This window comes from Metabacillus sp. GQ13 (genome assembly GCF_059758525.1).
Window position 1 is genome coordinate 1 of the sequence record NZ_JCAXET010000003.1, and the last position, 115343, is coordinate 115343.

At 35.5% G+C, this 115343-nt stretch carries 111 protein-coding genes, 1 other RNA gene, 1 pseudogene and 2 other annotated features (1 of these 115 running past the window's edge); of the genes and pseudogenes, 14 read left to right on the forward strand and 99 right to left on the reverse strand.

Annotation, left to right across the window (positions count from 1 at the left end; genetic code table 11):
* Positions 1-82: 82 nt before the first annotated feature.
* The 36 genes from cccA to gpr form a co-directional block, all read right to left on the reverse strand.
* Positions 83-442, reverse strand: coding sequence for a cytochrome c550 (cccA, locus tag AC6CHR_RS03920; protein WP_498247200.1), 360 nt, complete (start codon positions 440-442; stop codon positions 83-85).
* A 354-nt stretch (positions 443-796) separates the two neighbouring features.
* Positions 797-1348, reverse strand: a complete 552-nt coding sequence (locus tag AC6CHR_RS03925) for a hypothetical protein (RefSeq protein WP_498247201.1) — start codon at positions 1346-1348, stop codon at positions 797-799.
* Positions 1349-1416: 68 nt separating this feature from the next.
* Positions 1417-2529 carry an RNA polymerase sigma factor RpoD gene (gene rpoD, locus AC6CHR_RS03930; RefSeq protein ID WP_498247202.1) on the reverse strand — a complete coding sequence of 371 codons (1113 nt, stop codon included), beginning with the start codon at positions 2527-2529 and terminating at the stop codon, positions 1417-1419.
* A gap of 158 nt (positions 2530-2687) precedes the next feature.
* Positions 2688-4499, reverse strand: a complete 1812-nt coding sequence (gene dnaG, locus AC6CHR_RS03935; protein WP_498247203.1) for a DNA primase — start codon at positions 4497-4499, stop codon at positions 2688-2690.
* A 35-nt stretch (positions 4500-4534) separates the two neighbouring features.
* A complete protein-coding gene (locus tag AC6CHR_RS03940; protein ID WP_498247508.1) occupies positions 4535-5008 on the reverse strand; it encodes a YaiI/YqxD family protein in 474 nt (157 codons plus the stop codon).
* Positions 5009-5414: 406 nt separating this feature from the next.
* A complete protein-coding gene (locus AC6CHR_RS03945) occupies positions 5415-6233 on the reverse strand; it encodes a pyruvate, water dikinase regulatory protein (RefSeq protein ID WP_498247204.1) in 819 nt (272 codons plus the stop codon).
* A 129-nt stretch (positions 6234-6362) separates the two neighbouring features.
* Positions 6363-8426 (reverse strand): glycine--tRNA ligase subunit beta, encoded by a 2064-nt coding sequence (glyS, locus tag AC6CHR_RS03950; protein ID WP_498247205.1) that lies wholly within the window; start codon positions 8424-8426, stop codon positions 6363-6365.
* On the reverse strand, positions 8419-9309 hold the full coding sequence (glyQ, locus tag AC6CHR_RS03955) for a glycine--tRNA ligase subunit alpha (RefSeq protein WP_498247206.1): 891 nt from the start codon (positions 9307-9309) through the stop codon (positions 8419-8421). Before glyQ ends, glyS begins: the two co-directional genes overlap by 8 nt.
* A 189-nt stretch (positions 9310-9498) precedes the next feature.
* Positions 9499-9672 (reverse strand) — a binding site (T-box leader).
* A 56-nt stretch (positions 9673-9728) separates the two neighbouring features.
* On the reverse strand, positions 9729-10481 hold the full coding sequence (recO, locus tag AC6CHR_RS03960; protein ID WP_498247207.1) for a DNA repair protein RecO: 753 nt from the start codon (positions 10479-10481) through the stop codon (positions 9729-9731).
* 34 nt (positions 10482-10515) lie between these two features.
* Positions 10516-10659, reverse strand: coding sequence for a YqzL family protein (locus AC6CHR_RS03965; protein WP_498247208.1), 144 nt, complete (start codon positions 10657-10659; stop codon positions 10516-10518).
* A gap of 235 nt (positions 10660-10894) precedes the next feature.
* Complete coding sequence (gene era / locus AC6CHR_RS03970; RefSeq protein ID WP_498247209.1) at positions 10895-11806, reverse strand: GTPase Era; 912 nt, start codon at positions 11804-11806, stop codon at positions 10895-10897.
* Positions 11799-12197 carry a cytidine deaminase gene (locus AC6CHR_RS03975; protein ID WP_498247211.1) on the reverse strand — a complete coding sequence of 133 codons (399 nt, stop codon included), beginning with the start codon at positions 12195-12197 and terminating at the stop codon, positions 11799-11801. The genes era and AC6CHR_RS03975 overlap by 8 nt, the downstream gene beginning before the upstream one ends.
* A gap of 211 nt (positions 12198-12408) precedes the next feature.
* Entirely contained in the window at positions 12409-12801 is a 393-nt protein-coding gene (locus tag AC6CHR_RS03980; protein WP_498247212.1) for a diacylglycerol kinase family protein, read from the reverse strand.
* A complete protein-coding gene (gene ybeY, locus AC6CHR_RS03985) occupies positions 12773-13255 on the reverse strand; it encodes an rRNA maturation RNase YbeY (RefSeq protein ID WP_498247214.1) in 483 nt (160 codons plus the stop codon). The genes AC6CHR_RS03980 and ybeY overlap by 29 nt, the downstream gene beginning before the upstream one ends.
* A gap of 2 nt (positions 13256-13257) precedes the next feature.
* A complete protein-coding gene (locus tag AC6CHR_RS03990) occupies positions 13258-15438 on the reverse strand; it encodes an HD family phosphohydrolase (RefSeq protein ID WP_498247215.1) in 2181 nt (726 codons plus the stop codon).
* Between the two features lie 157 nt (positions 15439-15595).
* Positions 15596-16561, reverse strand: a complete 966-nt coding sequence (locus AC6CHR_RS03995) for a PhoH family protein (RefSeq protein WP_498247216.1) — start codon at positions 16559-16561, stop codon at positions 15596-15598.
* Between the two features lie 3 nt (positions 16562-16564).
* Positions 16565-17752, reverse strand: a complete 1188-nt coding sequence (gene yqfD, locus AC6CHR_RS04000; protein ID WP_498247217.1) for a sporulation protein YqfD — start codon at positions 17750-17752, stop codon at positions 16565-16567.
* Positions 17753-17900: 148 nt separating this feature from the next.
* On the reverse strand, positions 17901-18188 hold the full coding sequence (gene yqfC, locus AC6CHR_RS04005) for a sporulation protein YqfC (protein ID WP_498247218.1): 288 nt from the start codon (positions 18186-18188) through the stop codon (positions 17901-17903).
* Positions 18189-18259: 71 nt separating this feature from the next.
* Positions 18260-18757, reverse strand: a complete 498-nt coding sequence (locus AC6CHR_RS04010) for a YqfB family membrane protein (protein WP_498247219.1) — start codon at positions 18755-18757, stop codon at positions 18260-18262.
* Between the two features lie 102 nt (positions 18758-18859).
* Entirely contained in the window at positions 18860-19852 is a 993-nt protein-coding gene (gene floA, locus AC6CHR_RS04015; RefSeq protein WP_498247220.1) for a flotillin-like protein FloA, read from the reverse strand.
* A gap of 190 nt (positions 19853-20042) precedes the next feature.
* A complete protein-coding gene (locus AC6CHR_RS04020; protein WP_498247222.1) occupies positions 20043-21365 on the reverse strand; it encodes an NfeD family protein in 1323 nt (440 codons plus the stop codon).
* A 169-nt stretch (positions 21366-21534) separates the two neighbouring features.
* Entirely contained in the window at positions 21535-21981 is a 447-nt protein-coding gene (locus AC6CHR_RS04025) for a GatB/YqeY domain-containing protein (RefSeq protein ID WP_498247223.1), read from the reverse strand.
* Positions 21982-21995: 14 nt separating this feature from the next.
* Complete coding sequence (rpsU, locus tag AC6CHR_RS04030) at positions 21996-22169, reverse strand: 30S ribosomal protein S21 (protein ID WP_015595024.1); 174 nt, start codon at positions 22167-22169, stop codon at positions 21996-21998.
* 217 nt (positions 22170-22386) lie between these two features.
* Positions 22387-23055 (reverse strand): deoxyribose-phosphate aldolase, encoded by a 669-nt coding sequence (deoC, locus tag AC6CHR_RS04035; protein ID WP_498247224.1) that lies wholly within the window; start codon positions 23053-23055, stop codon positions 22387-22389.
* A 326-nt stretch (positions 23056-23381) separates the two neighbouring features.
* A complete protein-coding gene (gene mtaB, locus AC6CHR_RS04040) occupies positions 23382-24740 on the reverse strand; it encodes a tRNA (N(6)-L-threonylcarbamoyladenosine(37)-C(2))-methylthiotransferase MtaB (RefSeq protein ID WP_498247225.1) in 1359 nt (452 codons plus the stop codon).
* Between the two features lie 6 nt (positions 24741-24746).
* Positions 24747-25502, reverse strand: coding sequence for a 16S rRNA (uracil(1498)-N(3))-methyltransferase (locus AC6CHR_RS04045; RefSeq protein ID WP_498247226.1), 756 nt, complete (start codon positions 25500-25502; stop codon positions 24747-24749).
* 128 nt (positions 25503-25630) lie between these two features.
* Positions 25631-26569 (reverse strand): 50S ribosomal protein L11 methyltransferase, encoded by a 939-nt coding sequence (prmA, locus tag AC6CHR_RS04050; protein WP_498247227.1) that lies wholly within the window; start codon positions 26567-26569, stop codon positions 25631-25633.
* Between the two features lie 22 nt (positions 26570-26591).
* Entirely contained in the window at positions 26592-27716 is a 1125-nt protein-coding gene (dnaJ, locus tag AC6CHR_RS04055; protein WP_498247228.1) for a molecular chaperone DnaJ, read from the reverse strand.
* Positions 27717-27909: 193 nt separating this feature from the next.
* Complete coding sequence (gene dnaK / locus AC6CHR_RS04060) at positions 27910-29742, reverse strand: molecular chaperone DnaK (RefSeq protein ID WP_498247229.1); 1833 nt, start codon at positions 29740-29742, stop codon at positions 27910-27912.
* Positions 29743-29768: 26 nt separating this feature from the next.
* Entirely contained in the window at positions 29769-30356 is a 588-nt protein-coding gene (gene grpE, locus AC6CHR_RS04065) for a nucleotide exchange factor GrpE (RefSeq protein WP_498247230.1), read from the reverse strand.
* 172 nt (positions 30357-30528) lie between these two features.
* A complete protein-coding gene (gene hrcA / locus AC6CHR_RS04070) occupies positions 30529-31560 on the reverse strand; it encodes a heat-inducible transcriptional repressor HrcA (protein WP_498247231.1) in 1032 nt (343 codons plus the stop codon).
* Positions 31561-31807: 247 nt separating this feature from the next.
* Positions 31808-32953 (reverse strand): radical SAM family heme chaperone HemW, encoded by a 1146-nt coding sequence (hemW, locus tag AC6CHR_RS04075; RefSeq protein ID WP_498247232.1) that lies wholly within the window; start codon positions 32951-32953, stop codon positions 31808-31810.
* Positions 32954-33068: 115 nt separating this feature from the next.
* A complete protein-coding gene (lepA, locus tag AC6CHR_RS04080) occupies positions 33069-34892 on the reverse strand; it encodes a translation elongation factor 4 (protein ID WP_498247233.1) in 1824 nt (607 codons plus the stop codon).
* Between the two features lie 199 nt (positions 34893-35091).
* Complete coding sequence (locus AC6CHR_RS04085; RefSeq protein ID WP_498247234.1) at positions 35092-35442, reverse strand: YqxA family protein; 351 nt, start codon at positions 35440-35442, stop codon at positions 35092-35094.
* Positions 35443-35463: 21 nt separating this feature from the next.
* Complete coding sequence (gene spoIIP, locus AC6CHR_RS04090) at positions 35464-36663, reverse strand: stage II sporulation protein P (RefSeq protein WP_498247235.1); 1200 nt, start codon at positions 36661-36663, stop codon at positions 35464-35466.
* 104 nt (positions 36664-36767) lie between these two features.
* Entirely contained in the window at positions 36768-37889 is a 1122-nt protein-coding gene (gene gpr, locus AC6CHR_RS04095; RefSeq protein ID WP_498247236.1) for a GPR endopeptidase, read from the reverse strand.
* A 372-nt stretch (positions 37890-38261) separates the two neighbouring features.
* Between gpr and rpsT the strand changes: the two genes are divergently transcribed.
* On the forward strand, positions 38262-38528 hold the full coding sequence (gene rpsT, locus AC6CHR_RS04100) for a 30S ribosomal protein S20 (protein ID WP_498247237.1): 267 nt from the start codon (positions 38262-38264) through the stop codon (positions 38526-38528).
* Positions 38529-38637: 109 nt separating this feature from the next.
* Here the strand turns inward: rpsT and holA are convergent, their stop codons facing one another.
* The gene (gene holA / locus AC6CHR_RS04105; protein ID WP_498247238.1) at positions 38638-39657 is read right to left on the reverse strand and encodes a DNA polymerase III subunit delta; all 1020 of its coding nucleotides are present in this window, start codon (positions 39655-39657) and stop codon (positions 38638-38640) included.
* A 773-nt stretch (positions 39658-40430) separates the two neighbouring features.
* Between holA and AC6CHR_RS04110 the strand changes: the two genes are divergently transcribed.
* Positions 40431-40565 carry a YqzM family protein gene (locus AC6CHR_RS04110; RefSeq protein ID WP_498247239.1) on the forward strand — a complete coding sequence of 45 codons (135 nt, stop codon included), beginning with the start codon at positions 40431-40433 and terminating at the stop codon, positions 40563-40565.
* 56 nt (positions 40566-40621) lie between these two features.
* Here the strand turns inward: AC6CHR_RS04110 and AC6CHR_RS04115 are convergent, their stop codons facing one another.
* The 3 genes from AC6CHR_RS04115 to AC6CHR_RS04125 form a co-directional block, all read right to left on the reverse strand.
* Positions 40622-42937, reverse strand: a complete 2316-nt coding sequence (locus AC6CHR_RS04115) for a DNA internalization-related competence protein ComEC/Rec2 (protein ID WP_498247240.1) — start codon at positions 42935-42937, stop codon at positions 40622-40624.
* Positions 42938-43084: 147 nt separating this feature from the next.
* On the reverse strand, positions 43085-43639 hold the full coding sequence (locus tag AC6CHR_RS04120) for a ComE operon protein 2 (protein WP_498247241.1): 555 nt from the start codon (positions 43637-43639) through the stop codon (positions 43085-43087).
* Between the two features lie 191 nt (positions 43640-43830).
* A complete protein-coding gene (locus AC6CHR_RS04125; protein ID WP_498247242.1) occupies positions 43831-44457 on the reverse strand; it encodes a helix-hairpin-helix domain-containing protein in 627 nt (208 codons plus the stop codon).
* A 136-nt stretch (positions 44458-44593) separates the two neighbouring features.
* Between AC6CHR_RS04125 and comER the strand changes: the two genes are divergently transcribed.
* Complete coding sequence (gene comER / locus AC6CHR_RS04130) at positions 44594-45427, forward strand: late competence protein ComER (protein ID WP_498247243.1); 834 nt, start codon at positions 44594-44596, stop codon at positions 45425-45427.
* 153 nt (positions 45428-45580) lie between these two features.
* Here comER and AC6CHR_RS04135 read toward each other — a convergent pair whose 3' ends face one another.
* The 8 genes from AC6CHR_RS04135 to AC6CHR_RS04170 form a co-directional block, all read right to left on the reverse strand.
* A complete protein-coding gene (locus tag AC6CHR_RS04135) occupies positions 45581-46330 on the reverse strand; it encodes a class I SAM-dependent DNA methyltransferase (protein WP_498247244.1) in 750 nt (249 codons plus the stop codon).
* Entirely contained in the window at positions 46327-46683 is a 357-nt protein-coding gene (rsfS, locus tag AC6CHR_RS04140) for a ribosome silencing factor (RefSeq protein WP_498247246.1), read from the reverse strand. The genes AC6CHR_RS04135 and rsfS overlap by 4 nt, the downstream gene beginning before the upstream one ends.
* Positions 46683-47255, reverse strand: a complete 573-nt coding sequence (gene yqeK / locus AC6CHR_RS04145; RefSeq protein ID WP_498247247.1) for a bis(5'-nucleosyl)-tetraphosphatase (symmetrical) YqeK — start codon at positions 47253-47255, stop codon at positions 46683-46685. Before yqeK ends, rsfS begins: the two co-directional genes overlap by 1 nt.
* Entirely contained in the window at positions 47245-47817 is a 573-nt protein-coding gene (locus tag AC6CHR_RS04150) for a nicotinate-nucleotide adenylyltransferase (RefSeq protein ID WP_498247248.1), read from the reverse strand. The genes yqeK and AC6CHR_RS04150 overlap by 11 nt, the downstream gene beginning before the upstream one ends.
* Before the next feature lie 85 nt (positions 47818-47902).
* Positions 47903-48196, reverse strand: coding sequence for a ribosome assembly RNA-binding protein YhbY (gene yhbY, locus AC6CHR_RS04155; protein WP_498247249.1), 294 nt, complete (start codon positions 48194-48196; stop codon positions 47903-47905).
* Positions 48190-49032: a shikimate dehydrogenase gene (gene aroE, locus AC6CHR_RS04160; RefSeq protein ID WP_498247250.1), complete on the reverse strand. Its 843-nt coding sequence runs from the start codon at positions 49030-49032 to the stop codon at positions 48190-48192. The genes yhbY and aroE overlap by 7 nt, the downstream gene beginning before the upstream one ends.
* A 39-nt stretch (positions 49033-49071) precedes the next feature.
* Positions 49072-50175 (reverse strand): ribosome biogenesis GTPase YqeH, encoded by a 1104-nt coding sequence (yqeH, locus tag AC6CHR_RS04165; RefSeq protein ID WP_498247251.1) that lies wholly within the window; start codon positions 50173-50175, stop codon positions 49072-49074.
* Positions 50176-50179: 4 nt separating this feature from the next.
* Complete coding sequence (locus tag AC6CHR_RS04170; protein WP_498247509.1) at positions 50180-50695, reverse strand: YqeG family HAD IIIA-type phosphatase; 516 nt, start codon at positions 50693-50695, stop codon at positions 50180-50182.
* A 355-nt stretch (positions 50696-51050) separates the two neighbouring features.
* Between AC6CHR_RS04170 and AC6CHR_RS04175 the strand changes: the two genes are divergently transcribed.
* Entirely contained in the window at positions 51051-51197 is a 147-nt protein-coding gene (locus AC6CHR_RS04175) for a sporulation histidine kinase inhibitor Sda (protein WP_498247252.1), read from the forward strand.
* A gap of 250 nt (positions 51198-51447) precedes the next feature.
* On the opposite strand, the gene AC6CHR_RS04180 is transcribed toward AC6CHR_RS04175, so the two are convergent.
* Positions 51448-51600, reverse strand: a complete 153-nt coding sequence (locus AC6CHR_RS04180; protein ID WP_498247253.1) for a hypothetical protein — start codon at positions 51598-51600, stop codon at positions 51448-51450.
* 254 nt (positions 51601-51854) lie between these two features.
* Here AC6CHR_RS04180 and sigK point away from each other — a divergent pair, with 254 nt between their 5' ends.
* Positions 51855-52577: an RNA polymerase sporulation sigma factor SigK gene (sigK, locus tag AC6CHR_RS04185; RefSeq protein ID WP_498247254.1), complete on the forward strand. Its 723-nt coding sequence runs from the start codon at positions 51855-51857 to the stop codon at positions 52575-52577.
* Between the two features lie 226 nt (positions 52578-52803).
* Here sigK and AC6CHR_RS04190 read toward each other — a convergent pair whose 3' ends face one another.
* The 3 genes from AC6CHR_RS04190 to mtnN all read right to left on the reverse strand — a co-directional run bounded on the left by AC6CHR_RS04190 (position 52804) and on the right by mtnN (position 54538).
* The gene (locus AC6CHR_RS04190) at positions 52804-52950 is read right to left on the reverse strand and encodes a YrzI family small protein (RefSeq protein ID WP_498247255.1); all 147 of its coding nucleotides are present in this window, start codon (positions 52948-52950) and stop codon (positions 52804-52806) included.
* Between the two features lie 471 nt (positions 52951-53421).
* Complete coding sequence (locus AC6CHR_RS04195) at positions 53422-53652, reverse strand: YrhC family protein (RefSeq protein ID WP_498247256.1); 231 nt, start codon at positions 53650-53652, stop codon at positions 53422-53424.
* 193 nt (positions 53653-53845) lie between these two features.
* Positions 53846-54538 (reverse strand): 5'-methylthioadenosine/S-adenosylhomocysteine nucleosidase, encoded by a 693-nt coding sequence (gene mtnN, locus AC6CHR_RS04200; protein ID WP_498247257.1) that lies wholly within the window; start codon positions 54536-54538, stop codon positions 53846-53848.
* Positions 54539-54905: 367 nt separating this feature from the next.
* On the opposite strand from mtnN, the gene AC6CHR_RS04205 reads away from it, so the two are divergent.
* Positions 54906-55112 (forward strand): DUF2536 family protein, encoded by a 207-nt coding sequence (locus AC6CHR_RS04205; protein WP_498247258.1) that lies wholly within the window; start codon positions 54906-54908, stop codon positions 55110-55112.
* Between the two features lie 76 nt (positions 55113-55188).
* Here the strand turns inward: AC6CHR_RS04205 and AC6CHR_RS04210 are convergent, their stop codons facing one another.
* The 22 genes from AC6CHR_RS04210 to AC6CHR_RS04315 all read right to left on the reverse strand — a co-directional run bounded on the left by AC6CHR_RS04210 (position 55189) and on the right by AC6CHR_RS04315 (position 78302).
* Entirely contained in the window at positions 55189-55863 is a 675-nt protein-coding gene (locus AC6CHR_RS04210) for a YrrS family protein (protein ID WP_498247260.1), read from the reverse strand.
* A gap of 275 nt (positions 55864-56138) precedes the next feature.
* The gene (locus tag AC6CHR_RS04215; RefSeq protein WP_498247261.1) at positions 56139-57890 is read right to left on the reverse strand and encodes a peptidoglycan D,D-transpeptidase FtsI family protein; all 1752 of its coding nucleotides are present in this window, start codon (positions 57888-57890) and stop codon (positions 56139-56141) included.
* A 493-nt stretch (positions 57891-58383) separates the two neighbouring features.
* Positions 58384-58857, reverse strand: coding sequence for a transcription elongation factor GreA (gene greA / locus AC6CHR_RS04220; RefSeq protein WP_498247262.1), 474 nt, complete (start codon positions 58855-58857; stop codon positions 58384-58386).
* Between the two features lie 311 nt (positions 58858-59168).
* Positions 59169-59804: a uridine kinase gene (gene udk / locus AC6CHR_RS04225; RefSeq protein ID WP_498247263.1), complete on the reverse strand. Its 636-nt coding sequence runs from the start codon at positions 59802-59804 to the stop codon at positions 59169-59171.
* A 3-nt stretch (positions 59805-59807) separates the two neighbouring features.
* Positions 59808-61076 carry a peptidase U32 family protein gene (locus AC6CHR_RS04230; RefSeq protein ID WP_498247264.1) on the reverse strand — a complete coding sequence of 423 codons (1269 nt, stop codon included), beginning with the start codon at positions 61074-61076 and terminating at the stop codon, positions 59808-59810.
* Positions 61077-61127: 51 nt separating this feature from the next.
* Complete coding sequence (locus AC6CHR_RS04235; RefSeq protein WP_498247266.1) at positions 61128-62057, reverse strand: peptidase U32 family protein; 930 nt, start codon at positions 62055-62057, stop codon at positions 61128-61130.
* A 113-nt stretch (positions 62058-62170) separates the two neighbouring features.
* On the reverse strand, positions 62171-62815 hold the full coding sequence (locus AC6CHR_RS04240; protein WP_498247267.1) for an O-methyltransferase: 645 nt from the start codon (positions 62813-62815) through the stop codon (positions 62171-62173).
* A gap of 641 nt (positions 62816-63456) precedes the next feature.
* The gene (gene mltG / locus AC6CHR_RS04245; protein WP_498247268.1) at positions 63457-64584 is read right to left on the reverse strand and encodes an endolytic transglycosylase MltG; all 1128 of its coding nucleotides are present in this window, start codon (positions 64582-64584) and stop codon (positions 63457-63459) included.
* A gap of 327 nt (positions 64585-64911) precedes the next feature.
* Complete coding sequence (locus tag AC6CHR_RS04250; protein ID WP_498247269.1) at positions 64912-65199, reverse strand: DUF1292 domain-containing protein; 288 nt, start codon at positions 65197-65199, stop codon at positions 64912-64914.
* A 29-nt stretch (positions 65200-65228) separates the two neighbouring features.
* A complete protein-coding gene (gene ruvX / locus AC6CHR_RS04255) occupies positions 65229-65645 on the reverse strand; it encodes a Holliday junction resolvase RuvX (protein WP_498247270.1) in 417 nt (138 codons plus the stop codon).
* A gap of 1 nt (position 65646) precedes the next feature.
* The gene (locus AC6CHR_RS04260; protein ID WP_498247271.1) at positions 65647-65913 is read right to left on the reverse strand and encodes an IreB family regulatory phosphoprotein; all 267 of its coding nucleotides are present in this window, start codon (positions 65911-65913) and stop codon (positions 65647-65649) included.
* 76 nt (positions 65914-65989) lie between these two features.
* Positions 65990-68629: an alanine--tRNA ligase gene (alaS, locus tag AC6CHR_RS04265; protein ID WP_498247272.1), complete on the reverse strand. Its 2640-nt coding sequence runs from the start codon at positions 68627-68629 to the stop codon at positions 65990-65992.
* A 422-nt stretch (positions 68630-69051) separates the two neighbouring features.
* A complete protein-coding gene (locus AC6CHR_RS04270) occupies positions 69052-70113 on the reverse strand; it encodes an AI-2E family transporter (RefSeq protein ID WP_498247273.1) in 1062 nt (353 codons plus the stop codon).
* A 214-nt stretch (positions 70114-70327) separates the two neighbouring features.
* Positions 70328-70459, reverse strand: coding sequence for a YrzQ family protein (locus AC6CHR_RS04275; RefSeq protein WP_498247274.1), 132 nt, complete (start codon positions 70457-70459; stop codon positions 70328-70330).
* A 14-nt stretch (positions 70460-70473) separates the two neighbouring features.
* Positions 70474-70665 carry a YrzR-like zinc ribbon domain gene (locus AC6CHR_RS04280; RefSeq protein WP_498247275.1) on the reverse strand — a complete coding sequence of 64 codons (192 nt, stop codon included), beginning with the start codon at positions 70663-70665 and terminating at the stop codon, positions 70474-70476.
* Between the two features lie 22 nt (positions 70666-70687).
* Positions 70688-71161, reverse strand: a complete 474-nt coding sequence (locus AC6CHR_RS04285; protein ID WP_498247276.1) for a PRC-barrel domain-containing protein — start codon at positions 71159-71161, stop codon at positions 70688-70690.
* A 32-nt stretch (positions 71162-71193) separates the two neighbouring features.
* Entirely contained in the window at positions 71194-73560 is a 2367-nt protein-coding gene (recD2, locus tag AC6CHR_RS04290; RefSeq protein WP_498247277.1) for an SF1B family DNA helicase RecD2, read from the reverse strand.
* A 21-nt stretch (positions 73561-73581) separates the two neighbouring features.
* Positions 73582-74232: a tetratricopeptide repeat protein gene (locus AC6CHR_RS04295; RefSeq protein ID WP_498247278.1), complete on the reverse strand. Its 651-nt coding sequence runs from the start codon at positions 74230-74232 to the stop codon at positions 73582-73584.
* Positions 74233-74662: 430 nt separating this feature from the next.
* Positions 74663-75775 (reverse strand): tRNA 2-thiouridine(34) synthase MnmA, encoded by a 1113-nt coding sequence (gene mnmA, locus AC6CHR_RS04300; RefSeq protein WP_498247279.1) that lies wholly within the window; start codon positions 75773-75775, stop codon positions 74663-74665.
* A 20-nt stretch (positions 75776-75795) separates the two neighbouring features.
* Entirely contained in the window at positions 75796-76935 is a 1140-nt protein-coding gene (locus AC6CHR_RS04305; RefSeq protein WP_498247280.1) for a cysteine desulfurase family protein, read from the reverse strand.
* 256 nt (positions 76936-77191) lie between these two features.
* The gene (cymR, locus tag AC6CHR_RS04310) at positions 77192-77608 is read right to left on the reverse strand and encodes a cysteine metabolism transcriptional regulator CymR (RefSeq protein ID WP_498247281.1); all 417 of its coding nucleotides are present in this window, start codon (positions 77606-77608) and stop codon (positions 77192-77194) included.
* A gap of 10 nt (positions 77609-77618) precedes the next feature.
* Positions 77619-78302 carry a YczE/YyaS/YitT family protein gene (locus AC6CHR_RS04315; RefSeq protein ID WP_498247282.1) on the reverse strand — a complete coding sequence of 228 codons (684 nt, stop codon included), beginning with the start codon at positions 78300-78302 and terminating at the stop codon, positions 77619-77621.
* Positions 78303-78709: 407 nt separating this feature from the next.
* Here AC6CHR_RS04315 and AC6CHR_RS04320 point away from each other — a divergent pair, with 407 nt between their 5' ends.
* On the forward strand, positions 78710-79960 hold the full coding sequence (locus AC6CHR_RS04320; RefSeq protein ID WP_498247510.1) for a replication-associated recombination protein A: 1251 nt from the start codon (positions 78710-78712) through the stop codon (positions 79958-79960).
* 104 nt (positions 79961-80064) lie between these two features.
* A complete protein-coding gene (locus tag AC6CHR_RS04325; protein ID WP_498247283.1) occupies positions 80065-80685 on the forward strand; it encodes an RsfA family transcriptional regulator in 621 nt (206 codons plus the stop codon).
* A gap of 85 nt (positions 80686-80770) precedes the next feature.
* Here AC6CHR_RS04325 and AC6CHR_RS04330 read toward each other — a convergent pair whose 3' ends face one another.
* Positions 80771-81538, reverse strand: coding sequence for a tRNA threonylcarbamoyladenosine dehydratase (locus AC6CHR_RS04330; RefSeq protein ID WP_498247284.1), 768 nt, complete (start codon positions 81536-81538; stop codon positions 80771-80773).
* A 559-nt stretch (positions 81539-82097) separates the two neighbouring features.
* Between AC6CHR_RS04330 and ssrS the strand changes: the two genes are divergently transcribed.
* Positions 82098-82283: non-coding RNA, 6S RNA (gene ssrS, locus AC6CHR_RS04335), on the forward strand.
* A gap of 122 nt (positions 82284-82405) precedes the next feature.
* Here ssrS and aspS read toward each other — a convergent pair.
* From aspS to AC6CHR_RS04350, 3 genes are all read right to left on the reverse strand, one after another.
* Positions 82406-84172 (reverse strand): aspartate--tRNA ligase, encoded by a 1767-nt coding sequence (gene aspS, locus AC6CHR_RS04340; RefSeq protein WP_498247285.1) that lies wholly within the window; start codon positions 84170-84172, stop codon positions 82406-82408.
* Between the two features lie 121 nt (positions 84173-84293).
* On the reverse strand, positions 84294-85568 hold the full coding sequence (gene hisS, locus AC6CHR_RS04345; protein ID WP_498247286.1) for a histidine--tRNA ligase: 1275 nt from the start codon (positions 85566-85568) through the stop codon (positions 84294-84296).
* A 207-nt stretch (positions 85569-85775) separates the two neighbouring features.
* Positions 85776-86005 (reverse strand) — a binding site (T-box leader).
* A 73-nt stretch (positions 86006-86078) separates the two neighbouring features.
* Entirely contained in the window at positions 86079-86252 is a 174-nt protein-coding gene (locus tag AC6CHR_RS04350) for a hypothetical protein (RefSeq protein ID WP_498247287.1), read from the reverse strand.
* 339 nt (positions 86253-86591) lie between these two features.
* On the opposite strand from AC6CHR_RS04350, the gene AC6CHR_RS04355 reads away from it, so the two are divergent.
* The gene (locus AC6CHR_RS04355) at positions 86592-88355 is read left to right on the forward strand and encodes an N-acetylmuramoyl-L-alanine amidase family protein (protein WP_498247288.1); all 1764 of its coding nucleotides are present in this window, start codon (positions 86592-86594) and stop codon (positions 88353-88355) included.
* Between the two features lie 151 nt (positions 88356-88506).
* Here AC6CHR_RS04355 and dtd read toward each other — a convergent pair whose 3' ends face one another.
* From dtd to AC6CHR_RS04390, 7 genes are all read right to left on the reverse strand, one after another.
* Complete coding sequence (dtd, locus tag AC6CHR_RS04360; RefSeq protein WP_498247289.1) at positions 88507-88947, reverse strand: D-aminoacyl-tRNA deacylase; 441 nt, start codon at positions 88945-88947, stop codon at positions 88507-88509.
* Positions 88948-89114: 167 nt separating this feature from the next.
* Positions 89115-91322, reverse strand: a complete 2208-nt coding sequence (locus tag AC6CHR_RS04365; protein WP_498247290.1) for a RelA/SpoT family protein — start codon at positions 91320-91322, stop codon at positions 89115-89117.
* 590 nt (positions 91323-91912) lie between these two features.
* Positions 91913-92425: an adenine phosphoribosyltransferase gene (locus tag AC6CHR_RS04370; RefSeq protein WP_498247291.1), complete on the reverse strand. Its 513-nt coding sequence runs from the start codon at positions 92423-92425 to the stop codon at positions 91913-91915.
* Positions 92426-92441: 16 nt separating this feature from the next.
* On the reverse strand, positions 92442-94796 hold the full coding sequence (gene recJ, locus AC6CHR_RS04375) for a single-stranded-DNA-specific exonuclease RecJ (RefSeq protein ID WP_498247292.1): 2355 nt from the start codon (positions 94794-94796) through the stop codon (positions 92442-92444).
* 76 nt (positions 94797-94872) lie between these two features.
* Positions 94873-95211: a LapA family protein gene (locus tag AC6CHR_RS04380; protein ID WP_498247293.1), complete on the reverse strand. Its 339-nt coding sequence runs from the start codon at positions 95209-95211 to the stop codon at positions 94873-94875.
* Positions 95212-95442: 231 nt separating this feature from the next.
* Positions 95443-97686 (reverse strand): protein translocase subunit SecDF, encoded by a 2244-nt coding sequence (gene secDF, locus AC6CHR_RS04385; protein WP_498247294.1) that lies wholly within the window; start codon positions 97684-97686, stop codon positions 95443-95445.
* A gap of 196 nt (positions 97687-97882) precedes the next feature.
* A complete protein-coding gene (locus AC6CHR_RS04390; protein WP_498247295.1) occupies positions 97883-98176 on the reverse strand; it encodes a post-transcriptional regulator in 294 nt (97 codons plus the stop codon).
* A 228-nt stretch (positions 98177-98404) separates the two neighbouring features.
* Between AC6CHR_RS04390 and spoVB the strand changes: the two genes are divergently transcribed.
* Positions 98405-99976 (forward strand): stage V sporulation protein B, encoded by a 1572-nt coding sequence (gene spoVB / locus AC6CHR_RS04395; protein ID WP_498247296.1) that lies wholly within the window; start codon positions 98405-98407, stop codon positions 99974-99976.
* Between the two features lie 253 nt (positions 99977-100229).
* Here spoVB and AC6CHR_RS04400 read toward each other — a convergent pair whose 3' ends face one another.
* Positions 100230-101522: an ArsB/NhaD family transporter gene (locus AC6CHR_RS04400; RefSeq protein ID WP_498247297.1), complete on the reverse strand. Its 1293-nt coding sequence runs from the start codon at positions 101520-101522 to the stop codon at positions 100230-100232.
* A 316-nt stretch (positions 101523-101838) separates the two neighbouring features.
* On the opposite strand from AC6CHR_RS04400, the gene AC6CHR_RS04405 reads away from it, so the two are divergent.
* A complete protein-coding gene (locus AC6CHR_RS04405) occupies positions 101839-102225 on the forward strand; it encodes a TIGR04086 family membrane protein (RefSeq protein WP_498247298.1) in 387 nt (128 codons plus the stop codon).
* A gap of 48 nt (positions 102226-102273) precedes the next feature.
* Here AC6CHR_RS04405 and yajC read toward each other — a convergent pair whose 3' ends face one another.
* The 7 genes from yajC to AC6CHR_RS04440 all read right to left on the reverse strand — a co-directional run bounded on the left by yajC (position 102274) and on the right by AC6CHR_RS04440 (position 107601).
* Positions 102274-102534 carry a preprotein translocase subunit YajC gene (gene yajC, locus AC6CHR_RS04410; RefSeq protein WP_498247299.1) on the reverse strand — a complete coding sequence of 87 codons (261 nt, stop codon included), beginning with the start codon at positions 102532-102534 and terminating at the stop codon, positions 102274-102276.
* 129 nt (positions 102535-102663) lie between these two features.
* Positions 102664-103809, reverse strand: a complete 1146-nt coding sequence (gene tgt, locus AC6CHR_RS04415) for a tRNA guanosine(34) transglycosylase Tgt (RefSeq protein ID WP_498247300.1) — start codon at positions 103807-103809, stop codon at positions 102664-102666.
* A gap of 74 nt (positions 103810-103883) precedes the next feature.
* Positions 103884-104912: a tRNA preQ1(34) S-adenosylmethionine ribosyltransferase-isomerase QueA gene (queA, locus tag AC6CHR_RS04420; RefSeq protein ID WP_498247301.1), complete on the reverse strand. Its 1029-nt coding sequence runs from the start codon at positions 104910-104912 to the stop codon at positions 103884-103886.
* A 29-nt stretch (positions 104913-104941) separates the two neighbouring features.
* Positions 104942-105142 carry a DUF2905 domain-containing protein gene (locus tag AC6CHR_RS04425; RefSeq protein WP_498247302.1) on the reverse strand — a complete coding sequence of 67 codons (201 nt, stop codon included), beginning with the start codon at positions 105140-105142 and terminating at the stop codon, positions 104942-104944.
* Positions 105135-106139, reverse strand: coding sequence for a Holliday junction branch migration DNA helicase RuvB (gene ruvB / locus AC6CHR_RS04430; RefSeq protein WP_498247303.1), 1005 nt, complete (start codon positions 106137-106139; stop codon positions 105135-105137). Before ruvB ends, AC6CHR_RS04425 begins: the two co-directional genes overlap by 8 nt.
* Positions 106140-106149: 10 nt before the next feature.
* A complete protein-coding gene (gene ruvA, locus AC6CHR_RS04435) occupies positions 106150-106758 on the reverse strand; it encodes a Holliday junction branch migration protein RuvA (protein ID WP_498247304.1) in 609 nt (202 codons plus the stop codon).
* 309 nt (positions 106759-107067) lie between these two features.
* The gene (locus AC6CHR_RS04440; RefSeq protein ID WP_498247305.1) at positions 107068-107601 is read right to left on the reverse strand and encodes a BofC C-terminal domain-containing protein; all 534 of its coding nucleotides are present in this window, start codon (positions 107599-107601) and stop codon (positions 107068-107070) included.
* A 402-nt stretch (positions 107602-108003) separates the two neighbouring features.
* Here AC6CHR_RS04440 and AC6CHR_RS04445 point away from each other — a divergent pair, with 402 nt between their 5' ends.
* Entirely contained in the window at positions 108004-108204 is a 201-nt protein-coding gene (locus AC6CHR_RS04445; protein WP_498247306.1) for a cold-shock protein, read from the forward strand.
* 260 nt (positions 108205-108464) lie between these two features.
* The gene (locus AC6CHR_RS04450) at positions 108465-108650 is read left to right on the forward strand and encodes a hypothetical protein (protein ID WP_498247308.1); all 186 of its coding nucleotides are present in this window, start codon (positions 108465-108467) and stop codon (positions 108648-108650) included.
* Positions 108651-108717: 67 nt separating this feature from the next.
* Here the strand turns inward: AC6CHR_RS04450 and AC6CHR_RS04455 are convergent, their stop codons facing one another.
* The 6 genes and pseudogenes from AC6CHR_RS04455 to nadB form a co-directional block, all read right to left on the reverse strand.
* A complete protein-coding gene (locus tag AC6CHR_RS04455) occupies positions 108718-108903 on the reverse strand; it encodes a DUF8096 family protein (protein ID WP_498247309.1) in 186 nt (61 codons plus the stop codon).
* Between the two features lie 372 nt (positions 108904-109275).
* Complete coding sequence (locus AC6CHR_RS04460) at positions 109276-110127, reverse strand: YhcN/YlaJ family sporulation lipoprotein (protein ID WP_498247310.1); 852 nt, start codon at positions 110125-110127, stop codon at positions 109276-109278.
* A gap of 1531 nt (positions 110128-111658) precedes the next feature.
* Positions 111659-111809: pseudogene (gene safA, locus AC6CHR_RS04465) on the reverse strand (SafA/ExsA family spore coat assembly protein); the annotation flags it as partial.
* A gap of 885 nt (positions 111810-112694) precedes the next feature.
* Complete coding sequence (gene nadA / locus AC6CHR_RS04470; protein ID WP_498247311.1) at positions 112695-113804, reverse strand: quinolinate synthase NadA; 1110 nt, start codon at positions 113802-113804, stop codon at positions 112695-112697.
* A 12-nt stretch (positions 113805-113816) separates the two neighbouring features.
* The gene (nadC, locus tag AC6CHR_RS04475; protein ID WP_498247312.1) at positions 113817-114647 is read right to left on the reverse strand and encodes a carboxylating nicotinate-nucleotide diphosphorylase; all 831 of its coding nucleotides are present in this window, start codon (positions 114645-114647) and stop codon (positions 113817-113819) included.
* A gap of 3 nt (positions 114648-114650) precedes the next feature.
* Positions 114651-115343, reverse strand: partial view of an L-aspartate oxidase gene (gene nadB / locus AC6CHR_RS04480; RefSeq protein ID WP_498247313.1) — the 3' end only. Its footprint extends 870 nt past the window's final position; the window shows 693 of its 1563 coding nt (coding positions 871-1563); its start codon lies off the right edge, out of view; the stop codon is at positions 114651-114653.

Sequence of the window (115343 nt, forward strand, 5' to 3'; positions counted from 1 at the left end):
GCTTTTTAAGAAGTATGCCACTATGGGTTAGTATAAAAAAAGTCCTTCACAGATGCAAAGGACTTTTTTATGTGTAGGCCGATTATTTAATTTGTGAAACCCATTCAGCCATTTCATCAAGCTTTTCTTCTGGTACAAGGTTTGCTGGCATAATGCCTTTACCATTTTTAATCGTTTCTTTAATTTCATCTACACTTAATTTGTCACCAATGCCAGTTAGGGCCGGACCTGCTTTACCTTCATAGTTTTCTCCATGACAAGAAATACAATTCCCTTGATATATTTCTTCAGGTGTAGCATTTGCAACATCTTCTGTTTTTTCTTCTTCCCCACCATTTGCTAATTCCTTATGATCGCCAATGCCCTTAAATGATAAAAGGAAAATAAGGCCGATTCCAAGAACAGCTATTAATAAAAATGGAATAAGTGGATTGCGTTTCATCTTGTAACCTCCCTATGTAATTAAATGAATCATCATCAGTGAGGCCTATGCCTAACGGTTTTGAATGATCTCGTTTCAGAGGCAGTTCACATATCGATAATTCGTTATTTACAATTTTGAAAATCTAGGCAATACTGCCTGCTTCTAAAAACACTATGTTTATTTATTGTAAACAATCTCTATTTTACTGTAATTTTATAATAAGTAAAAGACCTATCTTTTAACATCTCTATGTTTTTCACACTTTAGACAAAAAACAAAGGGAAGTAAGCGGTATTCATAAAAACCTATTGACATTTTAAAAGGTAAAGGAGAACCTACTATTAGTATTATACTCAAAATCATAAATAATAATTAGAAGATAACCGTCAGTATAAATATAATCAAGCCCACAGAACTACTTATTAAAAGATATTTGACTCGTAAGAGGTATCCAGTTATAATCCATAACAAGCAATTTATTACAACAGTTCCACCCATCCAAAATTGGTCTCCATTTGTTAAATATTCTATTAAGGAAATTGACCCAATTAACAATTGAATAAAAGTTAGACTTAAAGGCACTTGAAATAATAAGCTTTTTCTTATAAAGTAAGCGGTAACAACTAATGAGATTAATAACAAAAAAATGACTAAGCTAATTTGCAAAACAAATGACAATTCAGTAAAATAAATGACAAGGAGCGTTGCTAAAAAAACAAAGAGTAAGATAACGTATAATAGTGTTTGAATTCCTGAAATTCCTTTACTATTACGTTTCTTCTTAGTAGCTTTTTCATCTTCTTCGACTTGATTACCTTCTGTATAAAGAGCAAGTAAGAAGTCACAATACGTTTCAGGTAAAAGTTTATTTTCTTTCCAATAATGAATTTCATTAATAATTAAATTCTTTTTATCAGTTTTCATTGTACCATCCTTCATACGTCCTATGATCTATCCTAATAAAAAGACGGACAAATTTGTCCGCCAATTTACTATTCTAAAAAGTCTTTTAGACGTTTGCTACGACTAGGATGACGCAATTTCCGAAGAGCTTTAGCTTCTATTTGACGAATACGCTCACGTGTGACGCCAAACACTTTACCAACTTCTTCAAGTGTTCTAGTTCTACCATCATCAAGTCCAAAGCGTAATCGAAGTACATTTTCTTCGCGATCAGTTAGCGTGTCTAATACATCTTCTAACTGCTCTTTTAATAATTCATATGCAGCATGTTCAGAAGGTGAAGTTGCGTCCTGATCTTCGATAAAATCACCTAGATGGGAATCATCTTCTTCACCAATTGGTGTTTCTAGTGATACAGGTTCTTGAGCAATCTTAAGGATCTCTCTAACCTTATCGGGTGTTAATTCCATGTCTTCTCCAATTTCTTCTGGTGTAGGTTCTCTACCTAGGTCCTGAAGTAACTGACGTTGCACTCTTATTAACTTGTTAATTGTTTCAACCATATGAACAGGAATTCTAATTGTTCGTGCTTGGTCTGCAATTGCTCGTGTTATTGCTTGACGGATCCACCAAGTTGCGTACGTACTAAATTTGAATCCTTTACGATAATCGAACTTTTCAACTGCCTTCATTAAACCCATATTTCCTTCTTGTATCAAATCTAGAAACAGCATGCCACGCCCAACATATCGTTTAGCGATACTGACAACTAAGCGTAGGTTTGCTTCAGCTAATCTACGCTTAGCTTCGTCATCACCATTTTCAATGCGATTGGCAAGTTCAATTTCCTCGTTTGCTGATAATAGATCTACTCGTCCGATTTCCTTTAGGTACATGCGGACAGGATCATTAATCTTCACACCAGGAGGAACACTTAAATCGTTTAAATCAAATTCTTCTTCTTTTGCAAGGTCCTTACTATTTGGGTCACTAGTCTCTCCAGCTTCACCAATTAATTCAACACCTTGTTCACCTAAAAATTCATAATACTCATCCATTTGATCTGATTCAATTTCAAAGTTTGCCATACGTTCGGCTATTTCTTCATACGTTAAAACTCCACGTTTTTTCCCAATTTCAGTTAACTGATCTTTCACCTGTTCAAAGGTTACTTCCGTATCATGGGTTTGTTTATCAGCCATAGGAACCCCTCCTTCCAAACTTATCATGTAAAGATAAGCCTTCGGATTAGTGTCTAGCGGTAACTACACCTATTTATTTAGAAATGTGTTTTGCTGATTTGTTAAAACCGCGTAACACTTTGTGTAATTCACTTATTCCTTAATCTTCAGCTTACTTATTATGCCTTGAGCGCTTGCTTTAAATGAATGATTTCCATTGCTATTTGAGCTGCTTCTTTATATTGTTTATTTCTTTCAGCTTCATTCTTTACAGCTTCTTTTTCTTTTATCATTAACATTTTTTGATGATTCAACACCTGTTTTATATAATCTGAAATTTCTTGTTCACCTATTTCAGTATTTAAAGGTATCATCGCAATGTTGGATACAATATGTTGTAACTCAGGACTTGGTAGTCTAGAAAGAAATGTACTTACGTTTTCTTCATTTCCTTCCTCATAAAAACCATATAAATAAGTTACGATTGCTTTATGCTCTTCAATATTAAATTGGAGTCCTAGTCGTTCAAGTACCTTTTCAGCAAAATCCTTACTCCTTAACATATGACCGATTAACATTCGTTCGGCTGTATGAAAAGCTGGTAGTAGCCTTTTCGTCTTAATAGGAGCTCTTTGACGTTGTTGGTCAAGCTTACTTTGTTTCTGTGAGTTCTGTGGTTTTAATTGTTTTTCCTTTTGATGAAGTTGTTCGTTTAAAACCTCCATCGAAAGATCGTATTCTTTAGAAAGCTGCTTTAGGTAAATCTCCTTTTCAACTGAACTTTCCAGCTTACTTAGTTCCAGGATGACATTTTCAATATACTGTAATCGCTCACCTTCATTTTGAAGATTTTTCCCTCTGCGGAAGAAGTTCATTTTAAATGTCATTAAAGGCACACTCGCCCCTATTACATCATTTTTAAACCGATCTGGTCCAAATTTTTTGACGTAGTCATCAGGGTCTAATCCATCTGGAATCATTGCTACATTTATTTTACAGCCAGCATTCATCAAGATTTTAGCTGCTCTAATTGTTGCTTCGATACCTGCAGAATCTGAATCATAGCAGATAATGACCTCAGTGACATTTCTACGAATTATTTTTGCTTGATCTTCTGTTAAAGATGTACCCATGGTTGCAATCGCTTGTTCAATGCCTGAGTGGACAGAAGAAATAACATCTGCAAAACCTTCAAAAAGAATGACTTGTTGATTTTTTCGAATATGTACTCTTGCACGATGAAAATTATAAAGCAGTTTACTTTTGTTGAAAATTTTTGTCTCAGGACTATTTAAATATTTTGGTTTTTCATCCCCAAGAACTCTCCCTGAAAATGCAATCGTTATTCCATGGTGATCCGCTATCGGAAACATAATTCTGTTCCGAAATCGATCAAAATATTCATCTGAATTATTTTTCTTAACTAATAAACCAGCTTCCTCCATTTTGGTTGAGTCAAAACCACGTTTCTGCAAAAATTTAGTGATGAAATCCCAAGAATCTAGAGCGTAACCAATCTCAAAGGTATCTATTATTTCCTTGGTAAACCCTCGATTTAATAAGTAGTCTAATGCCGGCTGACCCTCTTTTGTATTCACCAATAAATGATGGTAAAATTTCTTTACTAATTCATGGGCTTCGATCATTTTTTCTACATCTTTAGAAACTGACTGTCCTTGGGTAGCTGGAGATAACGCCGGCAACTCTATGTTTGCCTTGTCTGCCAGGTGCTGAGCTGCTTCAATGAATGTGTAGCCCTCATGCTGCATAAGAAAAGAAAAAGAATTACCCCCTGCTCCACAACCAAAGCAATGAAAGATTTGCTTGTCTGCAGAAACCGAGAACGATGGTGACTTTTCTCCATGAAATGGACATAAACCAAAATAGTTGCGACCTTGTTTCTTCAATTGAACATATTCACTTATCACATCAACAATGTCAGAAGTTCGTTGTATTTTTTCGATTAACTCTTCGGGAATTAGATTTCCCATGTAAACAACTCCGTGTTAAAGATATTCGATACTCATTAAAAATCTCCTGCATCTTTCGACAAAATATTTTCCATTGCTGTGATAAAATTTAAAGTGTCTCTTTCTGTGAACTTTTTTGGACCTTTTGTATACTTACCACTTCGACGTTCCATTGCAGATAGATAACGAAATTGCAAGGCTGTATCAATATTGGTTTCTGTATAAAGTTTCCCTCTAGGTGTAACAATTGTTACGTCTTTTCTTATTAAAAGACCAGCTAACCCTATATCCTGAGATATGACGATGTCTTTTTTTCGTACATGGTTGACTATGTAAAGATCAGCCTCTTCTTTACCAGTATCAACATAGACCCACTTACCACCATAGGTATTATCTGAGGTATGATTGTACGATGCAACAAATATAACTTCAATCTCATGGATCCTAGCTATATTCATTATTTCTTGTTTCACAGGACAAGCGTCGGCATCAACAAAAATTTTTATTGTTATTTCGTCATATTTCTCTATTCTACATCACTCCGAAAGAATCCTTCTAAAAAAATGCTTGAAACTTAATATTCGTGACAAACAAGTTAAATCCCTTTATTGTCGAAAAATATACTTTGAAATCCCTTGACAGTTTACAATTAATAGTTTATTCCTAGATGTCAAGTTCTAAACCTAAAAAAATAATTTTATCACAATTTTTTATTATAATATAAAGTTCTTTAAATATCTATTGTTTTTTATCATTAATTTTTATAATTCAATTAATTTGTGAAGATCATAAGTAAAAGCCCATTAATTCTATAATTGTACATTAAAATAATAAGTACCTATATTGATCTATTCTCATTTTTTAGTCAGCCTTTTTTGACAGATTTAACTGGTAAGAGGCTGATTCAATCTAGAGCCAGCCTCTTTAGTAACAATTTTATGAACCATTCTGCTTATTCATGAAATTAGCAATGATATTTGCTGTTTCCTCCACAGCTTTATTAGAAACATCAACAACCTGACAACCTATTTTATTTACAACTTTATCAAAATATTCTAATTCTTCTTTGATTCGATCAATATTTGCATAAAATGCTTCATCATTTAAACCTAATGATTTTAATCGTTCTTTTCGTATGTGGTTTAGTTTATCTGGACTTATAAGTAAACCAAAGCATTTTTGTGAAGAAACTTTGTACAATTCCTCAGGAGGTTCTACTTCTGGTACAATTGGCACATTAGCTACCTTGAATCGCTTATGTGCTAAGTATTGAGATAATGGCGTTTTTGATGTTCTGGAAACCCCGATTAAGACAATATCGGCTTTCAAAATACCTCGGGGATCTCTTCCATCATCATACTTCACTGCAAATTCGATAGCTTCTACTTTTTTGAAGTAATCATCATCAAGCTTACGAACTCTACCGGGTTCATATTTCGCTATTGATCCATAAGATGATTCCATTTTGTCGATTAAAGGACCAATTATGTCGTAATAAACAACACCTTGTTTGTCTGCCTCTTTAATTAAGAACTCTCTAAGTTCAGGAACTACGAGTGTAAAACATACAATTCCACTATCTAATTTCGCTAATGAAATAACCTCTTTAATCGTACCTTTATCTTCAACATATGGAATCCGTTTTATTTTTGTATTAGCAGATACACCATTAAATTGGCTTGAAGCTGCTTTTACAACTAATTCAGCAGTTTCTCCTACTGAATCGGAAACAACATATATCATGCGATAATTCATCGTTTGTCCCCATTTCTATTAGGTTATTATCCATATTGATAAAGTAAAGACAGAGCTTGTCCTGTGCTTCTTTGTCCCTGCAAAAGGGTCTGACTACCCACTGTCAGACCCTTTTCACTACCTGAAAAATCACTTTGCATTAATCAAATTCATACTCGCATATTTTTCGATAAGCGTTGAAAGCTTAACCATTTGAGCTAAGCGATTTCCTTTGATCATTTCATCTTTATCCATAACCATCGTATGCTCAAAATAATTGTTAATAACATCTTTTAACCGTGCAAGGATTTTATACTTTTCTTCCTCATCACCTGTATCTTGCATTTCATTGAGCTCATTTGCTGTTTGAATATATGCGTCATACAGTAATTTTTCATACTCATTTTCAAATAGTTGTTCATTAATATCTTGTTCTTCCCCTTTCTTCGCTATATTCATCACGCGTGCAAGGGATTCTACTATTTCTTTAAAATTTTCTTGATTTGATAATTTGTTAAGTACATTTGCGCGTTCAACAATTGACGTGATTTTTAAAGCTGAGGAGTTTAATATCGCATCAATTAAATCATAACGAATATGATCTTCATTTAATAAATATTTTAGCCGCAATTTAAAGAAAGACAGTAGGGCCCCTCTTACTTCAACTGTATCTATGTCCTGATATAATCCTAGTCCAATATCGAATAGTTCAGACAACTCAAGTGCCCAATTCTTTGTTAATAATATTTGTACAACTCCACTAGCTTGTCTTCGTAGGGCGTAAGGGTCTTGAGAACCAGTTGGAATTTTACCAATTGCAAAAAATCCTATTATCGTATCAAGTTTATCAGCAAGTGCAACGACTGCACCTATAGTAGAACCAGGTGTTGCGTCCTCTGCGTGACGAGGCTTATAGTGTTCATTAATAGCAACCGAAACTGCTTCCCTCTCCCCACTGATCCTCGCATACTTCTCACCAATTTTCCCTTGTAACTCCGGAAATTCATAAACCATGTGAGTAACTAAATCAAACTTACAAATTGAAGCTGCTCTTTCTATATCTTGTTTTTCTTCACTAGTAACATCCAATTTATCAGCTAAGGCATTTGCTAGTTTCACGACGCGTTTTACTTTCTCTCCGAGTGTTCCTAGTTCTTCGTGAAAAACAATTTTTTCTAACTTTTGTACAGCATCTTCAATTTTAAGCTTCTGGTCTTCTCGATAGAAGAAATTCGCATCTGATAATCTTGCACGCAACACCTTTTCATTTCCTCGCGCTACATTTTCAAGATCATTATGATCTCCATTACGTACTGTAATAAAGAATGGTAAAAGTTCACCACTTTGATTTTTAACAGGGAAATAACGTTGATGCTCTTTCATTGATGTTACCAATACTTCTTCAGGTAACGATAGAAAATCGTCTTCGAATTTCCCATATAATGCTGTTGGATATTCTACGAGATTATTTACCTCTTCTAGCAATTCTTCATCAATTGGTATGCTCCAATTTTGATTTTCCTCTATTTCAGCTAACTGGTTTGTAATAGCTTCTTTACGTTTCTCTGAGTTCACTAGTACAAATTGTTCTAGCAACGTTGCTTCATATAAAGCAGGTGCAGCAATCTCTACTTTCTTCCCCAAGAAGCGGTGACCAAAACTATATGAATTTGTTTCAACACCGGCAATTTCAAATGGAATCACTTCTTTACCAAATAGAACAACAATCCACTTTATAGGTCTTATATAACGCATTTCTTTATTTCCCCAACGCATATTTTTGGGGAATGTTAAGCCAATAATTAGTTGACGGGTTTCGCCTAATAAGGATCTTGTATCTTGTCCTTTACTAATTTTTTGTACATGCACATACTCGATACCATTTATCTCTTTAAAATAAATATCATCTACAGACACACCTTGTCCCTTTGTAAATCCAATCGCTGCCTTAGACCAATTCCCATTTTCATCTAATGCAATTTTTTTTGCAGGACCTTTTGATTCCTCTTTACTATCAGATTGTTTTTCCGATACATCTTTAACTAAAACAGCTAATCTTCTTGGCGAAGAGAAAGATTTTACTGTTCCATACGTAAGTTTCTTCTCATCTAGCCAGTTTTTCACCTTATTTGAAAACTGATTCATTGCAGCTGTTACATAATGTGCAGGCACTTCCTCTAGGCCAATTTCAAGTAATAAATCTTGTTTACTCATTGTGTACTCCTCCTTCCATGTTTAACATTGGAAAACCAAGTTTTTCCCTTTCTTCATAATATGTTTTAGCAACTTTCCGAGCTAAATTTCGGACACGGCCAATATATCCTGTACGTTCAGTCACTGATATTGCACCTTTAGCGTCAAGTAAATTAAAGGTATGCGAGCACTTCAATACATAATCATAGGCTGGGTGGACAAGTCCTTCATCCATTTGACGATTAGCTTCCTTTTCATAAATTGAAAAAAGGTTGAATAACATATCTGTATCTGATGTTTCAAATGTATATTTTGAATGTTCATACTCAGGCATTAAGAAAATATCACGAACGGTGTAACCCTCTGTCCATTCTAAATCAAAAACATTTTCCTTGTCCTGAATATAAGATGCAAGTCGCTCTATTCCGTATGTAATTTCCGCTGAAACAGGTTTACATTCTAAACCGCCTACTTGCTGGAAGTAGGTAAATTGGGTAATTTCCATCCCATCAAGCCATACTTCCCACCCTAAACCAGCACAACCTAGTGAGGGATTTTCCCAGTTATCTTCTACGAAACGGATATCATGCTTTAAGGGATCTATACCCAAGGCTCGCAATGAATCTAGGTATAATTCTTGAATATTATCTGGTGAAGGCTTCATAATCACCTGAAATTGATGGTGTTGATATAATCTATTAGGATTTTCTCCATATCGTCCATCTGCAGGTCTTCTAGAAGGTTCAACATAAGCCACCTTCCAAGGCTCCGGTCCTATACTTCTTAAAAATGTATACGGGCTCATCGTCCCTGCACCTTTTTCAGTATCATATGCTTGCATTAAGATACAACCTTGATTTGACCAATGTTCCTGCAGTGTCAAAATCATTTTTTGAATATTCATCTAATCAAACACCTCCATAGTTAATAGCAGTTTCCGCAATGATTGTTATTTTTCGTACATTGCTTATCTTTACTTGAAAAGTCTATAAGCAACAAACTTTTAGAAAAGAGCCTAATTAGTGACTGGATAAACAATAGTGAGAAGTTTTCTAAACGTCAAAAAGCTCCCATCTCTATGCCAAAGGAATGACATAGGGACGAGAGCTTACCCGCGGTTCCACCCTAATTGCTTATCTAAATCAATAAGCCACTTTAAAAAAATGCTCCAGAATGCCTTTCGTTACGCGCCAATCCCTAGCTTTCACCATTCTAAGGTCGCTTATATTTGGTGTACGTAAGTACTCTTTTCCTTCTACGCATACTTGTTATATTATATTTGCCATATTAGCTGAAAATCAACTAGATGTCAATATCACATTCTTAGAGCTTGCCCTTTAATGAATCTAATTGATCTAAAAATCGTTTTGATTTAAGTGAGATTCCTGAAAACTCTTGATAATAGGCATCAATGACAACTTTTAATTCCTTTTTTGTTTCGGGTTTAACAGAAATATTTCCTAATCGATTCAAGTCAAAATAATAAAACAACCGTAAAAGCTTGACTGTCATTTGAGAGATTGGAATTCGGTACCTATCCGTTTCAAAGCACTGATGACATAGAAAACCGCCTTCTCGTATTGAAAAATGAAAGGTTCCTTCTTTATTACCACATACAACACATCGATCAAGCTGAGGGTGAAGCCCTAACACGGTCAACATCTTCATTTCAAAAATATGAACAAGAATTTCTGGATCAACACCCTCATTTAAATATTGAAAGGACTGTTTTAGTAATTCGAATAAAAAAGGATTTATCTCAAAGTTTTCTGTACCTTTATCCAGCAATTCAGCAATGTAAGAGGCATAGGCCGTAAGAAATATATCCTCTCTGATCCCTCTAAGTGAGAGGATTGTTTCTCCCTGCTGAAGGCTACCCAGTCCACTGGACTTATGAAATAGGAATGTACCATAGGTAAATAGCTGGGTAATAGATGTAAGACGACTATTTGGTTTCTTTGCGCCTCTTGCCATTACCCCTACCTTCCCCAATTCTCGAGTATATATCGTTATAATTTTATTTGTTTCTCCGTAATTTGTTGACCGTATAACAATTCCTTCGCATTTTTGAAGCAAAATTTCCCCTCACCTTCCAAAAGACCAGGCAAGATCAGGAAATTGGAAAGTCCATTTCAGCTAGTTCATCATCGTGAGAATCGGGTCCGTCATCCGTCTCCTTTTCTAACTCTTTAAAAAGGAGATAAGTATCAATACTACCTGTTTGAGAGAATACCTTCCAGGTAAAATCCAACATATAAACCCCACCTTTCAGTTGTTAACACTAGCAAGCAAAATCCAATTTCTTTAAAGTTATCTTGACCTACTACTCTCCATTTCATGTCAAACAAATTTTGTTAATATTTAATTATGAAGTCATGTACCTATTTGGTGAACGTTTCCATGGTAAATAGTTTAAGCCTCTTTAATGATAAAGTGATAAATTTTAAAAGGTCTTTTTATAAATTGTCCTCTTTTAAGCTCTATCGCCCTTAATATTCATCATCTCTAAAACCATAATCTCTTAATTGTGAGGCTTTATTTCTCCAATCCTTTTGGACTTTAACCCATAATTCTAAAAACACCTTTGATCCAAGTAATGCTTCAATGTCTACTCGTGCTCTTTTGCCTACTTCCTTTAACATACTTCCTTGTTTTCCAATTACAATACCTTTTTGGGAGTCTCGCTCAACTATTATAGTTGCTCCAACAAAGATCGCTTGATTATTTTCACGTTTTTCAAGTGTATCCATAACAACTGCAACCGAATGTGGAATCTCTTCTCTAGTCAAATGAAGCACTTTCTCACGTATCAATTCGGTTATGATAAAACGTTCAGGGTGGTCAGTAACTTGGTCCTCTGGGTAGTACTGTGGCCCTTCAGGTAAGGTCTTCTCAATTTCACGCAACAAAGTATCAATATTATTTCCTTCTAAAGCAGAGATCGGGACAATCTCTTTAAATGGATATAATTCTCGATATTTCTCGATTAATGGAAGGAGTTGATCTGGGTGAATTTGGTCAATCTTATTAATTATTAAGAAAACTGGTGTTTTGGTTTCCTTGAGTCGTTCGATTATAAATTCATCACCGCGACCATAACCTTCTTCAGCATTGATCATAAAAAGAATTAGATCTACTTCTTTTAGGGTGTTTTGTGCAACCTTCATCATGAAGTCACCGAGCTTATGTTTCGGTTTATGGATACCTGGTGTGTCAATAAATACTGTTTGTGATTGATTTGTTGTATATACGCCTTGAATTTTATTTCTTGTTGTTTGGGGCTTATCACTCATAATAGCAATTTTTTGGCCAATAACTTTATTAATAAACGTTGATTTTCCAACATTAGGTCTTCCTATTATCGAAACAAATCCTGACTTGTATGTTTGTTGTTTATTCATTTAGATCCTCCGCTGTAAATGCTCCTGGTAGTAATTCTTGGACTGTTAATTCTTGTTGATCGCCTTGAAGATTCGTTAAAATGACCTTCATATCTTTCGGACACAACTCACTAATAACCTGACGACAAGCTCCACATGGTGGCACAGGTCTTGATGTATCTGCGACAACTGCAATTGCCACATACTCTCGATCACCTTCAGAAAACGCCTTGAAGATAGCCGTTCTTTCTGCACAATTTGTCATGCTATATGCTGCATTTTCAATATTACACCCTTTATATATTTTACCATCTTTTGTTAACAAAGCGGCGCCTACTTTAAACTTTGAATAAGGTGTATATGCCATTTCACGTGCTGATTTCGCTTCTTGAATAAGAAGTTCTATATCCACTACTATTCTTCCCTTCAAAAACGGCCATTAGCCATTTCTCTCTTTTATTTTACCTAAATATCGATTAGATTTCACGTTATCTTTTATTTTGTCATCTAATTGTAAGAATTTTCGAAATAAACGCACAAATATTTAATTTCTACTAATTTTTTAATAGAGCCTATTTCAAAGACAACACAAAAACGATAATTACTTTGACCATTACCTACATTTATTTGAACCAATTTAAAGGAATATGATTCAATATAATTAATACCCCTATTATAACGGATAGAATTGCATAAATAAAAACTGCTCCTGCAGCTGCGTCTTTCGCTGCTCTTGCAAGTGGTTTTACCTCTATTGTTACTAGGTCAACAACCCGCTCTAATGCAGTGTTCATTAATTCTAGGGACAACATACCACCGATTAAAAACAAGACAATGACCCATTCGAATAGTGCAAATTGGAGGGTGAATCCAACAATACTTATAAAAATAGAAATATAAACATGTATTTGAAAATTTCGTTCTGTTTTAAATGTTTCAATAATTCCATTCCCCGCAAATTTAAAGCTCCTATAAAACCGCTCCCATTCAGAAATCTGAGGATCTTTTAAGTCCATAGCGGTCCAATATGTCCTTTTGCTTTGTAAACATTTCTTTTTCATCTTCTTCATTCATATGGTCATAACCTAATAAGTGTAGAAAGCCATGTACAGCTAAAAACCCTAGCTCTCTTAAAAATGAGTGACCATATTCAACTGCCTGTTCCTTTGCGCGAGGAATGGAAATAATAATATCACCTAATATGAGTGGCTGATCTACACCAATTACCTCCACTTCACCTTCACCTATTTCTTCAAGTGCAAATGAAATAACATCAGTGGGTTGATTTTTGTTGCGATAATCTCGATTTATTTCTTGAATCCGTTCATTCGTAACAAAGGTAACCGATAATTCAGCATCTTGAGCTACCTCTTCAACTGCTGCTGCACATTGTAACAGATCCTCTACTGTTCGTTTCTGTTCTTCAATTAGTTCAGTTGTTTCATCGATAAAGTCGATGATTAATTTCATAACTATTTCACCTTCTGTTTTTTAGTTAATTCTGGGTATTCTATTCTTGAATGAAAGATTCCCTTCAATGACTCACAAAATGATTTAGCAATAATGTCTAACTCTTTAAGAGTTAGATCACATTCATCCAATTGATGATCTTGTAATCGATCTGAAATGATGGAACGGACTAACTTCTCTATTTTATCAGGAGTAGGACTAGACATCGATCTTACCGCAGCTTCTACACTGTCTGCAATTGAGATAATCGCAATTTCCTTCGTTTGCGGCTTTGGTCCAGGATAACGGAATTCTTCCTCATAAATTGAATCATTTGATTGCTTCGCTTGGTGATAAAAGTATTTGAGAAGGGTTGTCCCATGATGCTGTTCAGCTATATCGATAAATTCCTTAGGCATTTTGTTTTTTTTCAGCATCTCTACTCCATCTGTAACGTGAGCAATAATTATATTTTTACTTAGTTGTGCCGATAACTTATTATGAGGGTTTTCAATATTCATTTGATTTTCTATAAAATACTGTGGTCGCTTAGTCTTTCCAATATCATGGTAATACGCTCCCACTCGAGCCAAAAGCCCATCTGCACCTATCGCCTCACAGGCAGACTCTGATAAATTAGCTACCATAACACTATGATGATATGAACCCGGGGTTTCCGTTAGAATCTTCCTTAATAATGGATGATTTGGATTAGATAATTCGATTAATTTCATTGTAGACATAATCCCAAATCCAGTTTCAAAGAATGGCATTAAACCAATTGTTAATACAGATGCAACAAGACCGGATGCACAAGCCATCATAAAATATGATCCAATTTCCACATTTGAATAACTACCGTTTCTTATAAGCATAATAGATGTTATGACCAGCACATTCATTCCTGCAACAAACAAGCCTGCTTGTAGTATTTTTGACCGAAGGTTATGCTCACCTAGAAATAATACAGCAGCTAGACAACCGAATAGGTAGTATACACCTATCGAAAAGTTAAAGCTACCTGTTACTCCTTCATTAAAAATCACACTGCCGCAAATAGCAAATATCATACTAGTCAATATCGCTAGCCTTTCATTCAATAGTAGCTTAACAAGCATAGCTCCCATTGCTACCGGTACAATATAACCGATATGAGAGTAGTCAATTTTTTGAAAGAGACTAACGATTTTCATTAAGAGCATAGTTATCGCAAATATTAAACAATATAATAGTAAAGAGTTATTTTTTTTAGAAATAGAGCTATCCTTTTTTTCAAAATAATAAACGACACCGATAAGAATTAATAGAATTAATAACCCTAATCCTAAAAAGGGTTTATAGGATTGCTGACTATCTAGCAAACCAACCAGACCGAGCTTACGATAAACTTCACGGTTAATTAACTCATCTTCTTCAACAATAATTTGACCTTGTTTTATTTGTGCTTCCTTAACATCATCAACAGCTTGCTGTCTTTTTTCCTCAGTAGCCGCTAAATCAAAGTTATAGTTTGTTGTAATTGAAAATCGCGCTAATTCAGTAGCTGATTTTAAAACATCCGACTTTAATGTGGTATATTGTAATTCCTCTACTACCTGATTTTTAGCCTCTGTTAATTGAACAATTGGTATTTCCTTGCTCATAACATTGTTTACAGCTGTTACAACTGCATCTTTTGCCAATACCAATTCTTCATCTGTTATTTTCAATAATGGTAAGAAAACGTCCGATTTAATTTTATCATTAATTGAGGGAGTCAACTTATCTTGTAAACGTTTTACCAATTCCTCAGGAGTTAGCAATGTTGTAGTAGTCACATCTTCAGTATCTTGCTCAAGCTTCTCTTCCTTCTTAACTTCAATCATTGCATCAAAAATGGAGGAGATAAGGTCAACTTGTTTTTCTTTAATTTCCTTTTTCAAGATATACTGATCCTCTACTGAGTCATAGGCCTCCTGCTTCTTCTTATCTGTCTCTACTTTATCTTCAACAGTTGTCGGTGCATATATTGTCTCTTCAGAGTCTGTAAATAGCTCTATATTTAATGTTTCCGGCTTTACATTACTATATAATGCTACAAATAAAATCACTGCAAAAATCAAATATAAGAAAACATGAAAAAATTTATAGTTTTTAAATTTTTCTAATAAGGAATTTATCCATTTTGTTTTCTTTTTCGTCTTACTTTTCTTTTTTTCTTCCATCAAAAGGCACCACCTTTTTCACTGATTCATTCTTATTAGCTGAATCAGAAATCAGCAATCTATTTTCATTTAAATACTATTTAATCATCATATGTAAGCTGAAAGCAACATTGCCATAACGAAAAGAAAGTGACCCGATATCGGGTTCTCGGGTCACTTAACTTTCTTTGGAATTTTCGTAAGCTGAAATAATCTTTGCAACAAGTGGGTGTCTGACTACGTCTGACTGCTCTAATGTTACAAATGAAATACCATGAACTTTTGAAAGCGTGTCCCTTGCAACTGATAATCCTGATTTTACGCCTTTCGGCAAATCAACCTGTGTAATATCACCAGTGATGACCATTTTTGAACCAAATCCTAATCTGGTTAAAAACATTTTCATCTGAGCTGGAGTTGTATTTTGTGCCTCATCTAAAATAGCAAATGCATCATCTAATGTTCTCCCTCTCATATAAGCTAAAGGTGCAATCTCAATTGTACCTCGCTCAATAAGTCTCTGTGTATGCTCCATTCCTAATACATCATGTAAAGCATCATAAAGAGGTCTTAAATAAGGATCGACTTTTTCTTTAAGATCACCAGGTAAAAAGCCAAGACTCTCACCAGCTTCAACAGCCGGCCTTGTCAGGATTATTCGCTTAATGCTGCCACTCTTTAATGCATTAACAGCCATAACCACAGCTAAATAGGTTTTACCTGTTCCTGCAGGTCCAATTCCAAAAACTAAGTCTTTATCTTGCATAGCAGCAATATAATGACGTTGTCCTAGAGTTTTTACTCGAATTGATTTACCTTTGGCAGTTTTTGCTATTTCTTGTACATATAACTGTTCAAATTGATCTAACTTCTGTTCCCTTGCCATATTAATTGCATAGATAACATCTCTTTCACTTATGTTAATCCCCTTACGAATAATATGAAGCAAAGACTTTAAGAGCTCGTCTACAAGATTGACGTGTTCAGAACTACCAGATACAAAAACAGCTTCACCTCTGGTTACAATGGATACGGTTAATTCTTCTTCCATTCGCTTTAGATGAACATCATTGTTGCCAAATAACGCAATAGCCTCGTTTGGATTTTCTAATTGCTGATTCATTGTAACTAATTCTTCTGGCATTCTTTAGTCTCCCTGAACAATTGGTGTAGTTTTTACTATATTTTCTAACACTTGGTAAAGAACGGTTAATTTTACTTTACCATTCTCATTCGACTCGTGCAAAACTTTTTCACCAATTACTTTTTCTTTTTCATCAAGTTTATCTTCAATTTCTTTTCTACCTCTATCTATAGCTGCTTCCTTTGCTTGCTTTTTTGTGTAATCTCTGCTAACTTTTTCTTTCTCTCGATAGGTTTCATTTACATATGCAATTGGCAATGTAAAATTAAGGAACTTTGCAAACCTAACATCATCTTCAACTTCATAATCAGTATATTCAGGGTCCTTAAAACCCCATATCGGAAGTTTTAAACCGCCAAATTGGAGATAATGTTTAATTTTATCCTCCCCAGTTAATACATGAAAAGTCGTCTTTAATGGAATTGTTATCGAAGATTTATACCATGTTTCACCAAAAATTTCTGCTCTTGCTGCTACCCTTTTCTGTTCATCCTCTTTACCAATTAAACCTGATACAAGTATTTGCCCTTTTTTCACATGTTGATTCAAGGTTGTAAGGGGTTGTCCCTGTTGAACAAACATTCTTGATATTACTGCTTCTTTTTCAGCCACAATATGACGCGGACTCACTAATTCCTCTTCCTCAGGTTGATTTTTCTCAACTACCTTTAAATGATAGGTTGTACCAGTTAATTCTACACCAACCCATGTAATTTCTTGTATATTATCTGTTAAATTTTTTTGAATATCATCAGGATTTCCTATAAAAAACTGAAATTTACCTGATTTAACACCAAGTTGTGAAAGCTCCTTCTTTATTAAATGTTCGGTTTCTGGTGAGGCACCTTCAACCTCAACACCCCAAATCATATTAGACAAGGCAAAAATAACAAGTAAAAAGGCTAGTAATCCAATTGCAAATCCACTATTTTTTCTCGTCCTTTTTAGCAGGAACGGAAAACCAATACGTTTCTCAAATTCACATTTACATTCATTTTTTCTCACTACTCTTCTTAAGGCATGTACCTGATTTAAACGAATAAAAAATGTAATACCACCTTGGCCCGTTCTTTTAATATTCCATACGATAATATTTCCCCTGATACAATCATTTAAAAACCTCTCTGATCCACGGCCAGTGATATTTACCTTTACAGTTCCAAAGAAATAACTTGCCCATTGATTTGTCATGGTATTCCTCCCTATCCATTTCACTAATGCAAATACTTTCCTGCCGAGTATAGCCGTATTATTCTATACACAGCAGTAACTAATATAAGACCGTCTAGAAAGATATAGAACAATGCTTCTTGATTCGGTAGTATAATATTCATCACGTTCACGTACCATCAAGATAGAGAACCTGATTTATTTTTCCTTCTAATAAAATTTCCTCCGATAGGATCGTCTTTATCACAAAGGATTCTCCTTTAATCAATAACTGACCTTGTTTTAATAACAGTCTTAGCTCGGTATCTGTAAAAGTAAGGAGTCCACGATGATTTTCTATGTAAATATGTAGCTGTCCAACCATCGTAATTCGAGGAAGATCCATCATGACATCGGGCGGTAGTTCAATTGTTTTTGTCATCCATCTTGCAATGTGAGAACGCCATTTATTTGCCATAAAAAAAAGACCCCCTTTCATCTCATATGTATGAGAGAAAATGAAGTCTTATAACAGATAATTAACAGAAGTTAAGAATGTCTTTTTTTTCTAGTATAATGTGGGTTTTTTGACCGAGGTGAACCTAATATTTCACTCCAGATCACACCTTGCATTACTTTCTGTTTATCCACCTTGAGATTATTTGCACGTATATTTCTATTGACTTTTGGTTTTTGTTTTGGCTGTTGAACAACTCTAGCCTTTTTTGTTCGTTCATTTCCTCTATTGAAAACTTCATTTTGTCCCTTAGTCTCGACCTTCATACTTTCATATGCCTCTTGAACTGTTTGTAAAGAGGGTTTTGCCTTTTGAGACGTCTGCTCAATGGTTGTCATGACAGACTTAGGTTTCTCTCTCGAGGTCGACCGTTGGTTAGGCACTGGGTTTGAACGATTGTCGGGCTTGGCAGGTTGCTGTTTGTTGGGTGTTTCTTCTGTTCCGTTCTTAGATGATGAAAATATTCTCGATATTAACCAAACAAGAAGCCCCCACACAAGTGGATTACTTAGTAATTCTGAAATCTCCATTTGTCGCTCCCTCCTTTAACTGAAGGAAAAATCAAAGCTAAGTAGTACTTCGATAACTTAGCTTCCGACCTTTACTTATTTGCGATTGTTCATGTTGGTCAATTAATACTCTTCTTTATCATTACTATCTTGGTTTGTTTTACCAATTGAATCTCTCATTTCAGTATCAGCAGAGATGTTTCGAATGTTCATATAATCCATTACACCAATATTTCCAGATCGTAATGCTTCAGCCATAGCCAATGGAACCTCTGCTTCAGCTTCCACAACTTTTGCCTTCATTTCTTGTACGCGAGCAAGCATTTCTTGTTCTTGCGCTACAGCCATAGCTCTTCTTTCCTCTGCTTTAGCCTGAGCAATTTTCTTGTCAGCTTCCGCTTGCTCTGTCTGTAATTCTGCACCGATATTTTTACCGATATCAACATCCGCGATATCAATCGAGAGAATTTCAAAAGCCGTACCTGAATCAAGTCCTTTTCCTAATACTGTTTGTGATATAAGGTCCGGATTTTCTAGTACTTTTTTATGATTATCAGCTGAACCAATTGTACTTACAATCCCTTCACCAACACGAGCAATAATTGTATCCTCACCCGCACCACCGACCAAACGTTCAATATTTGCTCTTACAGTGATTCTAGCTTTCGCCTTTACCTCAATCCCATCCATCGCTACACCGGCAATAAACGGTGTTTCAATCACTTTAGGGTTAACACTCATCTGAACAGCTTCTAATACGTCACGACCTGCAAGATCAATAGCTGCCCCACGTTCAAAAGGTAGTTCGATATTTGCGCGCTCTGCAGCTATAAGTGCATTTACAACTCTGTCTACATTTCCACCCGCTAAGTAGTGACTTTCGAGCTGATTTGTCGTAATACCTAACCCTGCTTTATGTGCTTTAATTAACGGATTTACAACCCGACTCGGTATAACACGACGCAGTCTCATTCCGATTAATGTGAAAATACTAACCTTCACTCCTGCTGCTAATGCAGAAATCCACAGTGCAATTGGAACAAACGTAAAGAAAATACTTAAAAAGATTAAGCCTAATATGACAAGACCTATTACTAAAATAGCTGATGCTTCCATGGTATTCCTCCTAAAGAATTTTTTTATGTATATGCTTTACAGACAGTGAAACTCAGTAAAAATTCTTGATAGTAAAACTGTCTGTTAATGCCCACAATAAATAGTTTGTAGCTTGGTCTTAATTAACTCTATAAAAATATTAACTTAGAGAGGAAAGTGTTGTTTTATTTACGCTTCCCCAATAGTAACGTTAATCTTTTATTTCTCTAACAACTATCCTTGCACCTTCTACTTTAATGACTTTAACCTTTTGACCTTTATTAACGTATCCGCCCTCTGTTACAACATCTAAGCGATCTTCTGCAATGACTGCAGTGCCAGACGGCCTTAAAGTCGTTAGAGCTACCCCTTCAAGACCTAATAATTCATGTCTTGTCTTATTGGATAGGTAACCTTCTGCGGTATTTGTTGACTCACGCAAAATGAATTTTTTAAATATGTCCATACGCTTCCCAAACACCTTTACTAATAGAATAGATACTGTGATTGCAACCCCAAAAGCAATAATCAATGAAATAGACATATTGATAATATTACCAGAAGCCATATAAAGACTTGCGATAATACTTCCCAAGCCCAATATTCCTATTATACCACCCACAACGAAAAATTCCGCGATAACAAAGATAATTCCTAAAACAAATAATATGATTGACTCCATTCCAGCTAAACCAGCAACTAAGTGTCCGTAAAAGAATAGGAAAAGTGATGTTAATCCCATAAATCCAGCAACACCAAATCCAGGAGAATAAAGCTCAACAACTAGCCCTATGCTACCAATTGAAAGTAGGATTGGTACAACAATTGGGTTAGTAATAAACCTTGCAAATTTCTCTGCAAAGCTTTCCTCAGCCTCAATCACCTCTGCCCCCGCCATGTTTAATTTATCCAACAAATCTTTACGGTTATTTGCTGTCCCTTCTGAATAACCAACTTCCAAGGCCTGTTTTGTCTCGAGTGTTAATAAATCACCCGTTCCTGCACCATAATCAGGTATGTCTACTTCCTTATCTGCCATTGCTAATGCATATTTCGGATCTCTACCATTGCGTTCAGCTGATTCCTTCATTTCTGACAACCACAAAGATTGTGACTTATCATCAGCAGCATTTCCATCTCCAGTAATGATTGCAGCTGCCCCCATTTGACTACCTGGAGCCATATATATTTGATCGGCATTCAGAGCAATATATGCACCAGCAGAAATAGCTCTTCTATTGATAAAAGCAGTAATAGGTATTTCGCTAGAACGAAGGGTATCAGCTATTTCCATTGCCCCATCAACAGCACCACCTAAGGTGTCAATCTCAAGAACGATATGGTCAACTTTCCGATTCTTAGCTTCCGTTATTGTTCTTTTAATATACTGTGAAAGTCCCTTTTCAACTGTATCTTCAAGAGGTATGAAATAAACTTTTTGCTCAGACTCTGCTTTAAGCCCATTACTATAACCATTAAAAAGAGCAATAATAAAAGCAACAGCAATCATTATTTGAAAGAAGCGTTTTCTCATTTTTTTCCCTCCCTTCTAACTCCTACACTTCTTAATACGGTTAACTTAAATAAAGGTTTCATTTTTTAGAAGTTTTTTTGCATTGTTCATTGTTTTGTAGCCTATATCTATTATAGTATGAAAAAAAATTAATAAAAAGACACCTTGACTAGTCAAGGTGCCTTACTATTTATGATAGCTGTTGTTTCACAAGCTTATTAACAAGACTTCCGTCTGCTTTTCCTTTTAGTTTGGGCATAAGTGCTCCCATTACTTTCCCCATATCTTCTTTAGAAGTGGCATTTACTTCTGCAATTGTTTGTTTAACAATTGCAGAAACCTCTTCTTCGGAAAGCTGCTCAGGCATATAATCGACTAATACATCAATTTCGGCTTGTGTTTTTTCAACTAAGTCCAAACGATCAGCATTTTTAAATTCCTGGAGGGAGTCTTTTCGTTGCTTTAATTCGCGAGATAGAACTGTCAAGTCTTCTTCTTTAGACAATTCGTTTTTGCCAAGTTTAATCACTTCATTTTGTATTGAAGCCTTGACCATTCGAATGACAGTAAGTTTGTCTTTTTCTTTGTTTTTCATCGCTTGTTTTATATCTTGATTTAATTTTTCAAGAAGACTCATAAGAACACCCTCTATTAGAATTTGCGCTTTCTAGCTGCTTCAGACTTTTTCTTACGCTTTACGCTAGGCTTTTCATAGAATTCGCGCTTTCTAGCTTCTTGTATTGTACCACTTTTAGATACAGTACGTTTGAAACGACGAAGAGCATCTTCAAGCGACTCGTTTTTACGAACGACCGTTTTTGACATTCTCTTTCCCTCCCTCCGAGTACAACCAATCGACATCTTTAAATAAAACATGCCTTATAAACAAAACATGTACTTTGCAATTATAATATAATGAATAAACCAGGTCAACTCATATAGTAAAAAGATCCATGTATTATCAATTGTTAGAATTATTCATTTATTTTATGCAGGTATATCATAATCGATTGGACATATGTGACAACTAAACTTTTACACTTTAATAGTCTGAATTTGATGTTTCACCTTTAACAATTGATACGCCAGAGCTTGCACCAATTCTAGTTGCACCAGCTTTCACGAGTGATTCTGCACCCTTAGTATCTCTTACTCCTCCAGATGCTTTTACACCAATGTTAGGGCCTACTGTTTTCCTCATAAGAGCTATGTCTTCAACTGTTGCACCACCTGTTGAAAAACCGGTAGATGTTTTGACAAAATCTGACCCTGCTTCAACTGCTAGTTTACATGCTCTTATTTTTTCTTCTTCAGTTAATAAACTCGTCTCAATAATGACTTTTGTTAATGCTTTACCCTTAGCAGCATCAACAACTGATTTTATATCCCTTTTAATAAGTTCATCATTTTTGTCCTTTAAAGCACCAATATTAATAACCATATCAACCTCAGTTGCACCCTTTTCAATCGCATCATTTGTTTCAAATGCCTTTGTTTCAGGAGTGCTTGCGCCTAAGGGAAACCCTATAACCGTACAAACTTTAACGTCAGCACCTTTTAAAAGCTGTGCCGAAAGTTCAATCCAAGTTGGATTTACACACACTGATGCAAAGTGATATTCTCGTGCTTCTTGACAAAGTGTTTCGATGGTAGCTCTTGTTGTATCTGCCTTTAAGGCTGTATGATCAATCAATTTCGCTATATCTGACATTATGTATATCTCCTTTGAATTATAGTTGTCTGACCTCTTAGATCTTACCATTTAAAAATCTTAAAAACTAGCCCAAAATTAACTTGCATACACTATTACCTTTTTAACCAAATAACACAATTTTTAAAACAATATTAATCTCATACTCCTTTCATGTTAATATGCCCTACTTTCCTTGATAAAGACTATTAGTAGATTTTCTAGTACTTGCATAAATCGTATAACTGATGCTGGATGTCGAGCGCATATCCTTTGTACAAGACTTTTATAATTTCCCAAACGATAAAAAAGAGGATTGGCATAATTGCCAATCCTTCCAAAATAATTTATGAACTCAAACGAACTGTTTCAATTTCCACAGGTTCATCGATAACTCTGACAAATTGACCTTCGTTGTATGGGTAGCCTGATTTAACTATTTTTACTTTTACAATTTTCCCAACCATGAATTCAGTTGCAGGTAATACTACTTTTAAATAATTATCAGTATAGCCTACATATAAATCTTCATTGGAATCCTCTTTATAACGTTCTTCAGGAATGACTTCTAACACTTCATTTTCAAAATGTGACGCGTATTCTTTAGCTAATTGATTTGATAATTCAATTAGGGTATGGACACGGTTGTTTTTCACTTCTTCATCAACTTGATCATCCATACGGGCAGCAGGTGTCCCTGTTCGTTTAGAATAAGGAAAAACGTGTAACTCTGAAAATTTATGTGCTTGTATGAAATTATAAGTTTCTAAAAATTCTGCTTCTGTTTCCCCAGGAAAACCAACAATTACATCGGATGTAACCGCTAAACCTGGTAAAGCTTCTTTCAAACGGTTTAATCGCTCCGCAAAAAATTCCATAGTATATTTTCTTCGCATCCGTTTTAGAACGGTATCTGATCCAGATTGTAACGGAATGTGGAGATGTCGTACAACTTTATCTGAATTTTTCAAGACCTCAATGACTTCATCAGAAATTTGGCTTGCTTCTATAGATGAAATCCGAATTCGTTTTAACCCTACTACTTGTTCATCTAAGTCACGGAGAAGCATAGCTAAGTTGTAGTCTTTTAGGTCTTCACCGTAGCCACCAGTGTGAATTCCAGTAAGGACAATTTCTTTATAACCTGCGTTAACAAGTTGCTGTGCTTGTGCAACTACTTCCTTTGGATCACGAGAACGCATTAAACCACGTGCCCAAGGTATGATACAAAATGTACAAAAGTTATTACAGCCTTCCTGAATTTTCAAAGAGGCCCTTGTACGATCCGTGAATGAAGGCACATCAAGTTCTTCATAAACACGGGTTTTCATAATATTTCTTACTCCATTAATTGGTTGTCTTTCGTTTTTAAATTGCTCAATGTATTCAAGCATTTTCACTCGATCCTGAGTACCTACGACAATGTCTACTCCTGGAATTGCCATAATTTCTGCAGGTGATGTTTGAGCATAACAACCTGTAACACAAATGACACCATCCGGATTTTTACGAATTGCTCGACGAATAACTTGACGACTTTTTTTATCACCAGTATTCGTTACTGTACATGTATTAATAATATATACATCAGCTACTCGCTCAAATTCAGTTCGTTCATAGCCAGCATCTTTAAATAGCTGCCATATTGATTCTGTTTCATAATGATTTACTTTACATCCTAATGTATGAAATGCAACTGTTGGCACTATTCATCACCTCGATAATTCGAAATAATAGGAAACAGCAGATAATAAATATAAAGGCGCTGTCTCTGTTCTTAATATTCTTGGACCAAAACTACAGATTAGAAAACCACTTTCTTCGAGCTTTGCCACTTCTTGCTCAGTTAATCCACCTTCAGGACCAAATACGGCAAATAAGGACCCGCCTTCATTTAGTTCTCCTAAAGCTTTTGCTAGATTCTTCTTTTCACCTTGCTTTGCCGATTCTTCATAAGCTACAATTTTTACATCATAGCTATTTGCCTGATTTACTAGCTCATCCAATCGGCACGGCTCAGTAACTGTTGGTATAATATTTCGGTAGGATTGTTCGGAAGCTTCCTTTGCGATTTTACTCCATCGTTCAAGCTTCTTACTAATCTTTTTTTGTTCAATTTTCACAATTGAACGGGCAGCATTAAAAGGGATAAATGAAGAGGCACCTAATTCGGTGCCCTTTTGAATGATCCACTCAAGCTTATCCCCTTTAGGCAACCCGCTCGCAATAGTAACCTTTACAGGAAGCTCATGATTTACCATCTTCCATTCTAATATAAAACAATTAACCAGGTCATTGGTAATTTCAGTAATCTCACATGTTGCTTCAAATCCATCCTTCGTACAGCAAATAATCCTATTACCAGGTTGCATCCGTAAAACACGGGAAATATGATGAACATCATCACCAGTAATCTGTACGTTTTCTAAAAGATTTTCTTTTACTTCATCTATAAAATACCGTTGCAAAGTGGACACCTCACTCGGGGTCTGACCCCTTACCTAAAAACTATATTTCACTCTCAATTGCTATATAAACCTTGACCTTTTTAATCGTTGAGATCCATTTGGGGTCTGACCCCTTGACCTAGAGTAACCTATTTCTTCTTCGCAATAAACGCAACCCAATCCTCCATAACCATTGTTTCCTCAATAATAAAACCAGCATTAACGAGGGCATTCTTCACTTCTGATTTTTTATTTTGAATGATTCCGGAGGTTATAAACGTCCCATCTTTTTTCAAGACCTGATATGCTTCATCTATAAATCGAACAATAATTTCCGCTAAAATATTTGAAACAACTAAATCAACTGGACCGGTTATACCATCTAGTAAGTTGTTTTGCGAAACAGTTACAACATCTTGAACTTTATTTAACTTACAGTTTATTCGTGCACTTTCTACTGCAACTTCATCCAAATCAAGCGCTTGGATTTTCTTTGCACCAAGTAAGCCAGCAGCAATACTTAATACCCCAGATCCGGTACCAACATCGATAACTATGTCCCCGTTTTGTACAGTATGCTCTAATGCTTGAATACATAATACAGTAGTAGGATGTGTTCCTGTTCCAAAAGCCATACCTGGATCAAGTTCGATAATTAGTTCGTCCGAACTAACAGGATTATATATTTCCCAAGTAGGTACTATAGTAAACTTTTCTGAGATTTTAACTGGATGATAATATTTTTTCCAAGCAGTTGCCCACTCTTCTTCGTTCACTTCACTAATCGAGACTTGATTTATCCCTAAATCAATATCATAAATGAGCAAATTATTAATTGTCGCTTTGATGCCATCAACTGTTTCACCTAAGAAACTGTTAACTGGTAGGTAAGCTTTAACTACTACACCCTCTTCAGGATAATCGGTTGGATCTAGTTGGTAGATTTCGCCGAGTGAAGTACTCCGTTCCTTTACCAAATCAGCAATATCCTCAATGACAACACCGCTAGCACCAGCCTCATGTAAAATGTTAGAAATGGGTTCAACTGCTTCTTGTGTTGTATGAATACTGAACTCAGACCACTTCATATCTACCAACTCCAATCCATGTTTATTCTCCTTTGAACGCTCGTTTCACTTTATCAAAAAAGCTCTCTTCATGCTCGTCAGGTTTTGATCCATTTATTTCTGCAAATTCACGGAGTATATCCTTTTGCTTTTCTGATAAGTTAGTTGGTGTCAATAAACGTAAAATGACATACTGGTCACCTTGACCATATCCTCGTACATTAGGAACACCTTTACCAGTTAAGCGGAACTTCTTGCCTGTTTGTGTACCGGCTGGTACTTTTAGTTTCACTTTACCATGTAGTGTTGGCACTTCAATTTCGTCTCCCAATGCGGCTTGGGCATAGGTTAATGGCATTTCACAATAAACATCATCACCTTCACGTTCAAAGAATTCATGTTCTTTTACATGGAATACGACATATAAGTCTCCTGCTGGTCCACCATTTACACCTGGTTCTCCCTGCCCAGAAACACGTAATTGCTGACCATCATCTACACCCGCTGGGATTTTAACCTGGATTTTTTTACGCTTTTTAACTGTTCCAGCTCCACGACATGTTCCACATTTATGTTTAATCATTTTTCCTGTTCCATCACAATGATTACAAACACGACGGTTAACTATGCGACCAAATGGCGTATTTTGTTCAACATTTAATTGGCCACTTCCGCCACAGTGTGAACATGTTTCAGGTTTCGTACCTTTTTGAGCACCTGTTCCACTACATGTTTCACAAGTTTCTTCCCTTGGAATTTCAATCGTTGTTTCTTTGCCAAATACAGCTTCTTCAAATTCAATCGTCATCGTATATTGTAAATCCGCACCTTGTCTTGGCGCATTAGGATCTCGTCTTCGCGTTCCACCACCAAAGATTGAGCTAAAAATATCTTCAAAGCCAAAACCATCACCACCACCGAAGCCGGCACCGCCGCCAAAGCCTTGATTTGGATCTGTATGTCCAAATTGATCGTAATGTGATTTCTGTTGATCATCACTTAACGTCTCATAGGCTTCTTTTACTTCCTTAAATTTATCAGAAGCATCTGCCTCTTTATTAATATCAGGATGATACTGTTTTGATAGCTTTCGATATGCTTTTTTTATCTCTTCCTTAGTCGCGCTATTACTTAATCCAAGTACTTCATAGTAATCACGCTTGCTCATAATTTCTCACTCCCGATTTTCTCACATAAGGTAAATTGTATCACTCAAAAGAGAGGAAAAGCAACAAATAGTTTGTGCTGATTGCTTAGTCACAAGTTATAACCCTAGTAGATAGTTTTTTATGGGATAATGTCATCCCACCAAAAAAAGTCAAAGTCAAGGCACGCCTGACTTTGACTTTTCATCTTAATGATTATTTTTTATCTTCGTCTTTAACTTCTTCAAAATCAGCATCCACTACGTCATCTTCTTGACCACTAGCAGCTTCTCCGCCTTGCTGAGCTTGTGCTTGTTTAGCAGCTTCCTCGTAAAGCTTGACAGAAAGCTCTTGAACAATATTTTGTAGCTCGTCTTTTTTCGTTTTAATTTCTTCAAGATCATTTTTCTCAATAGCAGCAACTAATGCTTCTTTCGCTTCAGTAGCTTTCGCAACCTCCGCTTCATCAACCTTGCCTTCAAGATCTTTTAATGTTTTATCAGTTGTAAACACTAATTGATCGGCTTCATTTCTAAGCTCAACTTCTTCTTTACGCTTAGTATCAGCATCAGCATTCTCTTCTGCTTCTTTAACCATACGTTCGACCTCATCATCTGATAAGCCAGTAGAAGATTTAATTGTGATTGTTTGTTCTTTATTTGTTCCCATGTCTTTAGCACGTACGTTTACAATACCATTCTTATCTATATCAAACGATACTTCAATTTGTGGTACACCACGTGGTGCAGGTGGGATGTCCGTTAATTGGAAGCGACCTAATGTTTTATTGTCGGCTGCCATTTGACGTTCACCTTGTAGAACATGAATATCAACTGCCGTTTGGCTATCAGCTGCTGTTGAGAATACTTGTGATTTACTTGTTGGGATCGTTGTATTACGATCGATTAACTTCGTAAATACTCCACCCATAGTTTCAATCCCTAATGATAGTGGGGTAACATCAAGAAGCACAACATCTTTAACATCTCCAGTGATCACTCCACCTTGAATACATGCACCTAGAGCAACAACTTCATCTGGATTTACTCCTTTATGAGGTTCTTTGCCTAAAGTCTTTTTGATTGCTTCCTGTACTGCAGGAATACGTGTTGAACCACCAACAAGGATAACTTTATCAATTTCACTAGCTGTAAGATCAGCATCGCTAAGTGCTTGACGTACAGGACCCATTGTTCTCTCAACTAAATCAGAAGTTAGTTCATCAAATTTAGCACGAGTTAGATTTACTTCTAAGTGAAGTGGACCTGCTTCCCCAGCAGTGATAAATGGTAAAGATACTTGTGAAGAACTTACGCCTGAAAGATCCTTTTTCGCCTTTTCAGCAGCATCTTTCAACCGTTGTAACGCCATTTTATCCTTAGATAGATCAATGCCGTTATCCTTTTTAAATTCGGCAACTAAGTAATCGATAACCAATTGGTCAAAGTCATCTCCACCTAGACGGTTGTCACCAGCAGTTGAACGTACTTCAAACACACCATCACCAAGTTCTAATACTGATACGTCAAACGTACCGCCACCTAAGTCATAGACAAGGATTGTTTGGTCTTCATCCGTTTTATCTAAACCATAGGCCAATGCAGCAGCAGTAGGTTCATTGATTATACGTTCAACTTCCAATCCAGCAATCTTTCCAGCGTCTTTTGTTGCTTGACGTTCAGCATCATTAAAGTAAGCTGGTACTGTGATTACAGCTTTCGTTACTGGCTCTCCTAAATATTCTTCAGCGTAAGATTTTAAGTGTTGAAGAATAATTGCTGAAAGTTCTTGAGGTGTATAATTCTTACCTTCTGCTTCAACTTTATAATCTGTACCCATGTGACGTTTAATAGAAATAATTGTATTTGGGTTTGTAATTGCTTGACGCTTTGCAACCTCACCAACTTGACGTTCGCCATTTTTGAAAGACACTACTGAAGGAGTTGTACGATTACCTTCAGGGTTTGGGATCACTTTTGGTTCTCCGCCTTCTAGAACTGCGACACATGAGTTTGTTGTACCAAGGTCGATACCGATAATTTTACTCATAATTTAGAACCTCCTATTATGTATTTTTATTGATTCACTTTTACCATTGCAGGTCGAATAACTCGATCCTTTAATATATAACCTTTTTGAAGCTCTTCAACAACAGTATTAGGTTCGAAGTTTTCATCCTCTACTTGCATAACTGCTTGATGTAGATGTGGATCAAACTGTTGACCTACTGATTTGATTGTTTCTACACCTTCACTTTGTAATGCCTGAACTATTTGGTTATAGACCATGTTCATACCTTGGAGCAAAGATTTTGTTTGATCGTTATCAGCTTCTATTTGTAACGCTCTTTCAAAATTATCAAGAGCTGGTATGATTTCAGATACTAAGCTTTGAGCACGATATTTTTGAGCAGCTTCTTGGTCTAGACGACTACGTCTTCTGAAATTGTCGAAATCAGCTTGAGCACGAAGCATTTTATTCTCTGATTCGTCTAACTTCGCTTGCAATTCGGCAATTTTTAGCTCAGACTCATCGATCTCTTCAGGAACTTCTTCAACTATAACGTCCTCAACATCTACTACCTCGACGTCTGCTTCAGTACGATCCTTTTGAAGTGTATCTACTGCTTCTTCTTGTTCCGCAATGTTTTTTTCGTTTGACACAATGTTTCACCTCCTTAAAGGTAATTTCTTATATACTACTTCGTATGGTCTAATCACACTAAATTTAAAAGCAAGCAACACTCAATAAAAATTTGGTTAGGATCAGCAAATACTATCTAGGTTTTCCCTAGGTGAATTTGATAATCCAGCCCGTTATTCAATATAACCAAGCTTAAGATCCATGATACAAATCAGTAAGTGATTTGGACAAATCATGGGTCATTCGTGTTAACAAGCTAATAACGCGTGAATATTCCATTCTAGTAGGACCTAATACAGCAATAGTACCTAGTTGATTATCTCCTAATGAATAAGTAGCTGTTATTAAACTGCAGTTCTCCATTGCTATATTATCATTTTCTTTACCAATCTTAATACTAATACCTTGATGATTTGTTTGTAATAAACCATATAACTCTTTTTCTTGGTCGATCATTGTTAACAATGATCGAATTCTACCAAGGTCAGTAAACTCTGGTTGGCTTAACATATTTGTTTTACCGCCAAAATAGATTTTTTCATTTGCATTGAGTTTCAGCGTTCCTGCCATGATTTTTAGTAACAAATCATAATTTTGTATATGATCCTTAAGAACGGTAACAACTTCTTTAAAAATTTTATCTTGCAAATCAACTAATGGCACTCCAGCTAATCTTTCATTCAGGATATTCACCATTTTTTCTATATCACCAGGATCAAGTGAACCAGGAAAGGTGATGATACGGTTTTCTACATGCCCAGTATTTGTAACAATGATCGCAACCGCTGATTCATGATTGATCGGTACAATTTGAATTCTTTTTAAACGATTTTCATTGACTTTTGGGCCTAGTACAATTGACGTGTAATTCGTTAATTCTGACAAGATTTGCGCTGACTTTTGAACCACCTTCTCTAATTCAAATATCTTTTCAGCATAAATCGATTTAATTTGACTAACTTCTGTTTTTGTCAAACGTTGTGGAGAAAGAAGATGATCGACATAATAACGATAACCCTTTTCAGATGGTACACGACCAGAAGAACTATGTGTTTTCTCGATAAATCCAAGATCCTCTAAATCTGCCATATCATTCCTAATCGTTGCAGAGCTAAACGTTATTTCACCCTTCTTCGCTAACGTTCGCGAACCTACAGGCTGAGCTGAATGAATAAAATCATCAATAATTACTTGTAGAATTAACAATTGGCGATCTGTAAGCAACTATTATCACCTCTGTTAGCACTCTAAGAATGCGAGTGCTAAATATATATAAAAAGTTATCAAAACCAAAATAAATTGTCAATTAATAAATTTCACAAAAAGACGGAAGATATGATTTCTTTCAAATTTCAAAGTCCTACAGGGAACAATTGATATTAAGAAACGTCTGTTTCTTGTCGTGTAACATTACTGAATATAGCATTTCTTTTGCTATCCTATGCTATCATAATTGTAGAATTTATTACATTTAATCGTCGATACCAATAAATTCTTGAAAGACTTCATTTCCTAATAGCTTGCCTTTGTGAGTAAGTTTTATTGCCTGTTTGTCATTTATAATTAAATTCTGTTGTGTTAGCTTATCAAGTTGTTTAGTGTATACTTCATCCAATTGAATGTTAAACTTTTCAAAAAAGGTTTGTTTACTTATACCAACGGTTTTTCGGAGACCTAGGAACATTTCCTCTTCCATCTTCTCTGCTTTGCTAACTTCATTCTGGCTAAGGAATGCTTCGCCCGTTTTCACTATTTGTTCGATATATTTTTTGATTGGACCGACATTAGATGTTCTGACATTATTAATATACCCATGTGCACCGGCGCCAAATCCATAATAATAATCGTTGTTCCAATAGGTCAAATTATGTTCACTCTCATATCCTGGTATTGCATAATTACTTATTTCATATTGTTTGAACCCATGTTTTTCCATTTGCTCCATCGAAAGTTCATACATTTTTGCTTCCAGTTCCTGTGGAGGCAAAGATAATTTTCCTTTCTGCATCAAATTATAGAATACAGTTTTAGGTTCTACAATTAATGAATAAGCGGAAAAATGTTTCATATTAAGCGAAAAGGCAACCGATAATGATTCTTGAAAGTCCTCTACAGTCTGACCCGGTAATCCATACATTAGATCGATACTTAGATTATCAAATCCAACATGCTCCGCTTGTTGAATTGTACGGAACACATCATCCTTACGATGAACTCTTCCAATTTTTTGTAATAATTCATCATTAAAGCTTTGAACTCCAATACTTAAGCGATTGACACCAGCGTTTTTTAAAACGTTCAGCTTTTCCAATGTCAATTCTCCTGGATTTGCTTCGACTGCAAACTCGACAAGTTCATTTCTTTGCAATAATTCTGTTGTTATCCCTTCAAGTAAACGATCAAGTTGCTTTGCTGATAGGGCAGTTGGAGTGCCACCACCAATAAAAATTGTTTTTAAAGGATCATTTTTATGATGAGATACAGCAACATTCATTTCTTTAATGAGCATCTCAATATACTGGTCGACTGGTTGCTGCTTTAAATAAACTTTATTGAAATCACAATAATGACATATATGATGGCAAAACGGGATGTGGATATATGCAGATTGAATCATATTTTTCACCTTCTATTTAAGAAGCCGCAGACATCGCTGCGGCATCAAAATTCATTCCATAAGGTTTATACAGATGGTACGAATAGTCTAACATGGTATATGGACTTTGAAAAATTTAATTATCATCCATTCTTAATACTGCCATGAAAGCTTCTTGTGGCACTTCCACAGAACCAACCATTTTCATTCGCTTTTTACCCTCTTTTTGTTTTTCTAGTAACTTACGTTTACGTGAGATATCCCCACCATAACATTTTGCAAGTACATTTTTACGCATTGCTTTAATGGTCGATCTTGCAACAATCTTTTGACCAATTGCTGCTTGAATCGGCACTTCAAATTGCTGGCGTGGAATAAGTTCTTTTAGTTTTTCAACAATGATCTTACCCCTATCGTATGCAGTATCACGATGAACAATAAATGAAAGGGCATCAATTTTTTCAACGTTTAGTAAAATATCCATTTTTACTAATGTAGATACTTTATAACCAATCAATTCATAATCAAATGATGCATAACCTTTTGTATTTGATTTTAATTGATCAAAGAAATCATAGACTATTTCTGATAATGGGATTTCATAGTTTATATTCACCCGTATATCGTCCAAGTATTGCATATCAATAAAATTACCGCGTTTTTTCTGACAAAGTTCCATTACAGCACCCACATATTCATTTGGGACCATTATAGATGCTTTAACATAAGGCTCTTCGACACGGTCAATTTTTTGTGGATCAGGCATGTTTGATGGGTTGTCTACACTTAGAGTTTCTCCATCTGTTAAATGAACATTGTAAATAACACTAGGTGCTGTCGTAATTAAGTCAATATTAAATTCACGTTCAATTCGCTCCTGAATGATTTCCATGTGTAGTAACCCTAAAAATCCACATCTGAAGCCAAACCCTAATGCTTGAGATGTTTCAGGTTCAAATTGAAGTGAAGCATCGTTTAGCTCTAGTTTTTCTAATGCATCACGTAGATCATTGTATTTAGCTGTATCGATCGGATAAAGACCACAGAAAACCATTGGATTAAGTTTGCGATAGCCAGGAAGTGCTTCGGTTGCTCCATTCTTAACATCAGTAATTGTATCACCAACCTGAGTATCACCAACATTTTTAATTGCAGCTGATAAGAAACCAACATCACCTACATTTAACTCCTTAAGTTGGGCAGGCTTTGGAGTAAATACACCCAATTCAAGAACCTCAAATTCTTTTCCTGTTGCCATCATTTTAATTTTCTGACCTACTTTAAGTGAACCTTCAACAACTCGAATATAAGCAACAACTCCGCGATAAGGATCATATAGAGAATCAAAAATAAGAGCTTTTAATGGACCTTCTGGATCTCCTGCTGGGGCAGGAACCTTCTCAACAATTTGCTCAAGGATATCTTCAATTCCAATTCCGGCTTTAGCTGAAGCTAATACCGCATCAGTAGCATCAAGACCAATCACGTCTTCTATTTCGTTTCGCACACGTTCTGGGTCTGCACTTGGTAAATCAATCTTATTAATTACTGGTAAAATCTCAAGATCATTATCTAGAGCTAGGTACACATTTGCAAGTGTTTGTGCTTCGATGCCTTGGGCAGCATCAACAACCAAGACAGCACCTTCACAAGCTGCAAGACTCCGAGAAACCTCATACGTAAAGTCAACATGCCCTGGAGTATCAATTAAATGAAATGTATAGTCTTCTCCATCTTTCGCTCGATATTTTAATTGAACGGCATTAAGTTTAATTGTAATACCTCGTTCTCTTTCTAAATCCATTGAATCTAATAACTGATTCTTCATTTCACGTTGAGTTAATGCAGAAGTTTTCTCTAGGATACGATCCGCTAACGTGGATTTTCCATGATCAATATGGGCTATAATCGAGAAATTTCGGATTCTCGACTGTCTTATTAATTTTTCTTCTCTATTCATTTTATGTTTTCACTCCTACATAGCTTACAAATACACTATTTCTCATTATATCAATTGATATTTCAACATTCAATGCTAGTTGCTATTTATATTACAGTCTAATTAAACTAAAAACAGTCATTCCAAAATAAAAACTGATAGAAAAGGAGTATCTTCTTGATTCACAATCAGAAAGATACCTCTTCTATCAGCTTTTATTTTACTTTAGTAAACCATTAACCCATTCTGCAAATGTATTGACAAGCGCTGAAACCCCACTACTAACAACAGCTGCAAACTGTTTACCCATTTGAGAGAAAATATTAAATGCTTCTATTTTTTCTAATTGCTCCTGTTTTTCTTGGAGATCTTGGCTAGTCACTTTGTTACCAAGAATTGAAGCCTCAACGTCACCTCTTGATTCACTTTCAACTTGAAAAGCACCTTGAAGTTCCGGATCATTATAGCCTTTCATTTTTATCATCCCTTGGTTTGCCTGTTGCATCCCGATTAGGACTCCAAACAAAAGAACCGAGCATAGAAAAAAACATTTAAGCATAAATTTTATCATCTTATTTCCCTCGCAATTTGATTACTGTTTTTCCTCAGTAGCATTGCCATTAACCTTCTCAGCTTGCCAATAATACTCACTAAAAACATCAGAAACCGCTGCTACTGTATTTTGGAGTTCCTCTAAATTATTATCCACACCACCAAACTCTAATAGCATAGCGTTAGTCGATAAGTCTTGATTATAAACTCCGTTATTGCCTTTTCCACCTTGTTCAAAAACCCCTCGACTTAGACCTGGATATTTTTTTTGTAATAAGCTATGTAAATCACTAGCTAATTTTTCATTTTTATCAGAAGTTGGATTATCGCCACCGATTACAAAAGCAATCTTAGCATATGATTTTTCGTTGATTTTAATTGTGGTGATATCCTTTCTTTGTGAATCACGATGGATATCAATCATATAGTTAAGGTTTCGATTATTTGCCATCGCACTTTCTACGATTGGACGTGAAGCAGTATATGACTTTGCATAATTCCAACCCTTTTGTTTCAAATTTGCTTGAACATCTGTTGTTTCGATATGATTGCCGATTCCCTCTTTTTCTAAAGCTTTACCAAGCAACTCACTGACAATCGTTACATTTGCTTTTGAATGAATAGCTCGATTTGGATCACTCTCTCCTTCCAGGAGAGGCAGATAAGATTCGGTATTATGTGTGTTGTAAATATAAACTACCTTCTTATCACCAGTTGTTAATGTAGGCGGTGCTTTTGGTTCTTCATTATTAGGATTTACCACTTCATTTTTATCAATAGAAGCTTCTCTTTCTTGCTCTAAAACTTCAGTAGGAGGTGGTGATTCATATGGCATATTTGTATAGTTTGTCCCACTTCCGGCAACAACAATTTCACTGTCATAAAGTGAAAAGCCGGGTAATTCGCGTCCGAGAAGACTTCTCGGATCATCTGGATTGATACTTGTCATGACTTTGAACATAATTGAAGATAGTTTTATTGGCTCAGTTTGATCAGGTAAGGCAGATATAAAAAATCGATTTTCCGCTCCTAATAATTGCAGGAAAGCTTCACTATCTATATTTTTCGTCAGGTCATTAATAGAAGAAGATGTAAAACGATATTCCGGTTTAAGTGACGTTAAAATACCCGACAGCAAAAACGTCATGAAAAGAATAATGAAGCTGATAACGATTCCTTTTTTTATGCTTGTCCCATTTAAAGTTACGATCATATTGCGACTAGAGTGAGCACGCTTCATGAACAATAATCCTCCTTATGCTTGTCTACTAATTTGTATGAACCAGCATAAGGAAGTAGAACACTCTACTTAACTTAGAGAGCGATTAAAGATCTAGACATAATTTAGTGTGTATATGCTCCAGAGTTACCTTGATCCACTTGCTTATGAAGAGCAGTGTTCAAGCCACTCGCTATTACATTTGCCATATCATCTATAAATAAATCTACCTCTTTTGGAGTAACCATTAAATTATGACCGAGCGGTGACAATACCTCATGAATCAACTTGCGCTTCTCATCGTCTTCTAAACCACCGACAATTCCAAGAAATTGTTTGCGTTGTTCCATACTAGGCATGTCTTCATCTGATAAAACTCGTTTTTCACCAAAGGTCATTCCTGCTGGAGTAAGTGACCTAGATGGCTTGTCGCCTTCTTTTATTTCTCTACCAAAATGCTTTAAAATAAAATCAACTGTATCACTTGTAATTGAAACGGCATCAACAACTGTAGGAATGCCAATTGCAATAACTGGAATCCCAAACGTTTCTTGGCTTAATGCCTTTCTTTTATTACCTACTCCAGATCCTGGATGAATCCCAGAATCCGATATTTGTATTGTTGTATTAACACGCTCAATTGAACGAGCTGCTAATGCATCAATAGCAATGACAAAATCAGGCTTTGACTGTTCAATAACTCCTGAAATAACATCACTAGTTTCAATCCCTGTTAAACCCATTACCCCAGGAGAAATCGCACTAACTGGTCGGAAACCTTCCTGAACATTTTCAGGTTGAAGCTCAAATAAATGTCTAGTAATTAATAAGTTCTCAACCGCAAGTGGGCCCAAAGCGTCTGGTGTAACATTCCAGTTTCCTAATCCAACAACTAAACAACTTGCTTCTTTACTTATTTTTAAGTCTAATAAAAACTGATTAAATTGTTTTGCAAAAACAGTTACAACTTTTTCTTGAAGTTCAGAATCCTTTTGGCGTATTCCTTGTGTTTCAAGAGTTAAATACCTACCAGGCTTTTTCCCGACAACCTCTGCACCTTCCTCCTTTATCTCTAAAGAGGAGATATTGATTCCATCTTCTTCCCATTCTTTTATTATCACACCTGCTATATTACTTGTATTATCTTTGGCTTCTGGTTGCTCTGTTTGTTCAAGAACCATCTCTCTTGCTTCAATAGCTAAATCGGTTCGAACGGAATATTTACTTAAGTCTAATGATTTTTCCATAATAATACCTCCCAAATCGTTCCTACTATCTATGTTAGCCATTTATAAAAGGAAACATTCTCTAAGTTGCACACAAGCGAAAAATAAGTAATGATAATACATGAAAACATTAGAATTAAAAGATTAATTTTTTTCTTCACATTTATCTTTTTTGTCCTCTTCGTTGTAGAACCTTCACGTTTTCACACGTTGAATTTTTTACTTATAAGACCAAATACTTAATAACTTATTTGAAATATTTACATGTATCAATGTAATTTCCTTTACATTAGTATTGCAATATGGGGTCTCGTTTGATAGAATATCTTTTGTTCATGTAAAGGAATTATCGAGTGAAATAGATCTCGATTTACTTCTTAGGAGGTGAAAGATATGCCAAATATTAAATCTGCCATTAAACGTGTAAAAACTAACAATGAGCGTAATGCACATAACTCTGCTATTAAATCAGCTATGCGTTCTGCAATCAAAAAAGTAGATGCATTAGTTTTAACTAACGATGCTGACAATGCAAAAGTTGCACTTGTTGACGCTAGCAAGAAAATTGATAAAGCTGCACAAAGCGGTTTAGTTCATAAGAACACTGCTGCTCGTTACAAATCTCGTCTAGCTAAAAGTATTAACGGATTATCTGCATAATAATAAAAAACGATCCCATAAAGGATCGTTTTTTTATTTTGTCCTGCTCTAAAAATCTTACTAATGGACTGGTCATGAGACAATTTTCAAATCACTCAATAAAAGTTGATTATTTTTCAAATAACTTCAATAAAAATAACTCTAATATTAATTGTTTATCCTTTTTCCCAGTCTTCATTTCATAATCCGCCTCAGCTAATCCCATTAAGAGACTTGCTAATTCCTCCGCATGAAAGAGTCCTGCCTGCTGCATCGCTAATTTAACTCGAAATGGATGTACTTTAACAGTATTAGCAATTTGCTGCTGTCCATAACCAGTATTCGACAGCTCCTTAACATGCAAAATCAGCCTGAATTGAGTTACTAGTAATGAAAGGATTTTAATTGGTTCTTCATTATTTTTTAATAAATCATAAAATATTTGTAAAGCTTCTTTACTTCTACGATGAATGACATGATCAATAAGTTCAAAAATATTTTGTTCTAATGACCTTGCCACAAGAAGTCTAACGTCATCAGGTGTGATTGATCCCCCATCACCTACATATGTACTAAGTTTTTTTAACTCTTGGTGCATAATCATTAAATCATTGGCTGTTAAAACCATTAATTCGTTAATAGCTTCTTTTGTTATATACACATTCTCTTGCTCAGCAATGGTCGTGATCCAATTAATTGATTCTTGGTCTGATAATGCTTTCATCTCAATAACCGAAGCCTGCTTTTTGATCAATTTAGTGATTTTTTTCCGCTCATCTAGTTTTTCATAAGGGGCTAGAAAGATTAAGACCGTATAAGGAGCAGGAGAATTCATATACTCCTCAAGCTTTCCTATTCCATGTTCTACTTTATCCTTTTTCTTTTCAGCTGTTAAAAAGGAAGGATTCTTTATAATAACAACCCGTTTTTCCCCCATAAATGGAAGTGTTTCTGCATCCTCGATAGCTGTTTCAACCGGCGTTTCTTCCATGTCATATACAGAAAGGTTAAAATCTTTTTCTTCTTCTAATAAAGTCGCATCTACTAGCAATTGCACTGTTTCTTGCATTAAATATGACTCTTTTCCGAGTAATAAATAAGTAGATGTTAATTTTTTCTTCTTAATATCTTTCCAAGCATTAAAAATCATAAGTTTAAGTTCTCCAATCATTCATTTCCCTACGTTAATCGTAAAGTGAAAACAATCGTTTGGCAAGTAAGAAAAGCGCAAGTGCCTCGTTCAGACCCGACAAGCATAAGACGCTGGTGAAATGAAGGTGTCCTTCCCTTCAATTCATCAGTGGCTTATGACTCGAGGGGCTAGGCACTGGAGCTAGACAACAAGAAAAGCGCAAGTGCCTCGTTCAGACCCGACAAGCATAAGACGCTGGTGAAATGAAGGTGTCCTTCCCTCCAATTCATCAGTGACTTATGACTCGAGGGGCTAGGCACTGGAGCTAGACAACAAGAAAAGCGTAAGTGTCTTCGTTCAGCGATGTATGAATTGGAGCACTCCGCAATGTTTAAAGGAAATACGAAAAGCGAAAGTATTCGATGAGATAATTGCTAGATGGAATGTTATCTTTACATGCCGTAGGAACTGAACTACAATCTAAGTAAAAATATATAAGTTCTGGTACAATTAAAAAGGGAACTGCATGCATATTAAGCATTCAATTCCCTCCATCTATATGAACGCTTCGATATAGGGCCTAGGGAACCTAAAGCGAAACGATACCACATGGTTAATAAAGTCTGATACATGTTCAACTTACTGTTAGTTTAGCCAATGTTAATCTGAATATTTATTGTACATACTAACAAACATGGTAATAAGATAATCGGTTAATTAGAACATAACATCATGATATAGATTTTTTTTTTCTAATCGCTTATACTAAGTATGAAATAGGAGGGGTAACAGTGAACGAATTTGAAAAGAGTGTCCAAAGTAAACGTAATGACGCAGTAGATTCTGGAGTAGGTTTTGTTGCTTCATTTGGCTTTTTTGCGATAATATTTATTATTGCAACTGTTATTAAATTAATTGCATCTTAAAATTATTGTGTATCCCTATAAAGAGACTGCGTAATAGTAGTCTCTTTTTCGTGGGGTTATTTTACTTTAATATATGGGGGATAGGTAGAAAAGGTTCCAGTATTTCCTTTAAATTGATACATAATTGCACCATCTGTATCTGTTCTTAACAAAGGAATTTGTTGGATAGACATCCTCTCTAGAACTTCAGTGTGTGGATGTTGATAGCGATTGTTATGCCCAACCGAAACGACTGCGATCGACGGCTGTATTTGTTCTAAAAAGTTTTCAGATGAAGATGTTCTACTCCCATGATGTCCTAGCTTTAATACGTCTGCCCTTAAAGATGGATAAAGGTTTATTATCCGCGCTTCACCATCCATTTCACCATCTCCTGTAAGTAACCATTTTAGCCCTCCTACCTCAAACCATAACACCAAAGAATCATCATTCTTACTGGCTGTTCGTATACTTGGAGCAACGACATAAAATGTAAAATCATTAAACCAAAGTTGGTCTCCAGCTTTAACCGTTTTTATATCAATCATTTTACTCATTGCGTAGCTAAGGGTTTGTTGTTCTAATTCTCCACGAACAAAATCTTCTGGAATAATTAACTCCTGTACCTTTATTTCATCAATTAATGGCTGGGTCTCACCTATATGATCCAAATCTCCGTGAGTTAAAAATAAAGCATCTAACTCAGTTATACCGAGTGACTTTAAATATGGAATAGTAACATCGCTTGCAATAGAAAAGGGTTGACTAGACTCTTCCCAATCCTCTTTTGGAAAAGATATTCTCCCACCAGTATCAATTAGATAGTTACCCTTATTAAATGGTCGTTGAATAAATATACTGTCACCTTGGCCAACATCGATGAACAACACCTTTCCATTAGGATTTACATATGGAATTACCATTGGAATGAGTAAGATAAGTAATACATAAACCGCTGGTCGACAAAGCAATTTCAGATTAATAGTCTGCTCAGACCGTAGAAATAAATTGAATGTAAAACTGACTAAACAAGCGATGACAAAGAGTGGTGGTTTTCCAGCAGTGTAGGTTGTGTATGGCAAGGTAGAGGCAAATAAGACAAGTTGATGAGTTTGTTGCAGGAAATGACTAAATACAGTGATGACATGAGCTCCGATTGTTGATGAGATCATTGTCATGAAGGAGGAGACTATCGCTAAGGGCAAAACCACAAAAGAATAAAGTGGGACAAACAGCATATTCATCGGTACACTTATAATTGATATTTCGTAGAAATGATAGATCAAAAGTGGTAATGAGAGAAGCTGTGCAACAACAGAAACAACGGCTAATTTCGCAATCCAACTCGTCAGTTTTTCTATGATCCCAAAGGATAGAAGCAAACCAAAGCTGACGACATAAGAAAGTTGAAATCCAATTTGAAACAAATAATAAGGATTTATCATAAGAAGGACTAGGAAAGTAAAGCTAATCACATCTACTGCAACTACTTTCTTTTTTGCTAGCTTTAATATGAAGTATAAAATGACCATAAATGAAGCTCGAATAACTGAGGGTGCCGCACCAGTAACAACTATATACATTGGCAATAGGATAATTAGAATAATTCTTGTCTTTTCATGAGTCAATCCTGAATATATTAATAATGTATAAATCCCACTTACTAACAAACCAACATGTAAACCAGATATTGCAAGTAAGTGGACAATTCCAAGCTGTTGGTAAGCAAGTTCAACATCTGTATCTAACATATTTCTTTCTCCAAATAGTAGAGCCTGAACGATCCCAACCGAGCTTATTGGAAAATTATCCTTAATGAAATCTAACCCCTTTTGTCTGATTTTTAATAGAAACAATAGCAAGTCATTTTTGTTTTTTTTACAATCACCAACTTCATTGAGTTGAAATTGCCAATGAATATAATGATCATGAAGGTACTGTTTATAATTAAAGGCATTCGGCATCGTTGGTGATTTCGGCAGGACTAAATCACCAGCGAATCCACAAACATCACCTGGTTTTAAATTTGCTAGCGCCTCTTTCTCCCTTTTTGTCTTAATTGTATAATAGCTACTTAGTTTTTCACCATTATTAATCTTAATATTGGCACGAAATTGATTTCCATTAATAGTAGGAATAGATGATAAATATCCACTTGTAATAAGATTTCCTTCTTTTAAGGTAGTTTCATTACTGTTTTCAATAGATATATACATCCAACTAAATAATGCACTCGTTACCAGACATAGGAGAAAAAGTAGCTTTCTCTTTTTCGCAAGAAGGAAAATGAAAAACGAACATGTTACTACTACAAAGAACGGATTAAAATGAAACCGACACATCATGATTGATATACATGCAGAAACAGCTAAGAATAATAGCTTTCCCTTCAAAAAATTATTCACCTCAAACATTTTCATTTTTCGCTTAATTCATATGACTCCCGTATTTGACTTGTTTTGTTACAGTAGGCTAATACGGGAGATCAATAACAAAACAACTTTAGCCATCCATTAATCTAACCAAGAATTGAAGGCAATTTATAGGAGTGATTCTGACTTTTTATATAATTGTTTTATTTCTTTATCACTCAATGATGTGTTGGCAAGCTTTTCAAGTAAATTAGAGATGAATTCCTGTTTCTCCTGATCTTTTTTATCCATGCGTTTTTCTAGCGGAACATGTTCCACTTTCACATTAGCTTGTTTAAAAAGTTCGATTGCATATGGATGATTTTTATATTCAACTGCATAATAAACTGCTCTTATCCCACTTTGAATAAGCGCCTTACAACATTGTAGGCATGGAAAGTGCGTCACATAAATTTCTGCACCTTCAGTCGGCACCCCAAATTTTGCGCATTGTAGTAAAGCATTCATTTCAGCATGGATCGTTCTCACACAATGATTATCTATGACATAACAACCCTCATCAGAGCAATGAACTCCTCCTGCTATCGAGCCATTATAACCACCAGCTATCATTCGTTTATCTCGAACAATTGTTGCTCCAACTTCTAGCCTTGTACACGTGCTTCTTAAAGACAATAAATGACTTTGTGACATAAAATATTGGTTCCAGGAAATTCGACTCACAAAAACTCCTCCACTCGACAATTTTCTTACCCTAGTTTATCGAGAAATCGTAATAGACGTCAATTGATTATTTATGCATTTTCAAAAGGATTAGCTACCAATTTTACATGATTGTCCTATATTCAATCACTCACCGCCTTGCCATTTCCACATTAAGATCTAAGAAACCTGTTTATTTCATTTAGAAAAGATTATTTTGTGGTAATTTCTTCTTTTATTTTCTCCAGCGACTTTTCTCCAATACCTGATACGTTAAGGAGGTCTTCTGGGGAGTTAAAATAACCACTTTCCTCTCTATATTGAATAATAGCTTCCGCCTTTGAAACACCAATTCCTGTCAACATTTGGAGCTCTTCACTCGAAGCTTTATTTATATTAATTTTGTCATTGCTCTTGCTTTCCTCTAGTGAGTTAGGTGTCATAAATGGGTTATTGATTACTTCTCCTTCTTTAGGAATATACAAAACCATTCCGTCTTGCAAAGGAGCTGCTAAATTAATTGCTAATTCATCTGCGTCCCTAGTAAGTCCACCTGCCTCTTCAATGAGGTGATGGACTCTTTCCCCAATCTGCAACTCATAGACACCAGGCTGCTTGATAGCACCCTTTATATCAACAATAAGCTCACCTTCCTCTACATTGCCTTCGGTTTCCTGAGTCTGAGTATTTTCCGACAGGTTAAAAGGATTCTCGACAACTTGGGGATTACCTATTTCAGTAGATGAGGAATCTCTCATGACATAATAATAAAAACCTATAAATACGATTAGAATAGACGACGCTACTATCCATAATTTATACTTCCTTATAAAATCCATAATACTGGACCTCCTTGTAAAATTTATACATTCAATAAAATACAATAATAATAAGGTTATATCTTTCATACTCATAAATATCTAACTAAAAACATATGGTGTAAGAGAGATATGCATTCTAAGGAGGGGATATACTTTGAATGTAGGTTTTGTTGGAACAGGGAACATGGGAAGAATTTTAATTGAATCGTTTATTGAATCAGGTTCGATTAGACCCTCTTCTATTTATATGACAAATCGAACTCAGGGTAAAGTTAAGGCGATAAAAGCTATATATCCAGAAATAAATAACGTGAGTTCAGCGGAGGAAGTAGTCAAACATTCTGATATAATTTTTATTTGTGTGAAGCCATTAGACATACACCCCCTATTAAAACAGATAGATTATCTTTTAACACCAAACAAATGTCTGATTTCGATTACTAGTCCGATTCGAGTACAACAGCTAGAATTACTTGTTAGGTGTCAAGTAGCCAGAGTGATCCCTAGTATTACAAATCGAGCCTTCTCAGGGGTATCACTAATTACTTACGGGAATACCTGTCACAGACATACAAAGAGAACAATCAAACAATTATTTGAGCAAATATCTAAGCCTGTACAAATTGATGATAATATTACAAGAGTATCGTCTGATATTGTTAGCTGTGGACCGGCATTTTTTAGTTTTTTACTTCAAAAATTTGTAGATGGGGCTGTAGCAGAAACGAATATCACTAAAAATCAGGCTGTTTTGTTAGCAAGTGAGATGATTATCGGGATGGGTAAATTACTTGAAACTGAACTCTATACTCTGCCAACACTTCAGGAAAAAGTCTGTGTAAAAGGTGGAGTGACCGGCATGGGTATAAAAGTCCTCGAAGAAGAAGTTGGAGATATGTTCAATAAAATTATTCGTGTGACACATGAAAAGTACTACGAAGATATAGAAGAGGTTTCTGTTCAATTTAATAAAGTTCCAAATAAATAATTCTATATTGGTACTTTATTATCCTCCTTTAATTAGACATTTTATTTTATTTTTCGCTATATCCACAAACACTTTAGATGTTTAAAGAGTTGATTTCTCCAATGTTGCAAAAAGCAAAAAAACAGGTGAATGGTATCCACCTGTTTTTTTCCGTTATCCATTCTTTTTTGCAATAAAGAACAACCTTTCCGAAGTAGAAGTTGGAGATTTATCTAATTGAAAATCACCACATACTTTTAAAAAATTAAAAGATGCTGTTTCTAGCATCGAGGTATATTCTTCTATTGTATATGTCCTTTGATAATGTAGTTCGTCGTAACGATCATATTGTTCATTTTGTCTTACAAAAAAGGACATATCATGCTCTATGCTGTTTTGTTCTTCTCCAACATAAGATTTCCAAATAAAGCTGACGTCCTCATCCTGGTCAGCAAAAGTTGCCCCTGCAAAGATAGAATGTATTTTATGTATTGAATGGACATCAAAAATCAATAAACCGTTATCTTTTAACTGGTGATAAATCGCTTGGAAAGTCGCTTGGACATCTTCTTTGCTCTTTAAATAATTTAATGAATCACAACAAATGGTCACCACATCAAAATCGCCAGTAAAGCTTGCTAGCTCCCTCATATCTTGCTGAAGGAATAATACGTCTACTTTCTGCTCGCTAAGCTTAGACTGGGCTACTGTGAGCATATCCTCACTTAGATCAACACCTGTAACATCAAACTTTTGTTGTGCTAATCGAATCGTAATTTCACCTGTACCACAGCCCACATCCATAAGTCTCTTTGCTTCTGGGTTAAATAATGAGATTGACTCATTAATGAAAGATACCCATTCGTCATAAGGGGCATCTTTCATAAGCTGATCATAGATATAGGCAAAGCCTTGATAAATCATTGATTTAACTCGCTTGTTAAATTCTCTTTAGGTGCATCTCCCCAAAGTCTTTCTAAATTGTAATACCCTCTTTCATCTTTATGAAAGACATGAGCAACAATATCTCCAAGATCAATTAATATCCATCTTGCTTCATCAAAACCTTCTAAACGCTTTACATGAATATCAACCTCTGCTGCTTGCTCTTTAATCTCTCTTGCAATAGCCTGAACCTGTCTGTCAGAATTACCATGACAGATCAGAAAATAATCCGCTATTAAAGAAATACCTTTCATATTAAGTGCTATAATATCTTCTGCACGTTTACTATCTGCGGCTTTTGCTATTTTTGTTAAAATCTCTCTCTCATTCATTAAGTAGATCTTCCTCCTTTTAAAACTAAAGAATTATATGTTTGAAGTGTATCTGGATATATTGCTTGGTCTTTTTTTAGTAAAAAAACCATTGTGTTTTTTATTGATTTAATTAAAGCTTGGTCAAGATTTATACTGGCTATTCCTCGTACCTCTTCAACTCCTGGAAACTGACGCCCTGGTTCAATATAGTCTGCAACATAAATAATTTTTTCTAAGAGCGTCATATTTGGTCTTCCAGATGTATGATATCTAATGGCGTTTAATACATCATTATCCGTGATCCCAACTTCACTCTCTACTAAATAAGCCCCAACAGGTGCATGCCAAAGCTCACTATTATGTTCTAGTAATTGACTTGGCATCCTTTGATCAACGATGATTTTTCGCATTTCATCTTTTGAACGAAACTTAGCATAATCATGAAAAATAGCTGCAACTTCAGTTTTTTTACTATCTTCCCCATATCTTTGAGCTAAATGTATCGCCGTTTCCATTACACCTATTGTATGAACATATCGATGCTCTGTGATCTGCTCGGATACAATCTTTAAAGCTTGTTCACGTTCCATATAAGTGATTCTCCTCTATATATCTTTTCACATCTTCAGGTAGAAGATAAGCAGTATTTTCTCTTTCCTTTAACCTTTTTCTAAGCATGGTTGATGATACGTCAAACTCTGGTATTTCAACTTCCATTATAGGATATTCAGTCTTTGTAAGATATCCCGGACGTTTTACTCCAACAAACGTAACAAGTTCAATGACCTTCTCAACCTTATGCCATTTAGGTAAATACTCAATCATATCTGCTCCGATAATAAAATAAAAGGAATACGCTGGAAAATGTTCCTTTAAAAGACAAAGAGTATCATATGTATAGGAAGGGCCTGTTCGTTCCAATTCAATTGTTTCTATTTTAAATTGTTGTTGATCACAAGTAGCTAACTTTAACATAGTAAGTCGGTGCTGACTATCTGTAAAGTGTTCATTCTGCTTATGAGGAGGTATTTGATTAGGCATAAACCAGACTTCTGATAAGTGCAAGCTGTGTAAAACCTCACTTGCAATTAACAGATGCCCATTGTGTGGCGGATCAAATGTGCCACCTAAAATACCTATTCTTTTCGCCATCATTACCCTCCTCTCTAAATCAAGCTTTGATACTTACATTCGTCATCATTATTGAATTGGATATTTCTTCTTTAAGTGACCAATTCTAATTAGGTAATCGAAGTTGTTTATTTTCCTTTGATTCTTTATATAGGACAATTATATTTCCAATAACCTGAACAAGCTCTGCTCCTGTACCGTTAACTAATTGGGTGGCAACTGTATTTTTATCTTCTTCACAGTTTTGCAAAATAGATACTTTGAACAGCTCACGAGCTTCTAATGCTTCTCCTATTTGCTTAATCATATTATCATTTACTCCACCCTTACCCACCTGAAAAATTGGATTTAAGTTATGGGCTGCAGAACGTAAAAATCGTTTTTGTTTACCTGTTAACATAGTGTTCCTCCTAATTTGTCATACACAATAGATGTCATTTTTTTTGTTGATGGAACTTGTCCTGTCCATAATTCAAATGCAATTGCAGCTTGGTGGACAAACATTCCAACACCATTAAGAATGGTTAAGTTAAGTTCTTCAGCTTCCTTCAACAATGCAGTTTGAATAGGATTATATACAATATCACTAACAACAGCTGTTCGTTTCGCATTTGCTAATGATAAAGGTTTACAGTCACTATTAGGGTGCAGTCCTACTGCTGTTGTTTGTATAATAATATCGTAGTTTTCTAAGGACCTTTCAGCATCTTCTAACGATAATGCTTTACTTTTATTTTCAAAAGGGCAGTCTCTTATAAGCTCTTCAGCTTTTGATATCGTTCGATTTGTTAGGTCAATCTCTAGGCAATCTTGGTACGCAAGTGTATAAAAAATCCCTCTTGCTGCACCACCAGCGCCGATAATTAAAATTCTATGATCTGCAATGGGCTTTTTTAAAACATTTAGCAGTGATTTGATATATCCGTTACCATCTGTATTATAACCGATTAATCGCCCATTTACATTTACGACAGTATTTACTGCCCCTACAATTCCAGCTGTTTGATCTAATTCATCCAAATACGGAATGATTGAGATTTTATGGGGAATTGTCACATTAAAGCCTCTTACACCTAAAGTTTTTAAAGCAAGTATCGATTCTCCTAATTGAGAAGGCTCTACATGAAAAGCGTGGTAGTATCCGTCTATATTCTTTTCCTTAAAAGCATCATTATGAATGGCAGGTGACATAGAATGTTTGATTGGACAGCCAATCACTCCATATAAGTTCCCCATTTTCTTTCCTCTCCCACTTATCTTAAGGCTGTAATATACCTAGATTAACGATTTTCTTATTGTTACATTTACACCTTGCGGGGCATAAGCCACAATTTTTTTTCCCGAATTGTTGATTGTTACCCAACCTAAACCTGAAAAAACAACATCCATTTTTTCTTCCTTGATCGTGAATTCATGTGGGATTAGCTTAGGAAACTCAGAAACATCTTCTTTTCTAGGTGGTGTTAATAACTCACCAACATGTTTTTCATACAATGCATCTGCATTTTCTCTCTTTGTACGATGAATTGTGAGCTCATTTGGTATATAACAAACTAAAGAATCCCTACCACCTGACACATAATCAAATCGAGCAAGTCCGCCAAAATATAATGTTTGGTTTTCATTAAGTTGGAATACTTTCGGTTTCAATTCTTTTTTAGGACTCAATAGTTTTAGATCCCGTTTATCAACAAAATGAGCCATTTGATGATGATTTATTATTCCAGGCGTATCATATAGTGATGCTCCATTATCTAGTGGAATTTCAATCAAATCTAACGTAGTCCCAGGATAATGGGAAGTTGTAATCACATCGTTAACATCTGCAACTTCCTTTATCATTCGATTAATAAAAGTTGATTTTCCTACATTCGTACAACCAACTACATAAACATCTTGACCATTTCTATATGTATCGATTAATTCAGCAGCCTCTTTTATTCCTTGGCCCCTTGCTGAACTCACTAAGCATACATCAATTGGTTTTAGTCCTAATTCTTTTGCTTCTCTTTTCATCCAATTAATTAGACGTTGTGGTTTAACTGATTTTGGTAAGATGTCACTTTTATTTCCTATTAATAAGATAGGATTCCCGCCGACTAAGCGTTGAATACCTTGCAGCCAGCTGCCATTAAAATCAAAAATATCAACAATTTTAACTATTAGCCCGTTCGTCTCACCAATACCATGTAAGATTTTCAAAAAATCGTCATCAGTTAATGAGACATCTTGAATTTCATTATAGTTCTTTAAACGGAAGCAACGTTGACAAATAATTGATTCCTTAGCTAATGCACTTTCAGGTGTATAGCCTATTTTTTCAGGCTCTTCTGTTTGAATGGCTATACCACAGCCTATACATGAAAATTTTTCTGACACGTTTTTACTCCTCCCACTGAATCATTCCTTTTCGTTTTAAGCTTTCCATGATTCTTCTTTCAATTCTTCTATTGATCTTTGTGAAGAAACCGTCTGTTTGAGCCACTGGGACAACTAAAATTGTTTTGAAACCATTTCGGTTTCCTCCCAAAACATCCGTTAATAGCTGATCACCGATAACAACAACTTCTTCTTTTTTTAAATTCATATTTTTAACTGCCTTTAAGAACGCTTTACCCATCGGCTTTCTAGCCTTGAAAATAAAAGGAATTTTAAGCGGGTCACTAAATGCCTTGACACGTCTCTCATTATTATTCGAGACGATTGTAATATCCATTCCATTCTCTTTTACTTCTTTAAACCATTCTAGTAATTGAGGTGTGGCATTAGGTCGGTCCCATTCAACAAGTGTATTATCTAAGTCCGTAATGATACCTTTAATTCCACTGTCCTTTAATTTCTTTGGAGATATTTGAAAAATACTTTTAACATATTCACCAGGTAAAAATTGCTGTAGCATGAGTTTATGCACCTCATTATTCATTTTTTTGCCATCTTACATCATAACGAATTTAACGGTTACTTTCAAAAGAAACTTATAGTCTATGCGTAAAATTCATAAATATCATAAAAAGTTTTCGACAAAATATGAGCCTCTTCTACACTTGTGGATAATATTATACACATATTCACTCTTGAAGTGACTCACTTTCTACACCTTATAAACATTATACCCACAGTTTATCCACCAAGGGCTGTGGATAAAGAGAACGGTTGTTCTCCAGAATTATTCATGTTAGATTTAACTTAATACAAAATATAACATTTACAAAAAATCCCTGATAGGAGGTGTAGAGCCTAGTTGGCCATATAAAATGCGTAAACTTTCAGATGAATTGTTAATTGAATCTTACTATAAAGCTACTGAAATGAAACTAAATGACGATTTTATAGAGCTCATCACGCTAGAAATTAAGCGCCGTTCTTTAGCACATGTTTTAAATCTAAAGGCCTCTTCTTAAGCTTTACGCCGCCTATCACAAATTCCAAGTGACTATTTGTTTAGCATTTCCTTTAAACTCTATATGTATCATCTAATTAATGAATGTTATTATAACACTTGTTTTCAGTCACCACTATAACTTTATACGTCAATGAATTTGTCGAAAGAGGATGACCCATAAGTCATCCTCTTTTTAGAATGTTCTGTCAAATACTCTATTGCCTAAAATCTAGAAACTCAATCCAATTCCTACTTCTAAAAAACAACGCTTAATAAAAATATCGATAATAGTAAAATCCCCCACCAACAAGCAAGATAATTAACAAGACAATAATGAAAGCATACCAAAAGCCGTAACCAATTGATGCATATGTTGGATAATTAGGATATGGACCAGGACCATATTGTGAATAACCAGACATCGCAGGATTCCTCCTCTAACTTTTTAACTAAAATATAAATATGTACATTCCTCTAAAAGTGATTAGGCAGCTATCACGAATGCACGACTACTTACCTTTTTTAATCATTTATATCCAATTCAATGTACTTATAATTGAAAAAATAAAATACATATAAGATCTTCTTTCCTCGTACATGCACGAACTAGCAACTTCACACATAAACATGACTTATAGGCATAAGCCTAGATAATAGTTTTAGTGGAGGTGGAGGTATGACAGGGCTCATAACAGCACTAGGTATTTTTGTAAAAGAATTAGTGTTCTTAGTATCTTATGTAAAAAATAATGCCTTCCCACAGCCTTTGTCTGCGACTGACGAGAAAAAATATCTACAACTTATGTCAGAGGGTGACGATTATGCAAGAAACCTTTTAATCGAACATAATTTGCGACTCGTTGCTCATATCGTAAAAAAATTCGAAAACACTGGGGAAGACTCCGAAGACCTTATTTCAATTGGAACGATAGGCTTGATAAAAGCAATTGAAAGCTACTCACAAGGTAAAGGTACTAAACTTGCAACCTATGCTGCTCGATGTATAGAAAACGAGATCTTGATGCATTTACGAGCTCTAAAGAAAACAAAAAAAGATGTGTCGTTACATGATCCTATTGGTCAAGATAAAGAGGGTAATGAAATTAGTTTAATTGATGTTTTAAAGTCTGAAAGTGAAGATGTCATCGATACAATTCAATTAAACATGGAGCTTGAAAAGGTTAAGGAATATATCAACATTTTAGACGGCAGAGAAAAGGAAGTAATCGTTGGACGTTTTGGTCTTGATTTAAAAAAGGAAAAAACACAACGAGAAATTGCGAAAGAATTAGGTATTTCTAGAAGCTATGTTTCAAGGATCGAAAAACGTGCTCTAATGAAAATGTTCCATGAGTTTTATAGAGCAGAAAAAGAAAAAAGAAACCGGAAAAAGGAGTAAAGCTTAATGCTTTCTCCTTTTTTTATGAAACTTTATTTTACATGTACTTCCTACACCAAGGTAATAACAACATTAGAAAAACTAGACAATTAAAATATGAATTTTCTTTATTCTTTGGAACCAATCATATACACAAACTAAGCTGTATCCTTCTCTACAATTAAATGTGCCAAAAGTATCATTCTTAACATGTTTATCGCCTCCCAAATTTTTGAAAATTCACAAATTACATGTGATGAAAATAATCAAATGTTTTCTCTCTAGCTTGTTCCATTCGTCTTTCAACTTCTAAATCTTTTTCAAATTCTTCTTTAGACTTTTTTCGCTTCGACACTGAGAAAGTTAATGTGATAAAAAATAAATTGATTGTCATGTAAAGTACACCTCCTTTAAAGCATTTCACAACCCATTTATTCTCACAGGTTGCCAAATTCTTTAAAGGAAGATGATTCCATCAAAAACGCTAACGTCCTTTTTTCACACATAAAATAATGTACAAAAAACGCCACAGGCAACCTGTGACGTTATGGTCATGAAAATGCATATATATCGCCACAAATTTATCTATCAACCCGTGGCGTAATCTTAAACGTAACATTCCTTAAAAAGTTAAAAATTCACATCACCAAATGGTCGAATAGTTGAGTTATTAAATTGTGATTAGGTAATAGAAAATCTTTACATCTGTTCATTTTCTTCGACCTCCTTTTAGTGTTTTAGTTAATACTTGGTAATTATATCCTTAATTTCCATACCTGTAAATAGTTTTTTACCGTTCTTTGAAAAAAAGAAAAAAAAAACGACCCCTTAAAATGGCTCGTTAGATGAATTTAATTTACTATTCTTATTTATCCAATTCTTCACTTTGTTTCTTATATTTTAAAGAGATCTTGAAACAGACAAATGAACCCATTAAAAGGAATAACGTCGAAAACATAAGAATAATATCATAGATCTCTTTTTTTCCTTCATCAGGTAATACAACTCCAATATAAAAAAATACACTAACCGCTAATAGGATAAATGCATATTGCTTAAAATCAACCATTAGAGCTTGAAGTTTCTTCTTATTCATATCGTTTATCCCGCCTACTTAATGTGTCATATAAACACAATAACACAAACTAATAGACTAATAACCATGTAAATTCCACCATTAACAAAGCCTTCAGATGGTACCATTAAAGCAAAAACCACTAGTAAAATGGGTTGAAAACACCTATTTCACTAGTGCTTATTTTTCTTGAGCTATACTAACCATCTTTAAATTATATTGATTCAACCATTTTTAAAACCAAGTTTGCTGAGTTCTTTGCTGCTTGATCAAGAAATTGATCAAATGATACATTTGACTCTTTTCCTGCTATATCAGACAATGCCCTAATCACAACAAATGGAACATTAAATAAATGACAAACTTGTGCAATTGCGGCTGCTTCCATTTCTCCTGCGTGTAAATCATTAAATTTACTACGAATAAAATCAACTTTTACTGGATCACTTAAGAATGAGTCACCAGTAACTATTAATCCTTTTGTTACTTGGATACCACTAATTTCTTCCGCCTTTTTAACAGCAACATCGACAAGCATTTGATCAGGTATGTAAGATGCAGGTAATCCCGGAACCTGTCCATATTCATAACCGAAAGCAGTAACATCAACATCATTATGCCTTACTTCCGAGGAAATCACGACATCACCAACATTTAATGATGGATGAAATCCACCAGCAGATCCAGTGTTAATCACATAATCAGGTTTATATCGATCTAATAATAAGGTAGTACTCATAGCTGCATTTACTTTTCCGATACCAGATTTTAATAGGACTACCTCTACGCCTTTATAAATTCCTTTTGTAAATTCACTCCCAGCAAAAACCTCTACCTCTCGATTAGTTAATTTTTCTCTAAGTATAGTTACTTCTTCTTCCATTGCACCAATTATTGCTATTTTCATTTTTTCATTTCCTTTCTTTACCTTTGGAATAAAGGTGCTATCCTTCTTTAAACTCTTAATAGTCATAAATAGTAACTAGCGAGATTCTAAGAAAACAGTAACCTTAAATGCTTGTCTTCTCCACACTAGTAGTAAACGCACTTCCAAAGTCTCTAGGATGCCTTCATATTTAATTTATTATTACCACCAAGATATATTATAGTGTACGCTTGCTATTTAACGTGAGCACCAATAAAAGTTTACCTATTTCACGCTTACAAAGCAAGAGTGGTACAATGAATTCAAATAAACATCATGTAATCTGTTCAAAACTACGGGAATTTGATACTATTTTTCTATACTCTTGTATGACTAGAGGTGAAAGAATATGAATTTTCAGCTAGACGTGATTAAGGATAAAATCGAAATATTTGAAGCTACTTCAATAAACGATCTAGAGAAAAGAATAAATGAACAAGTTATTCATAACCAAGCAATTTTATTATCCGTCCATTCAGTTACACATCAAATGCATGTAACTGAGGACGGCAAAAGGTTTTATAGTGCTATTGTTCATTTTAAAGCTACTATTTAGGCACAAAAAGGCAGTGACTGAAAAGTAGTCACTGCCTTTTATACAAATATTTATTACTTCAGTAGAAATGGCCTAATTAATTTTGTTTTTCAATTTTGGTTGGCTTCCAACCCTTGTTTTCAACCCACGTTATATAAACCTTGTATTTTGCAGATTTATCTTTAGGTGAGATCGTACCGGTAGCGTCGTTTGGTGATCCGTTGTTACCTAAAAACCATATTATCATATCAGACTCAGGGATCCCTGTTGCATAGCTAAGTGCCTTTGTCATTTCAGCCCAGTCCTGTGACCCTTTATCATAATTAGCCGCATGAGGCTCTGTTTGAGACGTACCAATTGGTGACCAGCCTGGATTCTCAATGGTTTCTTCAACACCGGATCCTGGTTCACCTTCGGTTATTGTTGGTTGTTCAAGAGGATCTTCATCTTCTTCTGTTTCTTCATCAGCACTCTCCTCAGAGTCCTTTTCTGCGTCTATTTCTTCCTCTGTCTTATCATCTTTCGTCTTGCTATCTTGATTTTTCTCTTTATCTATTTTTTCCTCTTCATTACTTTTTTCTTCATTTGCAAGCTTTATATCAGGTTGTTCGTTGTATTTTGCCGTTTTTTCAGCACTTCCCCCAAACATCAATTGGTACCCAATAAATAAAATTAGTACCGCGACAATTCCTATTAATGTGTTTAATACAACGTTTGTTTTTCTACGCTTATCTCTTTTTTCATAACGAGAGTTTACATGAAAATTACTCAATGTCCTACACTCCTTTTTCCCTCATACCTTCTGTCCTATTCTAGCACTAGAATCTCTTACTATCTAGTTGTTTTATCTGGTCATTTTATACATATTTTCATCACTAGGCAATTAGAATCATATCCTATACATCTATCTAACCGGCAAATCTCCTATAAAGGAATTTACATGTGGTTTAAATAATTCCCTTACTATTCCCTCATCACCTATAGGTGGTTGATAGTGTATGCATTACTTATTTCTGGATTTATTACCACTGTCATGCTAAATAAAATTTACCTCCCATCTATCATTGATAATTCATTGACCATATCGTAAAATGCTGCATTTGTACCAGCCTCGGGACTAGTTGTGTCCATTTCCACGACAACAAGAGCATATTTTGGTTTATTTGATGGGAAATAGCCTGCAAACCATTTGTTATAAAGTTGTTCACCAGCTTCATTCTTTTTACCGATTTGAGCGGTTCCTGACTTACCAGAAACCTCATAATTTAAAGTTTGAAACCTCCTACCAGTTCCCTCCACATCAGTTACAACTAATCTCAGTAGTTCCTGAAGCTTTGATGCTGTAAATGGTGATATTTTTTCACCTTCTAATGAATTAGACGTAAACTCAAACATATTAGTTCCATTTTTATACAATATATTTTCTACGATTTTCACTTGATGTTTTTGACCGCCGCGAGCAATCGTTGCCATCATATTTGCAACCCCTAAAGGAGTAACCTTTACATCCTTTTGACCAATAGCAGTTTGATCAATAGCTCTCTCTACTCCTTTTTCCTTTTCATCTCCCCAAATACTCCCTACCTTCTCGTTAGGAAGCTGCTTAAAATTTTGATAATGAAAAACCTCTCCGCTCCAACCAACAGGTCCAACCAAACCTAATCTTTCAGCCGTATTCTCAATTACATTTTTATCATTTTCCATTAATTCTCGTGCTAATGTGGTAAAGGTGTAATTGCAACTTTTGGCAAAGCTTCTGGAAAAACTAAGATTTCCATCATCCTGGTTTCCATCCAGTTCCCCATGTAAATTTAAATTACAATTAAATTCTCTAGTCGCATCATCTAAACCATATTCAATTGCAGCAGCAGAAATGACTGTTTTAAAAATTGAACCTGGAAATATGGGTTGTATCATTTGATTAATTATTGTTTTGTCATCAGATCGGTTCAGTTTAGGCCAGCTAACCATTGCAAGCACATTATTAGATTCAATATCAAGTAGAACTAATCCACCCTTATTAACTTGCTGTTTACTTAATACATCTTCAGCAACTTGTTGGATTTCTTTGTCAATTGTAGTTTCAACTGTTACAGGATAAAATGGATTAGAATCCGCCATATACTTTACATTTACGCCAAATAGTGGATTACCAGTTCCATCTACATGGTACAGGAGTTTCGTTTCTGCATCAGGTAGAAGAAATTCATCAAATGCATCTTCAAGACCTGTTAGTCCAATTTTTGTTTTATAGGACAAATCCAGACGATCAGGATATTTCTTACGTAGCACCTCTGCATTTTCGCCTGTAATGCCAATAATATGTTCACCAATAGTTTCTTCGACTTTCGTTTGCCGATAAATACCAAAAACACCTGGTATCTTCATATTGTTTATACTTTCTAAATCCGATTTTGATAGCTCTACCCCGTCCTCACTTGAAAGGACAAGTGGTTCTTTCGTATTCTCTAATCTCCTATTCAGCTCCGAACTGGAAATATTAACCTCTTCCGCAAGCTCCCCAACAGGCCATTCAATATTTTTCAAAAATGGAAATAAAACAAGTGAAGGTTCAACTTTATTCCGCAAAGAATCTCCATTACGATCTACGAAACGTCCTCTACCATCATCAATAACCACCTCTTGAGTTCGCTGATTAACACTCTCCTGAACTAAATTAACACCTTTTTTCGAAAAAGACTCCGTATGAATTAATTGGATATCAGCCAATCGGAAAATAATTAAAAAAATTGCTATTACAAAAGCAGAACCAACAAAAATTAACCTTTTTCTTATCAAAACATATCATCTCCTTTCAGGAAAAAGTGCCCTCCTTTTTCCACTCTTTCAGGAAAAAGCGCCTTCCTTTTTCCACTCTTTCAGGAAAAAGCGACCTCCTTTTTCCACTCTTTCAGGAAAAAGCGACCTCCTTTTTCCACTCTTTCAGGAAAAAGTGCCCTCCTTTTTCCACTCTTTCAGGAAAAAGCGACTTCCTTTTTCCACTCTTTCAGGAAAAAGTGCCCTCCTTTTTCCACTCTTTCAGGAAAAAGCGACCTCCTTTTTCCACTCTTTCAGGAAAAAGCGACTTCCTTTTTCCACTCTTTCAGGAAAAAGCGACCTCCTTTTTCCACTCTTTCAGGAAAAAGCGCTCTCCTTTTTCCACTCTTTCAGGAAAAAGCGACCTCCAGATTCTACTCCAGTAATCCACAATCCATAACTACCGCATATTACCAAACAACAAAAAAACACCCCGTCTTCATTTTCGACGAGGTGCTTCTTATCTAAACATATATTAGGAAATTTTCACAATTTTCACAAGCATTTCTCCACCTGGAGTTTGAACTGTTACTTGATCCCCTACTTTTTTACCAATTAAACTCTTAGCAATTGGCGAATCATTTGAAATTTTCCCTTCAAATGGATCTGCCTCTGCACTACCAACTATTGCATACGTTTCTTCGTCACCGTCTGGTAGTTCAGTAAATGTAACAGTTCGACCTAGAGAAACTGAGCTTAAATCTGCTTCTCCCTCGATAATTCTCGCATTACGGATCATGTTTTCTAAAGTTGTCACACGGCCTTCAACAAAAGCTTGTTCTTCTTTAGCGGAATCATACTCTGAGTTCTCTGATAAATCACCGAAGCTACGTGCAATTTTTATTCTTTCAACTACTTCTTTACGTTTAACCGTTTTCAAATATTCAAGCTCCTGCTCAAGTTTATCTTTACCTTCTCTTGTCATAGGAAAAATTTTCTCTTGTGCCATTTCGTACCACTCCTTCTTGTAGACTGTCCCTGTACTTTTAACTAACATTTTGATTCTAGATCTTCAAACGAGTATGTATAAGTTGAAGCCTAATTCAACTATAAAAAGAAGATATAAGTATAAACAATCATATTACCACTTTCACATGTGGGCTAAATAAGAAAATACTTTTATATCCTATTTGACAATGTCAATGAAAAAAGCAAGGGCGGTATGGTGCCCTTAACTTAAAAATAAAAACAACGCCATTCGGTAAAATATATATTCCTATACATAATATGATCACACTACTCTTTATCTATGCTATGTTATTACAAAATCGCATTTAGTTCAAGAATTGTTTGAATTTTTGTCACCATCAAATCAATTGCAACGTGATTTTGTCCCCCCTCTGGGATAATAATATTAGCATATCGTTTCGTGGGTTCGATAAATTGGTTGTGCATTGGTCTTACAACTGAGATATATTGTTCGATAACTGAATCAATGGAACGACCTCGTTCTTTAAGGTCTCGAAGAATCCGACGAATGATACGTAGATCTGCATCTGTATCTACGAAAAGTTTCATATCCATTAGATCACGCAACCGCTCGTCCTCAAGTATTAAGATACCCTCTAGAATAATTACATCCTTAGGTTCAACTACCATAACATCTTCAGATCTTGTATGCAATTTATAATCATATACTGGCTTTTCTATCGAATGATGAGCTAATAATGCTTTTAGATGATCAATTAATAAGTCATTGTCAAAAGCTAATGGGTGATCATAATTAGTATTAAGCCTTTGTTCATATGGTAAGTGACTTTGATCTTTATAATAAAAATCCTGTTCTAACATTAAGATTGAATGTCCTTTAAAATGATCAAAAATTGCTTTTGTTACACTAGTTTTACCAGAACCAGAGCCTCCAGCTACTCCGATAACAACGGGCTTCTTTCGCATCTCTTAGAACCCCTTCCGCATCATATTATGTCTGAATACTGGTTTTTCCACTTTAAATTTCACGATTTGTAGTGGATGACGAGCAGCCTCCAGTTGATTTCCCTTTTCGTCCCATATTGTTTCAATTGTTTGTGTGAAATTTTCAATTTCTGGACCAAAGAACTCAACTGTATCACCAGGTTTAAAGTAATTTCGTTGTTGCAATGTAATTAGTTGTGTTTCTTCATCGAAATTTAGCACAAGTCCTACAAAATCAAATGCTGTTTTCTTAGTATGATCGCCAAACATTTGCTGCTTAAAACCAGGTACACCTTCAAAAAAGGCTGAAGCAGTTTCTCTATTTGCGCATTTGTCTAATTCCCTGATCCATTCAGGGTCTATTGTAAAACGGTCAGGATCTGCACAATATTCGTCAATCACTTTGCGGTATACACTTACAACAGTTGCGATATAATGAATAGATTTCATTCTTCCTTCTATCTTTAAACTATCTATGCCAAGTTCGATCATTTTAGGAATTGACTCAATTAAATTTAAATCTTTCGGACTCATTGCAAACGCTGGGTCATTCTCATCAAAGAGGGCAACTTCTTTATCGTTATCTACCTTAAATAGATCATAATCCCAGCGACAAGATTGACAACAGCCACCACGGTTAGAATCTCTAGCTGTCATATGGTTACTTAATGTACAACGCCCTGAATAGGCAATACACATGGCACCATGAACAAACGCCTCAATCTCAATATCAACCTTTTCCTTCATTTCTCTTATCTCTTCAGCTCCTGTTTCTCGAGCTAAAACAACACGCTCTAGACCCTCTTCCTTCCAAAATTGTACAGCTTTCCAATTTGAAAGTGATTGCTGTGTACTCAAATGCACCTCAAGATTAGGAGCAACATGTTTACACGTTTCAATAATCAATGGATCTGCAACGATTATCCCTGCTACACCAGCATTTTGTAGTCCAATTAAATAGTCTTCAAGTCCGTCCATATTTTCATTATGAGCGAAAATATTTGTTGTAACATAGATTTTTGCCCCATACTTTTGAGCGAAACGAACTCCTTCAGCCATTTCTTCATGTGTAAAATTTCCTGCATTGGATCTCAACCCATAATCTTGTCCACCAATAAAGACAGCATCTGCACCATAATGGACAGCTATTTTTAACTTTTCTAGATTTCCTGCAGGAGCTAGCAATTCTGGTTTTTTTGTAATCACCCGTTTACCATTAATTATGCGGGAAATTTTATCTTCTACTACAGTCATTCTTTTCACTCCTTATATTGCCATGTAGAATTTAACACCATACCCATGCCATCAATAAACCGTTTCTTTGAAGAAGAACCCTGTATCTAAAGGTCTATTTTTCGCCTGCATTTCTTGAATTTCTTCTAATAATGTTTCTTTTATCTCTTCGTAATCTGCATTACTAGACACACACAAATCAATGGCTTTTCGATACTTTTTGGTTATTTCAATAATATAGTGAGATGTTTGAAGAATTCCATCAATTTTAAAACAATCAACGCCCTCATCAATCATTTCACTTAGCTCATCAATAATACACATATCATTTGGACTCATAATATGCGTACCATTTGCATCCTCATATATTGGATATTTATTATTGCGTTCTGGATCAAATAAAAACATTAACTCTTTATTTGTTCTATTTTCAACCTTTAACGCCTTACCTTGGAACTCAAAGTAGTTACCTAATAAAGTCCGTTTCGATTGGAACATACACGTCATACCATGTACCTGCACTTCAATTTCTACCTCAGCATGTTCCTTGGTTTCAATAATCGCATCCATGCTTAATTCACGAGCTAGAACAGCTCTCTTACTACCTTTTCTTCCCCAATAGTTACATGAATACCAATTAGTAGCGGTTGTTTCGGTATTCCAGTGTAACTTTATGTCTGGAGCAACTTCTTTTGCTACCATGAGGACAGCAGGATCCCCAAATACTACTGCATCCACATTTACTTCATTCAAAAAAGTTAAATAGTCAGCTAATTCATCTATCATATTATTGTGAAAAATGGCATTCATAGCTACATAGACATTTTTATTATATTGACGAGCAATATTGATCACTTCTTTAACATGTTCCTTAAAAAAATCCCCAGCTAAACGGAGCCCAAATTTTTGTTCTCCAATTAGAAATGCATCCGCACCTGCTTGAATTAGCGGCAGAATGTCGTCGACTGTTTTTGGTGTAACTAATAATTCTGGTTTTCTCATTTTTAACACCTCATTTAAACATATAGGACTATTGAAAAAATCTTTTAACTCGCCAATTTCTTAACTTCTGAATACAGCTAAATATCCTTTTATTAAGAACTTATACTTCCTCATTATTTTCGTTTTGTGATAGCAATCCCATCACCGACTGGAATAATTGTTGTTTCATATTTTTCCAATGTATATAAAAAATGATTATAGTCATTTAGTTTCCTTACCATTGTCCTTTGTCTTCTCGTTTTTAACTCAGAACGATCTCGTGCCACCGTTCCTTTGAATAAAACATTATCTGTGTATATCATACCTACGTCAGTTAACATAGGTTCATAAAGGGTGAAAAACTTACTGTATTTTGCTTTTGTTGCGTCAATAAATAGTGCATCAAAAGGACCATATTTTCTTATTTCCTCTGATAATAATAGTGCATCACCGTGCAAAACATGGATGCGTTCTTCTAATCCGAACTCCTTTATATGTCGTTTTGCTAGTTGTAATCGTTCTTCATCTAGTTCTACAGTAATAATCTCAGTATTTGGGAGCTTTAAAGCCATCCGTATCGCAGAATACCCGATAGCCGTTCCAACTTCTAGAATTCTTTTTGGCTGTTGCATAGAGAGTAAAAGCAATAGAACTTCTATCCCTGTTTTTTCCATTATCGGCACATCATGCTGTTCTGCAAAATCTTCCATTTGTTTAACAGTTTGTGGTCGATCAGGTATAAGGTTTTCTAAATAGGTCAGTACTTCCTCGTTTAACATGATTGCCTCCAAATCATTTACTTCAGTTTCTTTCAATATGGCTCTTTAAGGCATAAAACAAAATAGCAAATAGTAAGGTTCTGATTATCCTGTTTGACAAATACACCTTAAATAAGACTATGACGATGAAATTGAAAAATCTACCCAAAAATAAGAGCCTCATCAATGAGAACTCTTTGCATGTAAAATATTGTGTAATTAGGATGACTCTCACGATCAGGATATATTTATGTATACCAAGTAGCAAGGCTTATTCCTGTCTTTACTCAAACTTTTTTAATAAGTCTCTTTTCTAAATTTTGAATTTTTATATGGGAATTGAAGCTATGTTGCAGAGGAAACGACTAAGTATTAATCGGAAATAGCCTCCCATAAAACGTATCCTATTATCAACTCGATATATTTTACCATAATGAGAAAGGGAAAGCGAATTTATACATTCTCCTTCCCTTTTATATTAGCTCTATTAAAATTGAAGGTTGATTCCCGTTCCAGCTTTCGCTTTCCGCATACACTGGGAGCTCCCCGGCTTATGCCGCCTGCCGGGTTCCCAAGACTTGATTCTCCTGCAGTAGTCTCACACGTCTTCCACTTCAATCAGCATAGCGTAATAAATCGTAAGCTTTAACATACCCCTTATATTATTGGTTTGTTATATGCTTATTTTTTTCATTATTGTGCTCTTCAAGTGTCTTTGTAAAGATGACTTCCCCTTCTTTTGTAGCTAGGAAATATAAAAAGTCTGTATTCTCTGGTGATAATGTTGCTTTTAATGAGCTCTCTCCTGCATTAGCAATTGGACCTGGGGGAAGTCCTTTATTTTTATACGTATTATATGGCGACACAACTTCTAGATCTTTATATAGCACACGGTCTTTATGTTCACCAAGTGAATATAACACTGTCGGATCTGTTTGCAATGGCATATCTTGTTCAAGTCGATTATAAAAAACGCTCGATATTTTTTCTCGATCTGCCTTTTCCGTAGCTTCTTCCTCAATTAGAGAAGCCATTGTAACAAACTGATGAATGCTCATTTCTCGTTCAAGTAACTGTGGGATATACTTTACAACCACTTCATTCATTTTTTCAATCATCGGTTCAATAACTTCCTCGATTGTTGGTTCTTTTTTATAGTATGGGTATGTTGCCGGGAATAAATAACCTTCAAGTGCGTATTTTATATCTTCCCCATAAATATCATTTGTAAGTAATTCGGGATATTTGGCTTGCATTAGCTCAATAAACTCTTTATTCTTCAATTTTTCAAGAATTTCTTCTTCACTAAATGGAGCCTTTTTGGCAACGATTGAGGCAATTTCGTCTAGCTGTCTACCTTCTGGTATTGTAATTTGAAAAACAGCATTTTCCATTAGCTTACCTTGTTTTAAGCTTTCAATGATATCAGTAAAAGTCATTGATTTTTTAAATTGATAATCACCTGCTTGAAAGCCTGCTTCGTTCTTAAATTTAATATAATATTTAAAAACTCGTGCATCCTTAATAATATTGTTTTCTTCCAATATTCTTGAAATAGAAGAAACGGAAGATCCAATTGGTACAGTAACTTCAACTACTTTTTGGTCACCGGGATCTACTGGTTCTAAAGCTGATTTAATATATAGATAACCACCCCCGATAAGACCAGAAAAGGAAATGATTAATATGATAAAAACAGTTAACACTATTTTTCTAACAACCTTCGCCTCTTTTTGTTTTTCTAGAAGTTTTTTACGGAATGTATCCTTATTCGAATCTACATCAGACATACATATCCTCCTCTCACCCCAAATATTATACTACAAAGTTCCTTATATTTCGGCAACTTTTCATAAAAAATGGATTAGTGAATAAAATTTAAGAGATTACGAAGGTAGTATATCGATCGGATTTTATCATACAATCTTTGGTTCAATAGCTAAAAATAGGACTATTTTACCTGATTATTAAAATTAAAAACGGGAACTTTGAAAAAATAGAGAATATAAGAAATTTAATACATCCTAAATGAACTATCCAATCACAATATTTACCAAGTAGAAAAAATAAGGATAAAAAAAATGCAAGAAGAATAATCTTCTCACATCTTACAATATCTATTCAGCTTCCTCTTCATCAAGGAATGTATTTAGCATCTCTTCAATTAAATCCCATTCTTCTTCAGTCTCGATTGGTTGAAGCTCACCGTCTTCACCCTCAGCATGTGGATTAAAACTTGAAGCATGAATTTCAATCTCCTCACTATCATCCTCTTCAGCACCTAATGGATAATATAAAACATAGGACTTTTTATATTCTTCTGATTCAAACGTAAATAAAATCTCACATAGCTGTTCGTTGCCATTCTCATCTATTACAGTAATTTGTTTTTCTCCGTGTTCCATAACAGTCACCTCTTTATAGTAGTCAATACTTAATTTAAGCTATCTAAATAGCCTTGTAAAATCATAACTGCTGCCATCTTATCGATGACCAATTTACGTTTCTTTCGACTAACATCAGCTGAAATGAGCATTTTCTCTGCAGCCATTGTTGTTAGACGTTCATCCCAAAGTATCACTGGAAGCTTATATTTTTTTGTTAAAATATCAGCAAATTTTTGACTTGCTTCAGCTCTCGGTCCAATGGTTCCATTCATGTTCTTAGGTATTCCAAGAACAATCTTTTCAACACCATGTTCCTTGATGATTTCAGAAATTCGTGCAAAGTTATAATCTCGGTTTGCTTCATTAATTTTAATTGTTTCAATCCCTTGGGCTGTCCAGCCCAGCTCATCACTTAATGCTACTCCAAGTGTTTTAGAGCCTAAGTCTAATCCTAATATGCGCATATTATGCCTCTCGGTTTTTTTGTAGGTAAGATTTAACTAACTCCTCAATTAATTCATCCCGCTCAAGCTTGCGGATTAAATTTCGTGCATCTCGATGACGAGGAATGTAGGCAGGATCACCAGAAAGCAAATAACCAACGATTTGATTAATTGGATTATAGCCTTTTTCTTGTAATGCATCGTAAACGGTATAAAGGACCTCATTAACATTTGTTTCAACCGACTCATCAGAAAAATTAAATTTCATCGTCTTATCAAATGAACTCATCTTTGCACCTCTTTCTGGATTCAAAATAGGAATCTGCTTGACCATTTATACCTACATTCTACACTACTTTTCTCAATTATAAAACGGATTCAACCCATTCTTCGACAAACTCTAGCGCTTTTGAAAGATTTTCAGGTTTTTTTGCACCAGCTTGGGCCATTTCTGGTCGCCCGCCACCTTTTCCCCCACAAAGCTCAGCAACTTCTTTTATTAATTTTCCTGCATGATATCCCTTTTCGACTAAATCTTTCGTAACACCTGCTACAAGATTAACCTTTTCATCCTCAACTGCACCAAGAACAACAATAGCTGATTGAAGTTTATTTTTCAAGTCATCCATCATTCCTCGTAAACTATTCATATCTTTGGCATTTACTTTTGCTGCTAGAACCGTTATTCCATTAATTGTTTTAGCATTATCCACAATACTATTGGCTTCAAGATTCCCGAGCTTTCCTGTTAATGACTCATTCTCTCTTTGCAAAGCTCGGTTATCTTGTAGTAGAGCCTCTATTCTCGAAACTATTTCCTTAGGGTTAGCTTTAATTAATCCAGCAGCAGCGTTTAATTTGTCTAGCTGTTCATTAATCAATTGATATGCAGCTTTTCCAGTAACTGCTTCGATTCGTCTTGTACCTGCCCCGATTCCAGTCTCGGTGATAATTTTAAACAAACCGATCGTAGCGGTATTATCAACATGGCATCCACCACAAAGTTCAAGGCTATACTCACCAACTTGTACAACGCGAACCATTTCTCCATATTTTTCTCCAAACAGAGCCATAGCTCCCATTTCCTTCGCTTCTTTTAGTGATTTTGTTTCGATGTTAACAGCAATACTTTTCCAAATTTTTTCATTCACAATTTGTTCAATCTCAGTAATTTCCTCTTGAGTTACTTGGCCAAAATGTGAAAAGTCAAAGCGCAGTCGATCAGCTGTTACTAATGACCCTGCCTGGTTTACATGGGTACCAAGAACATCCTTTAATGCTTGGTGTAATAAATGGGTAGCAGTATGGTTTTTTACGATGCCTTTACGATTATCCTCATTTACAATTGCTGTAAAATCATCCCCAGATTGGATCGTTCCTGCTTCGATTACAACATGATGAAGATTTTGTCCATTTGGTGCTTTTTGAACATTCCTTACCCGAAGTTTTGCTTTATCACTTGTTAATAAACCCTCATCAGCTATTTGCCCACCACTCTCCGCATAGAATGGAGTTTTAGTTAATATTAGTTGAACTTCGTCGCCTTCATTCGCTTCTTTGATGACTTTTCCGTCCTTTACTAATACAATAACTGAAGCATTTTTTTCGGTTAATTGGTTATATCCAACAAACTCACTTTTATCCTTTATTTCACCTAATATACCGCCTTGAACTTGCATAGAATCAACCTTTTGGATCGCTGCACGAGCTCGATCACGTTGTCTTCCCATTTCTTGTTCAAACCCAGTAAGATCGATCTTCATTCCTTCTTCTTCAGCATACTCTTCAGTTAATTCATAAGGAAAGCCATATGTATCGTATAAACGGAAAACATCTTCACCAGGAACGATATAGCTACCTTTATCCTTTTGGGCCTTGACTACTTCATTCAGTATAACCAAACCATCATTTAAAGTTTCAAGGAAACGTTCTTCTTCACTTTTTATCACTTTTTGAATGAAGTCTGTTTTTGTTTTTACCTCTGGATAAAAATCAACCATTACTTCAGCAACCACGGGCACTAATTCATACATAAATGGACGATTAATGTTAAGTTGTTTCGCATAGCGAACAGCTCTTCTAAGCAAGCGACGTAACACATAGCCACGGCCTTCATTTGAAGGGATTGCACCATCACTGATAGCAAAACTTACTGTCCGCACATGATCAGCAATAATCTTAAAAGCAATATCCTTTTCTTTATCTTGGCGATATACTTCATTTGAAATTTGTTCAGTTGCTTTGATAATCGGGATAAATAAATCTGTATCATAGTTTGTTTCAACATTTTGTATAATTGAAACCATACGTTCAAGCCCCATACCTGTATCAATGTTTTTCTTAGGTAAAGGAGTATACGAACCATCAGGGTTGTGATTAAATTGTGAAAAGACAAGATTCCACACTTCTAAATAACGATCATTTTCTCCGCCTGGGTATAATTCCGAATCCTCTGGATCATTACCATATCCTTCGCCTCTGTCAAAGAAGATCTCAGTATTTGGTCCACTCGGTCCTTCACCAATATCCCAAAAGTTTCCTTCCAAACGGATAATACGTTCTTCAGGTATTCCAATTCTATCCTTCCAAAGGTCGAATGCTTCTTGGTCTTCTGGATGGATTGTAACCGATAATTTTTCCTGATCAAAACCTATCCATTTTTCACTCGTGAGAAATTCCCATGCCCAATCAATAGCCTCGACCTTAAAGTATTCACCAATTGAAAAATTCCCTAACATTTCAAAAAAAGTATGATGTCTTGCTGTCTTTCCTACATTCTCAATATCATTTGTACGAATTGACTTTTGCGCATTACATATTCTTGGGTTTGCTGGAATCACACGGCCATCAAAGTATTTTTTTAATGTTGCTACTCCGCTATTAATCCAAAGTAATGTTGGGTCTTCATGGGGAACAAGTGACGCACTAGGTTCTACCGCATGCCCTTTTTCTTTAAAGAAATCTAAAAACATTTGACGAACTTCAGATGATTGTAAATTTTTCATATGTATCCTCCTTAAATCATTTACTAAATAAAATGAATTTTACTAACAAACATGAAAAAACTCAAAAACTCCCGCCCCTGTGTAAAGAATCTCCTCTTTCCACAGGGACGAGAGTTAACTCGCGGTACCACCCTGATTATGAACAAACATATGAGTAACGACTAAAGTATCCCCGGCTACTCAAATTTTCTAGTGCCGATGTACTTAATTTATCACTCTTGAATAGTTCATCACCTTTATAACCGTAACGTGGATTAAACGGCAGTTTTTTCTGCACTTAGGAATAGCTTTCTGTTGTCCTATCTTTAGAATTTCTCACAGCCTACGGAAATTCTTCTCTGATTAAGCGGCCACAACATACTTTGTTCCATCATTGATTTAGTCATATTCTATCGTGATTATAGACAAGCATATCCTAAATGTCAATGATCCCTTTTTAACTCAACAAGATGCTCAATCATGACTCTTCCGATAACAACTACAGGTACCGCTAGCATTAACCCAAGAATCCCACCAATTTCTCCACCTGCTAATAGTGCGAGCATAATAATAATTGGATGCATATGAAGACTCTTCCCGACGACTATGGGACCTAGTATATTGCCTTCTAAAAACTGAAGACAGAGAATTAAAACAATGACAATAATAACTGTTTGAACAGATGTTGTAGCAGCGATTATTAGCGCAGGGACAGCTCCTATTATTGGACCAAAATAAGGGATAATATTTGTTATTCCAATTAATAAACCTAAAATTAATGGATACTTCACATGAAAAAACCAAAGAGTTAGAGAGGCTATACTTCCAATAATAAAGCAAACAAATAACTGTCCTCTTAGATAACTTCCTAATGAATGGTCGATATCCTTTAAAAACTGAATGGCTGAGCACCGCCACTTCCTAGGAGTCAAATACCAAGCAGCTTTTTTTAATTGTTCATAGTCCTTTAACATATAGAAAACTAAAAATGGAATGATTGCAAGCAACAATAAATAATCGAATATACCCTTTAAACTGTTTATGACTTTTTCAACAGTCAAAACTAGCCACTCTTCAGTTTGCTGGAACATTATTTCAATTCGATCATGAATACCTTCAGGCCAATGATTGGTATGGTCGTGTATCGAATTGATCCAATAATTATAGGTAGACGAAACCTTCGGAAGGTTCTCAGAAAGGTCAATAAGCTGATTCACTAAAACAGGGACCCCACGATAGAAGGAATAACCTATTATTCCAAAGAATAGGAAATATATAATTAAAATTGAAATGGATCTTGGTACACCCGTTCGATGCAACTTTTCAATAACTGGATGAAGTAAGTACGTAATAAAGCCGCTAATTAGAAAAGGAATAAAAATTGCTTTCAGCATCAGAAAAAATGGAACCCAAATGTTATGAAGCTTAAAAAAGATATAAATCGTTAACAGGCCTAATAATAGGATCATTATACGTAATAACCACTTGATTTGGCGCTCTCTCATAACCTTCCCCCTCTTCCATATATTGCTTAATAATAGGGGTTTTTATTCTACTTAGATGAAAAAGAACCAAATAATTCTTTTATAAAGACTGGTTTTCACTGAGATTTTTGTTTTTCGTACTATGCTTCTTTACGTATATAGCCTGTCGCTCTTTTCGCATAATTACTTTGCATAAAAATAAGAGCTGATACAATATCAGCTCTTATTACTCCTACTAAAACATGTTTGTAATACGTTTACGCATTTTTTTCATTGAACGATTAGATGTCATGTTAGAATTACGAGCAAAATAATAAGCAGCTGCACCAATTCCCACTGAAACTAATGAAGTTACTGCACCTCTCATAATAAATCTCCCCTTTACATGCTTATTGATCGTTCATCATCAGAAAATAAATCATCAAGTGAACTTAAGCTTCCATCCTCTTCAACTTGGTGAGTTAATATTTTCCCTTTTGCAACAGAAAGTTCTATAAAACAGCTCCAGCAATAATATTGATTGACACCAATCTTCCCTAGGTCTTTGCTTTTACAATTCGGACATAATAACAAACGGGCACACCTCTTTTTACAGTCATAAGTCTATGACGATCGCATCTTTGCTTAACGTAAAAGGTTCACCAGAAGCTTTTACTACTTTCTTCCCTTCGGAGATGTCAGCAAAAAATCCGTCCGTCAATTTGTATGCCTCAATTGTGCCCATTTGCTCTGAAAAGTATACATCTTCCAATAAACCCAGCTTCTCACCTTCTTTTGTGAGAACTGTTTTATTGCGAAAATCATCGTACGTATTATAAACGTAGTTTTCTTTCATATCATGTATTGAAAATAGCATATTTCGATCATGAACCATAATCCCATTTTCACCTAATGCATGAATAGACTCAATAGGTATAAAGCGATCACGATGAAACAGCCCTTTTCCGTCCATTAATAGCCCGAAAACAATGCCCTCAGGAGAGATTGTTATATCCACAATATGACCTAGGAGATCCGCACTCTTATTGCAATAAACTGGGAGCCCTTTTAAGGTTGAAAATGTTCGCAAAGAAATCTCCACCTCTCCGAACACTATTATCATTAGCCTTCTTCCATAAAGTCATACGGTGAAACGTTTTCCATACCAATATTTGCATCAGTAATTGGAAATGGTAGCTCTTTTTGTAATTCATCAATTTCTTCAACACCACTGAGCTTAAGCATCAAACTTGTTTGCCTTTCAGAACTGTCACTATTCGAGATTCCCCATTGCAAGGCGTCGATCTCTCCACACATTACTAATGAACGTTTACTCCTTGTAATCGCCGTATAGATTAGGTTGCGACGAAGCATCCTATAGTAGCCCTTTACAACAGGCATCACGACAATTGGAAATTCACTTCCCTGTGACTTATGAATGGAACAACAAAAAGCATGTGTGAATTGAGTGAAATCTTGTTTTGTATAGGTAACCTCATTACCTTCAAAGGAAACTATGATCATGTCTTCTTTTTCGGTATTCTCTTTCGCATAAAAAATTGAAACAATTTCTCCGATATCACCATTGTATACATTACTTTCAGGTTGATTAACTAGTTGGAGAACCTTATCACCATTACGGTAAATTACTTCTCCAAAGGCCATTTCTCTTTTTCCAGGAGTTTTTGGATTAAATAATTCTTGAAGTAATTTGTTTAGTTGATCGATACCTGCAGGTCCTCTGTACATCGGGGCTAAGATTTGAATATCTCTAGCTGTATACCCTTTTTTGATCGCACTTTTAATAACCTTTTCAATCACCTCTTTCATTTGTCCTTGAGTGCATTGAATAAATGAGCGATCTGAGGTTGGAGATCCGATATCTTGTGGCATTCTTCCCTGTTTAATGTCATGAGCTAGCTCAATAATTGAAGAGCCCTCTGCTTGGCGGTATATATCAGTTAAGCGTACAGTAGGAACGATTTTTGATGCCAATAAATCTCGAAGTACTTGCCCAGGACCAACTGATGGTAGTTGATCTTCATCACCAACCATAACGACTTGTATTTGACTAGGAAGTGCTTTAAACAATTGATTAGCGATCCAGATATCAACCATTGATACCTCATCAACAACAAGTAATTTCCCAGCAATTGGATTATCCTCATCGTGTTCAAAGCCATCCGCACCATTCCATTTTAATAATCGGTGGATTGTAACTGCAGGAAGACCTGTGGCCTCACTCATTCGTTTAGCTGCTCGTCCTGTTGGAGCTACAAGCAAAATTGGAAAGGGATCATCTCCTTTATAGTCATTTGTTTCTAGAGAACAGCCATGTAAATCAGCAAATAACTCGACAATCCCCTTAATCACAGTTGTTTTCCCTGTTCCAGGTCCACCAGTTAATAGTAGCATCGGTGACATCAGTGCTTTTTGAATAGCATCTTTTTGCGTTGGTGCATATTGTACCTTCATTCTTTCTTCTAGCTTGCCAAGGGAAAGTAAGAATTCTGACTCTGGAAAAAGTTCATCATACTCTGTTTGTTCAAGTACCTTTTTTATATTTTTCACTAAACCTTGTTCAGCATAAAATAGAGAAGGAAGATATGCACGCTCCTCTTCCACAATCACTTTCTTTTCATTACCTAATCCGATTATCTCTGCTTGTATATCAGTTTCTTGTATCAACTCTTGTTGGGAATGGCCTAACAATTCCTTGGTCTTATCGATTAATTGTTCGATTGTCAAATAAACATGACCCTCTTGAAGGCTCATGTATTCGATGTTATATAGACATGCTGCTCTTATTCGTTCAGGACTATTACCAGAGATGCCTATATGTTTACCCAATTCATCTGCGCGACCAAAACCAATACCTTCAACATCATGGACTAATTGGTACGGATTTTCCTGAATGATATGTAATGTTTTATCCTGATAGACTTGATAAACTTTCATTGCAAGCTGTGGTCCAAAGCCGAATTGATTGAGTGTGATCATGATCTGCTCTAATCCTTGGTGAGCTACAAGGGATTCAACAAGTTGTTTCGCTTTATCCTTTTTCACCCTAGGTATATCATCTAGAATAGCTGGATTCTGTAAAATTTTAGCGATTGCGGATTCGCCTAATTTTTCTACTATTGCTTCTGCCGTTTTTTTACCGATGCCTTTAAATAGATCACTTGATAAGTATTGTATGATTCCTTCCTTTGTATGAGGAATCTCTTTCCTAAAGTGTTCTGTTTGAAATTGCAGACCAAATTTAGGATGATTCTTAAAAGTACCGAAGAAGGTGTAAGTGTCGTCTTCATGCAGGAGTGGAAAGTAACCAGTCACGGTAATCTCTTTATCTTCAATGTTTTCACTAGTTTCATGAACCCTAACTTTTAATACTGAGTATAAATTTTGTTCATTATGAAAAATGACAACCTTAACTAAACCTTTTACAAATCGTTCATTTTCCCCGAATAAATCTGCACTTTCCTGCATGAACCTTATCTCCCTTTCACTTTAGTTTTCACTAATGATTTTTAATGCATGTCCTGCTAACAAGTGATCAGGTTGTATGGACAAAGCTTGTTCGAGCATTTCTTTCGCTTTTATTGCTTCCTCTTTATAAGCATAAGCAACCCCTAAATTATAAAATGCGTCTGCATGTTCCTGGTCCAATTTTATCACTGAATGAAATTGGTTCATTGCTTCCTCAACCAAATCTTGCTGTGCAAGACATAAGCCAAATTGGAAGTGAGCATCAATATCCTCATGATTCAGTTCAACTGCTCGTTGAAAATAAGGGAGAGCCAAACGATTATGATCGAGATTCACAAGACACATTCCTAGCATAAAATGTAAGTCTCCTTCATCCAAGCCATTTTTCAATGCCTTTTCATACATATTTTTAGCTTCATTGTATTTTTCGAGATTAAAATAGACATTTCCTGCACCATAATAGGCCGTTGCTAGTTCCTCGTCCATATCTATTGCTTTTTCGTAAAACGTTAATGCCTTATCAAGCTCATTAACTGCCGACAATAAGTTACCAAAATTAATATAGCTAATTGGATCATTTGGATTTGATTCTATTGCTTCTGAGAAAGCTGTTGCTGCTTCTTCAAAATCTCCTTTTTGCATTGCTTCGATTCCACGTTGATTATTATCCATTTTAAACCTACTTTCTTCCGTATGTATTATGATTTTTTCTCCAATTGAAATCGTTACATTTAATTGACCAAGTGCTTTTAAATTTAATTGATCCGTTACCTTACTAATCTAAAAATAACCATAATAAGAATTTTGTAATTTTATATCTGATAACAGATAAAAAGTAAAAGGGGTTGACTCAGCCAATGTGTCAACCCCTTTTAAAATTAGGCTCTGTAAACTTGAATGTTAATTTTCGTTCCATGCGGTCCGAGAGCCTCCTCGGTGCCTTGCGGCTGTAGGGTCTCCCATTGACGCGCCTTTCACTACAATCAACAAAGTGTGGTAAATCAACCTTATGTTTTAACATAACCTGATAGGTAAATAGGTTCTCTAAAACAAGATTCCTTTTCTTGTTTTAGCAGGGCTATTTTGATAACGTTCACTCACCTTATCCTACATACCAAATCTTTTCTCCATCTTTATACACATTGTCAATTGTTCCGCCACCTAAACATACTTCACCATCATAGAAGACAACAGCTTGTCCAGGTGTTACTGCACGGATAGGCTTCTTAAATATTACCTTTGCAGTTGTTTCATCAATCATAGTTACAACTACGTCATTATCTTCTTGGCGATAACGGAATTTAGCAGTACATGAGAAGTCAGTTACAGATTTATTTGAAACCCAGCTAACATTTGTGGCAGTAATTGATTCAGAGTATAATCGTTCATTATGAAACCCTTGATCAACAAACAAGATGTTTTTCTTGAGGTCTTTTCCAATCGCAAACCATGGTTCGCCACTTCCACCGATACCTAAGCCATGACGTTGCCCTATTGTGTAATACATAAGGCCATCATGTTTCCCCATAACTTCTCCATCAAGAGTTTGCATAAGTCCAGGTTGAGCTGGTAAATAGCCGCTTAAAAATTCTTTAAAGTTCCGTTCACCAATAAAACAAATACCTGTACTATCTTTTTTTGTTGCAGTCGCTAAATTTGCTTCTTTAGCCATTTCACGGACTTTTGGTTTTTCAATATCCCCTAGAGGGAACATTACTTTTGAAAGCTGTTCTTGACCTAATTGATTAAGGAAATACGTTTGATCCTTGTTTTCATCGATTCCTCTTAGCATTTTGTATTCACCATCACGATATTCCACGCGTGCATAATGACCTGTAGCTAAATAATCCGCACCAAGTGAGATTGCATGTTCTAAAAATGCCTTGAATTTAATTTCTTTATTACACATTACGTCTGGATTTGGTGTTCTCCCTGCTTTATATTCATCTAGAAAATAAGTAAACACCTTGTCCCAATATTGCTTTTCAAAATTAACTGCATAATAAGGAATACCAATTTGATTACACACTTCTATTACATCATTGTAATCCTCTGTGGCAGTACAAATTCCATTTTCATCTGTATCGTCCCAATTTTTCATAAAGATGCCAATTACATCATAACCTTGCTCTTTTAAACGGAGTGCCGCTACTGAAGAGTCAACTCCTCCAGACATCCCAACAACTACTCTAATATCTTTAGGGTCTTTTTTCATGCTCCCCACCTCCTATTACTCTACGCTGTTGCTCGATTAATTATTTTGGCTATCTCATGTGCTGCATATTGAATGTCTTCAAGGCTTGTTCCATATCCGAAACTAAAGCGGATCGAGGATAGAATTCGGTCCGACTTTTTGCCAAACATCGCTACTAATACATGAGATGGATCGACTGAACCCGCTGTACATGCCGAACCGCTAGAAGCGGCAATTCCAGCTAGATCTAAATTAACTAATAATGATTCAATATGTGTACCTGGAAAGTAAACGTTAAAAACATGGGGTAATCCAGTTAATGCTCCATTTATCTCATATTGAAGCTTGTTTTCTTCAAAAATCATACTCATTTCAAGTTTATATGCTTTGTATTGATCCACTCTTTGTTCAATTGAAGCTATTGCAAGGTTGGCAGCTAAACTAAAACCATATATACCGGAAACATTTTCAGTTCCAGCTCTTCGCTTAAGCTCTTGATCACCACCATATAAAGAAGGCTTAAGCTTTATCCCTGATCTTACATAGAGCAAGCCTACACCTTTAGGACCGTTTATTTTATGTGCTGATACCGTTAATAGATCAACACCTAGTGTTTTTACATTGATCTTCTCCATACCAAATGCTTGTACAGCATCTGTATGAAAAAGGGCTTGATGGTCTTTTAATAAGGTAGCAATTTCGTTAATTGGCTGTATAGCACCAACTTCATTATTTCCAAACATAATTGAAACAAGAATTGTCTGATCTGTAAGGGATTCCTTTAATTGATCAATCGTGATGACACCTTGCTCATTCACAGGTAAATACGTAACAGAAAACCCGCTCTTCTCTAAATACTTACAAGCATTTAATACAGCATGGTGCTCCACCTGTGTCGTAATAATGTGTTTACCTTCATGAGCATTAGCTAAAGCTGTTCCTACTACTGCTAAATTGTCCGCTTCCGTACCACCACTGGTAAAAATAATCTCTGAAGGTATTGCTCCTATTTTACTTGCAAGGTTTCTTCTCGATTCGTCCAGAAGACGTCGAGCTTCTCTACCAAATGAATGAATACTTGAAGGGTTACCGAAGTTATTCAACATAATCGGCAACATTTCTTCTGCTACTTGTGGATGCAATGGTGAAGTTGCCGCATGATCTAAATAGACTTGTTTCACGGACAACCCTCCTTTCTAAAAGTAATTAGTAATTTCCCACTAAACTTAAGACTGTTTTCGTACTTAGATTTACTTCGAATAAGGTCTATCTTAATGCTCCTTTATAAAAAAGAACTACTATACGTTTTTAGCCTGTCATCTTGTTCTATCCGCTTAATTCCATTGTCATTTTCTGTTAAAATCGTTTCAATGCATATATTAAAAACCAAAAAGCTGCTTTTTACTAGCCAAGAGCAAGAAACTTTTAGTAAAGAGCTTAAATATAAAACATATAAGGCTCTTGTTCACCTTCAGTGTAGCTTGCAAGGTCTTCTAATGTAGTATTATCTAGAACATTTTTAACCGCATCACGTATTTTTATCCAAAGTTGTCTTTTTGCAGGTTCTTCATCTTCAAGTACTTCAACTGGTGTTATCGGTCCTTCTAAAACTCGAATTATATCTCCTGATGTAATCGAAATTGGTTCATCACCTAGGATGTAACCACCGTATGCTCCACGAATACTTTTAACTAGACCGGCATTTCGCAACGGTGCGACAAGCTGCTCTAAATAATGCTCTGACAAGTTATGAGCTTGGGCAATACTTTTTAGTGATGTCGGTCCCTCACCATGTCTTTTTGCTAACTCAATCATAATCGTTAATCCATAACGACCTTTTGTTGATATTTTCATACTAGCACCCCTATACTTTACGTTCTAATATACCAGTCTCATGAGAATTTTTTTTATTATAAATCAGTTTATCTTGTAATTGATCTGTTGCTTTTTGACAAAATGGAATCATCATTCCTGCAACATATCCAATTGTTAATGTTGTAATTATTGTTCCAATAAATACTGGGCCACCTAATAGCCAACCTATAACTAAAACAATTACCTCAATACATCCTCTAATAAGAGTAATCGATTTACCTGTTCTATCCACAAGAGATATCATTAAACTGTCCCTAGGTCCAGCCCCACATTTAGCAGAAATATATAATCCCATACCATATCCTAACATGATAATTCCTATCATCAGCATAATCAATTTCCCAGAAAATGATCCGGGTGTTTGTAAAAGCGGAATTGCTAAATATAAATCAATAAAAATTCCGACAGAAATCATATTAATAAAGGCACCTAACTGTGGTGGCTTCTTTGTTAAAAGTGTTGCTAAGAATAGAACGAATAATCCTGTTAAAATCGTCCATGTTCCAATCGTTAAGCCCAACCTATAATATAAACCGATGTGTAGGACATCCCAAGAAGAAACGCCTAAATCCGCTTTTATCGTTAATACAATTCCTAACGACATAATTAGAAGCCCTGTAAAATAAACACTCCATTTTAAAATGGATGAGATAATGTTTCTATTTTTCCTCATGCTAGATCCCCCGATTGTTCTTTCCAGATTCTCTATGGTGTAAGGTAACTTAGATCTATCTAACATATTAAATTCAAACATAAGCGATAATCTATCCGTGTTTCTTACTTTGAACATTAGCCATTATAGCATATTATTAACTTAATAGGCACTAAAACCAACTAAGACAATAGGACATAAACATGCTAATCCTTAAAAACATTGGCTAACATCATAACCTTCCTTTCATAACCTTAGGATCTTTTCTTATCCTTTGCTTTGAATACAGGTAAACTAAGAATATAGATGAATTATTCATACATGAACAACAAAGTTATCATGCACATGTTGAGAAATAGAACAGAAAAAAACTTAATCTTTATTAAACGTTTGGAGTGTTTATATTGAAACAACCACTTGCATATAGAATGCGCCCTAAAAAATTAGAAGATATTATTGGTCAAAACCATTTGGTATCAGAAGGTAAAATCATACATCGAATGGTAAAAGCGAAGCACCTATCATCAATGATTTTATATGGTCCACCTGGCACAGGGAAAACTTCGATTGCAACAGCGATAGCAGGTAGTACTAGTACGGCTTTTCGAAAACTGAATGCTGTTGTAAACAATAAAAAGGATATGGAGATTGTCGTAGAAGAAGCGAAAATGTCGGGTAAAGTGATCTTAATTCTAGATGAAGTACATCGCCTTGATAAAGCAAAACAAGACTTCCTTTTACCTTACCTAGAAAATGGAATGATAATTCTTATTGGTGCTACAACTAGCAATCCCTATCATGCAATAAATCCTGCTATTCGTAGTAGATGCCAGATTTTTGAATTACACTCACTTGAGGAAGAAGATATCAAACAAGCATTACTTCGTGCCATAAATGATCAGGAATATGGTCTAGGCAACCAAGAAGTGTTCGTGTCAGATGATGCCCTTTTGCATTTGTCTGGTAGCTGTGGAGGGGATGTCCGTTCAGCTTTAAATGCTCTAGAATTGGCTGTCTTATCTACCGAAATGAATGAAAATGGCGTAATTGAAATAGATGTTTCCATTGCTGAGGAATGTTTGCAAAAGAAAAGCTTTGTACATGACAAAGATGGTGACGCCCACTATGATGTCATTTCCGCCTTTCAAAAATCGATTAGAGGGTCGGATGTAAATGCTGCTTTGCATTATTTAGGAAGACTTATTGAAGCCGGGGACCTTGTTAGTATTAATAGACGGTTATTAGTGATTGCTTATGAGGATATCGGTCTCGCAAATCCACAAGCTGGTCAACGGACGTTAGCCGCGATAGAATCGTCTGAACGTTTAGGATTTCCTGAGGCAAGGATTCCTTTAGCAAATGCAGTTATCGAGTTATGTCTTTCCCCAAAATCAAATAGTGCATATAGCGCATTAGATTCTGCAGTTGCAGATATAAGAGCAGGAAAAATCGGTGATGTACCAAACCATTTAAAGGATGCGCATTACCAGGGAGCAAAGGCATTAGGTAGAGGAATTGAATATTTATATCCACATGACTTTGATAATGGCTGGGTAAAGCAACAATACTTGCCAGATCGTTTGAAAAATAAAGTGTATTTCCAACCTAAAAAAACTGGGAAATTCGAGTTGGCGCTCAGCCAGGTCTATGATAAAATTTTGCAACAGCAAAGAAAATAGGTATTTATCGTCTTCTAATATGAAACTACTAACTTGTATAGAATGACACATAAAGGAAACGATAAAAATAAACTGATAGAAATATTTTTCTAATGGAGGTCATCATGAAGAGTAGACAAGATGCTTGGACACACGAAGATGATTTACTTCTTGCAGAAACTGTCCTAAGACATATTCGTGATGGCAGTACACAGAGTGCCGCATTTGAAGAAATAGGCGATAAATTAAATCGCACAACAGCTGCATGTGGCTATCGCTGGAACACAGAAGTCAGGGACAAGTTTTTACAGGCTTTTGAACTTGCTAAAAAACAGCGTAAGGAAACAAAAAGATCAGAACGATCTAGTGATAAAAGAGAGAGTCCCGCCTCTACCTTTACAGGTAATAATCAGGTGATCTTAGAAGAAAGTGAACAAGAAAAGGAAAAAAAGCAAATAGGTACAACTGGAAATACTGTAAATTCACTGATCACTATCGATGATTGTATAGCCTTCTTAAAAAACTACAATCAAGATAAACCCACTGACTTAAAAGAGCAAAACAATAATCTATCAAAAGAGAATCAGCAGCTCAAAGAAGAAAACGAGAAACTTACATTAAAATACAATCAGCTTATGACAAGAAATCAGAATATCGAACATAATTACAAATTACTTATGACCGTTTTAAACCAAGTACAAAAAACACCCGAAAAATCTAGAGGCCAAAAACATCGGTTTCATTAACAACTATATTTCTCTACAAAAAACAACCCTTAAAAACTAATGATTACGTTAGTTTTTAAGGGTTGCCCTACCTTCTTTATGTTTATTATTTTTTATCCTTAACTCTAACAATCTCAATGCTCTTTACTAATTCGTTAACAACATGTCCACCCATAACTAATCCAGCTACTGAAGGTACGAATGCATTTGATGCTGGAGGCATTTTCGCTTTTCGTATTTGAGCATCATTGTTTCCAACTTCTTTTCGTATATCCTCACGAATGACAATAGGACTTTCATCTGAGAATACTACCTTAATCCCTTTGTTAATTCCTTCTTTACGTAAACGTGTACGAATGACCTTTGCCATCGGGTCTGTATGTGTTTTTGAAATGTCTGATACCTGAAACCTTGTTGGGTCTATTTTGTTTGCGGCGCCCATACTTGATATGATCGGAATATTCCGCTTTAAACATTCCTTCATCAAATGAATTTTGTATGATATTGTATCTGATGCATCGATAACATAATCAAGCTGATAATTAAAAAACTGCTCGTATGTTTCTTCAGTATAGAACATTTTTAAAGAGATGACTTCACAATCTTTATTGATATCCTTAATACGGGCTTCCATCAAATCTACTTTTGGTTGTCCAATGGTCGATAATAATGCATGTATTTGACGATTAACATTTGTAATATCAACATCATCTTTATCGACTAATATAATTCTTCCTACACCAGATCGAGCTAGTGCTTCTGCTGAAAAAGAGCCAACTCCACCAACCCCTAGGACAGCAACTGAGCTATTTTTCAGTATATCTAGTCCTTCTTTACCTATCGCTAATTCGTTACGTGAAAATTGATGCAACAACTTACTCACTCCATTATAAACCAGTTAGTTTTTTAATAGTGGCTGTTTTCGTAAAGATTGTTGTTTGTCGTTATAAGTAATTCTTTACGAATTCAGCCTATCTTCGTGCTCTTTTCGTTAAATGACTCTGAAATCCCTCTGGAGATCGCTTCAGTTTAGAACATAAAAATCCAAAAGCCGATCTTTATTAGTGCTAGAGCACCAAACTTTTAGAAAAGAGCCTTAATAATATTGCTTACTCTTAGTATTCACTACTTTAATCAAACCATTATATTTTCTCAAGCTAAATATACTCGAAAAAAATTTTCATTAATTCCAGTTTATATCCTCAACTTGCCTGAAAACGAATATATCATATACTGTTGAAAAAGCAAGCATTTTTCATACTTATCACAGTCGATACGACCGTTTTAGCTCACTATACGATTAGTGTTTTCACCCCCATTTATTTAACCTTTAAATACCATTGTTTGATTACTTTTTTAACACATAAAGGAAAAGGCTTGAAATGAATATTTCTATGTGCTATTATTTGTTTAAAGATAATGAAAGCGCAATCATAGTCCTGATGTGTTCGTTGTACACCTAGTTTTGACCAACATTTTTTCGACGGGAGCTTGTGTTTCTAGACAGAGTAAACGCCTCTAACTCGAATTGAGGACTTACAAAACTCAAGAATAAAGCACCCACCTGCTATTGGCGGGATCAAAACGAAGGAAAAGGCGACGGCACGCTCGGGACTTCCAATATTTAAACTCACTCGTAGTTACATCTCTAAACATAGTGAAATCAATGAAGCTTTAGGCTCATAGAGAAAAACCTTTCCAAGTTAGTGGAAAGGTTTTTTTATAATAAAGTCAATAAAAATTAATCAAGTAATTCTAGATTCAATTCAACTAACTGCGCTTCACTAACAGCACTTGGTGCATTTGTTAACAAGTCACTTGCGCTAGCTGTTTTCGGGAATGCGATCGTATCTCTTAAGTTTGTACGACCAGCTAATAACATAACTAGTCTGTCTAAACCAAGAGCAATCCCCCCGTGAGGTGGTGTTCCATACTCAAAAGCTTCAAGCAAGAAACCGAATTGTTCCTTCGCTTCCTCTTCTGAGAAGCCTAAAAGCTCAAACATTTTTTCTTGAACAGCCTTTTCAAAAATACGAATAGATCCGCCACCAAGCTCATAACCATTAAGAACAATATCATATGCCTGTGCCTTCATGTTACTTGGATCTGTATCAAATAGCTCTAAATCTTCTCTTGCGGGCATTGTAAATGGATGATGTGCTGCATAATATCTTTTTGTCACTTCATCGTATTCAAGCAATGGCCATTCAACAACCCAAAGAAAATTATATTTGCTCTCATCAATTAATTTTAATTCTTTTCCAAGTTTCATACGAAGTGCACCTAATGCATCAGCTACAACCTTTTTATTGTCAGCTACAAACACAAGTAAATCTCCGACTGTCGCTTCCATTGTTTTCACTAAATTAGTTTGTTCTTCATCAGTAAAGAATTTAATAATTGGACCTTTCAATCCGTCATCTTCTACTTTTAACCATGCCAAGCCTTTCGCCCCGAAAGGCGCTACGAATGTTGCAAGTGCATCCATATCTTTACGAGAATACTTGTCTGCAGCCCCTTTAACATTAATTGATTTTACTTGTCCTCCACTTGCTATTACGGAGTTAAACACCTTTAATCCACTATCTTTCACAATTTCTCCTATATCGACAAGTTCTAGACCGAAACGTGTATCAGGCTTATCAGAACCAAAACGTCCCATCGCTTCATCATAAGACATTCTTTGCATTGGAAGAGGAATATCAATGCCCTTGGTTTCCTTCATGATTCTAGCCATCATTTGCTCTGTCATTGACATAATATCATCTTGGCTCATAAATGAAGCCTCTATATCTATTTGTGTAAATTCAGGCTGACGATCTGCACGTAAATCTTCATCACGGAAGCAGCGAGCTATTTGGTAGTACTTATCAAATCCTGATACCATTAAAAGCTGTTTAAAAATTTGCGGTGATTGAGGTAGAGCATAGAACTCACCATCATGAACACGACTTGGTACTAAATAGTCACGTGCTCCTTCTGGTGTGCTTTTCGTTAAAATAGGTGTCTCTATATCAAGAAACCCTTTTTCATCCAAGAAATTACGCATTGATTTCGTTACATTGTGACGCATTTGTATCGTATTAAGTAACGCTGGTCTTCTTAAATCTAAATAACGATATTTTAGACGAACATCTTCTGAAACTTCATCTGATTTATCATCTATTTGGAAAGGTGGATTTTTTGCGGCATTAATAATTGTTACACTCTCAACAAGAACTTCAATTGTTCCGGTAGATACATTTGGGTTAATTGTCTCTTCATCACGTTCAACAACCTTCCCTGTAATATCTAATACATATTCACTTCTAACTCTCTCAGCAATTGCTAAGGCTTCCTCAGAAATTTCAGGATTAAAAACAACTTGTACGACACCAGTACGATCACGAAGATCAATAAAGATTACTCCACCTAGATCACGTCGTTTTTGTACCCATCCCTTTAGAACAATTTTTTCTCCAATAGCTGATTCTGGAACTTCACCACAATAATATGTACGGCCAAACATATAACCCTCTCCTTTTGTTCTAATGTGAATTGTTTACTTTACAATAGGCTCTTTCCTAAAAGAGCGCGCAGCAAAAATGTATCTGTATAATAAAGCTATACGAAAACAACCTTACGATAAATTAGTGTGAAAGCTTTTCCTTCAAATAAGGTATTAATTGATCGATGCCAACTTCTTCTTGTGTTCCTGTTTCCATACTTTTGACTGCAATCACATTTTTTTCAAGTTCATCATCACCTATCACAGCAACAAAGTTTGCTTGGTGACGATCTGCTGCTTTGAATTGAGCTTTCATTTTTTTATCTTCATAGTCTTTTTCAGCTTTTAGACCTGCATTTCTCATTTCATATAACAATGAAACAGCTCGATCTTTAGCAAGGTCCCCCATTGTGACGATATAGCAATCAATAGCACTAGAAATTGGTAAGACCACATCTTCAGCAGCTAAAGCAGCTAAAAGACGTTCTATGCTTAATGCAAAACCGATTCCAGGAGTCTCAGGGCCACCAATCTCTTGAGCTAGGCCATTGTAGCGTCCACCACCACACAATGTAGTAATTGAACCAAAGCCCTTAGCACTGCTCATTATTTCAAAAGCAGTATGATTGTAGTAATCTAATCCTCTAACTAGTCCAGGATCTACCTCAAATGAAATATTGTTCGCTGATAAATATTGTTGTACTTTATTAAAATAACTCTTAGACTCATCGTTTAAGTAATCAAGAATAGAAGGTGCTGTACCCATTAATTCATGATTATGATCCTTTTTGCAATCTAAAATACGCAAAGGATTCTGCTCAAGTCGCTTTTGACAATCCGAACAAAATTCACCAATTCTAGGCTCAAAATGTGAAATTAGTGCCTCTCGATGTGCGTTACGGCTGTTTTCATCACCTAGACTGTTTATCACAAGCTTTAAACTCTTTAAGCCAAGTTTTTGATACAGAGACATCGCAAGTGAGATTACTTCTGCATCAATACTTGGATCATTACTACCAAGTGCTTCGACACCAAATTGAACGAATTGTCTAAAGCGACCTGTCTGCGGACGTTCATATCGGAACATGGGGCCAATATAATATAGTTTAGTCGGTTGCGAAGGGTTTGCATACAGCTTCTTTTCCACAAAGGAACGGACAGTTGATGCAGTTCCTTCAGGTCTTAATGTCATGCTTCTTCCTTTACGATCTTGAAATGAATACATTTCTTTTTGAACGATATCTGTACTCTCGCCAACACCTCTAGCAAATAATTCCGTATGCTCAAATATTGGTGTCCGTATTTCCTTGTATTGATACCTGTTACACAAATCTCGTGCAGTATTTTCGATAAACTGCCACTTTTCAACTTCTCCAGGTAAAATATCCTGAGTTCCTCTAGGAATCTGGAATGACATCACTTTCTCCTCCAATTCTTAAAAGCAGAAGCTCCTTTTTCAGTCCCGATAAACATAAGACTATCATGATTAGAAAGTGCTCTTAACCTTTCATTCATAAGGGACTTATGACTCGATGAACTAGGCGCTATAGTTAGACACAAAACTTTGTACAAAAACCACTCTACCTTTGATTTTTAAACATAAAAAACTCCCGTCTCTACATAATGTAGGGACGAGAGTTATACCCGTGGTTCCACCCTAGTTGAAATAAACAAGTTATTTCCACTCGATCAGTTAACGCCTGTAACGTTCTACTCCTACTAAACAAATCGTTTTTAAGAGAGAAACCTAGGAAGTGTTTTTCAATAAGTCATCATGTAGAAATGCTTCCAGCCTAGGCATTTCCTCTCTGCTCACGTGTATTCTTATTTACTGTTCTCCCTCACTGGTTCAATTTATATGTAAGGTTTTAGTCTATCATCATTACTATCGAATTTATCTTATCATACGAATGTTTACGATACAATGTCAAGAACGATTTAATTTTTTCTTCAAACTCTTTACTTCATTTAATGAAATTCCAAATTCTGATGCTAATTCTAACGAAGTATCATTTTGTTCCTTCACCATGAAATCATGAAAATCCACTCCAAATACACTGTGGTTATTTTGAGATAATTCTCCCTTTTCACTATTTCTCACGTTACTACCTCCTCTTTTAAAAATATGATTACTCATATCTTTTCCTAAATTGGTAGATTTTATTTCAAATATAAAAAGGATTGCCGATATAAGAAAAGAAATGATTAATAAACAACAAAAGCCTAAGCACATCGAACAGCTCCGAATAGCAAAAGACGCTTATACCCTATGAGAAAAAAGGGTTTAGTTTTTTCTCATAGGGGTAGGAAAAGGGGATTGCCTTTTTCCTAGGCATCCAACTTTTGAGAAGTTGGACTGTTGGACCTGGATATCGAGACTTAGCCTCAGCACAAAAGTTTTAGTCATTTCCTAAGCATCTAGAAGAAGGAGGATTTATTGTTGATTAAGAAAGGCATAACCATTTGCATTTGTTTAACCGTTTTCTTATGTACAGCATACTTTAGCCCAGTAATATCAACAGCAACCAACGAACAGATCATTATTAATGTTGACTCTTTAAATGTGCGAAGCGGAGCAGGGCTCACATCATCTGTTATTGCCAATGTGAAAAAAGGTCAGACTTTTCATGTAGTTGAAAAGAAAAGTGACTGGATTAAAATTAAATATTCTGGTAGCAAAACCGGATGGGTAGCTAATTGGCATGTGAGCCAGAAGAAAAACTCTGTAGTTACCCCAATTATTTCCAATGGTAGTGGTGAAGTTGTATCAAATGCTACAGGGTTAAGATTCCGCTCTGGACCCGGAACATCCTTTCGTGTTATGGGTGTATTTGAGAAAGGGAAAACAGCTGCATACTTAGAGAAGAGTGGTGAGTGGATAAAAATCGCTTATTCAGGCAAACAAGGCTGGGTCTCTTCAGACTATGTAAAAGTAAACTCTACAACTAGCACGAAACCTTCTACAACAGCAAAAGAGACAGCTAGTATTACTGCTACATCCTTGAATGTTAGAAGTACACCTTCTACAACTGGCACTCGTGTTGGCAACTTGAAGAAGAACGCAATTGTAACTGTTGTAACAGATCAGGGTAGTTGGTCACAAATCGAAGCAAAAGGAATAAAGGGTTGGGTACACAGTGATTATTTAAAGATTACTAGCACTGGGTCACCATCAAAGGCACCTGATTCAACTACTGCATCTGCAAACTCAATGTCTAGTGGTAAGGTCACAGCTACATCTTTAAATGTGAGAAATAACGGAACTTTGAATGGAAAAGTTGTCGGGACGGTTAGTAAAGGAACTCTTGTTAAAGTAGTCGAGGAAAAAAATGATTGGTACAAAATTAGTTATGGTACAAATAAAACTGGCTGGGTAGCTGGATGGTATATTTCTAAAATAACTAATTCTAATGTAAGTACCCCTAGCAAGGCTGATAAAAAACATGTGAAAGTCATTTATAATGGTACGAATATTAGATCTGGTGCATCTACTAGTCACTCAGTAGTCCAACGAGCCAATTTAGGTAGCACCTATGAGATAATTGAAACTGTTGGTAAATGGTACAAAATTAATCTAGGTACAAACCAAACTGGTTATATCGCTGGTTGGGTTGTCGAATCATCTGGGGTCAGTTCTCCAGTTACAAAACCAGGATCAGAACAATATGTGAAAAATAAAACAATTGTCATAGATCCTGGTCATGGAGGCCGAGATAGTGGAGCTGTAGGTACAAGAGGCACACTAGAAAAAAACTTAACATTAAAAACAGCTAAACTTGTCTACGATAAGCTAAAGTCTGCAGGTGCTAATGTCTTTCTTACCCGAACAAATGATACGTATATTAGCTTAAACTCTAGAGTTAGTACATCACATTATCGGAACGCATTGGCATTCATTAGTCTCCATTACGATAGCATAGCAGACAGAAGCATAGCCGGAACAACAACTTATTATTATAGCTCCAAAAAGGATGCCACACTAGCTTCTAAATTAAATTCTGAAATGGTGAAACAAACCAAACTAAGAGATCGTGGTACAAAGTTTGGCAATCTTCATGTTCTTCGTGAAAATAAAAGTCCTTCTGTTCTAATCGAACTAGGCTTTATAAGTAATCGTAATGAGGAATTAACAGTAAGCTCTTCTAACTATCAAGAACGTGCATCACAAGGTATATACAATGGTCTTGCACACTATTTTAAATAAGCCCTTATTTAAGCTGGATTGAATCATTTAGTTGGAAATCAAATTATATAATTAACTTTATAAATCATCAAAACGAAAAAGCCGCAAAATTAGCGGCTTTTTCCATTGAAATTCAGTTTTATATGTCAACGTTAAAAATAACTAACAAACTTTACTTACTTTCTAAAATCAAGGTTACAGGACCAACATTTGTAAATTGGACGTCCATCATTGCTCCAAATATTCCTGTTTCTACCTTAATACCCTTTTCTTTTAGCTTTTCATTAAAATATTCATACAAACTTTTCGCATAATCTGGCTTTGCAGCATTCATAAAATTAGGTCGTCTGCCCTTTCGACAATCCCCATACAAGGTAAATTGAGAAACGGAAAGGACTTGTCCACCTACATCTAATAAAGAATGATTCATTTTACCGTTTTCATCCTCAAATATTCGTACGTTTGCTATCTTTTCGGCAAGATACTCTGCATCTGCTTCAATATCATCGTGTGTAACTGCAACTAGCACCATCACACCTTCTTCAATTTCGCCAACTATCTTCTGATCTACTATTACTTTCGCTTCTCTAGCTCTTTGCAAAACTACTTTCACAAGATACCTCCTATCATGAGTGGGGATTCCACCAACAAATGTTAAGGGAACACAGTCTCCCTTCTTAGTTCCTCGAACTAGGAAGAACACCACACCTTCATTTAAGGTAGCTATTTGTTTCTAACCGTTTCAAGCTATAATGCTCATTTTAGCACTTCATCATATTGCTAATTCATCATCCGTCTAACGGAGTAAATATCTGAAATTTGCTTAATTCGCTCAACTACTTTATGCAGATGGCTTATATTAGAAATAGAAATAGCTAAATTAATGGTCGCGACTTTGTTTCGGTCAGATTTACCAGAAACCGAAGAAATATTCGTTTTCGTCTCATTAACCACTTGAAGGACCTCATTTAATAGACCACGACGATCATAACCTAATATTTCAATTTCTACATTGTATTCTTTTCTACTGGTTAAAGGCTGGTTTTCCCATTCAACATCAATTAATCGCTCTTTCGCATCATCTGTATGAACATTTGTGCAATCAGAACGGTGAACAGATACACCACGTCCCTTTGTAATAAACCCCACAATATCATCACCAGGGACAGGATTACAGCATCTAGATAAACGAATAAGCAAATTATCTATACCTTTAACCTGAACACCAGCATCACGCCTTCTTGGTGATGAAGAAGAGACTTGCTTGGCTTCATTGATAACTTCATTTACCGTTTTGTCCTGGACTTCTTGATCTCGTTTTTTACGCAATTTCTCAGTTAACCGATTCGCTACTTGTATCGCTGTCACTCCATTATAGCCAACTGCAGCATACATATCCTCTTCATTTGAGAAATTGAATTTTCCAGCAACACGTTGTAAATTTTCAGCTATCATAATCTCTTTTACTTCGAAGTCTAAATTTTTTATTTCCTTTTCCACCATTTCTCTTCCTTTTTCAACGTTTTCTTCACGACGTTGCTTTTTAAAGAATTGGCGGATTTTATTTTTTGCTTGAGATGTTTGTGCTAACTTCAGCCAATCTTGACTTGGCCCATAAGAATGCTTCGATGTTAATATTTCAATAATGTCACCTGTTTTAAGCTTATAATCTAAAGTCACCATTTTACCGTTGATTTTCGCACCTATTGTTTTATTACCAATTTCAGAGTGTATGCGATAGGCAAAATCAATTGGAACTGAACCTGAAGGTAATTCAATGACATCCCCTTTAGGTGTAAAAATAAAGACCATATCTGAAAACAGATCAATTTTTAGAGACTCCATAAATTCTTCTGCATTTGCTACATCATCTTGAAATTCTAAAATCTCTCTAAACCAAGATAGTTTCTTTTCTAAGGTAGTTTTTTCATCAATTTCTTTGCCTTCTTTGTATGCCCAGTGTGCAGCAATCCCATATTCAGCAATTTGATGCATTTCAGTTGTACGAATTTGAACCTCTAGCGGATCACCTTTTGGACCAATCACAGTTGTATGAAGGGATTGATACATATTTGGCTTAGGCATTGCAATATAATCTTTGAAGCGGCCTGGCATTGGCTTCCAACACGTGTGAATAATTCCCAATACAGCGTAACAATCCTTTATACTATTGACCACAATTCTAACCGCCAACAAATCGTATATCTCATTGAATTGTTTGTTTTGCAAAGCCATTTTGCGATAAATACTATATATATGTTTTGGTCTCCCTGAAAAATCCGCCTCAATATTCACTTCATCTACACGGTCACGGACCTCTTCAATCACTTGGTCTAAGTACTCCAAACGTTCTTGGCGCTTCTTTTTCATTAGGTTAACAATTCTATAGTATTGTTGTGGATTTAAATACCTAAGTGAAGTATCCTCTAACTCCCATTTAATTTTGGAAATCCCTAATCGATGCGCCAATGGAGCAAATATTTCTAATGTTTCATTTGAAATTCTTCGTTGCTTCTCTTGTGGCAAATGCTTTAAGGTCCTCATATTATGAAGACGGTCTGCAAGCTTAATTAGAATTACACGAATGTCCTGTGCCATCGCAACAAACATTTTCCGATGGTTCTCAGCTTGCTGTTCTTCTTGTGACTTATATTTAATTTTCCCAAGTTTCGTTACTCCATCTACGAGCATTGCCACTTCATCACTGAATTTATGTCGCAAATCGTCTAGAGTAACTTCTGTGTCTTCCACAACATCATGTAAAAATCCACCAGCTATAGTAGCAGGGTCCATTTCTAAATCTACCAAGATTCCTGCTACTTGAATTGGGTGAATGATATAGGGTTCACCTGATTTTCGGAATTGTTCTCTATGTGCTTCTTCAGCAAAGTCATAGGCGCCTTGAATAAAAGCGATATCGTCAGTTGACAAATACCTTAATGCCTTATCAATTACTTGCTCGGAAGATAATACTTGTTCATTTGCCATGGAATCACCTTTTTTATAATGAAAACTTTAATAAAATCCGCTTTTAATTAATAAAAAATTCGTTTTATAAAGAATAAATAAGTTCTTAAAACATTATTGCTAACTATAATAAAAGACTGTTCTGTTATTTTCTTTCGATCACTTATCTTAAACAGAAAACTTTCATATCCATTTAAAATTAACGTTTGCTATATTGTAACTATTATCAATAATAATAAGGTAATTGTAAAGGAGAAACACTATATTTAGTCGTTCCATTATAGATTCTACACGAAAAGTGCTTCGCAATACTTATTGATTACTATATGAAAATTTGTCTTAGTTGGAAAAATGGTTATCAGCTCGCTAGAATTGTACAATGTAAAGATAACTCTTCATTGATACTCTATCGAAACACTAACACTTTATAATGAAGATAGGAGGACGATCGCAAAAAATAAGTTCTTTTGAACATCTGCTTTCGAAAAGAATGTTGTTTTAAATAATAAAATTATACGTGAATTCACGATTTATTCTTACATAATAACCTTTTGAATGAAAGTCTGTATAAAAGAGTTTGTAAAAAAGCACCCATTAGAGTGCTTCATTTTTTAGAACTTCATTAAAGTTAAAACTTCATAGCCATCTAGCAATTTACGACCATCTAAATAGGATAACTCAATTAGGAAAGCAATCCCTGCGACTACGCCACCTAGCTCTTCAACAAGCTTGATCGTTGCTCCGATTGTTCCTCCTGTTGCTAGTAAATCATCGGTAATTAAAACCCGTTGACCAGGTTTAATAGCATCTCTATGAATAGTTAAAACATCTTTTCCATATTCAAGGCCATATTCCACCCGAACCACTTCTCTTGGTAATTTCCCTTCCTTACGAACAGGAGCAAAACCTACACCAAGGGAGTATGCAACTGGGCAGCCAATAATAAAACCACGTGCTTCAGGACCAACTATCAAATCAATTGATTTCTCACGTGCATATTCAACGATCTGGTCGGTCGCATATCTATATGCATCACCGTTATCCATCAATGTTGTAATATCCTTAAATTGGATTCCTGGTTTTGGATAATCAGGGACGACTGTTATAAATTGCTTTAAATCCATTTTTCCTATGTCCTCCTTATACATTCACAAGCGTAACTGATTTAAATATTTCTTCAAACCATTGTTTAAGTTGCATGTAAGATGTATATAATAGCTTCTTTTCTAATTCAATTTGCATTTGTTTTTGTGCGTATGTTTCCGATTCGGCTAAATCTCTTTTTGGAGATGAAGAATTTGTCGAAATAACACCATTTTCTATTGTAACAAATTCTAGCTCAAAAAACACCTGTGACATAAATTCTATTGTTTCATTTGACCAACCTTTATGCTGAGCAAGTTGTTCACCTTGTTCTTTTAGTTTAAATGAGCCCTTTTTCACTAAAAAACCATAATACCACTTGAAATGATCTCTTGTTGGGATTGTCGCAAAGAAGTGATCTGATTCATGTTGAAATACGGTATAGATACGGTCAGGTACTCCTTGATTAAATAATAATTCGAGCAGTTCTAGTGATCCTGGAATATCAATTAAAATAATATTTTTATTTTTCACATCAAGATCTCTGGCAATTGCAGGTGTTTCAACGAAAACAGACTGTTGTTCATAACCTTTACGTTTCAAATCTTCAAATATAGCAGCTTGAAATGTGATAATTAGCGGCTTATTTGTTGATACAACTGAATGAAGAAGCTTGTCTATATTCTTTGCTCCACGGTAATCAAATAACTGCCATTGATCCACCTTAATATCTTGAAGCATAAGTTGCGGTTTTCTAAAGTTATTCCACTCATTAATTGAAAGTTCGCCAATAGCAGATAATGTTACTGTTGGTGACAGCTCATCGTGGATATAGCCAAACCCGAACCCTACGCTATCCAATTGGTGAACTTCTTGCTCAATGACAAGCTTTAAATGATTTTGTTCAGCCCCAATTTTTCGAATACTAGCTAACGTCACATTTTCTACCTTAACAACCGGCTTTGGATTGTGCATCCCAAAAGGAGCAAGCAAATGCATTTCCTCAATAGATGTCACAGAAATGTCCTCCAATTTACAGCTTACATCAACTTTAGTTATTGGTGTAAAGTCCTCATCGGATAAGCAGCTCTTTGCTAATTGGATGAGCGAGTTTCTTAATGTATCGACATTACTAAGTTCAAGCGTCATCCCTGCTGCCATTGGGTGACCTCCAAAATGCGGTAGTATATCACGACAAGTAGAAAGATTTGCAAATAAGTCAAAACCAACAATACTTCTTGCTGAACCTTTAGCTATTCCCTTTTCTTTATCGATGCTTAGTACAATCGTCGGACGATAATACCGTTCAACTAGCCGTGATGCAACAATCCCAACAACCCCAGGATTCCAGCCTTCCTTTGCAATGACTATAACAGGATGATCTGAAGAAGGGTAATATGTTTCTACTTCTTCGATTGCTTCCTCTGTCATTTGGCGAACTAGCTTTTGTCGTTCTTTATTTAACTCATCGATTTCCTCTGCAATATGAAATGCTTCTTCTGCATCTTCAGTTAATAATAAATCAACTGCTGGATCAGCCGACTGTAATCGACCAACAGCATTGATACGAGGAGCGATAGCAAAGCCGATGGTATCCTCGTTGATATCTGTGTTTTTGACATTTGCTATCTTTAATAGAGCTTTTAAGCCTGCACGTTTAGTCGTTTTTAATTGATTTAGTCCTGTCTTCGCAATCAGTCTATTCTCCCCATGCAAGGTAACTAGGTCAGCAATCGTACCAATTGCGGCAATCTCAAGCAACTCTGCTGGTAAGTTTCCAAGGAGCGCGTGACTTAATTTTAATGCCACACCCACTCCTGCTAATTCCTTGAATGGATAAGGACAATCAGGCTGTTTCGGATGAATAATCGCAAACGCATTTGGCAGAACAGGACCTGGTTCATGGTGGTCTGTAATAATTAAATCAACGCCTAGCTCTTTTGCTATATCTGCTTCGTGTACAGCTGCAATTCCCGTATCAACAGTAATGATTAATGTAAAACCATTTTCTTGTGCTTTCTTAAAAGCAGATTCATTTGGCCCATATCCCTCTGTAAAACGATTAGGTATATAAAAATCTGCATCTGATCCTAAATCGCGTAAAGTGGACAACAGAACAGTTGTACTACTAACACCGTCGGCATCATAGTCACCATATATTAAAATCTTTTCTTTATTTTCAATAGCAGTATGAATTCGATGGACAGCTTTGTCCATGTCTTTTAATAGAAAAGGATCATGAAATGCTTGTTTATCTGTTTGGAGAAACTCCCGTGCTTTTTCTACTGAACTAATTCCTCGATTCACTAGTAATGAAGCTACAAGTGGTGTAATCGCTAAATCGTCCGTTAATGTTTTTATGACTGTTTCCTCAGATGATTGGACCACCCATCTAGTTTTTGCCTTTAACATAAAATTCACCCCTCAACCATCCCATTATACAAGAGTGGTCAAGGGGTTTCAATTTATAGGTGGTCGCTTATGGTGGTTAACTTTGAGGTGTATGATCCTCCTGTAGTTCGATTTCTTCTATTTTGCTTACTGGCAAATGATCTTCTTGATTACTTTCTTCCAGCATAGACTTTAATTTCTTGTTTTCCTTCTCAACTATTTTTAGTTTTCTTTGAATGGAATAAATTCTGACTACACCAGCAGAGGCTATGAGAAACCCTCCCATTAATACAGACCCTAAAATGATAAGAATTAGTGGCCACTCTGCTGTTCCAAAGAAATAATCTACCTTTACTGAATCTACATTTATTACGGCAAATACTGCAATGATTAATGCAAAAATAATAGCAATTAATAGACTCAATTGACGATTCACCCGAATCACTCCTAGAACATTTTTTTCAATTTCCCCAATATAACTGTCGTTATATCTTTGTGAAAACGATCCTTCTGAGCCAATTACCCTCAGATCTTCTCTATAAAACATATTGTATCCAAACAAAACCCAATAAATAAGGATCAGCCCTCATAGCAATGGAATAATTCGTGATCTGTCGATCACGTTATATCCATTTTACTTGAGGTTCTGATCCTACTTATTTATTGTTTATACTTGTGGTTCATCACTTAATTTTGCAGGAATTTCCTTTTTCTTATTAAGCTGTTTTCCCTTCCATATTAGCCAAAGCTGTGAAGCAATGAATAGGGATGAATACGTTCCACAAGCAAGTCCAATTAATAACGCAATTGAGAAGTTTGTTATTGCCGAGCTACCAAAAATCAACAGGGCTATTACTGCAATTAACACAGTTAGTACGGTATTGATTGATCGTGTGAAAGTTTGTTGTAAGCTTCGATTAACAATAAACCTTAGATCATCAACTGTTTTAACCTTTGTCTTCTTATATAGTTCACGTATCCGGTCAAAGGTAACGATCGTATCATTTATTGAATAACCCACGATTGTCAGAATAGCTGCTATGAACGTTATATCAACCTCAAGTCTAGTTATGCTAAAGAATGCAATAACGAAAAACGCATCATGTAACAAGGCAACGATGGACGCAAGGGCCATATAAAACTCAAATCGCAGTGATACATAAATAATGATGCCGATTGAAGCGATGAGTACCCCTTTCATGGCATTTTGGGCAAGTTCTTTTCCAACTGTAGGCGACACTGTACTTACATTTGGTTCAGAACCATATACGTCTTTAAAGTGGCTCTTGACCTCAGCAATTTCTTGTTGATCTAACACACCTAAAAGCCGTGCAACGGCAATTTCATTATTATTCCCTGATAAAACTATGTCTTCGATTTCAATATCAAGTTTACTCATTTCCTTACTAACTTCTTCTGTTGTTAAACTTTGATCGGCAGAAACCTCAATTCGAGTACCACTTGAAAAGTCAATTCCTGTATTCAATTTAAACAATAGAATGATAATAATACCTGCAACAGTAGCAATAATAGACAACATAAAGAATAATTTCCGGTATTTCAAGAAATCAACATTGTCAAATTTAGTCGGGGCAGTTGTATCATCTTTGGTGTCTTCAATACTTAGTATCTTTGATTTCTTAACCCCAAAATAACCCACTTTCTTATCAAGCCAACGACTTTCAACTAATAATCCAAGTAACATTCTTGAAAGGAACACTGCTGTTAAAAAGCTTACAAGAATACTTAAAATTAGCATAGTTGCGAACCCCTTTACAGAACTAGTCCCAAAGAAGAATAAAACTCCTCCAGCAAGAATGGTTGTAATATTCGCATCGAAAATGGTTGCAAATGAGCGTCTTGACCCTGCTTTAAATGCTGATCGTACAGTACGACCAAGCTTTAATTCCTCTTTAATCCGTTCATATGTAATAATGTTAGCATCTACTGCCATCCCAACCCCGAGGATAAGTGCTGCTATTCCTGGTAAGGTTAGAACCCCATTCATCCAATCAAACACTTGGAGAATAACATATATATAAGTCGAAAGCGTAATTACTGCAATTAAGCCCGGTAAGCGATAATAGAAAAGCATAAATAAGAAAATGATAGCTATCCCAACAATACCTGCAAGTACTGTTTCATCTAATGCTTTTTCGCCAAACTGTGCACCTACAGATGTTGAATACATCTCATCTAATTTAACAGGTAGTGATCCTGCATTTAATAAATCTGCTAAATCCTTCGCTTCTTGAATTGTAAAGTTACCAGTAATCGTAACTTCAGTTTGATTAAATACCTGGTCAACATTAGGTGCTGAAATAAACTTTGGTTCTTCTTTTACTATTTCTTTCTGAAATGAATCTCCTTCTGCATAATCAAGCCAAATGACTAATTGATTATTTGGAGTATTTCCGACAATCTCCTCGGTTACTTCTTTAAATTTTGAAGCATCCTTTAATTCAATAGAAACGTTCGGTTTACCTTGCTCGTCAAATGATTGCTTGGCACCAGTTTCAACCAAATCAGAGCCATCTAACTTTTCTTTATCTTGATAATCTCGGAATGTTAATTCTGCTTGGGTAGAGAGAATTTCCCGCGCCTTCGTTTGGTCACTAACTCCAGCAAGCTGAACGCGGATACGGTCATCCCCCTCAATTTGAATGTTCGGTTCACTGACACCAAGAACATCCGTCCGCTTCTGTAGCGCTTTAACGGTACTTGATAAAACTTCCTTGGTTATTTTGTCGCCCTCATTTGCAGGCAGTACCTCATATAAAATTTCGAAGCCACCCTGTAAATCAAGACCTAAAATAATATTATCTGTCGCCTTATTGGTGTTCAATCCTACTATGCTTCCTACTATAATGACAAGTAGAAAAAACCCAATTATGCGCCCGCGCTTAACCATTATGTATCCTCCTTAAAGATAAAAAAATATAAATATTGATTAAATTACTAGATTTCTGCAGCTAAGGGGTATTCCCCCGTTCTTAAAAAACTGCAATTACCATGCAATTCCATCTTAATAAGACTCTTTACTCCTATGTAAAAGCTATAATTGATTCCTTGAAAATTATACGCCTTTTTATCGAATAGAAGCAACGTTAAATAAGTCCTTTTAGAAGATCCTTTCCTTCTTTACTATCAAACCAATTGTCTTTTTTATATGATTCAACTGTTGCATAATTCATAAAGTCGCCAATCTTTAGTGCCAATACATCTCTAACAACTTCATGCACTAAAAGCTCAGGAGTCTTTTTCCACTTTTTATTTTTTAAGAAAGTCCAGACCTTTTCCTCTGATACATCGTTATAACCAAGTAACATAAATTCCTCAAGCTTACTTTTGATAGCTGGTTTGACATGGTCTCTTAATTCATCTAATGGATGCTTATCCATAGAAATCTCTCCTTTAAATTTCGGATACAGTAAGTTTTCCCCTTCATAGATCACGATTTAATCATTATACCTAGAGTATTTACGAATTTGTTTCTCCATACTTTCAAGCCTACCATTCCTAAGAACCGTATTAACGATAATCTACATATAATTTGTCATGCTTGGCCTACACACTCGCATATAGTAATTGTATATGATAACACGTTATTTGAGAAGGCAGGGAGAGAGATGTCAAAGCAAACGTTTCTAAAAGGAACGCTTATTTTAATTTTAGCAGGATTTATTACTCGTGTCTTAGGTTTTATTAATCGAATCGTTATTGCTAGGTTTATAGGTGAAGAAGGTGTTGGCTTATATATGATGGCTGTTCCAACCCTTGTTTTAGTTATTACCATCACTCAGCTCGGTTTACCTGTCGCGATTTCAAAGTTAGTTGCAGAGGCAGAAGCAAAAGGAGATCATCGAAAAGTCAAAAAAATCATGGTTGTATCCCTGTCGATAACCGGATTATTAAGTTTACTATTCACACCAGCAATGATTCTTTCTGCACCTTATTTAGCAAATAATTTATTTACAGATAATCGAATATTGTTGCCACTTTTAGCTATTGCACCTGTAGTTCCAATAGTTGCGATCTCATCAGTTATCCGCGGTTATTTTCAGGGAAAACAAAATATGAGTCCTGCTGCGGTATCACAAGTATTAGAACAAATTGTTCGCATTTCACTTGTTGCTATTTGTACTAGTGCCTTTTTACAATACGGAATTGAATATGCAGCAGCAGGTGCAATGATTTCAGCTGTTGTAGGGGAATTAATCTCACTGATCTACCTAGCAACAATGTTTAAGGTGAAAAAGAAAATAAAAATCCGTAGAAAATTCTTTAAATCTGTGAAGAATGGAAAAGATACGTTTAGTCAATTAATGGGTATCGCACTTCCAACAACCGGAAGTCGCCTTATCGGATCAATCTCTTGGTTTTTCGAGCCAATTGTTGTGGCAAATAGTCTGCTCATTGCAGGAGTTGCAACTTCCCTTGCTACAAAACAATACGGTGGGCTTACAGGGTACGCTCTCCCACTGTTATCGTTACCTTCTTTCATCACATTTTCACTATCCACAGCACTAGTTCCTGCGATTAGTGAGGCAATGGCACAGAATAAATTAAAACTAGTTGAGCATCGTCTCCAACAAGCACTTCGGTTATCAATTGTTAGTGGTGGTTTATCATGTGTTGTTTTATATGTGTTCGCTGAGCCCTTAATGCTCGTTATGTATGGTAGTACTCAATCGGCGATTTTTGTACAAGTAATGGCACCATTCTTCATTTTCCAGTATTTCCAAGGACCGTTACAAGCTGTGTTACAAGCCTTGGATTTAGCAAGGGCGGCTATGATTAATAGTTTAATAGGATCAACCGTAAAAACAGCATTAATATTCGTCCTGGCAACCAGACCTTCCCTAGGAATTATGGGTGCAGCACTAGCCATCGTGATTGGTATTATGCTTGTCACCATGTTACACTTTGCAACCGTGATAAAAGTCGTTCCATTTACGATACATATTAGAGATTATCTAAAAAGCGGTTTAACCATGCTCGCATCAGGGGTAGCAGGCTATTTATGTTATGAAAATGTTTTAATAGATGAATCACTTTCCATTCGATTAATTTTCAGTCTTCTCATTACATCCTTACTTTATTGTATATTACTCTTTCTGTTAAAATTAGTTGAAAAGGATGAAGTAAATCGTATACCTTATATTGGGAAACATCTAGTTAAATTTATTCCTACTAAATGAGTGGAAGATTTATAAAAAGATAACCTTATATAACAGAAAATAGAGGATGACTCTAAACCAATGGGCAGACCCCCAGGTCACTATATAAAGGTCCTTACTAAGAATTTAGGATCTATATATTAGTGTTTAATTTGGGGTCAGAACTTAGTTGAGTCATCCTCTATTATCATTTCTTTTCTTGATCAAACGAACTGAATACAGGTAATTAGAAAGGCTTTACTAGTCATTCATCGAAATAGTTATCTGTGTAAAACTAATTAGAAAAGTTTACTAAATAGCGTAAATAAATATAGATAGACGATATTGTTAGCGAGATGATAACTATTGGAAATCCAACTTTTATAAATTCAATAAACCGAATATTTTCTTTTTCCTTTGCTGCTAAACCAGCTACAACTAAATTGGAACTTGCTCCGAGTAATGTTCCATTACCACCTAGACATGCTCCTAGTGCTAACGACCACCATAATGGATCAAGGTTAGTCATTCCATAATCCTCAAACTCTAGTATTACCGGAATCATAGCTGCAACAAATGGGATATTATCAACAAATCCTGATATAATACCCGTCATCCAAAGGATCAACATAGATGTTTTAGGTAAATCTCCTTCTGTATAATACACTAAGCCCCTAGCCAATTCATCAATTATACCCACCTCTTCAAGCCCCCCAATTAACATAAACAAGCCAATAAAGAAAAATAACGTACTCCATTCTACTTGTTTCAGAACACTTTCAGGCTTATATTCATCATGGGTGAGTAAAAGGATAAGCAATGCTCCTGCTAACGAAACGCTCGTTAAATCGATATGAAGAATCGGATTTAAAACGAAGCCGGTTATTGTAAGGATTAAAACGCCAATAGATTTAGGCAATGCAGAAGTTAATTTTAAATATTCTCTTGCATTTACAGAAGAAAGCTTCTCAAGATCAATATGATTTACTTGAAGTTTTGACCAATAAAGAATAATTAAATAGACTAAAATAACAGCAAAGATGATCAAAACTACTGGACTAAGATGAAAAAGAAACGCATTGAACGACAAATGCTCTACAGCTTGACCAATCATAATATTCGGAGGGTCACCGATAAGTGTAGCAGTCCCACCAATATTTGATGCAATTATAATTGAAATTAAATAAGGCATTGCTGGAATGTCGAGCATTCTGACAATCGTAAGAATAATCGGTACAAGCAACAACACCATTGTCACATTAGCTAAAAAAGCGGAACCAATTCCAGTAAGGACGGAAATGACAATTAATAACGGGATAGGCCTTCCCCCAACTGTCTTTGCCATTAAAACTGCTATATACTCAAACACACCAGTCTGACTCGTTACAATGACAATAACCATCATTGAAAACAATAAGGTAATAGTATTCCAATCAATATAGGAAACAAACGCTTTATTGACATTATAAATCCCTACAATTAACATAGCCACTCCACCAAGTCCTGCTGCTAATGCACGGTCGATTTTCTCAGTCATAATGACCACATAGGTGATTAAAAATATAATAACAGTTAAAATAGTAAGCATTCTTTTCCCCCTTCCAAACTGGCTTCGTGTGTTTGAAATCATTCGTAAACTGACCTTAACTGTATGTACGATAAGGTGAAATCACTCTATGTGTACACTATTGAACATAAATGTATCCCTTAGACTATCTATGATACAGATAAACGTTTTAAGTTTAAGATTTAGAGATTGTAAAATATTATCAACCAGTTCTCTCTACTATCATATGATGCAAGTCCTTAAAAATATTTGTATTCTATTTTTTAAATCTATGAATATTCTTTACTAAGACGAGCTGAAACAAGCTTGAACTTGTAAAAGGAAGGGGGCAAACTAAATGGAATCAAAAAAGTGGGGAAAAGCGATTCTTTATGGTTTAATCACTATTTTTGTTGTAGCATTGGCCACAAGTTTAATAATTACTTCGCTTTTAAAGTTTACTAGTCTGAGCGAATCATCAATCACTTGGCTATTATTAGGTATTTCAGTATTTGCATTGTTTATAGGTGGGTTTGTCGCGGGAGGAAACGGGAAAGAAAAAGGGTGGTTAATTGGTGGGATCACTGCACTTCTTTACTCGCTAATTATTTTTCTCTTTAAATTTCTAGGCCATAGCCAATTATTTACGATGGAAGAGACAATGTACCATGCAGGTTTTTTATTAGTCGCAATGGTCGGCGGCGTTTTCGGTGTTAATCTAACTTCAGCAAGAGCGAGCAAATAAAAAACAGGGTCCATTTTGAACCCTGCTTTTTTATGCTATGTAGTATAATTAGTCTTTTACTACTTCACGAATTGATTTACGATCAAATGTCAAGCGAGTTCCATCTCCAACTTTAATAACAATCTTGTCTTCATCAATTGCGTCTAGAATACCATGAAGTCCACCAATCGTTACGATTTTTTCGCCTTTTTGTAAACTATTTTGCATTTCGCGAACCGCTTTTTGTTGTTTTTGTTGCGGACGAATTAGCAAAAAGTAAAAAATTGCAAACATAAGTACTAAAGGTAATACTGTTCCTAAGATTTCCATTTTTATTTCCCCCCTTTCAAGCATTCATCATTAAAGGCTGTTTTCGCAAAGATTGTTGTTTTCGTAAAAAGCAATGACTTTACGTATTGTGCTTATGATGAACAACAATCTTTTAGAAAAATAGCCTAATTAAAAGTTCTTTGCATTTGGTTTGTTAAAACCATATCGTTCAAAGAATTCCTCACGAAAGTCGCCTAAGCGATCTTCACGGATAGCATCTTTTACTTGTTCCATTAAGTTTACCAGAAAATATAGATTATGATAAGAAGTTAATCTTATTCCGAATGTTTCGTCACATTTTAACAAGTGTCTTATATATGCTCGTGAATAATTACGGCAAGTATAGCAGTCGCAATTTTCATCAAGTGGCCGGAAATCTTTTGCGAATTTTGCATTCTTTACAACCAAACGGCCTTCACTTGTCATTAGTGTTCCATTCCGCGCAATACGTGTTGGTAACACACAGTCAAACATATCAATTCCACGAATGGCACCATCAATTAATGAGTCTGGTGAACCAACCCCCATTAAATAACGTGGTTTATTAGCTGGCATTAGTGGTGCAGTAAAATCAAGCACACGATTCATAACATCTTTTGGTTCACCTACTGATAAACCGCCAATAGCATAGCCCGGGAAATCTAGAGAAACTAAATCTTTAGCACTTTGCTTACGTAGCTCTTCATATTCCCCACCCTGTATAATGCCAAATAAACCTTGATCATTTGGTCTATTGTGGGCTTCTAAGCATCGCTCTGCCCAACGACTTGTACGTTCTACAGATTTTTTCATATAATCATATTCGGCTGGAAATGGAGGACACTCATCGAAAGCCATCATAATATCTGAACCTAAATCGTTTTGTATATGCATAGCCTTTTCTGGAGAAAGAAAAAGCTTATCACCGTTCAAATGATTACGAAAGTGCACTCCTTCTTCCTCAATTCGACGCATATCACTTAAACTAAAAACTTGAAATCCGCCTGAATCTGTTAAAATGGCACGATCCCAGTTCATAAACTTGTGTAAACCGCCAGCCTCTTTGACAATCTCATTACCAGGACGAAGCCATAAATGATACGTGTTGCTTAAAATAATCCCTGCTCCCATCTCTTTTAATTCTTCGGGAGACATTGTTTTTACTGTTGCAAGTGTCCCTACAGGCATAAAAACAGGTGTTTCAAAACTTCCATGTGGTGTATGGACGATACCAAGTCTTGCTCCAGTTTGTTTACATGTTTTAATTAGTTCATAACGTATTGGCGATGTTGACACCTTTTTTCCTCCTTAAAAGAATGACTTTGCGCTTTACGCAACGCTCGTCACTCTATAAAACACTCAAAGTTAATCTAAATAATTAGCATAGCATCCCCAAAGCTGAAGAATCGATATTTTTCCTTAACTGCCGTTTTATAGGCATTCATTACATAATCTCTAGTCACTAAAGCACTTACTAACATAATTAACGAAGATTTAGGCAAGTGGAAATTTGTAATCATTCCATCAATCCCTTTAAATTCATATCCTGGATAGATAAAAATATTGGTCCATCCATTTTTTGATACGAATTTGCCATCATGCATAGAGGCAATTGTTTCAAGTGTTCTAGTAGAAGTTGTCCCTACTGATATAATTCGTCCACCATTGCTCCGTACCTCATTTAGCAATTTCGCCGTTCCTTCTGTGACTTGAAAGAACTCAGCATGCATTTCATGATCTTCTACAGTATCAGCACTAACAGGCCGGAATGTACCGAGTCCAACATGAAGAGTAATAAATGCAATATGAACGCCTTTTTCCTTTAGCTTTTCCAGTATTTCTTCAGTAAAATGAAGTCCAGCAGTTGGAGCTGCAGCAGACCCAATTTCTCTTGAAAAAACAGTTTGATATCTTTCTCGGTCATCTAGTTGCTCCTTAATGTATGGAGGTAGTGGCATTTCCCCAAGGGAATCAAGAACTTCGTAAAAGATTCCTTCATAGTCAAATCTAAGTAATCGACCACCATGATCACTTGTACCTACACATGTAGCTGTTAGTACACCGGAACCAAATGTAATGACAGTACCTTCTTTAACACGCTTGGCAGGCTTAACTAATGTTTCCCATACGTCTGCCTCTTGTTGTTTTAAAAGTAAAATCTCAATTCCAGCTCCGGTATCTTCTTTCACACCAAAAAGTCTTGCTGGCATCACTCTAGTATTATTTAAGACTAGGCAATCACCTGGGTTAAAATAATCAACAATTGACTTAAATGTCTCATGCTTTATTTCACCAGTTTCCTTATGAAGAACCATTAATTTTGAGGCATCTCTTTCTTCTAATGGAACTTGAGCTATCAGCTCTTCTGGAAGATGAAAATCAAATAATTCTACTTTCATACCATTCACCTAATTTCTATATTCACTAACTACTTAAATCGACCAAATAAGGAAAGTACTATTGAAAGTACAATACTAATAACAATACATGTAACAATCGGGAAAAAAATAGTTGTATTACCCTTTTTAAAAATGAAATCACCTGGTAATTTCCCAATGAATTGCATAAAAAATCCAACGATTAGAAGTAAACCACCAATAATCATTAATACCTTAGGAAAATCAGTCACGTTTTGGAACCTCCATCTTAAAATGACTGTACACAAGATCTGTTACTATTCTTCCCCTTGGAGTTCGTTGGAGAAACCCAATCTGAAGCAAATAGGGTTCATATACATCTTCGATTGTATGAGACTCTTCCCCTATTGTTGCCGAAATAGTATCAACTCCAACCGGTCCTCCGCGAAATTTTTCAATTATACCTAGTAATAGCTTGTGATCAATATGATCCAGCCCTAATTTATCAACCTGTAGCTTTTCTAGTGCGGTAACTGTTAATTCGTTTGATATCGTTTCTTCCCCATTAACTTGTGCAAAATCCCTTACTCTTCTTAACAATCGATTTGCGATTCTCGGAGTACCTCTTGATCTTCTAGCTATCTCAATTGCCCCATCAAGCTCTATGCCAACTTCTAAAATATCAGCTGTTCGTTCAATGATAGTTGATAATTGGTTTTCATTATAATACTCAAGTCTACTTAAAACACCAAAGCGGTCACGAAGTGGGGCTGTTAATAAACCAACTCTTGTTGTAGCACCAATAAGCGTAAAAGGTGGGAGTTCTAAACGTACAGATCTAGCTGTAGAGCCCTTCCCAATGACAATATCCAAGCAAAAGTCCTCCATTGCCGGATACAAAACTTCTTCTATTGTACGATGCAAACGATGTATCTCATCAATGAATAAGACATCTCCTGGCTCTAATGCAGTTAAAATGGCTGCTAAATCACCAGGTCTTTCAATTGCAGGACCAGAAGTTGTTCGGATATTTACGCCCATTTCATTGGCAATAATTGTAGCTAATGTCGTTTTCCCTAGTCCTGGGGGACCGTACAGAAGAACATGATCTAGTGTTTCTCCACGCATTTTCGCAGCTTCAATAAACACTTTTAAATTTTCTTTCACTTTATCTTGTCCAATATATTGTACTAACGTTTGCGGTCTTAAATTATGCTCAATAAATGTTTCTTGTGAATCTGCTTCACTTGATACAAGGCGTTCATCCATATTTATCACCTTACTTCAAAAGCTTTTGCAACGCTTTTTTAATATATTGATCTGTTGTTAAACTTTCCTCCTGTAAAGAAGGTACAACTTTCTTTATTTCTCGTTCAGCATATCCTAGCACTTTTAAAGCTTCAATTGCTTCACTTAAGGCTAGATTGGTTGTACGATTATCAATTGCTTGTTCATTTGTAAATAAGTCGGGGGCATATAATGCAGCAACATCACCAAGCTTTCCTTTTAAATCCAATATAATTTGGCGTGCTGTCTTTTTTCCTACACCAGGGAATTTCACTAGAAAGGTATCATTTTCATTTTCGATCGCTTCAATGACCTGTGATGGATTTCCTGATGCCAAAATCGCTAAAGCTCCTTTTGGACCAATACCGGTTACATTTAGCAATTTCATAAACAAAGCCTTTTCTTCCCTTGATTGAAAGCCATATAGTGCTAATATATCTTCACGCACGTGCTGATATGTATAAATAATTAACTCTTTCTGACTGCTCTTTTCATAACTAAATGGATTAGGTGTATGAATTTGATAACCTATTCCATGATGATCAATGACAATAAACTCTGGTGTCACATCATCAACATACCCTTTAATAAATTCAATCACCGAAATTCACCTCTTTTTGACTGTACCCTATTGTATCAAAAAAAGCTGCTAATCAGAAGGAATATTACATGTAAGAATAGTTCAAAAAATCAGAATGAACTCTATTGAGCTTCTTTAAACAAACAAGCGACTCGCTTTTTCAAACTTCAATAGAATGGGGATTTTCTCTTGGAGTGCAATACGTACAATCGTTCCCACTATTATAATACCACTAATACAAACATCATAAAAACAATAAATAGCGGAATGATTCCAAACAAAAAGGCTAACTTAAAAGATTTTCACCCTTAAAGTTAGCATCAGCATCCTCTATTTTTTCTCTGACTTTGAAAAAGATTCAAGTGTTTTTAATGTTTCTAAATATTGATCCTTTGAGTGAATTCTAATCCCTCGTAGTAATTCACTTTGCTTTCTGCTCTCTAGCTTTTTAATATCAATTTGGAAAAAAGATTGAATGACTTCATTTGTCTCAGGTTTTCCGTTAAAGATTGATAATGTACCATCATCTCCAATCCCAAAGTAGCCGTTAGCCTTTAACAGCGGAGAGATATCTTCTACCTTTTTTTGAAAGATAATTCTCTGTTCATTCTGGTCTATTAACTGCCAACCAACATAAGAAGCCCAGAAGTCTTCCATCGAAAGGATTGTTTCATTTTTCACTTCTTCACTTAACTCCCCATCAAGATATATCTGCTGCAAAACTACTTTTACAGTTAGTGGCCCTTTAACTATTTTTTCCTCTGATATACTACTTGCTTGATTACCATTTGCTAATAGAATGCTAAAAATCATTATTGTCAAGCTGCAAACGGTAAGGATGCGACTTGGATGAATTTTTTTCATCGATCTCACCTCAGTTGTTAGTATGATATAAAGAATTGAACATGTGCATGATCCTTACGCTATTTAAATTGTTGGTTAAATCCAACCTTTGTTCGTTACTATTGTGACCATTTTAAGAAATTTTAACCAAAATAACATTCTCCAAAAGAACTTTTAACACTAGACTTAGCTTTACTTTAGAAACTTTTATTTACTGATAATAAATCCTTTAAAAACAAAAGGAAATTTACAAAAAGGTAGGATAACCTATTTGCTATTAAGCCCATTCTCTGTTATTATTAAGAAGAATTATTTTTGTTCGGTCTGTAAGGAAAGAATAAGTAATTAAACTTTTCGCCTTTGATATCTAATTGAGCAAGGATAGTAATAAATTGTGGGTAATCCACACGGGAGGCAACATACATGCAAGAAGGTACAGTAAAATGGTTTAACGCAGAAAAAGGATTCGGTTTCATCGAGGTTGAAGGTGGAGACGACGTATTCGTACATTTCTCAGCTATCCAAGGCGAAGGCTTTAAAACTTTAGATGAAGGTCAAAAAGTGACTTTTGAAACTGAACAAGGTCAACGTGGACTTCAAGCAGTTAACGTTAACAAAGCTTAATTTTATATTTAGCCAAAAAAAGGACTTCTGTTGAAGTCCTTTTTTTGTTACTCAAGTTAATAAGACTTTGAATTATGTTGGATAAGGTGTATTAGGTTGTTAGAATGTATGGCTACAAGGGAGAATTCACCTCAACAATAATATAACAATTAACCTCTTTCTCTTCTCTAGATAACAACAATATTTTAATGCCAGTAGGCTAAGTCATTAATCCACTCTTCTGTGTAGACATATGTTGTTAGTAAAAGGAGGGGTTTTTTATGAGTAGTTGGATTTTTTTATTCCTAGCTGCTATCTTAGCAGGCTTTGCATTAATTGAAGTTCCATTAGCTGGTACGTTTTTAGCTTCTTTGGCACCGTTTACAACAGTGGTTGGTGTGTTAACAGTTTTACTCTTCTCAGTAGTCCTTATTTATAAAGCTGTTAGATATTTATTTACTAAGTAGAATTAATGCATAAAAGTCACTCATCCATCTTCAAAAAAACCATATAAAATGAGTGACTTTTTGTTAATTATATACTTTTTTTCATACCACATTCTCGGCATTCCCTCAGAAAAATGAAGTCCTTCACTGAACTTTTAAATAACGTGTTACCACAATTATCACAGCGACCACTTATTTCATCCGGATATTCCTTAAAATCATATATTAATGTAGTATCGATCCCTTTTGTTTCACGCTTCTTATTTTCTTCCATATATACCACCTATTACTTAGATCCTCATTTCTACTTCTACTATTTTATCACATATTTATTAGGCCTACTATTTCATATTAAGGATATAGTGCCTTCCATACTTAGTATTTTCACATATAAAATCCCAAATCCAATTTTAAAACGAATAAAATAAGGCTATTTTCGCAAAGATTGTTGTTTTTCGTAATAAGTAAATCGTTACGAATTCAGCATATCTTCGTGCTCTTTTCGTTAAATGACTCTGATATACCTCTAGAGATCACTTCAATTTAGATCATAAAAATCCAAAAGCCGATTTTTATACGTACTAGAGCAACAAACTTTTAGAAAAGAGCCTAAAATAAAAAGACAAGGGGAAATCCCCTTGTTTAATTAGTCACGGTTCCCATTAAATGGTCGTTGAATGGCATCCCCAAGATCATTCATCAAGTTATTGATATCGGTATCAATTGTTTTACGATCATTACCGTTTTCCATATTGTTATTTATATTTCGAACGCGAGTCAATGTCGCCTCATCGGTAACAACTTGAATATTTCTTCCATCAGCCATTTTACGAAGTTTGCTTGTTATTTGATCCTTTACCTGTTTATCATTCTTGTCCTGAGTATCGACTGCGACAATGATATTGTCATCTGTAACCAAAACATTTGCCTCATCAACGTTATCAATTTTTTCAACAGTGGTTTTAATCTTATCAGACTTCTCACCATTATCATTACCATTACCATTACCATTACCATTACCATTGTTATTATATCCGACTCGATTTAAGTGTCCATGATAATTTGCATCTTCACGGCTATAGCGATTATCTCCAGCACCATTCCCTAGGTTATTACCGTTTTCTGCAATACCATTGCTGGTATTTCCGGCATTTCCCTGATTGTTATTACCAGCATTTGTTGCACCTGTATGTCTCTGATTCGTATTTCCTACATTTGTTGTACCCATATTCCTTTGATTGTTATTATCTGTTCTGTTGTTTTTAGCATTTGTATTTCTCTGATTCGTATTTCCTTCGTTATTCATCCCGTCCATCATTTCAGTTATAGGACCTTCATTATCCATATTACCATTCTCATTTGTATGGTAACCGATTGGTTGTGCGGTGTTATTATCTCTTGTGTTTAACGCACCTTCATTATTACCATTACAAGCTGTTAATCCAGTTGTTAACAACGCAATTGCTGTAAAAGCAGTAACTTTTTTTCCAGTATTCAACACAAAAACCCCCCTGTTAAATTTCTTTGGCAAGAGCAATTAAAATTCGCTCATTACCTAGCTTGTACCATACAGAAGGACACCAAACTGTTAGTTATCGGTAATACCTTTAAATTTTGGACTTTCTCAAAAAAATCGCTTTCCAATGTCTTCTTGAGCAAGGTACCAAATATCAGTCGGAATTATTCATATTCTCTTATCTTTAAAAAAGTACATTAAAAATAAAAAAAGTAGAACACTAAAAAACAGAGGTTTAAACCTCTGTTTTTTAGTTGAAACATCAATTAATTATCATCATCATCTTCTTCATCTCTACTATCAAAATTAGGCATTTCAAACTGACCACCAGGTTGCATCTGGTTAGGGTTATAACCTTGTGGATTCATATATGGTTGTTGTTGAACTGGATATCCTGCAAATGGTTGCTGCTGCATAGGATATCCATAGCCTGGTTGTTGTTGTGGCATGTGATAACCGTAACCTGGCTGTGGTTGCATCTGGTAACCATATCCCTGGTGTTGTTGCATAGGATATCCGTAGCCAGGTTGTTGCATAGGATATCCATATCCATGCTGATTCGTATTCTGTCCTCCGCAACCACAATCATGCTTATTTGCTCCATAAGCAGGTGCAACGGCTTGCGGGTACGGTTGATTTGGCATGTGTTCTTGATTTTCATAATCATAATCATCGTCGTCATCCTGCGCTTCACCATATGCGCCTAAGACTTGATTGGGATCAAATCCATATCCCGGTAATACAGGAGTTACAGGCACGCCCGCATGTGGATTTACAGGTAGACCAGTACCATATTGTGCTGGTGCAGCATGTGGATGATTCATGTTTGGTGCATAGGCCGTATTCTCATCTTGTTCTTCATCAAATTCAGGGCTCACCGCCGTTGGGTATGATTGATTTGGCATGACTGGACCATAACCGTATGGCATATGCATCGGTTGATAAGGACCTGGTGGACAAAGACCACTTCCAGGTAATATTGGTGATACAGGTACCATGCAATGTGGTGCTACATAATGTGGGTAATTCATAACTGGCGCTTGATATGCAGGCATTTGCATATTTGGCATTTGCTGCATATTTGGCATTATAGGCATATTTGGTACATTCGGCATATTTGCCATATCAATTGAATCCTCCTCTTGTTGTTCTGGTGATAAGTAATATGACTCCTCCTTAGTAATCTTTTTATCACCACTTTCTTTCTCAGTTAGATTAGGTAAAACATTTTCTGGTTTCGGTGGCATTTGTGGATTTGGCATTTGCGGCATCATTGCCATATTCACCGTATAATAATTATTCATATCCACCCCTGTATATACCGGATGTTGCACATTAGGTACAGGCGGTATATAAGGTTTTGATGGTTTTTCAGTAATTGGTTCATTTTCCTCCATGTCCTCCACATCCATAACTACTTTTGGCTTTTCTTTGGCATATGGATGTTCCATCTTAGGCATTTCTTTCTTTTGATTAGGCATTGTCATGGGTGCTTCCTTTTTAACGGCAATATTTCCAGAAGGTACTTTAATTTTCATTCCTGGCATGATTAAATCTGGATTACTTAATTGGTTATTCATACTTTTCAACTCTTCGAAATCAACTCCATATTTTTTTGCGATTTTCCAAAGAGTATCGCCCTTTTGTACAATATGAATTTTCAATGCTTTCCCTCCTAAGCATAAAAAAAATCTATCATCAAACCCAATAGTCGATGATGTGACAGCATTTCATAATCAATTCACCAATGTTTATGCTTGAAGTGATTATGTTTTCCATGTAATAAACATATGAGCATAATTTCACTATTCTTCATCACAATTTATGATGAATAGATCACAATTATGATTAAAACTTGTTTATATTATTGGATAAACCTATAGTTTTGAAATTTGTATTAAGACAAATTTTCAACTACTTTGCTAGGTTATCATCTTGAAATTTCTTTGCTGTGCCTACACTTGGATTAAATTAAGAAAGGTATCCAGCCACCAATATCCGGAAACAGCCCTATTAATCTATATGACTTAAATTGATTAAAAATTCATTTATTTAGGTTATTTTCAAAAGTTGATCTAGTACCTAGGACAAATCAGCACTCCGGTTTCACCTATATAAATAAGCTTTTAAAATTTTCAATGGTGAATGAGAAGCTATATCTAATAGATAGCTGGATAAAATCTTCTTAGAAAAGAACACTTCGATATTCTTTAAACGGACTGTCATACCGTGTACAAAAAGAAACAAACTTTGTGGAGACTGCCTTTTATAAAAAGGCTGCTTTCGCAAAGTTTGTTGTTATCCGTACAAAGTACTAATTACACGTTTTAACTATATCTTCGTGCTCTTTTCGCTAAATTACTCTAATATCCCTCTGGAGATAGCTTCAATTTATATCATAAAAATCTAAAAGCCGATTTTTTATTCGTACTAGAGCAACAAACTTTTAGAAAAGAGCCTATAAAAACAAAAAAACTGACAATATTTTTGTCAGTTCAGTCAATAATTAGAAAATACCTAGATATGAAAAAACGATCTAATCAATGTTTTTATACATGTAACAACATACGATTTAGTGCTAATACTGCTTCCTCTGTTATGTGTTCTGGAACAATGATTTGATTCGTTATTTCTCCTTTTTCTAAGCCTTCTAATGTCCATAAAAGATGGGGTAAGTCTATACGATTCATTGTTAAACACGGACACATATAAGGATTTAAAGAAACGATTTGCTTATCCTGATTTTGCTGAATAAGTCGATTAACAAGATTCATTTCTGTTCCAATTGCCCATTTCGTACCTGGCCCTGCTGCATTAATTTTATCTATAATATACTTTGTAGACCCTGCGTAGTCCGATAAGCTAACAACCTCTCTGCTGCATTCAGGATGAACAATTATCTTCATATCAGGTTCTGTTTTTCTCAGGTCTTCTATATTTTTAACGGTGAAATTTTCATGAACAGAGCAATGACCTTTCCACAGAATGACGATAATTTCATCAACATTTCCATTATGCTCCAATTCATTTGTAATAGGGTTCCATATCGCCATTTTATCCAATGGGATCCCAAGGTCAAATGCTGTATTTCTCCCTAAGTGCTGATCAGGTAAAAATAAGATTCTCTCCTTTTGAGAAAATGCCCAATTTAACATTTTTTTCGCGTTAGAGGACGTTACAGTAGCCCCACCATTTTTTCCTACGAACGCTTTAATAGCAGCTGTTGAATTTACATATGTGAGTGGTAGTATCGTATCGCCGAATAATTTCTGGAGCTTTTCCCAAGCACGGTCTGTTTGATCAATATCGGCCATATCAGCCATTGAACACCCCGCCCTCATATCAGGTAGTAAGACTTTTTGCTGTTCAGATGTTAGCATGTCTGCTGTTTCAGCCATGAAATGAACACCACAAAAAACAATATATTCTGCTTCGTTATTCTCTGCTGCTGCTTGAGCTAATTGGAGAGAATCACCAGCTACATCTGAGAATTGGACAACTTCATCCTTTTGATAGTGATGCCCGGGAATATATAACTTTGAGCCAAATTTCGCTTTGATTTCTCTAACCCGCTGCTCCATTTCTTCGATAGAACGTGTTTTGTAGGATTCTGGCATTAACTCCTTCTTCTCATGTTCAAGAATATCTAATATATCCATATTTAAATCCCCCTATTTTACATTTAAACTTATATCTAATGATTTATATGAATGTGTTAACATCCCCAGCGAGATATAATTGACATTTGTATTTTTGTAATCTGCTAAATTTTGAAGATTAATTCCACCAGAGGCCTCTGTAACGATATGACTTGGTGTTATTTCAGTAAATTTAGTTACCTCTTCAGCTGTTCTGTTATCAAACATAATCACATCTGCACCAGCTTCAATTGCTTCTAACAATTGCTTCTCTGTTTCAATTTCTACCTCTATTTTCACCATATGGCCAGTCTTCGCTTTTACCTCATTTACTGCATTCAATATTGAGCCAGCAAATGCAATATGATTATCCTTTATCATGACTCCATCGTATAAACCAAAACGATGATTGAATCCCCCACCACAACGAACTGCATATTTTTCAAACATTCGTAATCCAGGTGACGTTTTTCTTGTATCACAAATTCTCGTATGCTTCGAATCAAGAATTGTTACTGCCTTATTAGTCAATGTAGCAATACCGCACATTCTTTGTAGTAAATTTAAGATAACCCGCTCTCCACTGAGTATCGTGGACACAGGACCTTCAATTTCCGCTATGACATCTCCCTTTTTAAGAAGATCTCCGTCTTGTTTATTTAATAACACATTTAACTCCTGATTAAATAGAGAATATCCGGCCGCAATTACGTCTACTCCTGCTAGGATTCCATCTTCCTTCGCACTCATAATTGCTATTCCACGAGCATCCTTACCAAAAATTGATTGACTAGAAATATCTAATTCCCCTAGGTCCTCTAAAAAAAATTCTTCTAACTTCTTTTTTAGTTTCATTTCATTCATTCTCTACACTCCCACATGTATCTCGTCTTTCGTCCGAATGACTTGCTTTTGTTTCCACTCTTTATCATTAAGATTTGGATAATCAAGGCGGAAATGTCCTCCTCTGCTTTCCGTTCTTCTTAAGGCAGAAGAGGAAATAATCCAACCTATTGTCACCATATTTATTATTTCTACTTGATTAACTGTGAAATTATTCACATTCATATCCCAAAAAGAACTCTGTTCTAAATACCGCTCAAACCATTCAACTGCATATGTCAATTCATCATACGTTCGTTGAATTCCAACATAATTTGTCATTATTTCTTGTATTTGTTTTTTTGTTGGCCACGTTTGAGTTAGGTGCCTTACATGAATGCTTACATTCGGTGGTTTAACGACTGGAAAATTACTGTGATCAAAAGACGTTTTTGTTAAAAGATGTGTTGCTAATCTTTTTCCAAATACTAACCCCTCTAATAAAGAATTACTAGCTAGTCGGTTCGCACCATGAACACCTGTACACGCTGCTTCTCCAACAGCAATTAAGTTGGCAATTGATGTCTCTCCTATATCGTTGGTTTGAATTCCACCCATTAGGAAATGCATTCCAGGCGCTACCGGAATTCTCCCTTTAGCTAAATCAATCCCATGCTGTTTACATAAGGCTGAAATAGTCGGAAATCTAGAAGAGAAGTTCAAGAGCTGTGATATATT

Coding starts and splice junctions, on each gene's coding strand:
- AC6CHR_RS04085 (WP_498247234.1), bottom strand. CDS start 35,442: ATGATAAAATTTATGCTTAAATGTTTTTTTCTATGCTCGGTTCTTTTG.
- AC6CHR_RS04390 (WP_498247295.1), bottom strand. CDS start 98,176: ATGGATAAGCATCCATTAGATGAATTAAGAGACCATGTCAAACCAGCT.
- AC6CHR_RS04170 (WP_498247509.1), bottom strand. CDS start 50,695: ATGCTACAGCAATTTTTACCTGGTGAATATGTTAAAAGTATTTTTCAA.
- AC6CHR_RS04175 (WP_498247252.1), top strand. CDS start 51,051: ATGCGTAAACTTTCAGATGAATTGTTAATTGAATCTTACTATAAAGCT.
- yqeK (WP_498247247.1), bottom strand. CDS start 47,255: ATGGAACGTGAACAAGCTTTAAAGATTGTATCCGAGCAGATCACAGAG.
- AC6CHR_RS04150 (WP_498247248.1), bottom strand. CDS start 47,817: ATGGCGAAAAGAATAGGTATTTTAGGTGGCACATTTGATCCGCCACAC.
- AC6CHR_RS03945 (WP_498247204.1), bottom strand. CDS start 6,233: ATGAATTATCGCATGATATATGTTGTTTCCGATTCAGTAGGAGAAACT.
- AC6CHR_RS04260 (WP_498247271.1), bottom strand. CDS start 65,913: ATGAGTTCATTTGATAAGACGATGAAATTTAATTTTTCTGATGAGTCG.
- AC6CHR_RS03980 (WP_498247212.1), bottom strand. CDS start 12,801: ATGGACTTAAAAGATCCTCAGATTTCTGAATGGGAGCGGTTTTATAGG.
- recD2 (WP_498247277.1), bottom strand. CDS start 73,560: ATGCAGGAAAGTGCAGATTTATTCGGGGAAAATGAACGATTTGTAAAA.
- floA (WP_498247220.1), bottom strand. CDS start 19,852: ATGGAAGCATCAGCTATTTTAGTAATAGGTCTTGTCATATTAGGCTTA.
- AC6CHR_RS04450 (WP_498247308.1), top strand. CDS start 108,465: ATGAGTAGTTGGATTTTTTTATTCCTAGCTGCTATCTTAGCAGGCTTT.
- holA (WP_498247238.1), bottom strand. CDS start 39,657: ATGATTTTTAATGCTTGGAAAGATATTAAGAAGAAAAAATTAACATCT.
- spoVB (WP_498247296.1), top strand. CDS start 98,405: ATGTCAAAGCAAACGTTTCTAAAAGGAACGCTTATTTTAATTTTAGCA.
- yqfD (WP_498247217.1), bottom strand. CDS start 17,752: ATGACAAATCAATGGGCAAGTTATTTCTTTGGAACTGTAAAGGTAAAT.
- AC6CHR_RS04440 (WP_498247305.1), bottom strand. CDS start 107,601: ATGAAAAAAATTCATCCAAGTCGCATCCTTACCGTTTGCAGCTTGACA.
- gpr (WP_498247236.1), bottom strand. CDS start 37,889: ATGGAAAAATCATTAGACTTAAGTAAATATTCCGTTCGAACCGATTTA.
- AC6CHR_RS03995 (WP_498247216.1), bottom strand. CDS start 16,561: ATGCCAGAAGAATTAGTTACAATGAATCAGCAATTAGAAAATCCAAAC.
- cymR (WP_498247281.1), bottom strand. CDS start 77,608: ATGAAAATATCAACAAAAGGTCGTTATGGATTAACGATTATGATTGAG.
- rsfS (WP_498247246.1), bottom strand. CDS start 46,683: ATGAATGAGAGAGAGATTTTAACAAAAATAGCAAAAGCCGCAGATAGT.
- AC6CHR_RS04010 (WP_498247219.1), bottom strand. CDS start 18,757: ATGGAGATTTCAGAATTACTAAGTAATCCACTTGTGTGGGGGCTTCTT.
- AC6CHR_RS04195 (WP_498247256.1), bottom strand. CDS start 53,652: ATGAATAAGAAGAAACTTCAAGCTCTAATGGTTGATTTTAAGCAATAT.
- secDF (WP_498247294.1), bottom strand. CDS start 97,686: ATGGTTAAGCGCGGGCGCATAATTGGGTTTTTTCTACTTGTCATTATA.
- glyQ (WP_498247206.1), bottom strand. CDS start 9,309: ATGAATATTCAAAAAATGATTTTGACACTGCAGGAACATTGGTCAAAT.
- yqfC (WP_498247218.1), bottom strand. CDS start 18,188: ATGGCAAATAAATGGCGTTCTCACATTGCAAGATGGATGACAAAAACA.
- AC6CHR_RS04125 (WP_498247242.1), bottom strand. CDS start 44,457: ATGGATTTTATAAGGAAGTATAAATTATGGATAGTAGCGTCGTCTATT.
- AC6CHR_RS04230 (WP_498247264.1), bottom strand. CDS start 61,076: ATGACTGTAGTAGAAGATAAAATTTCCCGCATAATTAATGGTAAACGG.
- AC6CHR_RS04370 (WP_498247291.1), bottom strand. CDS start 92,425: ATGGATTTAAAGCAATTTATAACAGTCGTCCCTGATTATCCAAAACCA.
- AC6CHR_RS04025 (WP_498247223.1), bottom strand. CDS start 21,981: ATGAGTCTTCTTGAAAAATTAAATCAAGATATAAAACAAGCGATGAAA.
- AC6CHR_RS03990 (WP_498247215.1), bottom strand. CDS start 15,438: ATGGAAGAAAAAAAGAAAAGTAAGACGAAAAAGAAAACAAAATGGATA.
- recJ (WP_498247292.1), bottom strand. CDS start 94,796: ATGTTAAAGGCAAAAACTAGATGGGTGGTCCAATCATCTGAGGAAACA.
- AC6CHR_RS04250 (WP_498247269.1), bottom strand. CDS start 65,199: ATGGAACACGGAGAAAAACAAATTACTGTAATAGATGAGAATGGCAAC.
- yhbY (WP_498247249.1), bottom strand. CDS start 48,196: ATGTTAACAGGTAAACAAAAACGATTTTTACGTTCTGCAGCCCATAAC.
- AC6CHR_RS04325 (WP_498247283.1), top strand. CDS start 80,065: ATGAAGAGTAGACAAGATGCTTGGACACACGAAGATGATTTACTTCTT.
- AC6CHR_RS04235 (WP_498247266.1), bottom strand. CDS start 62,057: ATGAGAAAACCAGAATTATTAGTTACACCAAAAACAGTCGACGACATT.
- AC6CHR_RS04320 (WP_498247510.1), top strand. CDS start 78,710: ATGCGCCCTAAAAAATTAGAAGATATTATTGGTCAAAACCATTTGGTA.
- AC6CHR_RS03925 (WP_498247201.1), bottom strand. CDS start 1,348: ATGAAAACTGATAAAAAGAATTTAATTATTAATGAAATTCATTATTGG.
- AC6CHR_RS04275 (WP_498247274.1), bottom strand. CDS start 70,459: ATGAGAGGTGCAGTAACTTCATTAGTTTCAGTGGGAATTGGTGCAGCT.
- AC6CHR_RS03965 (WP_498247208.1), bottom strand. CDS start 10,659: ATGTTGGATTTTACCTGGAAGGTATTCTCTCAAACAGGTAGTATTGAT.
- dnaK (WP_498247229.1), bottom strand. CDS start 29,742: ATGAGTAAAATTATCGGTATCGACCTTGGTACAACAAACTCATGTGTC.
- AC6CHR_RS04315 (WP_498247282.1), bottom strand. CDS start 78,302: ATGAGGAAAAATAGAAACATTATCTCATCCATTTTAAAATGGAGTGTT.
- hisS (WP_498247286.1), bottom strand. CDS start 85,568: ATGTCATTCCAGATTCCTAGAGGAACTCAGGATATTTTACCTGGAGAA.
- AC6CHR_RS04135 (WP_498247244.1), bottom strand. CDS start 46,330: ATGATTTATCAAGGCTTTGCCTATATCTATGATCAGCTTATGAAAGAT.
- ruvX (WP_498247270.1), bottom strand. CDS start 65,645: ATGCGCATATTAGGATTAGACTTAGGCTCTAAAACACTTGGAGTAGCA.
- prmA (WP_498247227.1), bottom strand. CDS start 26,569: ATGAAGTGGTCTGAGTTCAGTATTCATACAACACAAGAAGCAGTTGAA.
- dnaG (WP_498247203.1), bottom strand. CDS start 4,499: ATGGGAAATCTAATTCCCGAAGAGTTAATCGAAAAAATACAACGAACT.
- ybeY (WP_498247214.1), bottom strand. CDS start 13,255: ATGAAATTAATCATCGACTTTATCGATGAAACAACTGAACTAATTGAA.
- AC6CHR_RS04205 (WP_498247258.1), top strand. CDS start 54,906: ATGAATTTTCAGCTAGACGTGATTAAGGATAAAATCGAAATATTTGAA.
- yajC (WP_498247299.1), bottom strand. CDS start 102,534: ATGGAAATCTTAGGAACAGTATTACCTTTAGTACTTATGTTTGCAATT.
- AC6CHR_RS04445 (WP_498247306.1), top strand. CDS start 108,004: ATGCAAGAAGGTACAGTAAAATGGTTTAACGCAGAAAAAGGATTCGGT.
- hemW (WP_498247232.1), bottom strand. CDS start 32,953: ATGATTCAATCTGCATATATCCACATCCCGTTTTGCCATCATATATGT.
- nadC (WP_498247312.1), bottom strand. CDS start 114,647: ATGAATGAAATGAAACTAAAAAAGAAGTTAGAAGAATTTTTTTTAGAG.
- AC6CHR_RS04295 (WP_498247278.1), bottom strand. CDS start 74,232: ATGGATAATAATCAACGTGGAATCGAAGCAATGCAAAAAGGAGATTTT.
- mnmA (WP_498247279.1), bottom strand. CDS start 75,775: ATGAAAAAAGACCCTAAAGATATTAGAGTAGTTGTTGGGATGTCTGGA.
- spoIIP (WP_498247235.1), bottom strand. CDS start 36,663: ATGAAGCGTGCTCACTCTAGTCGCAATATGATCGTAACTTTAAATGGG.
- AC6CHR_RS04270 (WP_498247273.1), bottom strand. CDS start 70,113: ATGAGAGAGCGCCAAATCAAGTGGTTATTACGTATAATGATCCTATTA.
- AC6CHR_RS04190 (WP_498247255.1), bottom strand. CDS start 52,950: ATGACAATCAATTTATTTTTTATCACATTAACTTTCTCAGTGTCGAAG.
- rpoD (WP_498247202.1), bottom strand. CDS start 2,529: ATGGCTGATAAACAAACCCATGATACGGAAGTAACCTTTGAACAGGTG.
- sigK (WP_498247254.1), top strand. CDS start 51,855: ATGACAGGGCTCATAACAGCACTAGGTATTTTTGTAAAAGAATTAGTG.
- AC6CHR_RS04180 (WP_498247253.1), bottom strand. CDS start 51,600: ATGTCTGGTTATTCACAATATGGTCCTGGTCCATATCCTAATTATCCA.
- AC6CHR_RS04020 (WP_498247222.1), bottom strand. CDS start 21,365: ATGAGAAAACGCTTCTTTCAAATAATGATTGCTGTTGCTTTTATTATT.
- udk (WP_498247263.1), bottom strand. CDS start 59,804: ATGCGAAAGAAGCCCGTTGTTATCGGAGTAGCTGGAGGCTCTGGTTCT.
- mltG (WP_498247268.1), bottom strand. CDS start 64,584: ATGTCTGATGTAGATTCGAATAAGGATACATTCCGTAAAAAACTTCTA.
- glyS (WP_498247205.1), bottom strand. CDS start 8,426: ATGAGTAAACAAGATTTATTACTTGAAATTGGCCTAGAGGAAGTGCCT.
- AC6CHR_RS04455 (WP_498247309.1), bottom strand. CDS start 108,903: ATGGAAGAAAATAAGAAGCGTGAAACAAAAGGGATCGATACTACATTA.
- lepA (WP_498247233.1), bottom strand. CDS start 34,892: ATGAATAGAGAAGAAAAATTAATAAGACAGTCGAGAATCCGAAATTTC.
- era (WP_498247209.1), bottom strand. CDS start 11,806: ATGAATAAACAACAAACATACAAGTCAGGATTTGTTTCGATAATAGGA.
- rpsT (WP_498247237.1), top strand. CDS start 38,262: ATGCCAAATATTAAATCTGCCATTAAACGTGTAAAAACTAACAATGAG.
- AC6CHR_RS04405 (WP_498247298.1), top strand. CDS start 101,839: ATGGAATCAAAAAAGTGGGGAAAAGCGATTCTTTATGGTTTAATCACT.
- greA (WP_498247262.1), bottom strand. CDS start 58,857: ATGGCACAAGAGAAAATTTTTCCTATGACAAGAGAAGGTAAAGATAAA.
- dnaJ (WP_498247228.1), bottom strand. CDS start 27,716: ATGAGCAAGCGTGATTACTATGAAGTACTTGGATTAAGTAATAGCGCG.
- aroE (WP_498247250.1), bottom strand. CDS start 49,032: ATGGGGAACTTATATGGAGTGATTGGCTGTCCAATCAAACATTCTATG.
- nadA (WP_498247311.1), bottom strand. CDS start 113,804: ATGGATATATTAGATATTCTTGAACATGAGAAGAAGGAGTTAATGCCA.
- deoC (WP_498247224.1), bottom strand. CDS start 23,055: ATGTCAGATATAGCGAAATTGATTGATCATACAGCCTTAAAGGCAGAT.
- alaS (WP_498247272.1), bottom strand. CDS start 68,629: ATGAAAAATTTACAATCATCTGAAGTTCGTCAAATGTTTTTAGATTTC.
- rpsU (WP_015595024.1), bottom strand. CDS start 22,169: ATGTCAAAAACGGTCGTTCGTAAAAACGAGTCGCTTGAAGATGCTCTT.
- cccA (WP_498247200.1), bottom strand. CDS start 442: ATGAAACGCAATCCACTTATTCCATTTTTATTAATAGCTGTTCTTGGA.
- AC6CHR_RS04240 (WP_498247267.1), bottom strand. CDS start 62,815: ATGTTAAACGAGGAAGTACTGACCTATTTAGAAAACCTTATACCTGAT.
- AC6CHR_RS04365 (WP_498247290.1), bottom strand. CDS start 91,322: ATGGCAAATGAACAAGTATTATCTTCCGAGCAAGTAATTGATAAGGCA.
- AC6CHR_RS04400 (WP_498247297.1), bottom strand. CDS start 101,522: ATGCTTACTATTTTAACTGTTATTATATTTTTAATCACCTATGTGGTC.
- ruvB (WP_498247303.1), bottom strand. CDS start 106,139: ATGGATGAACGCCTTGTATCAAGTGAAGCAGATTCACAAGAAACATTT.
- mtnN (WP_498247257.1), bottom strand. CDS start 54,538: ATGAAAATAGCAATAATTGGTGCAATGGAAGAAGAAGTAACTATACTT.
- aspS (WP_498247285.1), bottom strand. CDS start 84,172: ATGTTTGGCCGTACATATTATTGTGGTGAAGTTCCAGAATCAGCTATT.
- queA (WP_498247301.1), bottom strand. CDS start 104,912: ATGAAAGTAGAATTATTTGATTTTCATCTTCCAGAAGAGCTGATAGCT.